72 protein-coding genes, 1 tRNA gene, 1 pseudogene and 1 riboswitch (1 of these 75 cut by a window edge) are annotated in these 83,133 nt (G+C 40.0%); of the genes and pseudogenes, 33 read left to right on the forward strand and 41 right to left on the reverse strand.

Annotation, left to right across the window (positions count from 1 at the left end; all coding sequences use genetic code 11):
- A protein-coding gene (locus GSF09_RS04010) for a collagen-binding domain-containing protein (RefSeq protein WP_159799652.1) crosses the window boundary here: on the forward strand, positions 1-531 show its 3' end. Its footprint begins 2,748 nt before the window's first position; only the last 531 of its 3,279 coding nucleotides appear in the window; its start codon lies beyond the left edge, outside the window; the stop codon is at positions 529-531.
- 231 nt (positions 532-762) lie between these two features.
- On the opposite strand, the gene GSF09_RS04015 is transcribed toward GSF09_RS04010, so the two are convergent.
- The 6 genes from GSF09_RS04015 to GSF09_RS04040 all read right to left on the reverse strand — a co-directional run bounded on the left by GSF09_RS04015 (position 763) and on the right by GSF09_RS04040 (position 7,941).
- Positions 763-839, reverse strand: a tRNA-Asp gene (locus GSF09_RS04015).
- An 86-nt stretch (positions 840-925) separates the two neighbouring features.
- A complete protein-coding gene (locus tag GSF09_RS04020; protein WP_159799653.1) occupies positions 926-1,852 on the reverse strand; it encodes a DUF58 domain-containing protein in 927 nt (308 codons plus the stop codon).
- An 83-nt stretch (positions 1,853-1,935) separates the two neighbouring features.
- Positions 1,936-2,253 carry a thioredoxin gene (gene trxA, locus GSF09_RS04025; RefSeq protein ID WP_159799654.1) on the reverse strand — a complete coding sequence of 106 codons (318 nt, stop codon included), beginning with the start codon at positions 2,251-2,253 and terminating at the stop codon, positions 1,936-1,938.
- A 109-nt stretch (positions 2,254-2,362) separates the two neighbouring features.
- Positions 2,363-6,862, reverse strand: coding sequence for a DNA polymerase III subunit alpha (gene dnaE, locus GSF09_RS04030; protein ID WP_159799655.1), 4,500 nt, complete (start codon positions 6,860-6,862; stop codon positions 2,363-2,365).
- Between the two features lie 144 nt (positions 6,863-7,006).
- A complete protein-coding gene (locus GSF09_RS04035; protein WP_159799656.1) occupies positions 7,007-7,354 on the reverse strand; it encodes an RNA-binding protein in 348 nt (115 codons plus the stop codon).
- A gap of 119 nt (positions 7,355-7,473) precedes the next feature.
- Positions 7,474-7,941 (reverse strand): DUF6252 family protein, encoded by a 468-nt coding sequence (locus tag GSF09_RS04040; RefSeq protein ID WP_159799657.1) that lies wholly within the window; start codon positions 7,939-7,941, stop codon positions 7,474-7,476.
- A 231-nt stretch (positions 7,942-8,172) separates the two neighbouring features.
- Here GSF09_RS04040 and GSF09_RS04045 point away from each other — a divergent pair, with 231 nt between their 5' ends.
- The 3 genes from GSF09_RS04045 to GSF09_RS04055 are packed head-to-tail and all read left to right on the forward strand — an operon-like array spanning position 8,173 to position 10,026.
- Positions 8,173-8,742 carry a 30S ribosomal protein S16 gene (locus GSF09_RS04045; RefSeq protein ID WP_159799658.1) on the forward strand — a complete coding sequence of 190 codons (570 nt, stop codon included), beginning with the start codon at positions 8,173-8,175 and terminating at the stop codon, positions 8,740-8,742.
- Between the two features lie 14 nt (positions 8,743-8,756).
- Positions 8,757-9,284, forward strand: coding sequence for a ribosome maturation factor RimM (rimM, locus tag GSF09_RS04050; RefSeq protein WP_159799659.1), 528 nt, complete (start codon positions 8,757-8,759; stop codon positions 9,282-9,284).
- A 34-nt stretch (positions 9,285-9,318) separates the two neighbouring features.
- On the forward strand, positions 9,319-10,026 hold the full coding sequence (locus tag GSF09_RS04055; RefSeq protein ID WP_159799660.1) for a tRNA1(Val) (adenine(37)-N6)-methyltransferase: 708 nt from the start codon (positions 9,319-9,321) through the stop codon (positions 10,024-10,026).
- On the opposite strand, the gene GSF09_RS04060 is transcribed toward GSF09_RS04055, so the two are convergent.
- Entirely contained in the window at positions 10,011-10,487 is a 477-nt protein-coding gene (locus GSF09_RS04060; RefSeq protein WP_255457739.1) for a hypothetical protein, read from the reverse strand. The genes GSF09_RS04055 and GSF09_RS04060 overlap by 16 nt on opposite strands.
- Before the next feature lie 170 nt (positions 10,488-10,657).
- Here GSF09_RS04060 and GSF09_RS04065 point away from each other — a divergent pair, with 170 nt between their 5' ends.
- Together GSF09_RS04065 and GSF09_RS04070 are read left to right on the forward strand one after the other, a co-directional pair.
- Positions 10,658-11,836, forward strand: coding sequence for an acyl-CoA dehydrogenase family protein (locus GSF09_RS04065; RefSeq protein WP_159799662.1), 1,179 nt, complete (start codon positions 10,658-10,660; stop codon positions 11,834-11,836).
- 89 nt (positions 11,837-11,925) lie between these two features.
- Positions 11,926-12,711, forward strand: a complete 786-nt coding sequence (locus tag GSF09_RS04070; RefSeq protein WP_159799663.1) for a DUF3050 domain-containing protein — start codon at positions 11,926-11,928, stop codon at positions 12,709-12,711.
- 35 nt (positions 12,712-12,746) lie between these two features.
- Here GSF09_RS04070 and GSF09_RS04075 read toward each other — a convergent pair whose 3' ends face one another.
- From GSF09_RS04075 to trmB, 7 genes are all read right to left on the reverse strand, one after another.
- Positions 12,747-13,073: a 2Fe-2S iron-sulfur cluster-binding protein gene (locus tag GSF09_RS04075; RefSeq protein ID WP_159799664.1), complete on the reverse strand. Its 327-nt coding sequence runs from the start codon at positions 13,071-13,073 to the stop codon at positions 12,747-12,749.
- Positions 13,074-13,093: 20 nt separating this feature from the next.
- On the reverse strand, positions 13,094-14,146 hold the full coding sequence (locus tag GSF09_RS04080) for an NAD(P)/FAD-dependent oxidoreductase (protein WP_159799721.1): 1,053 nt from the start codon (positions 14,144-14,146) through the stop codon (positions 13,094-13,096).
- Positions 14,147-14,234: 88 nt separating this feature from the next.
- Complete coding sequence (locus GSF09_RS04085; RefSeq protein ID WP_159799665.1) at positions 14,235-14,474, reverse strand: NifU family protein; 240 nt, start codon at positions 14,472-14,474, stop codon at positions 14,235-14,237.
- Between the two features lies 1 nt (position 14,475).
- Complete coding sequence (locus GSF09_RS04090) at positions 14,476-15,606, reverse strand: Mrp/NBP35 family ATP-binding protein (protein ID WP_201309327.1); 1,131 nt, start codon at positions 15,604-15,606, stop codon at positions 14,476-14,478.
- A 110-nt stretch (positions 15,607-15,716) separates the two neighbouring features.
- Positions 15,717-16,052, reverse strand: a complete 336-nt coding sequence (locus GSF09_RS04095; RefSeq protein WP_159799666.1) for an MGMT family protein — start codon at positions 16,050-16,052, stop codon at positions 15,717-15,719.
- 2 nt (positions 16,053-16,054) lie between these two features.
- Positions 16,055-16,687 carry a lysine transporter LysE gene (locus GSF09_RS04100; protein ID WP_159799667.1) on the reverse strand — a complete coding sequence of 211 codons (633 nt, stop codon included), beginning with the start codon at positions 16,685-16,687 and terminating at the stop codon, positions 16,055-16,057.
- Positions 16,687-17,361, reverse strand: coding sequence for a tRNA (guanosine(46)-N7)-methyltransferase TrmB (gene trmB, locus GSF09_RS04105; protein WP_159799668.1), 675 nt, complete (start codon positions 17,359-17,361; stop codon positions 16,687-16,689). The genes GSF09_RS04100 and trmB overlap by 1 nt, the downstream gene beginning before the upstream one ends.
- Before the next feature lie 97 nt (positions 17,362-17,458).
- Here trmB and GSF09_RS04110 point away from each other — a divergent pair, with 97 nt between their 5' ends.
- Positions 17,459-18,523: a glycosyltransferase gene (locus GSF09_RS04110; RefSeq protein ID WP_159799669.1), complete on the forward strand. Its 1,065-nt coding sequence runs from the start codon at positions 17,459-17,461 to the stop codon at positions 18,521-18,523.
- Here the strand turns inward: GSF09_RS04110 and GSF09_RS04115 are convergent.
- A complete protein-coding gene (locus GSF09_RS04115) occupies positions 18,497-19,540 on the reverse strand; it encodes a cell wall metabolism sensor histidine kinase WalK (protein WP_159799670.1) in 1,044 nt (347 codons plus the stop codon). The two genes, GSF09_RS04110 and GSF09_RS04115, sit on opposite strands and share 27 nt — an antisense overlap.
- On the reverse strand, positions 19,540-20,223 hold the full coding sequence (locus GSF09_RS04120) for a response regulator transcription factor (RefSeq protein ID WP_159799671.1): 684 nt from the start codon (positions 20,221-20,223) through the stop codon (positions 19,540-19,542). Before GSF09_RS04120 ends, GSF09_RS04115 begins: the two co-directional genes overlap by 1 nt.
- Before the next feature lie 184 nt (positions 20,224-20,407).
- On the opposite strand from GSF09_RS04120, the gene GSF09_RS04125 reads away from it, so the two are divergent.
- The 6 genes from GSF09_RS04125 to GSF09_RS04150 all read left to right on the forward strand — a co-directional run bounded on the left by GSF09_RS04125 (position 20,408) and on the right by GSF09_RS04150 (position 28,922).
- On the forward strand, positions 20,408-23,209 hold the full coding sequence (locus tag GSF09_RS04125) for a TonB-dependent receptor (protein ID WP_159799672.1): 2,802 nt from the start codon (positions 20,408-20,410) through the stop codon (positions 23,207-23,209).
- 140 nt (positions 23,210-23,349) lie between these two features.
- The gene (locus tag GSF09_RS04130; RefSeq protein WP_159799673.1) at positions 23,350-24,492 is read left to right on the forward strand and encodes a hypothetical protein; all 1,143 of its coding nucleotides are present in this window, start codon (positions 23,350-23,352) and stop codon (positions 24,490-24,492) included.
- Positions 24,493-24,594: 102 nt separating this feature from the next.
- Positions 24,595-24,933, forward strand: coding sequence for a T9SS type A sorting domain-containing protein (locus GSF09_RS04135; RefSeq protein WP_159799674.1), 339 nt, complete (start codon positions 24,595-24,597; stop codon positions 24,931-24,933).
- Between the two features lie 106 nt (positions 24,934-25,039).
- Positions 25,040-26,776, forward strand: a complete 1,737-nt coding sequence (locus tag GSF09_RS04140; RefSeq protein ID WP_159799675.1) for a T9SS type A sorting domain-containing protein — start codon at positions 25,040-25,042, stop codon at positions 26,774-26,776.
- A 141-nt stretch (positions 26,777-26,917) separates the two neighbouring features.
- Positions 26,918-27,862 carry a T9SS type A sorting domain-containing protein gene (locus tag GSF09_RS04145; RefSeq protein WP_159799676.1) on the forward strand — a complete coding sequence of 315 codons (945 nt, stop codon included), beginning with the start codon at positions 26,918-26,920 and terminating at the stop codon, positions 27,860-27,862.
- A 79-nt stretch (positions 27,863-27,941) separates the two neighbouring features.
- Entirely contained in the window at positions 27,942-28,922 is a 981-nt protein-coding gene (locus GSF09_RS04150) for an acyl transferase (protein ID WP_159799677.1), read from the forward strand.
- Positions 28,923-28,948: 26 nt separating this feature from the next.
- On the opposite strand, the gene tyrS is transcribed toward GSF09_RS04150, so the two are convergent.
- Positions 28,949-30,250 (reverse strand): tyrosine--tRNA ligase, encoded by a 1,302-nt coding sequence (gene tyrS / locus GSF09_RS04155; RefSeq protein WP_159799678.1) that lies wholly within the window; start codon positions 30,248-30,250, stop codon positions 28,949-28,951.
- A 93-nt stretch (positions 30,251-30,343) separates the two neighbouring features.
- Between tyrS and GSF09_RS04160 the strand changes: the two genes are divergently transcribed.
- Complete coding sequence (locus tag GSF09_RS04160; RefSeq protein ID WP_159799679.1) at positions 30,344-31,336, forward strand: NAD-dependent epimerase/dehydratase family protein; 993 nt, start codon at positions 30,344-30,346, stop codon at positions 31,334-31,336.
- Here the strand turns inward: GSF09_RS04160 and GSF09_RS04165 are convergent.
- The 3 genes from GSF09_RS04165 to GSF09_RS04175 are packed head-to-tail and all read right to left on the reverse strand — an operon-like array spanning position 31,290 to position 33,803.
- Entirely contained in the window at positions 31,290-31,733 is a 444-nt protein-coding gene (locus GSF09_RS04165; protein ID WP_159799680.1) for a DUF4296 domain-containing protein, read from the reverse strand. The two genes, GSF09_RS04160 and GSF09_RS04165, sit on opposite strands and share 47 nt — an antisense overlap.
- A 2-nt stretch (positions 31,734-31,735) precedes the next feature.
- Positions 31,736-33,073, reverse strand: coding sequence for a dihydroorotase (locus tag GSF09_RS04170; RefSeq protein ID WP_159799681.1), 1,338 nt, complete (start codon positions 33,071-33,073; stop codon positions 31,736-31,738).
- Positions 33,074-33,080: 7 nt separating this feature from the next.
- Complete coding sequence (locus GSF09_RS04175; protein ID WP_159799682.1) at positions 33,081-33,803, reverse strand: polyprenol monophosphomannose synthase; 723 nt, start codon at positions 33,801-33,803, stop codon at positions 33,081-33,083.
- Positions 33,804-33,908: 105 nt separating this feature from the next.
- Here GSF09_RS04175 and GSF09_RS04180 point away from each other — a divergent pair, with 105 nt between their 5' ends.
- Positions 33,909-34,574 (forward strand): DUF4271 domain-containing protein, encoded by a 666-nt coding sequence (locus tag GSF09_RS04180; protein WP_159799683.1) that lies wholly within the window; start codon positions 33,909-33,911, stop codon positions 34,572-34,574.
- Between the two features lie 18 nt (positions 34,575-34,592).
- Entirely contained in the window at positions 34,593-35,342 is a 750-nt protein-coding gene (locus GSF09_RS04185) for a uroporphyrinogen-III synthase (protein WP_159799684.1), read from the forward strand.
- Between the two features lie 124 nt (positions 35,343-35,466).
- On the opposite strand, the gene pckA is transcribed toward GSF09_RS04185, so the two are convergent.
- Together pckA and GSF09_RS04195 are read right to left on the reverse strand one after the other, a co-directional pair.
- Positions 35,467-37,068, reverse strand: a complete 1,602-nt coding sequence (pckA, locus tag GSF09_RS04190; RefSeq protein ID WP_159799685.1) for a phosphoenolpyruvate carboxykinase (ATP) — start codon at positions 37,066-37,068, stop codon at positions 35,467-35,469.
- 79 nt (positions 37,069-37,147) lie between these two features.
- The gene (locus tag GSF09_RS04195; RefSeq protein WP_159799686.1) at positions 37,148-37,534 is read right to left on the reverse strand and encodes a DUF423 domain-containing protein; all 387 of its coding nucleotides are present in this window, start codon (positions 37,532-37,534) and stop codon (positions 37,148-37,150) included.
- Positions 37,535-37,657: 123 nt separating this feature from the next.
- On the opposite strand from GSF09_RS04195, the gene GSF09_RS04200 reads away from it, so the two are divergent.
- From GSF09_RS04200 to GSF09_RS04210, 3 genes are all read left to right on the forward strand, one after another.
- Positions 37,658-39,028 carry a saccharopine dehydrogenase family protein gene (locus GSF09_RS04200; protein WP_159799687.1) on the forward strand — a complete coding sequence of 457 codons (1,371 nt, stop codon included), beginning with the start codon at positions 37,658-37,660 and terminating at the stop codon, positions 39,026-39,028.
- A gap of 95 nt (positions 39,029-39,123) precedes the next feature.
- Positions 39,124-39,185, forward strand: a riboswitch (Fluoride riboswitch).
- A gap of 38 nt (positions 39,186-39,223) precedes the next feature.
- Positions 39,224-40,510, forward strand: a complete 1,287-nt coding sequence (locus GSF09_RS04205; RefSeq protein WP_159799688.1) for a voltage-gated chloride channel family protein — start codon at positions 39,224-39,226, stop codon at positions 40,508-40,510.
- Positions 40,511-40,582: 72 nt separating this feature from the next.
- Positions 40,583-41,053, forward strand: coding sequence for an Lrp/AsnC family transcriptional regulator (locus GSF09_RS04210; protein WP_159799689.1), 471 nt, complete (start codon positions 40,583-40,585; stop codon positions 41,051-41,053).
- 49 nt (positions 41,054-41,102) lie between these two features.
- On the opposite strand, the gene GSF09_RS04215 is transcribed toward GSF09_RS04210, so the two are convergent.
- The 3 genes from GSF09_RS04215 to GSF09_RS04225 all read right to left on the reverse strand — a co-directional run bounded on the left by GSF09_RS04215 (position 41,103) and on the right by GSF09_RS04225 (position 45,781).
- Positions 41,103-41,804 carry a zinc metallopeptidase gene (locus GSF09_RS04215; protein WP_159799690.1) on the reverse strand — a complete coding sequence of 234 codons (702 nt, stop codon included), beginning with the start codon at positions 41,802-41,804 and terminating at the stop codon, positions 41,103-41,105.
- 96 nt (positions 41,805-41,900) lie between these two features.
- A complete protein-coding gene (locus GSF09_RS04220) occupies positions 41,901-42,578 on the reverse strand; it encodes a hypothetical protein (protein WP_159799691.1) in 678 nt (225 codons plus the stop codon).
- 146 nt (positions 42,579-42,724) lie between these two features.
- Positions 42,725-45,781 (reverse strand): leucine--tRNA ligase, encoded by a 3,057-nt coding sequence (locus tag GSF09_RS04225; protein WP_159799692.1) that lies wholly within the window; start codon positions 45,779-45,781, stop codon positions 42,725-42,727.
- A 146-nt stretch (positions 45,782-45,927) separates the two neighbouring features.
- Between GSF09_RS04225 and GSF09_RS04230 the strand changes: the two genes are divergently transcribed.
- The 5 genes and pseudogenes from GSF09_RS04230 (at position 45,928) to GSF09_RS04250 (ending at position 49,292) form a co-directional block, all read left to right on the forward strand.
- On the forward strand, positions 45,928-46,800 hold the full coding sequence (locus GSF09_RS04230) for an ABC transporter permease (protein WP_159799693.1): 873 nt from the start codon (positions 45,928-45,930) through the stop codon (positions 46,798-46,800).
- A gap of 32 nt (positions 46,801-46,832) precedes the next feature.
- Positions 46,833-47,066, forward strand: a pseudogene (locus GSF09_RS04235) (DUF3098 domain-containing protein); the annotation flags it as partial.
- 84 nt (positions 47,067-47,150) lie between these two features.
- Positions 47,151-47,966: an undecaprenyl-diphosphate phosphatase gene (locus GSF09_RS04240; RefSeq protein WP_159799694.1), complete on the forward strand. Its 816-nt coding sequence runs from the start codon at positions 47,151-47,153 to the stop codon at positions 47,964-47,966.
- Between the two features lies 1 nt (position 47,967).
- Positions 47,968-48,669 (forward strand): tRNA pseudouridine(55) synthase TruB, encoded by a 702-nt coding sequence (gene truB, locus GSF09_RS04245; RefSeq protein WP_159799695.1) that lies wholly within the window; start codon positions 47,968-47,970, stop codon positions 48,667-48,669.
- A complete protein-coding gene (locus GSF09_RS04250; RefSeq protein WP_159799696.1) occupies positions 48,666-49,292 on the forward strand; it encodes a YiiX/YebB-like N1pC/P60 family cysteine hydrolase in 627 nt (208 codons plus the stop codon). The genes truB and GSF09_RS04250 overlap by 4 nt, the downstream gene beginning before the upstream one ends.
- 1 nt (position 49,293) lies before the next feature.
- On the opposite strand, the gene GSF09_RS04255 is transcribed toward GSF09_RS04250, so the two are convergent.
- The gene (locus tag GSF09_RS04255; RefSeq protein WP_159799697.1) at positions 49,294-49,908 is read right to left on the reverse strand and encodes a thioredoxin family protein; all 615 of its coding nucleotides are present in this window, start codon (positions 49,906-49,908) and stop codon (positions 49,294-49,296) included.
- Between the two features lie 86 nt (positions 49,909-49,994).
- On the opposite strand from GSF09_RS04255, the gene GSF09_RS04260 reads away from it, so the two are divergent.
- The 4 genes from GSF09_RS04260 (at position 49,995) to GSF09_RS04275 (ending at position 54,806) form a co-directional block, all read left to right on the forward strand.
- Positions 49,995-50,774 (forward strand): patatin-like phospholipase family protein, encoded by a 780-nt coding sequence (locus tag GSF09_RS04260; protein ID WP_159799698.1) that lies wholly within the window; start codon positions 49,995-49,997, stop codon positions 50,772-50,774.
- A gap of 70 nt (positions 50,775-50,844) precedes the next feature.
- Positions 50,845-51,552 carry a UMP kinase gene (pyrH, locus tag GSF09_RS04265; protein WP_159799699.1) on the forward strand — a complete coding sequence of 236 codons (708 nt, stop codon included), beginning with the start codon at positions 50,845-50,847 and terminating at the stop codon, positions 51,550-51,552.
- 30 nt (positions 51,553-51,582) lie between these two features.
- Complete coding sequence (gene frr / locus GSF09_RS04270) at positions 51,583-52,143, forward strand: ribosome recycling factor (protein ID WP_159799700.1); 561 nt, start codon at positions 51,583-51,585, stop codon at positions 52,141-52,143.
- Between the two features lie 170 nt (positions 52,144-52,313).
- Positions 52,314-54,806 carry a DUF5686 family protein gene (locus GSF09_RS04275; protein ID WP_159799701.1) on the forward strand — a complete coding sequence of 831 codons (2,493 nt, stop codon included), beginning with the start codon at positions 52,314-52,316 and terminating at the stop codon, positions 54,804-54,806.
- On the opposite strand, the gene GSF09_RS04280 is transcribed toward GSF09_RS04275, so the two are convergent.
- Positions 54,803-55,129 carry a multidrug efflux SMR transporter gene (locus GSF09_RS04280; protein ID WP_159799702.1) on the reverse strand — a complete coding sequence of 109 codons (327 nt, stop codon included), beginning with the start codon at positions 55,127-55,129 and terminating at the stop codon, positions 54,803-54,805. The two genes, GSF09_RS04275 and GSF09_RS04280, sit on opposite strands and share 4 nt — an antisense overlap.
- Positions 55,130-55,239: 110 nt before the next feature.
- On the opposite strand from GSF09_RS04280, the gene asnS reads away from it, so the two are divergent.
- The 3 genes from asnS (at position 55,240) to GSF09_RS04295 (ending at position 58,934) form a co-directional block, all read left to right on the forward strand.
- Positions 55,240-56,673 (forward strand): asparagine--tRNA ligase, encoded by a 1,434-nt coding sequence (gene asnS, locus GSF09_RS04285; RefSeq protein ID WP_159799703.1) that lies wholly within the window; start codon positions 55,240-55,242, stop codon positions 56,671-56,673.
- A 177-nt stretch (positions 56,674-56,850) separates the two neighbouring features.
- Positions 56,851-58,314 (forward strand): RNA polymerase factor sigma-54, encoded by a 1,464-nt coding sequence (gene rpoN / locus GSF09_RS04290; RefSeq protein WP_159799704.1) that lies wholly within the window; start codon positions 56,851-56,853, stop codon positions 58,312-58,314.
- Between the two features lie 2 nt (positions 58,315-58,316).
- Positions 58,317-58,934 carry a hypothetical protein gene (locus GSF09_RS04295; protein ID WP_159799705.1) on the forward strand — a complete coding sequence of 206 codons (618 nt, stop codon included), beginning with the start codon at positions 58,317-58,319 and terminating at the stop codon, positions 58,932-58,934.
- Here GSF09_RS04295 and GSF09_RS04300 read toward each other — a convergent pair.
- The 3 genes from GSF09_RS04300 to GSF09_RS04310 all read right to left on the reverse strand — a co-directional run bounded on the left by GSF09_RS04300 (position 58,931) and on the right by GSF09_RS04310 (position 61,816).
- Positions 58,931-59,650 (reverse strand): porin family protein, encoded by a 720-nt coding sequence (locus GSF09_RS04300; RefSeq protein ID WP_159799706.1) that lies wholly within the window; start codon positions 59,648-59,650, stop codon positions 58,931-58,933. The two genes, GSF09_RS04295 and GSF09_RS04300, sit on opposite strands and share 4 nt — an antisense overlap.
- A 62-nt stretch (positions 59,651-59,712) precedes the next feature.
- The gene (locus GSF09_RS04305) at positions 59,713-60,756 is read right to left on the reverse strand and encodes an AI-2E family transporter (protein ID WP_159799707.1); all 1,044 of its coding nucleotides are present in this window, start codon (positions 60,754-60,756) and stop codon (positions 59,713-59,715) included.
- The gene (locus tag GSF09_RS04310) at positions 60,743-61,816 is read right to left on the reverse strand and encodes a mechanosensitive ion channel family protein (protein WP_159799708.1); all 1,074 of its coding nucleotides are present in this window, start codon (positions 61,814-61,816) and stop codon (positions 60,743-60,745) included. The genes GSF09_RS04305 and GSF09_RS04310 overlap by 14 nt, the downstream gene beginning before the upstream one ends.
- 212 nt (positions 61,817-62,028) lie before the next feature.
- Between GSF09_RS04310 and GSF09_RS04315 the strand changes: the two genes are divergently transcribed.
- Positions 62,029-62,343 (forward strand): HPF/RaiA family ribosome-associated protein, encoded by a 315-nt coding sequence (locus tag GSF09_RS04315; RefSeq protein WP_159799709.1) that lies wholly within the window; start codon positions 62,029-62,031, stop codon positions 62,341-62,343.
- Positions 62,344-62,425: 82 nt separating this feature from the next.
- Here GSF09_RS04315 and GSF09_RS04320 read toward each other — a convergent pair whose 3' ends face one another.
- The 7 genes from GSF09_RS04320 to GSF09_RS04350 are packed head-to-tail and all read right to left on the reverse strand — an operon-like array spanning position 62,426 to position 71,921.
- Positions 62,426-64,096 (reverse strand): sodium/sugar symporter, encoded by a 1,671-nt coding sequence (locus tag GSF09_RS04320; protein WP_159799710.1) that lies wholly within the window; start codon positions 64,094-64,096, stop codon positions 62,426-62,428.
- A gap of 18 nt (positions 64,097-64,114) precedes the next feature.
- Entirely contained in the window at positions 64,115-65,164 is a 1,050-nt protein-coding gene (locus GSF09_RS04325; RefSeq protein ID WP_159799711.1) for a UDP-glucose--hexose-1-phosphate uridylyltransferase, read from the reverse strand.
- 1 nt (position 65,165) lies between these two features.
- Positions 65,166-66,332, reverse strand: coding sequence for a galactokinase (gene galK, locus GSF09_RS04330; RefSeq protein ID WP_159799712.1), 1,167 nt, complete (start codon positions 66,330-66,332; stop codon positions 65,166-65,168).
- Positions 66,332-68,650: a glycoside hydrolase family 2 TIM barrel-domain containing protein gene (locus GSF09_RS04335; RefSeq protein ID WP_159799713.1), complete on the reverse strand. Its 2,319-nt coding sequence runs from the start codon at positions 68,648-68,650 to the stop codon at positions 66,332-66,334. Before GSF09_RS04335 ends, galK begins: the two co-directional genes overlap by 1 nt.
- The gene (locus GSF09_RS04340) at positions 68,647-69,759 is read right to left on the reverse strand and encodes a glycosyl hydrolase 53 family protein (protein ID WP_159799714.1); all 1,113 of its coding nucleotides are present in this window, start codon (positions 69,757-69,759) and stop codon (positions 68,647-68,649) included. Before GSF09_RS04340 ends, GSF09_RS04335 begins: the two co-directional genes overlap by 4 nt.
- Positions 69,760-70,869 (reverse strand): glycosyl hydrolase 53 family protein, encoded by a 1,110-nt coding sequence (locus tag GSF09_RS04345; protein ID WP_159799715.1) that lies wholly within the window; start codon positions 70,867-70,869, stop codon positions 69,760-69,762.
- Positions 70,866-71,921 carry an aldose epimerase family protein gene (locus tag GSF09_RS04350; protein ID WP_159799716.1) on the reverse strand — a complete coding sequence of 352 codons (1,056 nt, stop codon included), beginning with the start codon at positions 71,919-71,921 and terminating at the stop codon, positions 70,866-70,868. The genes GSF09_RS04345 and GSF09_RS04350 overlap by 4 nt, the downstream gene beginning before the upstream one ends.
- Positions 71,922-72,024: 103 nt before the next feature.
- On the opposite strand from GSF09_RS04350, the gene GSF09_RS04355 reads away from it, so the two are divergent.
- Positions 72,025-73,023, forward strand: a complete 999-nt coding sequence (locus tag GSF09_RS04355; RefSeq protein ID WP_159799717.1) for a GntR family transcriptional regulator — start codon at positions 72,025-72,027, stop codon at positions 73,021-73,023.
- A 13-nt stretch (positions 73,024-73,036) separates the two neighbouring features.
- Here GSF09_RS04355 and GSF09_RS04360 read toward each other — a convergent pair whose 3' ends face one another.
- The 4 genes from GSF09_RS04360 to GSF09_RS04375 all read right to left on the reverse strand — a co-directional run.
- The gene (locus tag GSF09_RS04360; RefSeq protein WP_159799718.1) at positions 73,037-74,014 is read right to left on the reverse strand and encodes a Gfo/Idh/MocA family protein; all 978 of its coding nucleotides are present in this window, start codon (positions 74,012-74,014) and stop codon (positions 73,037-73,039) included.
- A gap of 104 nt (positions 74,015-74,118) precedes the next feature.
- Positions 74,119-81,093 (reverse strand): T9SS sorting signal type C domain-containing protein, encoded by a 6,975-nt coding sequence (locus tag GSF09_RS04365; RefSeq protein ID WP_159799719.1) that lies wholly within the window; start codon positions 81,091-81,093, stop codon positions 74,119-74,121.
- Positions 81,094-81,652: 559 nt separating this feature from the next.
- Positions 81,653-82,156, reverse strand: a complete 504-nt coding sequence (locus GSF09_RS04370; protein ID WP_159799720.1) for a hypothetical protein — start codon at positions 82,154-82,156, stop codon at positions 81,653-81,655.
- Positions 82,125-83,133: RHS repeat-associated core domain-containing protein (locus tag GSF09_RS04375; protein ID WP_201309329.1), on the reverse strand; the 1,009-nt coding region annotated here is incomplete at its 5' end. The genes GSF09_RS04370 and GSF09_RS04375, both read right to left, overlap by 32 nt.

Below are 83,133 nucleotides of genomic sequence, written 5' to 3' on the forward strand. Positions count from 1 at the left end.
CTGTTAGAACTGGGGCTTATCAAATCGTCTGTTGAGAACTGGAAACACCAGTACAGGGCAGTGATTAATGTTGGTGAAGAAGAGCAGACTTATTATGTACCTTTCAGTTTCTTTACCTCAACCAAAAGCAATAAAAAAATCACAGCTGATGATTTAACCATGATAACTTTTACATTCCTTCCTGTAGAGGCCGGCACTAAGGATTTAGACCTGACTATAGAAGATGTGAAGTTCACAAATATGGCACCTCAGGGCTTTGAAGATTTACTAAACACTATGAAGAATGAGTTTATGGTGTACCCTAATCCTTCACTTGGTAATGTAAGTTGTTTACTATATACAGATGTTGCAACAGCAGCTACAGTAACGCTGCATGACATAACAGGCAAGCTTATTTATTCAGCTCCTGTAAACCTTACAGAAGGCAAAAATGAACTGGACTTTAATTTTAACGTACCATCAGGAATGATGTTCTTTAACATTACCAGCGATAAAATAAACTATGGTACTTCAAAAATCATATTCAAGTAAAACATAAGTTCAGATAAAAACAAAAAGAGCTGCCAAATGGCAGCTCTTTTTGTTTTACGTGTATATTAATTTTGCCTTATTGCTATAAATCAAAAAAGCCCTCCAATTTAATGGAAAGCTTTTCATTGGTCTAACTACTAAACCTACCCGTTTCCGGGCATAAACAACACAACTATCTTTAATATTGTTTGGCGCAAAAAGCCCCGCTGTTCGCAGGGCTTCTTTTGCTACTGGCGGTCTGGACGGGACTCGAACCCGCGACCCCATGCGTGACAGGCATGTATTCTAACCAACTGAACTACCAAACCAGTGCTTTATTGCGGTTGCAAATATACAACAGAATTTCACTTCTCCAAACTTTTTGAAACAAAAAGATAAAAAAATTTCACCCTGCTTATCCAAACTTTTGTTTTTCAACCAGGTAAGTTGTCAAAATTTTTTCAAATTTTTCATCTACCGCTACAGGCACATATTTAATTTGATATTGCATGCATGTTTCGGCTATTTTTTTAAAGTAGCCGGAAACAAGTTTTTCATACTCTTCCTTTACGTTTTCAGCAAAAAGGTTTACCTGCTCACCTGTTTCCGTATCAATAAATTTTCTTGGCGCATTATCAAAATCAAAGCGCAATTCTGTTTTCCTGTCGGTAACATGAAACAGCACTACTTTGTGCTTATTATGCTTAAGATGCTGTAATGCATTAAAAAGTTCATCATCATCACCCATCTGAAACATATCGGTAAACAAAATAATCATGGACCTGCGATGCATCTTCTGTGCTATTTGGTGAAGAAAGGTAGCTGTATCTGTTTTTTTCTGCCCTTGTGGGGTTATCAAAACATTTTCCAGCTTATCCAACAGCATCCGGTGATGCCTGCCACTTCCTTTTTCAGGCGCGTAAAATTCATAGCTGTCAGAATATATACTTAGCCCTGCTGCATCACGCTGCCTTTTGAGCAAATCCATCAACACTGCTGACGCAAGAACACTAAACCCTATTTTATTTTCATAAAAGCTTTGCCCTGCTTTTAATGCAGGATAATGCATGGATGAGGAATTATCTAATATAATATGACAGCGCATGTTAGTTTCTTCCTCAAATCGCTTTGTATATAGCTTATCAGTGCGTGCAAAAAGCTTCCAGTCGATATGGCGGGTGCTTTCGCCGGAGTTATACACCTTATGCTCTGCAAACTCCGAAGAAAAGCCGTGAAAAGGGCTTTTGTGCATTCCTGAAATAAAACCTTCCACTATTTGGTTTGCCAAAAGTTCCAGATGTGAAAATGCAGATATTTTTTCTAATTGTGCTTCAATCTTCATATTCAAATATAATCAAATTGACAAACCATTTACAATAAAAAAGCCCTGAACAAACAGGGCTTCTCTTTAAATTATAAAGATTATTACAGTAATGCATCAATAGCATCAGTATATGTTTGCTTAGGGGCAACGCCAACCTGCCTGCCTACAACTTCTCCATTTTGGAAAACAAGTACAGTAGGTATGTTTCTTATACCATATTTTGCAGCAAACTCTTGGTTGGCATCAACATCTACTTTACCAACTACTGCTTTGCCGTCATACTCCTGGCTTATTTCTTCTATAATTGGGCCTACCATACGGCAAGGTCCGCACCATGCAGCCCAAAAATCTACTAATACCGGTTTATCTGATTTTAATACTACTTCTTCAAAAGTAGCATCTGTTATTGCTTGTGCCATATTAAAATATCGTTAGTTTATATAACAAAGTTACTTATTATAGATTTAATAAAAGTTAAAGATATATTAGTTTTAACTATATAAATATAGATAAAATTTATTAGGAAATTTAATTCAATTTAAAATTCAGCTGCATTTTATCGAGTTCATACAACAACTCATTCGATATATTAACCTTAAGCTTCCTGCTTGGCATGGTTAGCTTGGTTACAACCTGTACATCATCAACATCTGCAACAACAGTTTCAGATATTTCTTCTTCAGGCAACGCTGCATCTCCATAATCTTCAGCGGGCTCATTAACCGTGCTCAATATCTCCACCTGCCGTTTTACTTTTTCCAGTTCCATAACCTCAAACATAACTGAATGTTCGCCACGGCTGGCTTTAAATAACTGCTGAAGCCTTGCAATTAGCTGTTCCTGTAAATCGGATACATTAAACTGAATTACCAGCTTTTTGGCAAATGTTGTAAGCACATCCTGCAAATATTGTATAGCTATAAACTGCAGCCTTGGCTCACCGCGTTTACCCTCTGCATTAACCCAGCCTTCCCTTACTAAAACTTTAATATAGGTAAAGTTGTTAGGGATTAGGAAATGCCTGAATTTAAGGTATTCCTCACCATATATCCTGAACTCGTGGTTTTCATCATACCCTTCCAAAAGAAAGGATGCCCAGCCCTTGCCATTTTTGGCAACCTTATGCTGAACAGTTGTTATAATACCGCCAAAGCTTAAATTTTTGCTTACATGCTGCTCAAGGTTTTTTAATGCTTCCAGTTTTGAATTACAAAAATATTTCATCTGGAATTTATAATCATCCAGCGGGTGCCCGGAAATATAAATACCTACTACTTCTTTTTCTTTCGCCAGTTTTTCCATAGTGCTCCACTCCTCGCACGGCGGCACTACCGGTTCCGGTATCTGCACCTCGCTTGCCTCGCCAAACAGGCTAACCTGTGAAGAATTTTCATTTTCCTGATATTTTGCGCCATATCGCATAGCCTTTTCCAAAAAGGTTATGCTTTCGCCATCATCATGAAAATACTGTGCCCTGTGGGTATCGGTAAAACAGTCAAACCCACCGGCAAGGGCAAGGTTTTCAAAAGCCTTTTTGTTGGCAGCCCGCAAATCTATTCGCTTAGCCAAATCAAATATTGATTTGTATTTACCATTCTTCCTGTTATCTACAATGGTTTGTACCGCACCATGCCCTACACCCTTAATAGCCCCCATACCGAAACGTACCGCATTCTGGTCATTAACCGTAAATTTATAAAATGACTCATTAACATCAGGGCCAAGAACCTGCAAGCCCATGCGTTTACATTCTTCCATAAAGAAAGACACCTGTTTAATGTCGTTCATGTTATTACTAAGCACCGCAGCCATATATTCTGCCGGGTAATGCGCCTTAAGATAGGCTGTTTGATAGGCAACCCAGGCATAGCAGGTAGAGTGCGATTTATTAAATGCATAACTTGCAAAAGCTTCCCAGTCTTTCCATATTTTTTCCAATACGGCGGGGTCATGTCCCTTTTCTGCTGCCTGAGATACAAACTTAGGCTTCATTTTATCAAGAACGTCCTTTTGCTTTTTACCCATTGCCTTACGCAAAACATCGGCCTCACCTTTTGTAAAGCCGGCAAGCTTTTGAGATAAAAGCATCACCTGTTCCTGGTAAACAGTAATGCCATAAGTTTCTTTAAGATATTCCTCGCAGGCATCAAGGTCATATTTTATTTCTTCCTCACCGTTTTTCCTACGGATAAAACTTGGTATATATTCCAGCGGCCCGGGGCGGTATAAAGCATTCATGGCAATAAGGTCGGCAAATACAGTTGGCTTAAGTTCCTTCATGTATTTTTGCATGCCGGGCGATTCATATTGGAATATACCAACCGTTTCCCCACGCTGGAAAAGTTCATAGGTCTTTTGGTCGTCTATAGGAAAGTTATCAGGATCCAACTCAATACCAGTACGGTATTTTACCAATTTTACCGTATCCTTAATAAGGGTAAGCGTTTTTAACCCAAGGAAATCCATTTTTAAAAGTCCTGCACTCTCCACAACCGAGTTATCAAACTGGGTTACATATAAGTCAGAATCCTTAGCTACTGCAACAGGCACAAAATTGGTAATATCATCCGGGGTTATAATTACACCACATGCATGAATACCTGTATTCCTTAAAGAGCCTTCAAGCACTTTTGCCTGCTGTATGGTTTCAGAACTTAAATCGCCGCTTTCAGCTAATGATAAAAGTTCCTGTACCCTTTCAAATTCTTCTGAACGCAAAGCACCCCGTAATGAAGGTGCATCCATATTAAAAATCTTTGCCAGCTTCATGTTTGGTATAAGCTTGGCAATTTTGTCGGCTTCAAATAAAGGCAGGTCAAGCACACGTGCAGTATCCCTTATTGAAGATTTTGCCGCCATGGTACCATAGGTAATAATCTGCGCTACCTGGTTAGCTCCATATTTATTAATAACATATTCCATAACACGCCCCCTGCCCTCATCATCAAAATCAATATCAATATCGGGCATCGAAATACGGTCTGGATTAAGGAAACGCTCAAAAAGCAGGTCGTAAGCAATAGGGTCTATATTGGTAATACCAAGGCAATAGGCTACAGCACTGCCTGCCGCCGAGCCCCTGCCCGGCCCTACAGAAACACCAAGCTTTCTTGCTTCGGCTATAAAATCCTGAACAATAAGAAAATAACCCGGATATCCTGTATTTTCAATAGTTTTTAATTCAAAATCAAGCCTCTCGCTTATTTCCGGTGTTATCTCGCTATATCTTTTTTTAGCCCCTTCATAGGTAAGGTGCCTAAGGTATTTATTTTCACCGCGCTTGCCGCCATCCTGGTCATCTTCCGCAACCAAAAATTCCTGTGGTATGGTAAATTTAGGCAACAGCACATCACGGTATAAAGAGTAGGTTTCTATTTTGTCAACTATCTCTTTAGTAGTTACTATTGCTTCGGGCAAATCCTGAAAAAGTTTTTTCATTTCTTCGCCCGGCTTAAAGTAATATTCATTATTGGGCAGCCCGTAACGGAACCCTCGGCCGCGCCCTTTAGGTGTAGCCAGTTTTTCCCCATCTTTCACGCACAATAAAATATCATGCGCATGTGCATCTTCCTTATTTACATAATAGGTGTTATTGGTTGCCACCAGTTTTACATCATGTTTTCTTGCAAGGGTTATTAAAGTCTGGTTTACCCTGTCCTCATCTTCCTGCCCATGGCGCATTAGTTCAATATAAAAGTCATCGGTAAAAATTTCTTTCCACCAAAGCAAAGCCTCTTCTGCCTGGTTCTCACCTACATTTAATACCTTGTTAGGTATTTCACCATACAGGTTCCCCGAGAGGACTATAATATCTTCTTTATATTTTTCTACTACTGCCCTGTCAATACGTGGAACATAATAAAACCCATCAGTATAGGCTATAGAAGACATTTTGGCCAGATTATGATATCCATTTTTATTCTTGGCAAGAAACACCACCTGGTAACCATTATCTTTACGTGTTTTATCCTTGTGGTTTTCACAAACATAAAATTCGCATCCTACAATAGGTTTCATTATAACTTCCTGAGGTTGTTCACCTTTTTCAATAGCCTCTTTATTTTTGGCTTCGGCCGCCTTATTATGGTTTAACACACTGCTTACAAAGTGGAAAGCCCCCATCATATTGGCATGGTCGGTCATGGCAACAGCAGGCATTTTATATTTGGCAGCAGCCTTAACCAAATCAGGCACAGCTATGGTACTCTGCAGTACGGAAAATTGTGTATGGTTGTGCAGGTGAACAAAATCAACCTCCTGCAAATCGCGCTTTTCCTGCTGTGTTGGTGCCGCAGGGGTATTAACAACTTTTAATTTTTCAAGGCGCTTACGAATTTCATCTGATGCCGCCTTTAAGTTTATGTGTTTTAACCCTATCAGCTGGATGGGCTGAGGGTTTTTTATCTTAAAATCATTAAAATAAGCGGGGTGCACATCAAGCTCTTCATGGGTAAATACTTCCCTTTTTACAAGCTCAAGGAAACAACGCGTTGTAGCCTCAACGTCTGCAGTGGCATTATGTGCTTCCGCAAAAGGTTCCCCAAAAAGATATTCATGCAATTCTGTAAGTGTAGGCAGTTTAAACTTACCGCCACGACCGCCCGGCAACTGAAGCAGTTCGGCTGTTATTTCCGTACAGGTGTCAAGCACTTTCATTTTGCCTAATGTAGTTTCCAAACCAAAGCGGTGAAACTCACAACCCATTATATTAACATCAAAACCTACATTTTGGCCTACTATAAACTTTGATTTTGCAATAGCCTCATTAAATTTTTCAAGTACTTCCTTCAGGCTGATTCCTTGCTCAGTAGCCAGTTCGGTACAAATACCATGTATGCGTTCGGCATCATAGGGTATGTTAAAGCCTTCCGGCTTTATAAGATAATCCTGGTGCTCTATAAGCGCCCCCATATCATCGTGCAGTTGCCATGCAATTTGAATACAGCGTGGCCAGTTTTCTGTATCGGTAACAGGGGCATCCCAACGTTTGGGTAATCCGGTGGTCTCGGTGTCAAATATCAGGTACATAACCGGTTTAAAATTTGGAAGTTAAAAAGAAAAAGCCGCCCAAAGGGCAACTTTTCAAATATACATCTTTTTTAAATGAGCTAAAAAAAGGTTTATCAACAAAAAAACCACCCGAAGGTGGTTTGCAGTTTCAGTACTATATAATTAGTAACGGTTATATCCGCCACGGTCGCCGCCACCACGGTTAAAACCACCGCCGCCACGGTTACCACCGCCACGATTATTATTAAAACTCCTTCTGTCAGTTTCCGGTCTTGGTTCTGATTTGTTAACCACAATAGTCCTTCCCTGAACAGTAGCCCCATTTAGCTCATCAATCGCTTTTTGGGCTTCACTGTCGTCCGGCATTTCAACAAAGCCGAAACCTTTACTCCTGCCGGTAAACTTATCTGTAATAATCTTTACAGATTCTACCGAACCATAAGCCTCAAAAGACTCTCTTAAATCTGCTTCCTCAATACTAAACGGAAGGCTTCCTACAAAAATATTCATATATAAAATTTAATTACTCTTTAATTATATGGCAAATGTAATCTTATTTCCTTATAAAACAGTTTTTTACCTATTAAATTATTATAAATAAAAAAGCCCCGCGTTTGCGGGGCCTGCTATTACTGTACTTGTGTTATCCGAACTTTATAAAAAACACCGTTTTGAAAATTAACAACATCCCCGTTTTCATCCTCTGCATTAAACCGGAAAGTGCCGGTTATATATCCTTTGCTAACATCTGTATCCTGAGCGTTTATTATAATTTCACCATTTCCTATATCTGTTCCTGTTTGGTATTCTTCCGATATTCCGTCTGCTGCTATCCTGTATGTTGCTTTACTTGTTTCGTTTACCCCCAGCTGATAAGTTCCCGGTGTTATGTTTGCAGTTTTTAAAGTTAGTTGTTCATAACCGTATGATGCCTGAATGGTAAGGGAATTATCCAACCCGATGATTGCATTAAATTCTGAAGCCCTCCACAACTCGTTATCCCGTAACCCCTGTACTGCGGGATTATTGAATTTTACGTCTTCTTCACAAGAGGTAATGGCTATCAGTAACACTAATAGTGATATAAATTTTCTCATCATTAATCAGTTAGAAAAGGTAAACTAAAAATTTTCCAACGACAAAAATAGTTTTTTATGGAATATATCCTAATTAAAATAAAATAAATCATAATAAAAATTAATAAATCAGGGCTCAGAAATACAAATTTTCTTAAAAAACCAGTTTAAAACTGTTTGTATTATAAGTTTTTATATATTTGCACCCTTAATTAACAGAGGTCGGGAACCTCAAAATTTAATCTAAAGATTATGCCTGTAAAAATCAGATTACAAAGACACGGTAAAAAAGGTAAACCTTTTTACTGGGTAGTAGCCGCAGATTCGCGCTCTAAAAGAGATGGTAAATTCCTTGAAAAACTAGGAACTTACAACCCAAACACAAACCCTGCAACTATAGACCTGAACATTGATGCAGCCGCAAAATGGCTACACAACGGTGCACAGCCTACAGATACTGCAAGGGCTATCCTTTCTTATAAAGGAGCTTTATTAAAGCACCACCTTGATGGCGGAGTTCGCAAAGGTGCCCTTACACAGGAGCAGGCCGATGAGAAACTAGCCAAATGGCTTGAAGAAAAAGCTAACAAGGTAGATGCTAAAAAAGACGGCCTTTCTACAGCTAAAGCCGATGCTAAAGCTAAAGCGCTTGAGGCTGAAAGAAAAGTAAATGAGGAGCGTATTGCCGCAGCTAAAAAAGCTGAGCAGGAAGCTACCGCTGAAGCACAACAGGAAGAAGCTGCTGCCGAAGGTGAGGAAACTGCCGGAGCAGAAGCTGATGCACCTGCTGCAGAAGAAAACAACGAAGAAACCCAAGCTTAATTTAAGCCGCGATAATGCGTAAAGAAGATTGTTTCTATTTAGGTAAAATCGCAAAAAAATTCAGCTACAAGGGCGAGGTACTGGCTTACCTGGATACCGATGAGCCCGGGTTATACGAAAATATGGAATCAGTGTTTGTTGAACTCAACAATCATCTGGTTCCATTTTTTATTTTAGAGTCACGCCTTCATAAAAATGATTTTTTAAGGATACGATTTGAAGATATGGACAGCGAGGAGGCCGCAGATAGAATTTTAGGATGCGAATTGTATCTCCCTCTTACTGCACTGCCGGCGTTAGAAGGCAATAAATTTTATTTTCACGAAATTATAGGCTTTACAGCCGAAGACAAAAGGTTAGGCAATGTTGGTATTATAACCGGTGTTAATGATAATTCTGCCCAGCCGCTTTTTGAAATTAAAAAAGGTGAAACAGAAATATTAATCCCTATGATTGACGACTTTATTATTAAAGTTGACAGGGAAAATAAAACAATACTGCTGGACACGCCCGAAGGCCTGATAGATTTATACTTAAGCTAGGTACCGCAATCTCTTCATCTTATATATAATATATATGTTCCAATTTAAGCAATTTACCATTAAACAGGATAAATGTGCCATGAAGGTAGGGACAGACGGAGTTCTTTTGGGAGCATGGGCACCCATTGCGCACAATCCTTTTAGTATATTAGATATAGGCGCAGGCACAGGGCTTATTGCCCTTATGCTTGCACAACGCAGCGGTGCGGAACAAATTGATGCCATTGAGGTAGATGATGATGCCTATGAACAGGCCGTTGATAATTTTGAGGATTCGTCATGGGGTGACAGGCTGTTTTGTTACCATGCAGGGCTGGATGAGTTTGTTGAAGAAATGGAAGAAGAGGAATATGACATGATAGTATCCAATCCTCCCTTTCATGATGAAAATTACTCGAGTGGCAATCTACAGCGAGACCGTGCAAGGTGTACAGCATCGTTACCTTTTGATGAACTGGCACAAGCAGCGGCGGCATTGCTATCAAAAAACGGTGTATTTACTATTATTATACCCTATAAACAGGAACAGGCTTTTACAGATATTGCCACACAATATAACCTAACCCCTTTTAAAATAACAAGAGTAAAAGGAACTCCTGAAAGTGAGATAAAACGCAGCCTTATGGCATTTTCTTTCAACAATATACCTGCCGAAGTTAATGAACTGGTTATTGAAACTGCACGCCACCAATACACACAGGAATATATAGAGCTAACAAAAGAATTTTATTTAAAATTATAGTGCTCTTCCAAAAATCTCTTTATCCTTCGCTTATTGTATTGCTGCAATAATGCAGGATAAAGATGAAAAATAATATTCGCCACCATAAGGGGCACAATAATCCCGGAATGAAAATCGGCCCAATAACTTATTAATATAATTATTAAAGTTAGTAAAAAACCTATCAGATGGCTTATTTCAGCATTAGTCATTTCATCATAAAGCCGGATTATATTGCCTTTGCCCTCAGCACTATTTAATCGCAATGCGGGATTAAGATTTTTCCAAAAGGAATGTATTATTATTCTCTTCATTAAAATTACACCTATGTATCTATTGGCATTTTCACTTTTTAAAAAATTCATATTTTTAAATTTTTTATAAAAGGCTTTTCTATTCAGGGCATTATTTAACAGCAATCCAAAAACAGCAGTTGCAAATACAATAGATATTGAGGCAGCTATGTAAAAAATTAAAGGCATATTTTTAATTTTAATAGTAGATACAGGCGCTCCGGCTTACTATCTATTATATTTCTATCAGATGTTATTTAAAATTCACAAATAAACAATTTCAATCGAAATAACACACAAAAATTTATCTTTTTGTTAGAAAACTCTTTACATTTGCCATCTATTAAAACAAATAGCAAATGAAACCTGATCTTTTCCAGGCACCTGATTACTATCTGTTGGACGAGTTGCTGACAGATGAGCACAAAATGGTGCGCGATGCTGCCCGCGAATGGGTTAAGCGCGAAGTTTCCCCAATAATAGAAAAATATGCCCAAAAGGCTGAATTCCCAAAGCAAATAATTAAAGGACTTGCAGATATTGGTGCATTTGGCCCTTACATACCTGAAGAGTATGGCGGTGCAGGGCTTGACCAGATTTCTTACGGGCTTATAATGCAGGAAATTGAAAGGTGCGACAGCGGCGTGCGCTCTACAGCTTCTGTGCAATCTTCGCTGGTTATGTATCCTATATGGAAATATGGTAATGAAGAACAGCGTAAAAAATACTTGCCAAAACTTGCCAGCGGTGAGTTTATAGGCTGTTTCGGCCTTACAGAGCCTGATTACGGTTCTAATCCCGGCGGCATGGTAACCAACTTTAAAGATAAAGGCGACCATTACCTGCTTAACGGTGCCAAAATGTGGATAAGCAATGCCCCGTTTGCTGATATAGCGGTAGTATGGGCTAAAAATGAAGAAGGCCGCATACACGGGCTAATTGTAGAACGTGGCATGGAAGGTTTCACTACTCCTGAAACACACAATAAATGGTCATTAAGGGCATCAGCTACAGGCGAGCTTATTTTTGATAATGTAAAAGTCCCTAAAGAAAACCTTTTACCGAATAAATCAGGTTTAGGCGCTCCGCTTGGCTGCCTTGATTCTGCACGTTATGGTATTGCCTGGGGTGCTATTGGCGCAGCAATGGATTGTTATGATACAGCACTGCGCTATGCAAAAGAACGCGTGCAGTTTGACAAGCCTATTGCAGCTACGCAGTTGCAGCAGAAAAAACTTGCCGAAATGATTACCGAAATAACCAAGGCGCAGCTTTTAACATGGAGGCTGGGAGTTTTAAGGAATGAAGGTAAAGCTACTTCGGCACAAATATCAATGGCAAAAAGGAATAATGTTGATATGGCTATTAATATAGCCCGCGAGGCACGCCAGATTTTAGGCGGTATGGGCATAACGGGAGAATATTCTATAATGCGCCATATGATGAACCTTGAAAGTGTGATAACCTATGAGGGCACGCATGACATCCATTTACTGATAACCGGTATGGATATTACAGGCCATGCAGCATTTAAATAATAGCCAGGCATTATTTTTGTATTTATAAAATCAATTGTAAAAGCTTCCTTATACAAGGAAGCTTTTTTAATTTTGTAAAAAATAATGCTATGAATATTGCTACTATCAACAACAGCATCCAGCCCCAAAAGGATAAACTATTACAACATCCCCTTTACGGAAAAATAAAGACAGTAGAAGACCTTAAGCATTTTGTTGAGGGCCATGTATATGCCGTATGGGATTTTATGTCCCTTTTAAAGGCGCTACAATCCAAATTAACATGTACTACCGTACCATGGCTACCCACAGGCAATCCGCAAACCCGGTACCTTATAAATGAAATTGTGCTGGCAGAAGAAACGGATATTGATGCCGAAGGCAAAAGGATGAGCCATTTTGAAATGTACCTGGAAGCCATGAAGTCCTGCGGTGCAGATACAACCGCTATTGAGCATTTTCTTAAGGATATAGTGGCTACACAAAATATATTTGTATCTGTTAAGCAAAGCAGCCTGCACGAGGATATAAAAGCATTTCTGGATTTTACATTCAGGGTAATAGACAGGGGGCAGCCTCATGAAATTGCAGCAGCCTTTACCTTTGGCAGGGAAGACCTTATCCCTTCAATGTTTACAGAAATACTGCGTAATTTTCAGTCAAATTTCCCGGAGACCAACCTTGATAAGCTTATTTATTATTTTGAAAGGCATATAGAACTTGATGGTGATGAACATGGCCCAATGGCTATGAAAATGATAACAGAGCTATGCGGCGATGATGAGCAAAAATGGAAAGAAGTTGAGGATACAGCCAAAGCAGCACTGGAAAGGCGCATTGCTTTATGGAATGCGATAGAAGAAAATATATTAAAACACGATTTGGCGTCCATATAAAAAAATCCCGCTGTAATAAACGGGAATTTTTTATGTTATTCTTGAGGGGCTAATTCAATTTCAAGCCCATCCAAGTCTTCGGTTATAGGTATCTGGCAGCCCAGCCTGCTGTTCGGCTTAACATTATAAGCCTCTGAAAGCATGGCTTCCTCATCAGGGCCCATTTCGGGCAAGGTAGTATCATTCAGCACATAGCACTGGCAGGAAGCACACATGGCCATGCCCCCGCATATACCGATAGTCCCTTCGGGAGCAAGTTCGTAAGCCCTTACCAGTTCCATAATATTCATGGCCATATCAGTAGGAGCTTCAACCTCATGACTTACACCTTCCCGGTCAGTAATTTTTATTTTTACTTCCATAGCAGCGGCTTTGAATAAAGTTAATCAATCGCTTTTACTACCTGCTTTTCAGCTTCCTTACGTGTACCATCAAAACCATCCACACCACTCACGGTTGTATATTTTAGTACATATTTTTTACCGGGGTTTAACCTGTTATATACACTTTGGCACATAAGTGTTGCCTCATGAAAACCGCAAAGTATCAGTTTTAGTTTTCCCGGATATATATTTACGTCGCCTATGGCATAAATACCTTCAATATTGGTTTGGTAATCCAATGCATTATTAACCTTAATGGCATTTTTTTCAATTTCAAGCCCCCAGTCGGCTATAGGGCCAAGTTTTGGTGTAAGCCCAAAAAGCGGAATAAAATAATCTGTTTCTATTGTTTTTATTTCATCGTCATGGTTAACTGTCAAACCCTCTACTTTACCATTACCGGTTATTCCTGTAACCTCAGCAGGTGTAAGCAGGTTTATTTTGCCAAGTTTTTTTAATTCCTGCACTTTTTCCACAGAGTCCAAAGCTCCCCTAAATTCATTTCTCCTGTGTATTAAGGTTACTTCAGCAGCTACTTCGGAAAGAAAAATACTCCAGTCAAGGGCCGAATCGCCTCCTCCAGCAATAACTATACGTTTATTACGAAACAATTCGGGATTTTTCACAAAGTATTCCACTCCGTTTTCTTCATAAGCCTCAATTCCCTCTATCTGGGGCTTTCGCGGCTCAAAACTGCCTAAACCCCCGGCAATAGCCACTGCCTTTGCATGATGTTTGGTACCTTTATTAGTAGTTACTATAAAAGTGCCATCTTCAAGCTTATCAATAGTTTCAGCCTTTTCATTCAGGGTAAAGCCAGGCTGGAATTGTTTTATCTGCTCCATTAGGTTATCCACCAGTTCTCCTGCAAGTACAGAGGGATAACCGGGAATATCAAAAATCGGTTTTTTAGGATAAAGTTCCGCAAGCTGTCCGCCCGGCTGCGGCAATGCATCTATAATATGGCATTTTAATTTTAAAAGTCCTGCTTCAAATACGGCAAAAAGCCCTGTTGGGCCTGCACCTATTATCAGTATATCTGTTGTAATCATTTGTTGTTGCTGCATGTTAAAAACAGTTTTAAGCAACAAAGTTCCTTAAAACTGTCTCTTTATTTTATGATAAATATCAGCTTGTTTATTAAGCTACATTTTCCACCGTTTCTATTTGCGGTGCATACTTTTTTATTGTGGTTTCCACGCCGGCCCTAAGCGTCATCTGGTTAACGCTGCAACCCACGCATGCACCCTCAAGGCGCACTTTAACGTGCTTATCATCCTCAATATCTATAAGCGAAATATTACCGCCGTCAGACTCAAGGAAAGGGCGTATTTCATCCAGCGCACGTTCCACATTAAGTTTAATTTCCTCTGTTGTCATTTTATTTCTTTTTAACCGCTGAACAGCCAGCCATAGTAGTTATTTTTATTGCCTCTGTGGGCGGTAGGTTTTCATTCCTGCTCACTGTTTCCTGCACTACATTACGTGCCAGTTCCTCAAAAGCAGTTTCAAGCGGTGTTGCCGTCTGCAATGCTGCCGGACGCCCATAATCGCCTGCTTCACGTATGCTTTGTACAAGGGGCACTTCTCCAAGGAAAGGCACATCAAGGTCTTCAGCAAGGTTTTTAGCTCCCTCTTTACCAAAAATGTAATATTTATTGTCCGGCAATTCGTCAGGAGTAAAGTAGGCCATATTTTCAATTATACCCAAAACAGGAACATTAATGCTTTCCTGCTTAAACATGGCAACACCTTTTTTGGCATCGGCAAGTGCCACAGCCTGCGGTGTGCTGACCACTACTGCCCCTGTTATAGGCAGCGACTGCATAATTGAAAGGTGTATATCCCCTGTGCCCGGCGGCAGGTCAATCAGCATAAAATCTATTTCGCCCCAGTCTGCATCAAAAATCATCTGGTTAAGTGCTTTTGATGCCATTGGCCCTCTCCATATAATAGCCTGTTCAGGCGTGGTGAAAAAGCCTATGGAAAGTATTTCAACACCATAGCTTGTTATGGGTTTCATTTTTGATTTACCGTCAACCTGTACAGAAATTGGGCGTTCCCTTTCCACATCAAACATTATAGGCATTGAGGGCCCATAAATATCAGCATCCAGCACCCCTACCTTAAATCCCATTTTTGCAAGGGCCACAGCCAGGTTGGCTGTAATGGTAGACTTACCAACCCCTCCTTTTCCTGAAGACACTGCAATAATATTGCTGATTCCCGGTATGGCTTTTCCTTTTATTTCGGGTTTATCAGGTGTTTCAACCTTTACATTTACTTTTACCTTAGCATCCGCATTCACTTTTTCATGAATGGCGTTTACTATATCAGCTTCTGCCCGCTTCCGTATATGCATGGCAGGGTTATGCAGCACAAGCTCTACCACGGCTTCGTCGCCAAAGGTAAGTACGTTGCGCACAGCACCGCTTTCAACCATATTCCTGCCTTCGCCGGCAATGGTTATGGTTTCAAGGGCTTTAAGTATTTCTTTCCTATCTAATTTCATAATATTATACCTTTCAATAACAGCCTGTTAACTTAGACTGATTTCAAATTGCAAAGATAACATGAAAAGGTGATATGTAAAAACTTTTACCCCCCTAAAGGTTTATACAATTAACGTGGTAATGCCTGTGAAGGATCCCAGAAAAACTTTTCAAAATCAACAATTTTGTTGTTTTTCACTTTTATGCCCTCCTCCTCTAAAAGCTGCTGCATTAAGTTTGTACCTTCAAAGTGGTGTTTGCCTGTAAGCAGCCCATGCCTGTTTACAACCCTGTGGGCAGGGACATCGCCTGCCGCACCACTGGCATTCATAGCCCAGCCCACCATTCTTGCGGAACGTGCTGCACCCAGGTATTTTGCTATTGCGCCATAAGACGTAACCCTGCCATAGGGTATTTGCCTTGCAACAATATAAACTTTCTCAAAAAAATTATCATTTTCCTCCATTACTACGAACTACCGATAATTTTAAATATAGTTATTACAGCAATTATGCCTGTAATAGTTCCTAAAAAGTAGTTTATGTTTTTTAAAATAAAAGCTGCCTTATGTTCAAACTTTTTAAAAAAGACAATGTAAAGCGAGAATATTAAATAAGAGCCTAGTACTGCGCCCAAAACAAAAAGGAATATATAAAGCCTTGTAAAGGTAAAAAGCTTATAGGAAGCAAATGTTATGCTTGCAAAAACATAAAAAGGTATAGGGAAAACATTTAATGTTGAGAGTAAAACACCAAAGAAAAAATCGCCGGTTTTACTTCTCCTGACTACTATTTCCTCTCCTAAATCCTCTTTAGGCTTTTTTGCAAAGAAAAAGAAATAGGCTGTTAGCAATACAAAAATTACCAGCCCGATTTCTTCAAGCATATATATAATATCCGGCCGCCTGTTAATAAACTTGGCAAAAGATACTGCTATATAAGCCTGTATAAATATAATACTGACCGCACCAAGAGAAAATATACGTGCCCTTGCCCTGCCTGCCTTTAAACATATTTTTGCTGCTGTTATATTTAACAACCCGGGAAGAAAAATACCCGAAGATGATAAAATACCCAATAGTACCGGCAGGACATACTCCATTATTTAATTTTAAATTTAATGTAGGTTATAGGTTTATCCAGCTCAAGGTACTGCTTTTCATAAAAAGTTTGTATGGCAGTTACAACTTCAGGTGCGCCTTCATTCCTGTATATGTTATGATTGGCATAAATCACCTCGTGCCCCTCGCCGTGAAGCAGCCCAAGGGTATAGCCATGCATAAACTCACTATCGGTTTTTAAGTTCACTACACCGTCTGCCGAAAGAATTTTTTTATATCGCTGTAAAAATTCAGAATTGGTCATCCTGTGTTTGGTGCGTTTATACTTAATCTGCGGGTCAGGAAAGGTTATCCATATTTCCGAAACTTCACCTTCTGCAAAAAAATATTCCAGCAATTCAATCTGTGTCCGTAAAAAAGCTACGTTTTTAAACCCCTGCTCTACTGCTGTTTTGGCGCCTCTCCAAAAACGCGCACCTTTTATATCTATACCAATAAAGTTTTTATTAGGATAACGCTCGGCAAGACCAACGGAATACTCCCCTTTGCCACAGCCAAGCTCCAAAACAAGCGGGTTATTGTTTTTAAAAAAATCCTGATGCCAGCGCCCTTTAAGGTTAAAGTTGCCTGCAACGGCATCTTCCCTTGAAGGCTGTATTACATTGCCAAATGTTTCGTTTTCCTTAAACCTCTTTAATTTGTTTTTACTTCCCACAACTAAATTTAAAATTTTGGTAAAAATAAGGAAATATACAACATAGGGAATATTTTTAGATTGCGCTAATTTATAAAGCCGTAAAAAATTAATCGCCTTGACTACCAAATTAAAAATACTGGTTGCCCCGCTAAACTGGGGCCTGGGCCATGCTACACGTTGTATTCCTATTATTGAGGCTTTGGAAAACCACGGATTTGAACCCGTTATAGCCTCTGACGGTGTTGCGCTCGCCCTTTTGAAAAAAGAATTTCCAAAGCTTACTGCCATAGAACTGCCTTCTTACCAGATTGAATATGCAAAGAACGGTGCATTTTTTAAATTAAAGATGATAATGCAGATACCTAACATGATAAAGGCGGTAAAAAGGGAAAACAGGCTGGTGCAGCAACTGGTTGATGAATACTCTATAAACGGCATTATTTCAGATAACAGGCTTGGGGTATATTCTAAAAAAATACCCTCTGTTTTTATTACCCACCAGCTAAATGTTTTAACGGGAAGCACCACCTGGTTTACCTCTAAAATACACCGCCTGTTTATAAAAAAATATAATGAATGCTGGGTGCCCGACACTAAAACAACCCCTAACCTTAGCGGAAAGCTGGGACATATTGAGCATGAGGCTGCCCTTAAAATTAAATACATTGGCCCATTAAGCAGGTTGCATAAAAAGGTGCTCCCTAAAAAATATGACTTAATGGTTATACTTTCAGGCCCCGAACCACAACGCACCCTGCTGGAAGAAAAACTCATGCAGCAACTTCCTTATTTTAAAGGCAGCGTACTGTTTGTTAAAGGGGTGGTAGAGCCAGAACCAAAAACAGAAGTGAAAGGCAATATAACCTTTTATAATTTTATGAATACGGCAGGGCTTGAACAGGCTTTTAATGAAAGTGAAATGGTTTTATGCCGCTCAGGCTATACAACCATTATGGATTTGGCACAGCTTGGCAAAAAAGCCTACTTTATCCCTACACCGGGACAATATGAGCAGGAATACCTTGCACAAAAACTAAAAAAATTGGGGCTTGTGCCTTATTCCAAACAAAATGCATTCAGTATTGATGATCTGGAAAAAGCTGACTTATATAAAGGGCTTAAAAATATTGGCGGAGGTGTAGCCTGGAAAGATTTATTTTGTCTTTTCAAGCGTAAATGAAAATTCAGAACCTTCTCCCGGCTTGCTATCAACATAAATTTTTTCATCGTGCCCTTCAATAATATGTTTTACAATAGAAAGGCCCAGCCCTGAACCGCCCTCTGAACGGGCACCGCTTTTATCTACACGGTAAAAACGCTCAAAAAGGCGCGGTATATGTTTCTGGTCAATACCCTCGCCGTTATCCTTAACCCGAACAATAATCTTGTTATTGACAAGGTCTTCAATACTAACTTCGGTTGTACCGTCCTCTTTACCGTATTTTATGGAGTTTACCACAAGGTTGGTAACTACCTGCTGAATTTTATCCCTGTCGGCATATACCATTACCGGCTTTGTATATTTCATGTCAAACATGAGGATAATGTTTTTCTTGTCTGCCTTCATTTCAAGCAGGTCAAAAACGCTTTGTACTACTTCAACAATATCAAACTTGGTGTAGTTAAGGTTAAGGTCGCCTACTTCTAATTTTGTTATCATGTCAAGGTCCTGAACGATATATATAAGCCGTTCAACACCTTTTTCTGCCCTTTGCAAATATTTTTTACGCAATTGCTTATCACTCATTGCCCCGTCCAGCAGGGTAAGCAGGTAACCCTGCACAGTGAAAAGAGGTGTTTTAAGCTCGTGAGATACATTGCCTAAAAATTCCCGGCGGTATTCCTCACGCACCTTTAGCGTTTCAATTTCAATTTTTTTATCCCGGGCAAATTTTTCCACCTCCCGTGTAAGGGTAGCCATATCTGTAGTAATAGGCTTGTTCCTGAAACTGCTTGACTCCAGCAGGGAAACATCGTCATATATTTTTTTTACCCTGCGGTAAATAAAATGCTCAACCCTGTACTGCAGTACAAAAAACGAAAAAATAAAAAGCGCTATTGAAAAAGTAATAACAAGGCTCCAGTTTAAAACAGTAAACATATAAAGCAGCCCCGCCAGCAATGCAGTAGAAAATAAAGTAATATATAATGCTGATTTTACAGCAAACTTGTATGTTTTCTTAAAGTTAACCGCCACTAAATTTCGAGCTTATAGCCCACTCCCTTAATTGTTTTAAAAAGGTCATCGCCAATTTTTTCGCGCAACTTCCTTATATGCACATCTATTGTCCTGCCACCCACAACTACTTCATTACCCCAAACCTTATCAAGTATTTCTTCCCTTTTAAATACTTTGCCCGGCTTGGAAGCCAAAAGGTAAAACAGTTCAAATTCTTTTCTTGGGAGTATAATTTCCTTGTCATCTACAACAATTTTATATTCCTCCCTGTTAATCTCAATATTGCCTACCTTTAAAACATCGCCTGTGCTTTCGTCTTCCTTAAGCCTTCTAAGCAGTGCCTTTACTTTGCTTATAAGCAATTTAGGCTTTATAGGCTTTGCTATATAATCGTCGGCACCGGCATCAAAACCTGCAACCTGCGAATAATCTTCGCTCCTGGCTGTAAGGAATGTTATGATAACATTACTAAGCTCAGGAATCTTCCTTATGCTTTCGCATGCTTCCATACCATCCATTTCGGGCATCATAACATCCATAATTATAAGATGCGGAAGCTCTTTTTTTGCTTTGGCAATAGCATCTTTACCATTACCTGCGGTTATAACCTGGTAACCTTCCTGAGACAGGTTATAGCCCACAATTTCAAGGATATCCTGTTCATCATCAACCAACAAGATCTTAATGTCCTTTTTCTTCATAATCAGACTTTAGCGTTTGTTTTCGGGTTGTAAAGGTAAAGATAATACAAAATGAATAAATGCTGTTAACCATAATTTAATCTGTTAACAATTTAATAATAAATACTAAATCCAAGCGTAACCATTACATAACATTTCATTTTTTATCTATGGGTTTCTTTGCACCTAAATTAAACGACACACAATGAAACTTAAATTCTTATTTATCACACTGCTTTTCACTGCATTAGGTTTTTCGCAAGGCAATGGAACTGTTAAAGGTACCGTTACCGACAAAGACATGAATAATCAAACCCTGCCTTTTGCCAGTGTAACAATTAAAGGCTCTCCCATAGGCACAAATACCGACGAAAACGGCAGCTATTCCCTTAAAATACCTGCAGGGAGCCATATACTTGTTTTTGGATTTTTAGGATATGAATCTGTAGAAGTGCCCATTACTATAAAAGATGGTGAAACTAAAACCATAAACCAGGCGCTTGCCTCTACAAGCGTGCTTCTTGAAGATGTTGTTATAGAAAAAACCGTAAGCCGGGAAAAAGAATCGGCACTATTACTTGACCAAAAAAATGCCGTTGAAATAAAACAAAATATAGGTGCGCAGGAAATGGCACGAAAAGGGGTTAGCGATGTTGCTACTGCCGTTAGTAAAACAACCGGTATTTCCAAACAGGAAGGTTCAGGGAGCGTTTATGTAAGGGGGCTTGGCGACAGGTACAACCTTTCAACAATGAACGGGCTTCCGTTACCATCTAACAACCCTTCAAGGAAAAACATCCAGCTTGATATATTTTCTGCCGACATAGTAGAATACATAGGTATAGATAAAACATATACACCTAAAAATTATGGAGACTTTGCCGGTGCCAATATTGATATTGCCAGTAAAGTATATAAAGGCGATGGCTTTTTTGATATTAGTATAGGTACAGGGGTTAATACAAATGCCGTAAACCAGGATAAATTTTACCTGCAGGATGGCCCTTCATTTACTGGTTTCAGCAACCAGAAGCAGCCCAACAACCCATTATCAGGTTACAACTTTACAACCAACTGGAACAGGGAAACACAAGTACCTGTAAACAGCAGCATATCATTAAAAGGTGGCGACTCTTATGACGTGGGTGAAGAAGGAAGGTTAAACTTTTTTACCGTAGGGTCTTTTGACAGTGAGTATGGCTACCGCGAGGGTGTGGGCCGCAGTAATGTAACCGCACAGGGTATTGCAAGGAAAGATTTATATTCAAGATTTTATACCTATGCTACCAATACTACATTAATGGGTAATGTTAATTACAAAATCAACATGAACCATAGTGTAAAGTTCAACTCTGTGTTTATAAATTCCACCAGCCAGAGAATGGAAGAATATGACGGCATTATTGATATTTATGACAACTCGCCAAATGGTGGAGGCTTTATAAGGCGTTCTACTTTTGACAGGACTGCGCTTTACATAAACCAGTTACTTGGCAACAGCAGGTTTACTGACCAGCTTGACCTTGACTGGGGAGTATCATACAACATTGTTAATAATGTTATTCCTGACAGGATGCAGAATACCCTGATGCCTGTAGATAATAACGGCGACCTTACTGTTAAAACCGTTTCTGACCTTGCGAACTCTGACAACCACCGCTATTTCCAGGACTTAAATGAAAATGAGGCAGCTGCCAATATTTTTGCCAACTATAAGTTTGACAAGGGTACTGATGATTTGTATAAAGGAAAAATATCAGCAGGATACAGCGGACGTTATAAAACTGTTGATTTTGAAGCTACACAGTACAATTTTGTATTAAGCCCAACATTACCGCAGCCTGTTGTAGAGCGTAATGATATTGATGCCTATTTTAACCAGGCCAATTTAGATGCAGGCCTTTTTAGTATCGCAACTTTCAGGGGCGGACTCGGCTCGCCAAACGCACTTCGCCCGCAGACTTATGAAGGAGACCAGACGATACATGCCGGATTAGTTTCGGTAGAATATAGTTTTATCCCGCAACTTACAATAATTGCAGGTGCAAGGGTTGAAAATATAGTACAGAACATTGAATGGTCAACCGCAGTAGACCCTCTTGGCGGTGAAGAAAAATTTAACCAGACAAAATTTTTACCAAGCCTTTCGGCTAAATACGAGATTAACGATAAGCAAAATTTAAAGTTTGCCGCGAGTAAAACCTATACACTGCCACAGTTTAAGGAAAGGGCACCATTCCAATATGAAGAAGTATTGCAGATTTATGTAGGTAATGAGTTTTTATACCCTTCTACCAATTATAACTTTGACTTAAAGTGGGAATATTTTCCTGACAGCAACGAAATTATATCGGCTACCGTATTTGGAAAATATATACAGGATCCTATAAATGAAGTAACAATTGCATCGGCCACTAATGACGTTTCTTATGTAAACACAGGCGACAGGGCTACCGCAATAGGAGGCGAAGTTGAAATGAGAAAAGATATTTTCAATTTTAAGCACGGTGAAGACAGCATGCTTAACAATGCACTTTCATTTGGTGCCAATGCAACCTATATGAAAACCACACAGGATTTCAGCTCTGAAAAAGTGGTTAATGAAACCGATTATACTATATTTTTCACGAATGATAAAGGAAGCCTTACAGGTGCTTCAGACTGGCTGGTTAATGCAGACGTAAGCTATTTTTATGAGTTTAAAAAAGAAAAGAATTTAATGGCTACGCTTGCCTATAACTACTATTCTGACAGGCTGTTTGCCATAGGAACCAACAACACCGGCGATATAGTGGATAAAGCTGTGGGCACGCTTGATTTTATATTTAAATCGGATATCAGCAAAAACCTTAGTGTAGGCCTTTCCCTAAGGAATATATTAGACCCTAAAGTGGAAAGGGTTCAGGTACTTGATAAAGACCTGTCTACTGTAGATGAAAGCGAGGTTAACCTTTTATCCTACCGTAAAGGGATGTTTGCCAAGCTCTCTGTTACTTATCATTTTTAAATACAAGCCCTGCATAACACCCGCTTAACATGCAGGTGTTATGTTTAATAAACGCTTAACACGCGCTTAAATGACAATTAATAACACTCCTTTAGTTTTGCGCAATAAAATTTAACTATAAACTTTAAAAAACACAACAGATGAAAAAATTGCTTTTATCTATGGTTGCTTTAGCAGCTTTAAGCATTACATCATGCAGCGGCGATGATGACAACTCAAAAGACAGGGACGAAGTAGTAGTAATTAATCCTGCTAACTTTACAGGTTCTCTTGAAGCAGGACAAAGGGCTGAACTTGACCCTGCTCAAACTTATATGCTAACCGGGCCTTTTGTTGTTAAGGCTGATGCTGAGCTTCGCATTCCTGCAGGAACAGTAATTAAAGCTACAGGAGGAACAAGTGCTTATATTGCTGTTGCACAGGACGGACAGATATTTATAGAAGGTGAGGCTAATAACCCTGTTATCATGACATCATCTAAAGCAACTCCTGCTCAAGGTGACTGGGGCGGACTGGTAATTTGCGGTAGGGCAAATACAAACAAAGGCGGTTCTAACGGACAGACGGCTACTGCTGAGGTTTCTGACCTTACTTATGGTGGTACTAAAAACAACGATAACTCTGGTGTTATCCGTTATTTAAGGATAGAATATACAGGAGCTACTTTTAACTCTTCAAAAGAATTTAACGGCCTTTCTCTTTTCGGTGTAGGTTCTGGCACTAAAGTAGAATATGTACAATCTTACGAAGGTGGTGATGACGGTATTGAATTTTTCGGCGGTTCAGTAAACGGAAAATATTTAGTTGCTACAAACAGCGGTGACGACTCAATCGACTTTGCTGACGGATGGTCTGGCACAGGTGAGTACTGGTATATATCAGGTGGTGCTAAAGCCGGTATTGAAGGTTCTAACAACGGTGAAAATGGTGCTGCTACTCCAACTACAACTGCTACGCTTAAAAACATTACTGTAATAGGCCCTGGTACAGAAGGTGGACTTTTTGTAAAAGAAGGCGGTGGAAACTGGAATGTTGATAACATTTATATTTCAGGTTTCGCAACTGGTATCCATGTAGGATCTGTTGATAGTGACCCGGTTTCTAACCAAAATATTACAAGCGGTAAAATTAAATTTACTAATGTTCAGTTTAACGGTGTAACTAACAATACAGATTACACAGGTACTGCTGAGTTCTTCACTACAGGTACTGCTACTGGCGCAGGCAATGGTGCTGCTGCCCCAGCATGGACTCAAGGATGGACAAGAGGTTTAGTTGACTAATTAAGTCCTTAAAAATAAGCATAAACCCCTCTTTACAGAGGGGTTATTTTTTGGTATAATATTTGAATATTATTTTTTATATTTACCACATCAATCAGGAATATGAAAAAACACTACTTTTATTATATTATATTTATTTTCACTTTAATGCTTTCCTTTAACGCTCAGGCACAGGAAAGTAAAGGTGCGTCTGCTGCAAAGCAGGAGTCTATTGAAGGCTTAAATATATATCCCAATCCTGTTAGCACAGGGCGGATTTATATTACATCAAAATCAACCCAAAACAAGGAAGTTGAAATATTTGACGTGCTTGGAAAGAAAATCCTGCAGGCCACAATAAGCTCTAAGGAGCTTAATATTTCTGCACTTACGCCAGGGGTATATATAATTAAAATAAAAGAGGGCGACGCAACCGCTACCAGAAAACTGATAGTTAAGTAGTTACTTTGTTTTTAGCCATGCTAAAAATGTCTTAATTTTATTACATCATCCTGTGAATTTTACTTTATAGTAGTTATCTTTGTCCTTGAATTTAAAAACAAGCGACATGAAAAAACTTTACACTCTTTCCTTATTATTACTGGGAACGATTGTTTCATTCGGACAGATAATTTATTCTGAAAACGTTGGAACAGGAAGTGGCACCCAATCTATTGCTAATAACCAGTGGCAAAATACTTCGCCCATTATTTACTCTGGTACTGCTGATACAAGGGCAACTCTAATATCTTCAGGTTACACTGGTGCTTCCGGTGACAGAAACATATTTTTTACAAGTACTATTGGCAAAGATTTACTTATAGAAGGTCTTAATACTTCAAATTATAGTACTGCTGATTTACAATTATCCTTTGGGCAGCATCAAGGTACTAATTCAGCTACGCCTGATGTTAATTTAATTGTTGAAGTTAGTACTGATGGTACAGATTTTACCCCTCTATCGTATTCAAGGACTAACGGTACAGGGTGGGAACTGGTAACCATAACCAGCGGAATACCTTCTGCAACAAACCTTAGAATCCGTTTCAGGCAGGCAAGTACTATCCAGTACAGGGTTGACGATATCGCAATTACAGTGGTATCTGCTTCCTGTCTTTTAAATTTAGGTGCTAATGTAACAGCCTGTGACGAAGAAACTCTGAACCTAGATACTTATACTGTATCTATTCCTTTCACAGGAGGTGGTACAGAGACTTATAACATTACAACTACTTCCGGTACTATTTCCGGAGATAACCCTTCAAACATGGCAGAAGGTAATATAACTGTAACCGGTATAACTGAAGGTACTGATATTACCGTTACTGTTGTGGGCGGTACATGTAACCTGGAAAGGCCGGTAATAGCACCAAGCTGTAAGCCTGTTAATACATTACCTTTTATGGAAAGTTTTAATTATACAGTAGGAAACGCTCTTACTGATGAGCAAACATGGGCCATGGCAAATTCAGGTGATGATATTGTTGTAATAGCTGGTAATTTAAACTATACAGGTATAAATTCAACAGGAAACTCAGTTTCGTTATCCGGTTCAGGAGCTGAAGCTTATACTCCGTTTACCTCTACAACATCAGGAACTTTATATGTAGCTTTCCTTATGAGTGTAACAGACATGAGCAATGTAACTGCTGATGGTACAGAAACCGTATTTGCAACCCTGCTTGGCGGAGATACAGAAGGTGTAGCCAACCCTGCAGCATACAGGGCAAGGATATTCATTAAAAAAGCGGGTGAGCAGTATCAGTTAGGCTTAGCTACCGGTGGCTCTACAACCAACTATACAACTTCTGCTTACAACGTTAACGATGAGGTTCTTGTAGTAATGGGATATGATTTTAACAGCAATGTACTTAACGCATGGATAAACCCTGCACTTGCTACATTTAACGCTTCAACCCCTGCTACACTTACAGAAACTGTTACTACACCTATTACTGATTTTGCAGGATTCCTGCTACGTCAGGATGGTGCATCTGACACTCCTACAATAACTATTGATGAGCTAAAAATAATGACAAGCCTTGATGTTCTTGGAACCAAATCATTCAACAGCATCAGCGGCCTTACAATGTACCCTAACCCATTATCAGGCAATATCCTTAATATAGTAACTGATGCTAACGCGACTAAGTCAGTAGCTATTTACAACATTTTAGGTAAAGAAGTTTTATCAGCCAACACTGCTGAAACTGCTATAAATGTTGCCGGACTTACTGCGGGTGTTTATATTGTAAAAATTACCGAAGAAGGTAAAACTGCTACAAGGAAACTTGTGATAAAATAATAAAGCTTACATGAATATAAAAAGCCCCGCTTAATGCGGGGCTTTTTGTTTAAATAACAGAATGCTAACAATTTAACAACTTAAATAAAGCTATCTCCATCACAGTGTTTTTTAATTTTGGCCTATAATAAAATAAAACACATGAAAAAACTTTACACTTCATTTCTATTATTAATTGTAGCACTTTCTTACGGGCAAAGTGTTGTTATTACTACGGTTGCTGATGGTACATTATATATGGCAGGATGTAATTCAACATCAGGGCAAAATATACATCCGAGGTTTGTGGAATTGTATGTTTCGGGTACAGTAAACCTTTTTGGCTACCGGCTTGAACTTGACCCTAACGGTACTGCCGACAATGGCACCTGGAGTAATAATTACGTTTTTTTAAGCGGCACATATACAGATGAGTTTGTTTATATAGTTAACGTACCCTATATACAGGGTCAGCCTACTCCTACACAGGTTGATATTTTCCTGGAAATGTATCCTAATCTTAATACCGATAACATCATATTTTCTTCCTATGGCCCTAATTTTAATGGTAATGATGCTGTGCGCATAGCGCAATATCAGGGCACAGGGCAAAATGCGACCCTGATAGGCGTTATAGACCAGTTTGGCAATCCTAATGACGTGGCTTCATCCAACAGCTATAATTTTGCGTGGGCCTTTGCCGACGGTTATGCCAAAAGGATAAATGGCACGCCTGCAAACGGCGGTAATTTCGTGAACTCTACATTTACATACAGCGGCAATGATGCTTTGGACAATCTTGATTGTGCCGCATTTAAGGCTGCTGTTAATATCGGTACATATAACACTACTGCATCTGCTAAAGATTTTGATACTATTGCAGGTTTAAAAATGTACCCAAACCCGCTATCGGGAAAAACATTATATATATCCTCAGACACAGGAATGGAAAAAACTGTTAGTGTTTATGATGTTTTGGGCAAACAAGTGTTGAGGGGGAAAACAAACAACGAAACACTTAATGTGGCTGCACTTACAGCAGGCGTTTACATTGTAAAAATTACAGAAGCAGGTAAAACTGCTACAAGAAAGCTAATAGTTAAATAAACCAGGTTTTTATTATTTGTTTATAAAACCACTGCTTATTGGCAGTGGTTTTATTTTGTATTTTTGCGAAAATAAAGTTTTGGTTTCAGCAACTGACATATTTACCATATCATCTAAAAAAGAGTTTGAAAAAATTACCCTAAAGGTTTTCAGGCATCAATATGATAACAATGAGGTGTATCGCTATTTTTGCTCGTTACTTGGTAAAGACAAGCTGAATGTAAAATCGGTTAGGGAAATTCCTTTCCTGCCAATACAATTCTTTAAATCGCATGATATAACCAGTTCGCAGGAACCTGTCCAGCAGGTTTTTACAAGTAGTGGTACAACAGGTATGGCCACCAGCAGGCACCTGGTAACTGACGTGAGTTATTATGAACAAAGTTTCCGCCTTGCATTTTCTCAGTTTTACGGTAATATAGAAGATTATGCGGTTTTGGCACTTTTACCCTCCTATCTTGAACGTGAAGGATCTTCGCTTATATACATGGTACAGGATTTAATTGAAGGCTCCAACAATCCTGACAGCGGGTTTTACCTCCATAATTACGATGAGTTAATTAAAAAGTTACTCAGCCTTGACAATTCAGGACAAAACGTATTATTGATAGGCGTTACCTATGCCCTGCTCGATTTAATTGAAAAGCAGGATTTTTCACTACGCAATACAATAGTTATGGAAACCGGCGGAATGAAAGGCCGCCGCCGTGAAATGATACGAGAAGAATTACATAATGTTTTATGCAAAGGCTTTAATGTCAGTAAAATTCATTCTGAATATGGAATGACCGAGCTTTTATCCCAGGCTTACTCCTTAGGTGATGGCATATTTGAATGCCCGCCATGGATGGACATACTTATACGTGACACCGAAGATGCCTTAACCTTGGTTGACTATGGTAAAACAGGCGGCATAAACGTGATAGACCTTGCCAATTATAATTCCTGTTCCTTTATTGCCACGCAGGATCTAGGTAAAAAACACAGTAATCAGTCATTTGAAGTACTGGGCCGTTTTGATAATTCCGATATTCGCGGCTGCAACCTTATGGTTATGTAATAAAAAAGAGGCTTTCGCCTCCTTTATTATTTTACCTTTATTACAAAGTAATTCTTTTTACCCCTTTGCAATAATATAAACCTGTTGTTTATTAAATCACTTGTGGTTACAGTATAATCTTCCGTTACCTTTTCCCTGTTTACAGCTATTGAGTTTTCTTTTAAAGCCCTTCTTGCCTCACCATTCGACGGCAGGAAGCCGGACTCTGCCACAAGCGCATCCACTATATTTACTCCGGCCTCAATAGCGCCCAAGCTAACCCCTGCCTGCGGCACACCTTCAAAAACATCAAGAAAAGTTGCTTCATCAAGCTGTTTAAGGTCGGCAGAACTTGAGTTACCAAATAATATCCCTGAAGCTTTTACTGCATTTTCAAAATCCTCGCGGCTGTGTACAAAAACTGTTACTTCTTCAGCCAACTTCTTTTGTAGCAGCCTAAGGTGCGGCGCCTGCCTATGTTCTTCTATCAATGTATCTATTTCTTCTTTTGGCAGGAACGTAAATATTTTAATATATCTTTCGGCATCAGCATCGGCTGTGTTTACCCAAAACTGGTAAAACTTGTATACAGATGTTTTATCAGCCGTCAGCCATACATTTCCTCCTTCAGATTTTCCGAATTTAGAACCGTCTGCCTTAGTTATAAGCGGGCAGGTCATGGCAAAGGCTTCTTTTTCACCTTCATCATTCATCCTGCGTATAAGCTCTGTCCCTGTAGTTATATTACCCCACTGGTCGCTTCCGCCAAGCTGTAACATACAGTTATACTCTTTGTGCAGATGGTAAAAATCATACCCCTGTATAAGCTGGTAAGTAAACTCTGTAAATGACATGCCATTTCCGGCTTCACCTGAAATACGTTTCTTTACAGAATCCTTTGCCATCATATAGTTAACGGTTATACGCTTGCCAACATCACGTACAAAGCCTATAAAACTGAATTCCTTCATCCAGTCATAGTTATTTACCAGTACCGGCGCATTATCGGCTGTGGATTCAAAATCAAGGAAGCGGGACAGCAGTTTTTTTATTCCCGCAACATTTTTTTTCAGTGCTGCCTCATCAAGCAAATTCCTTTCATCGGACTTACCGGAAGGGTCACCAATCATACCTGTTGCGCCCCCAACAAGGGCTATGGGCTTATGTCCGCATTTATGCAGGTGAACCAAAATTATAATGGGCACAAGGCTGCCAATGTGCAGGGAGTCAGAAGTAGGGTCAAAGCCAATATAGGCAGTAGTCATCCCTTTACTTAGTTGTCCTTCTGTTCCCGGCATAATGTCGTGCACCATACCCCTCCATTTAAGTTCTTCTACAAAATTTTTCATCCTGATATTTATTAATGGTGCAAAAATACAAACACGCTCGAAAAATAGGGAACAATTATGAATAAATGCGGTTTAAAAATTACATTTGCATATATGATACTAGTTACAGGCGGAACAGGGCTGTTAGGCGCACACCTGCTTATGCACCTTGCAGGGCAGGGAAGCCGTATCCGTTCACTTTACAGGAGTAAGGAAGGCATTGCTAAAGCACGCAATGTATTTATGCATTATGGCCAGCCTGAGCTTTTTGATACAATTGAATGGGTTAAAGGCGATGTTACCGATATACCATCATTAGAAGAGGCTTTTAAAGGTATTGAATATGTTTACCACTGCGCCGCTTTTGTTTCCTATGATCCAAAAGATGAGGGAAAACTGCGTAAAATAAATATTGAAGGCACTGCCAACATGGTTAACTGCGCCCTTGATTTCGGTGTTAAAAAATTTTGTCATGTAAGCTCAATAGCTGCCTTGGGGGATGCCCGGGAAGGTGAAACCGTAATTACTGAGGAAACCGAATGGAACCCTGAAATAAACCATAGCGACTATGCCCTTAGCAAGCATGGGGCCGAAATGGAAGCCTGGCGTGCATGGCAGGAAGGGCTTGATGTAGTTATTGTAAATCCAGGGCTGGTTTTCGGTTATGGGTTTTGGCAGCAAAGCAGCGGTAAAATTTTTAGTGCGGTTAAAAAAGGGCAGCAATTTTACACCCTGGGTACTTGTGGTGTTATAGCTGTTGAGGATGTGGTAAACATAATGATAAAACTTATGCAGAGCCCGGTTACAGGTGAAAGGTTTACACTTATAGCCGAAAATATAACTTACAGGGAATTATTTAATAGTATTGCTGATGGGATGTGTAAAAAAAGGCCCCAGATTTACGCCAACAGGTTAATAACCTCGGTTGGGTGGCGGCTGGACTGGTTTTTATCCAAACTATTATTTAAGCCAAGGTTTTTAACGCGCCCTATGGCTAAGTCCTCACACAAAACTGAAATTTTTGATAACAGCAAGATTGTAAAGCAACTGGATTATAAATTTATCCCTGTGGCTGATTACCTGAAGCAGCTTGCTTCGCTTTTATAAGCGAATCATTAAGCGGCCTGGCTTTAATTTCAGGCTTTTTAGGTTCTTCTTTTTTAATCAGCGAGTCCAGTTCGGTTTTCCTGTTTTTAAGCCTTTCCGATACTTCTTTCTGTATCTTCTCATAATTGGCCAGGTCAGCCGCATAATATTTGTGGTTATCAGCAAAGGTAAGGCTGTCTATGCCATACTTTTTATAAATATAGGTTTCGCTGTTTATATTATTATCATCCAGTATTTTAGGATTATAGGATTTAAATGCCTGCAGCACTGCTATATCATAAAGTATATCAACCATTTCCTCCTGCTCAATCAGGTCATCCGGTTTTTCTGCTATAGTGTGCCTGCATGCAGCAGTAAAGCACACAATACACAATAGTACAGGTATTATCTTTTTCATACTTATCTGTCAAATAATAAACGTTCTCCGCAGCGCAAATCTTTCACTTTAAAGTTATTATAAACAAGCTGCCCGTTCACAAAGGTATGTGTAATTCTCGATTTAAAGTTTGTACCCTCAAAAGGCGACCAACCGCATTTATATAAAATATTCTCTTTTTTAACATTCCATGGCAAACCGGGATTTACAATAACAATATCGGCATAATACCCTTCGCGGATAAAGCCCCGCTTTTCAATCTTGAAGAGTTTTGCCGGGTTATGCGCCATTTTTTCCACGATTTTTTCCACTGATATTTTCTTTTGGTGAAAAGCTTCAAACATGGCCACTACCGCATGCTGTACCAAAGGGCCGCCTGAAGGGGCGCTGGTATATGGGTTTTTCTTTTCTTCCAGTGTGTGCGGTGCATGGTCTGTAGCAATTACATCAATCCTGTCATCCAGCAGTGCCTTCCATAAAGCGTCCCTGTCTGCAGCAGTTTTTACAGCAGGGTTCCATTTTATCAAGTTTCCTTTCTTTTCATAATCGGCATCTGTAAACCACAGGTGGTGGATGCATACCTCTGCCGTTATCTTTTTTTCCTCAAGTGGTATTTTATTGGTAAAAAGCTCTGTTTCCTTAGCTGTGGAAACGTGGAAAACATGCAGCCTTGCACCCGTTTTTTTAGCAAGCTCTATTGCTTTTGACGATGATAGGTAACAAGCCTCGGCACTACGTATAAGCGGATGGAATTTTACAGGAATATCATCACCATACTTTGCCATATATTCTTCAAGGTTCTGTTTTATTGTAGCCTCATCTTCACAGTGTACAGCAATGAGCATAGGCGTGCTGCTGAATATCTTTTCCAGCACCTGTTCATTATCCACAAGCATGTTACCTGTTGATGAGCCTAAGAACAATTTAATACCGGCAACATTTTTAGGATTTGTTTTAAGTACTTCTGCAAGGTTATCATTAGTGCCCCCCATCATGAAGGAATAATTGGCATAAGACACCTGGGAAGCCCTTTGGTATTTTTCTTCCAACAGTTGCTGCGTTACCGCATTGGGCAGCGTATTTGGCTGCTCTATAAAAGAGGTAATACCTCCCGCTACTGCGGCACGCGATTCTGTTTCTATATCACCCTTATGCGTTAATCCCGGCTCACGGAAATGCACCTGGTCATCAATAGCACCGGGTATCAGGTAATTGCCTTCCGCATCAATAATATTTACATCCGGCTTTGCGCTAATGCTTTCTGCAATTTCCTTTATTATCTTGTCTTCAATTAAAAGGTCTCCCTCAAAAACCGAACCCTCATTAACAATTTTTGCATTCTTTATTAAAATCCTGTTCATTAGCCCCTTATAATCTGTTTAAAAATTTCTTTATGCGTAACGATATAACACCGGTTATAGCTTCTTTTATTATGGCATTGCTCATTTTTGACTGCCCTTTTGTGCGGTCGGTAAAAATAATCGGCACTTCCACAATAACAAACCCATTGGAATATGCCCTGTATTTCATTTCTATCTGAAAAGCATAGCCCACAAATTTTATGGTATTAAGGTTTATGCTTTCCAGCACTTTACGCTTATAGCAAATAAAACCCGCTGTGGCATCATTTATTTTCATTCCTGTTATCAGGCGTACATAAGCAGAGGCGTAATAGGAAAGCAATACCCTGCTTAAGGGCCAGTTTACCACATTAACACCTGTAACATAACGGGAACCTATAGCTACATCTGCACCGTTTACACAAGCCTGGTATAGTTTTTCCAGATCTTCAGGGTTGTGCGAAAAATCGGCATCCATCTCAAAAATATATTCATATTTATTATTGATGGCCCATTTAAAACCATGCACATAAGCAGTCCCCAGCCCTGCCTTTTCATTTCTTATTTCCAAATGGAGCCTTCCTGTAAACTCCCCCTGCAAGGCCTGCACTGCCTGTGCCGTTCCATCGGGCGAATTATCATCAACCACCAGCACATCAAAAGGAGTGGTTAAAGAAAAAACCGACCTTATAATATTTTCAATATTTTCAATTTCGTTATAAGTTGGAATTATAACAATGCCATCGCTCATTTTACCACATGGAATTTAGGTGCAAAAATAATGTATTTCTAACGTGCTTATCATAATTAAAGTATAATAAAATAATCCATTATAAAAAATAAGTAATTTTGCGCCATGACAGACCTTGTTTTACATGAAAGGATAGCAGGCGGTAAAGACTGGGCAACCCTACTGTTTGTTTTTTGCTTTATCATTATAGCTGTAAACAGGTCGGCCTTTGGGTCGCGTTTTTCAGAATTTATAAAACTGGCCTTTTCAGATAAATATACTAAAATTTACAAGGACGGCGGCAACATTTTCAGTTGGTTTACCATATCTTTCTTTTTTATCCAGATTGTTTCGTTTGCCTTTCTCATACAATTATTGCTGGCCAGTGTCGGCATGGCAGAAAAAACCAACTGGATAACTTTTATACAGATAAGCACACTTATCGGGGTATTTATCCTTGCCAAATACCTAATAGAAAAAATAATTGCAACATCATTTAATATTGAGGAGTTTAATGAGCAGTACAACCTGCACAAAGTTAATTACCGTACTTATATTGGGTTATTGCTTTTGCCTGTAAATGTTATACTGTATTATAATGATAAACTGCCTGCTGTTGTACTATATTCCATCACGGGGATTATTTTGCTGGCAGCCGTTATTTCTTACCTGGTTTCGCTGCGTAATTATCAAAATGCGATACTAGGCAAATTATTCTATTTTATTTTGTATCTTTGCGCTCTTGAAATAGCACCCTATTATTTCATGTATTATTGGTTTACAAACGTTTAGTAACGATATATAACAACTATGAAAGTGAAAACAATTTTGGTTTCGCAACCGGAGCCTAAAGTAGAAAATTCACCATATTTCGAAATCCAGCAAAAATTAAAAGTAAAGGTTGATTTCAGGCCATTTATTCATGTTGAGGGTGTGAGTGCTAAAGACGTAAGGCAGCAAAAAATTGACCTTAATAATTTTACTGCCATTATACTTACCAGCAAAAACTCTATAGACCACTTTTTTCGTGTTGCAGATGAGATGCGCTATAAAGTACCCGAAACCATGAAGTACTTTTGCCAGAGTGAGGCTGTTGCTTTTTACCTGCAAAAATATGTAGTGTACCGCAAGCGTAAAATATATGTGGGCCAAAAAGATTTTGCAGACCTTTCCCCACTTATAAAAAAATACAAGGATGAAAAATTCCTGCTTCCGGCTTCAGACCAACTGAACGACGATGTACCGCAAACGCTTAACAACCTTAAGGTAAACTGGACACCGGGTATTTTTTACAAAACCGTAATGAGCGACCTAAGTGACCTGAAAGATGTTTATTATGATGTGCTGGCGTTTTTTAGCCCCACAGGTATAAAATCATTATTTAAAAACTTTCCTGAGTTTCAACAAAACAATACACGCATTGCCGTATTTGGAAGCACAACACAAAAAGAAGCATTAGACCACGGGCTAAGGATTGATATTATGGCTCCTACGCCTGATACACCTTCTATGACCATGGCACTGGAAAAATATATTATAGAAGCCAATAAGGCAAAATAATTACCTCAAATTAAAATATACAAAAGCCACTCTATGAGTGGCTTTTATATTTATTACAATGTTCTTGAAAAACAAAAAACCACCCGTTTCCGGATGGTTCTTCGCATCTATTCTAAAATCACACTTATGCCAGAGGTCCGCCTGCCATGATTTCCTCATTGGCAAACTCTTCAAACTTGGCAAAATTTTTCCTGAATGCATCAGCAAGTTCTTTTGCTTTTGCATCATATGCTTCTTTATCTTCCCAGGTGTTTCTCGGGTTTAATACTTCACTTGGCACGTTAGGGCAGCTTTGCGGCTTGGCTATACCAAAAACCTTGTGTGTTTCATAACCCACATTATCAAGCTCACCGTTAAGGGCTGCAGTAATCATAGCCCTGGTATATTTTAATTTCATCCTGCTTCCTGTGCCGTAAGGCCCACCGGTCCACCCGGTATTTATAAGCCATACATTTACGCCGGCTTCTTTCATTTTTTTGCTTAGCATTTCTGCATACCTTGTTGGGTGCAATGGCATAAATGGCGCACCAAAGCAGGCAGAAAAATTAGGCTGCGGTTCATTAACACCTGCCTCAGTACCTGCTACTTTGGCTGTATAGCCGGAAATAAAGTGGTAGGCAGCCTGCCCCGGCGTTAATTTAGATATAGGAGGCAATACTCCAAAAGCATCGGCTGTAAGGAAGAAAATATTTTTAGGATTTTCGCCTATAGAGCCCGGCTGTATATTATCAATATGATAAATAGGATAGCTAACCCTTGTATTTTGTGTTATAGAGATATCTTCATAATCAACCTCATTGGTACCCTGTTTAAAAATAACATTTTCAAGCAGTGCCCCTCTTTTAATAGCCCTGAAAATATCCGGCTCATTTTCCTCGGTAAGGTTTATAACTTTTGCATAGCAGCCGCCTTCAAAGTTAAACACAGTATTTTCATTTGTCCAGCCATGCTCATCATCACCAATCAGTTTACGCTGCGGGTCGGCAGAAAGCGTGGTTTTTCCTGTACCGGACAAACCGAAGAAAATAGCAGTATCGCCTTTTTCACCCACGTTAGCACTACAGTGCATGGGTAATGTATTTTTATTAACCGGAAGTATAAAGTTAAGCGCAGAAAAAATACCTTTTTTCATTTCGCCTGTATAACCTGTACCGCCTATAAGGGCAATTTTTTTATTGAAGTTAAGTATTGCAAAATTGTGCTGGCGGGTACCGTCAACAGCCGGGTCGGCTTTAAAGCCCGGTGCGCACACCACATGCCATTCTGCTTCAAAATCTTCCAGTTCAGAGTCTTCAGGACGCAGGAACATATTGTAGCAAAACAGGTTAGACCAGGAATATTCTGTAACCACCCTTACATTAAGCCTGTAATTGGGGTCGGCACATACATAACTGTCCCTAACATATACTTCTTTACCAGAAAGGTATTCGGTTACTTTATTATAAAGTGCATCAAATTTATCACTGTCAAAAGGTATGTTTACATTGCCCCACCAAACTTCATTCTCCGTTATGGCATCCTTTACAATAAAACGGTCCTGCGGAGACCTGCCTGTAAACTCACCTGTATTTATTGCAAGCGCACCTGTAGAGCTTTCAACCCCCTGTCCTTTTGCAATTGTTATTTCATGAAGTTCACCCGGTGGTAACTGATACTTCACATTAGCATCTTTTATTCCTAACTTCTCCAACGAAATCGTTTTCGTAAAAAGCCCGTAATTCTCCATAAATTTTATTATTAAGTTGCATTGTTTAAAGGGCAAATGTAAAAATAAATTTTTTAAATTATATTGAATTGAAAATTTTTTATCCTTTTCTTTTAATTAAATTTAAAAAAAGTACTGCCCAGCCTAAAATTAATAACAATCCTCCAACAGGGGTAATAAAGCCTATCTTTTTAAAATCGAATGAAAACAAGGTGTTGCAGGCCAGGAAATAAATAGACCCTGAAAAAAACAGCACTCCCGTTACACTTAATATAAAAATACTGTTTTTTACTTTTTTAGATATTTGTGGTATAATACCAACAGCAAGCAAAAACAATGCTGTGTACATTTGGTATTTCACTCCTGTCTCAAAAGTGGCAACGGCATCGGCATCAATTAACTTTTTTAAGCCATGTGCGCCAAATGCCCCTAAAATTATTGCTATCGCTCCTATAAATGCCCCTGTGGCAAGTATCTTCCTATCCATTATAAGTAAATGTTTTAAAATGTAAAGTTACTAAGAATACACAATTTTATGATTTAAAAATTTTTATAAATATCACAAATCGTTACTTTCGTGTTATAATTGTCAATAACACAAACAAAATTCATGAGGAATATATTAATTATTGGCGCAGGCCGTTCTGCCACGTCATTAATAGAATATCTGCTTAACAAAACCGAATCAGAAAACTTACACATAACTATAGCCGACCTATCTGCCGAACTTGCGCAAAAGAAAACCAAAGGCCATACAAGGGCTACTGCAATTGCTTTTGATATTTTTAACGAAGCGCAGCGTAAAGCGGAAATCAGCAAGGCCGATATTGTTATATCAATGCTGCCTGCACACCTACATTACGAAGTGGCAAAAGACTGTATCGTGCTCAAAAAAAATATGGTAACTGCATCATACATAAGCCCTGCCATGCAGGAGCTTGATGCGCAGGTAAAGGAGAACGGACTAATCTTTATGAATGAAATTGGCCTGGATCCCGGTATAGACCACATGAGTGCAATGAAGGTTATTGATGAGATAAGGGATAAAGGCGGTAAAATATTGCTTTTTGAATCTTTTTGCGGCGGGCTTGTTGCCCCCGAGTGCGACAACAACCTATGGAACTATAAGTTTACATGGAACCCACGCAACGTTGTTTTGGCGGGGCAGGGCGGTGCTGCCAAATTTATACAGGAAGGCAATTATAAATACATCCCTTATAATAAGTTGTTTCGCAGGACTGAGTTTATGGAAGTTGAAGGCTACGGCAGGTTTGAAGGCTATGCCAACCGCGACTCCTTAAAATATAAAAGCGTTTACGGGCTTGATGATGCGCTTACCCTGTACCGCGGAACTTTAAGGAGGGTAGGTTTTTCAAGGGCATGGAACATGTTTATACAGCTTGGTATGACAGATGATACCTATATAATGGAAAATTCTGAAAACATGAGCTACAGGGACTTTACCAATTCATTCCTTCCCTACCACCCTACCGACTCTGTTGAATTAAAACTAAGGCACATACTTAAGCTTGACCAGGATGATATACAATGGGACAAACTGCAGGAACTCGACCTTTTTAACCCAGTTAAAAAAGTAGGGCTAAGGAATGCAACACCGGCACAAATACTTGAAAAGATACTTTCTGACAAATGGACGCTAAGCCCTGAAGACAAGGATATGATAGTTATGTACCATAAATTTGGCTACGAACTGAATGGCGAAAGAAAACAGATAGATTCAACAATGGTGTGCATAGGGGAAGACCAGACTTATACTGCTATGGCAAAAACGGTAGGGCTGCCCGTAGCTATTGCCGCCTTGCAGATATTAAATGGCAACATAACATTAAAAGGAGTGCAACTGCCAATTTATAAAGAGGTTTACCAGCCTATTTTAAATGAATTGGAACAGTTTGGTATTGTATTCAATGAAAGGGAAACTTCTTATATGGGTTATAACCCTAACAGTGTAGCAAGTTAACCACTTAACTAACCCAACTTGCTTATAGCCTTCCCTTAATGGGAAGGTTTTTTATTTATAGTAACGCAACATAAATAAAGTTTGGTTATATTTGCCTTAGCATTGGCAATGATGTCTGCCACGAACCGCTTTTTAAGCTGATGACGTCTGTATAACCCTGGCACTTGCCGGCTTAATTTATTATATACAGGCACTATGAAAAATTCAGCTTTTACCCCTGGTTCATTAAATAAAATCCCACAGGTAATTTATTTATATTATTTACTGAAATGGCTTTTACTCGCCCTTTTGGTTAGCTGCTTTATAGGGCCGGTTACCGCTTTTTTCCTAATTTCCCTGAATTGGGTAACTAACTGGCGCGAAAACCACTTATGGATAATTGCGTTATTACCTTTAGGCGGATTGGTGATAGGATTGCTGTATCACTATCTGGGCAGTAATGTTGTAAAAGGCAACAACCAGCTTTTGGAGGAATTGCACAGCCCCAAAAAAATTATCCCGCTCCGCATGGCCCCGTTGGTACTGGCCGGTACACTGATTACACATTTAGTAGGCGGCTCGGCGGGCAGGGAGGGCACTGCTGTACAAATGGGAGGTGCCATTGCCGACCAGTTTACCAAATTGTTCAGGCTTAAAAACCGTGATAGGAAAATTATAATTATAATGGGTATAAGCGGTGGGTTTGCAGCCGTATTCGGCACACCGCTTGCCGGGACTATTTTTGCGCTTGAAGTATTGGTATTGGGCCGTATGCGTTATGAAGCTTTATTACCGGGCCTTATGGCTGCCGTTTTTTCAGATTATATATGCAGGCTTTGCGGAGGGGCACACACCCATTATGCCATTACAACCGTTCCCGGCATTACAACCGAAAATGTATTGTGGACGATTTTTGCCGGCATACTTTTCGGGCTTGCCGCCCTTTTTTTTTCCAAAACCGTACATTTTTTTACAAAGGCATTTTCCCAAAAAATAAGTTATCCTCCATTAAGGCCTGTTATTGGTGGAGTATGCCTGGCTATAGTAATAGGCTTAATGGGCACTACAAAATATATAGGGCTTGGCATACCTACAATTACAGAATCTTTCAGCCAGCAGCTGCCTCCTGCCGATTTCCTTATAAAACTGCTGTTAACCACCTTTACACTGGGTGCAGGCTTTAAGGGCGGAGAAGTAACCCCGTTGTTCTTTATAGGAGCGACACTGGGTAATGCGCTTTTTCTTTTCGTGCCCCTGCCAATCGCACTACTGGCAGGCATGGGCTTTGTTGCTGTATTTTCGGGTGCCACAAACACACCCATAGCGTGTACCTTGATGGGTATTGAATTATTCGGTATGCAAAGCGGCGTATATATAGGTAGTGCCTGTGTGGTGGCCTATCTGTTTTCCGGGCATACAGGTATTTATTCTTCCCAGGTTATTGGCAGCCCGAAACATCTTTTATATGGCAGGATTAAAGGAAAATCATTAAGCCAGTTATAAAATTTAAATCCATAACGCTGAGATAACTTTAAAAATACATCTTTTTGTTATTTTTACAATAAATATGTTAGCATGAAAGTTAACCAGCTGCAAATAGAAATAGACGGTATTGATAAGGAAATACTGCGCAACCTTATGGAAGATGCCCGAAAGCCAATTTTACAAATTGCATCAAAAATAGGCATATCAGGTGCAGCCATACACCAAAGGCTGCGCAAACTGGAACAGGCTAACGTTATTTCAGGCTCAAAATTCATTGTAAACACTAAAGTTTTAGGCTACAGCACAATGGCATTTGTGGGCATATACCTTGAAAAAGCTTCCAGCAACAGCGAGGCTGTAAAAGAACTGCGCAAAATACCCGAAGTGCTGGAATGCCATTACACAACCGGAAACTGGTCTATCCTAATAAAGATTATATGCCGCGATAATGAACACCTTATGCAGTTGCTGAATACCAAAATACAGCCTATTAAAGGCGTATCGCGCACAGAAACCTTTATTTCCCTGCAACAGCAGATAGAAAGACAGATACAATTATGAAAAAAGCCGCACAAAGCGGCTTTTCTCATAACTGTATCTTTTATAATGATTAATCCCTCGAACCTCCAAATACCTGTAGTGCCCAGAATATAAGTGATGCAAGTGCACCAATGGCTGCCACAAGATAAGTGCGTGCTGCCCATTTAAGCGAATCGGCTGCACCATCATATTCCTGCGGGGTTAGCATATTTTTATTTTTTAACCAAGCCAGTGCCCTGTTGCTGGCATCATATTCTACAGGAAGGGTAATAAAGCTGAATAAAGTGGCAAGCCCCATCAATACAAGCCCCGCTACGGCAATATAAAAGCCAAAGCCCAAACCGGATGCCGCACCAAGAATAAGCCCGCCAATTACCAACCATTGCGACATGCCAGATGCCACACTTACCACAGGGACAAGCTGCGAACGCAACTTAAGCATATTATAAGCCGTAGCATGCTGCACGGCATGCCCTACCTCGTGGGCTGCAACTGCCGCGGCTGCCGCGTTGCGCTGGTTATAAACCGCTTCACTAAGATTTACGGTTCTATCGGCCGGGTTGTAATGGTCGGTTAGCCTGCCGGGGGTAGATATTACCTTTACATCATAAATACCGTTATCATTAAGCATTTTTTGCGCTATTTCCGCACCACTCATGCCATTGCGCAGGTGCACCTTTGAATAATAGCTGAATTTGCTTTGCAGCTTTGCGCTTGCGGCAAAACTTGCAAGGGCTATAATACCAATTAATATATAATATTCTATAAGCATTTTGTAATTTGATTAATTTTACAAATTATACATCAAATTTAAAGCCAATCTTTTTACGGACTGGCTTTAATGATATTTTGTCAGCTATACAGCCTGTTACAGGTATAATATTAACTTAGCATAAAAGCGCCCGTGCCCACTTTCCTTTACCGTGTTGTTTACATCGGCAAACTCCGAACCCCACTTACTGTTTAATATATTCCATTCATACCCTACGTTAACACGCAAAGGCCAGTTGGTATCCTGCAGGAAACCAAACGCTGCCGATGGCCCTACATAAACCATATCATTGGTTAGATGTATCTGCCCGGCATAGTTTAACGGGTTAAGGTCATTAAGGTCAACTTCATTATACTTGTTGTAAAGGCTCACCTCCCCCGTTAGGTATGACACATCCAGGCCACCCGAAACAAAAAATTTCTCCTTGTTTACCGGCACATAGTGAACCCTTACCTTAACACCTGCATTCATTGCTATGATGCGTGTAGCATCTTTAGTCTCTCTATAATAGGACGAATTCACTTCAATATCCATCAGTGTTTTTGTCCACATATAATTGAAGCCAAACGAAATTTCGGGTACTGTGGGAGAAAGGTCAGGCAGTCCGGAATTGTTCAGTTTGTCATTAATTTTATAGTCACCGTTTGCCGCAACGCCTAAACCGAAATAAAAGTTCCTTTTTTCCTTCATTTCTTTTTGAGTAGGTGATTCCTGTGCCGTTACTGCACAATTAGTCTCGATAATACAAATAGCTGCGAGTAAAATTTGTTTCATGTTTAATTGAATTAGTGATTGTAATTTTGCAATTACAAAACATATGCCAAAATTTTAAGCAAAAATGCAATTATTAACCAAAAAACAAAAAGACCGCACAATGTTATAACACATGTGCGGTCTTTTTAATAAAATTCATAATAGCCTTAAGCCACTATATTAATAATTTTTCCGGGTACAATAATCACTTTTTTAGGCTGCTGCCCGTTAAGCTGCTGTACTGTCCTTTCATCGGCAAGTATGGCTTTTTCTATTTCGCCGGCAGGCATATCCATAGGCAGCTCTATCTTAAAGCGCATTTTTCCGTTAAAAGATACCGGGTATTCCTTGCTGCTTTCCACAAGATGTTCGGGGTTAAATACAGGGAATTTTACGGTGCTTATACTGCCCTGGTGCCCAAGCCTGTGCCATAGCTCCTCGGCTATGTGTGGTGCATAAGGCGAAATAAGTACGGCAAGCGGCTCCAGTATTACCCTTTCATGGCAGTTGATAGCCGTAAGCTCGTTAACCGCAATCATGAAGGAGCTTACCGAGGTATTAAATGAGAAATTCTCTATATCCTCCTGAACCTTTTTAATGGTTTTATGCAGTATTTTGTAGGCTTCCTTACTGGCAGGGTTGGCGGTTACAATAAGCCCGTTATCATCAAAATACAATTTCCATAATTTTTTAAGGAAACCGCTTACTCCCGTAATACCGGCAGTATTCCAGGGTTTAGCCTGCTCCAATGGCCCAAGGAACATTTCATACAGCCTTAAGGTATCAGCCCCATATTGCTCACAGATGTCATCAGGGTTTACCACATTGTATTTGGACTTAGACATTTTCTCGACTTCAGAGCTTGTTTTAAACTCTTTTGAGCCTTCTTTAAATAACTCAATAAATTCATCTTTATAATAGTATCCTTTTTGAACTACAAAAATTGAATTTTCATAACCATGAGTACCATTTCTATATTGCTTAATGTTTAAAATATTATTATTAACAAAGTTGACATCGAATCTATGAGGGATAATTTCACTGCCAAGTACTGCATATCTTCCGTTTTTAAATTCGCTAATATACTCATAATCAGCACTAAAAAAAACATGTTTTACGTCATTTGTATAATGTGATATATAAGAAAAATCACCTGATTCATTTTCGCTTGGAAGAAATACTGTGTTGGATGCTCTTTCACCTTGATAATCATTCATTGTAAAACCTGAAATAAATGCAACTTCAGAGACCTCTGATGTCCCCAATATCATTCCTTGGTTAATCAGCTTTTTAAAAGGCTCTTCGCTGTTTATATAACCCCTGTCCTTTAAAAACTTATTCCAGAAACGGCTGTATAGCAGGTGCCCTGTGGCATGCTCGCTGCCGCCTATGTATAAATCCACATTTTGCCAGTACTGCTCGTGTGCCTTTCCCACAAACTCCTCATCATTATGCGGGTCCATATAGCGCAGCCAGTACCATGAACTGCCCGCCCAGCCCGGCATAGTGTTTAGCTCCAGCGGGAATACGGTAACATTGTCTATCCTATCGTTACTTACCACCTCATTCTTCTGTACATCCCACGCCCACTCTTTAGAGTTTCCTAAAGGCGGCTGGCCATCTTCCGTAGGCAGGTATTTCTCCACTTCCGGCAGGCGTATGGGTAAATATTTGGCATCAATCATCTGCGGCAGTCCATTTACATAATATACCGGGAACGGTTCGCCCCAGTACCTTTGCCTGCTGAACACGGCATCGCGCAGGCGGTAATTGGTCTTGCCTTTGCCCAAACCTAAATCCTCAAGGTTTTTAATAACAGCTTTGGCAGCCTGCTTATAATCCATCCCATCCAGGAAATCAGAGTTTTTTAATTTCACATTCGGGTCTTTAGCCGAAAAAGCTTCGTGCGAAATATCAGCACCCTCAAATATGTCCTGTATCGGCAAGCCGAAATGTTTTGCAAAATCATAATCGCGCTGGTCGCCCGCAGGTACAGCCATAACCGCACCCGTACCATAACCGGCAAGCACATAATCGCCTATCCACACAGGTATCGGCTCTTTGGTAAGCGGATGCTCGGCATAAGCACCTGTAAACACTCCTGATATGGTTTTTACATCGGCCATACGCTCCCTTTCGCTGCGCTTGGCAGTAGCTTCAATATAAGCCTTAACGGCATCTTTTTGCTCCGGTGTTGTTATCAGCTCCACAAGCTCATGTTCCGGTGCAAGGGTTACAAAAGTTACCCCGAAAATAGTATCGGGCCTTGTGGTAAAAACCTCAACGGCATATTCCCCTGCATCATTTCCACTCAGCATGTAGTCCAATGCGTCAGTGTCATTATTTTTTACCTTAAATACAACCGATGCCCCAACCGATTTTCCTATCCAGTTGCGCTGGCTTTCCTTTAAGGATTCTGTCCAGTCTATAGTTTCAAGACCCTGCAGTAACCTTTCGGCATACGCGGAAATACGCATGCTCCACTGCGTCATTTTTTTGCGTATTACAGGATGCCCGCCCCTTTCGGAAACGCCGTTTACAATCTCGTCATTGGCAAGCACGGTACCCAGTGCCGGGCACCAGTTCACCTCGGTTTCGGCAAGGTAGGTAAGCCTGTATTTAAGCAATATGCGCTCCTGTTGCTCTTTGCTGTAGTTTTTCCAATCATGTGCGGTAAAAGCGGCTATATTTTCATCACTTACTGCATTAATACCCGCATTCCCGTTTTCTTCAAACTTTTGTATCAGCGTACAGATGCTCTCTGCCTTATCGGTATCTTTATTATACCAGGAATTGAATAACTGTATAAATATCCACTGCGTCCATTTGTAATACTCAGGGTTGCTTGTACGTACTTCCCTGTCCCAATCGAATGAGAACCCTATTCTATCCAATTGCTGCCTGTAACGCTTAATGTTGGTTTCGGTAGTTATGGCAGGGTGCTGCCCGGTTTGTATGGCATACTGCTCGGCAGGAAGCCCAAAACTGTCATACCCCTGCGGGTGCAGTACATTAAAACCCATGTGGCGCTTGTAGCGCGCATAAATATCACTGGCTATATACCCCAGCGGATGCCCCACATGCAGCCCCGCCCCGCTTGGGTAAGGAAACATGTCAAGCACATAATATTTTGGTTTGTCCGACAGGTTATCTGCCCTAAAGGTGTTGTTCTCTGCCCAGTGTTTTTGCCACCTGGCTTCTATTTCGTTAGGATTGTATCTCATTTTCAGTAGAAAGTTGTAATATCTTAAAAGTCCGAAAGTTTAAAGAAGTGCAAATTTAAGGTTATTGTACGAATGTATAAAGTTTAGGCGTTATAAACTATGTATAAACAAATACTTTATTTATTTTTACCGCTAAAATGTAACCTATGGCATCTTCTTTTGAAAAATTCCAGAAAAGACGGCTTATTTCTTCCTACTTTTCGGTAGTGCTAAGTATTTTTATAGTGCTTACCCTGCTGGGCGCGCTTGGGCTTTTTGTAATTAATACAGAAAAAATATCAGGCTATGTAAAGGAAAATATCCCCATGACGGTTTATTTTAAAAGGGAAGCAACCGACAGTGCCATGGTGGCATTTGGCAACCAGCTTAAAAATTCGCCTTTTGTAAAGGATTATGTTTATGTGAGCAAGGAGGACGCCGCAGAGAAGAACAAGGATATAATGGGCGATTATGAAACCCTGCTGGACAGCAACCCCCTTTTAAACTCTTATGACCTGCACCTTAAAGGTGACTTTGTAGAAAAAGACAGTATTAAGGATATTGAAGTCCAGTTCCGCTCCAACCCTGCCGTGGGTGATGTAACATATGATAACGTGCTGGTTGAGCTTGCCAATGAAAATATTAAAAAAATAACTTTTTGGATACTGGTAATAAGCGGTGTACTGGCTTTTGTTTCCATGCTGCTTATAAACAGCTCATTGAGGCTGTCAATATATTCCCACCGTTTTATTATAAAAACCATGCAGATGGTAGGCGCTACAAAATCGTTTATCCGCAAGCCATTTGTTTGGAGAGGCATAAAACTGGGGCTTATCGGTTCGGCACTGGCAATAGGTGCGTTAATATGGTTTGTATATTACCTTGATGAGGCTTTCCCTGTGCTTAACATTTGGGAAGACTGGATTCCTACAGCCATAGTGCTGGCAGGAGTGCTGGCCTTCGGTATAATAATTACAGCCATAAGCACGTTTTTTGCAACACAGCGTTTCCTTAATTTAAGGACTGACGACCTGTACTAACAACCACTTACATTAACTTTAAACACACTAAAGTGAAAAATAACAACGAAATTAAAACCCAGTTCCTTTTTGAAAAGGTTAATTATAAAATACTTTTAACAGGGCTTGCCGTTATTGCGCTTGGCTTTTTGCTGATGGCAGGGGGCGGCAGTGATGACCCTAAAGTTTTTAGCGAGGCAATTTTTAATTTCAGGAGGATAAGGCTGGCACCTACGGTTGTACTTATAGGCTTTGGCATAACGGTTTATTCCATCCTTAAAAACCCAAATCCGCAACAGGTACAGGAAAATACAGAAGATGCATTTCCTGAAGACAAGCCAATTAAAAACTTTAAAAACAAAAAGAAATAAATGGATTTTATACAGGCCGTTATCCTTGCCATAATTGAAGGACTTACCGAATACCTACCTGTTTCATCTACCGCACACATGATTTTTGCCAGTTCCTACTACGGCATTCAGGAAGATGACTTTGTAAAACTTTTCCAGGTTTCCATACAGTTTGGGGCCATACTTGCAGTAGTTGCCTTATACTGGCGCAAATTTTTTGATTTCAGTAAATTTAATTTTTATATTAAGCTGGCATGCGCCGTTGTACCCGCACTTTTACTGGGTTACTTATTTGATGACATGATAGAGGCAGTATTGGGCAACCCCGTACCCATTGCCATAGTGCTTATAGTGGGCGGTGTTATATTGCTTTTTATAGAAGACTTTTTTAAAAACACCACAATAGACAAGGAAGAGGATATCACTATAAAAAAGGCTGTTACCATAGGGTTTTGGCAATGCCTGGCTATGATGCCCGGCACAAGCCGTTCGGCAGCTTCCATTATAGGCGGTATGCAGCAGGGCTTAACACGCCAGGCAGCAGCCGAGTTTTCATTCTTTCTTGCTGTACCCACCATGATGGCTGTTACCGTTTATTCCATTTTTATTAAGACGTACGAGCACAGCGGGCTTAAAGGTTATGAATTGCTCACGCAAAGCAGCGACAATATTAAAATGTTCCTTACCGGTAATATTATTGCTTTTATTGTAGCCATTATTGCCATTAAAGGCTTTATAGGGCTTATTAAAAAATATGGGTTTAAGCCATGGGGCTGGTACAGGATTATTGCCGGGGTACTGCTCCTTGCCTATTTTTTAACTTTCAAATCCAATTAAATTGCAATTACCGGATGAATTTGCAGAAGGGCAGGTTTTACTGATTGACAAACCCCTTAACTGGAGCTCGTTTCAGGCTGTAAATAAAATTAAGTGGAGCCTGAAAAAACACTTGGGCTTAAAAAAAATAAAGGTAGGGCATGCAGGCACGCTGGATCCGCTTGCAACAGGGCTGCTTATAATATGCACAGGTAAATTTACAAAGCGAATACCCGAACTGCAGGGCATGGAGAAAGAATATACAGGTACTTTTTATATAGGTGCCACTACCCCATCCTACGACCTTGAAACCGAAGTAAACCAAACATTCCCCACACAGCAAATTAATGATGGATTGATTAACAGTGCAATAAATCAGTTTAAAGGGGAAATAAAACAGAAGCCACCCGTTTTTTCAGCTATAAAAAAAGATGGCAAACGATTGTATGAACATGCACGTAAAGGTGAAGATGTTGAAATTGAAGCCCGTAGCGTTACCATACATGAATTTGAATTAACCCGTATTGCACTACCCGAAATAGATTTCAGGATAGTGTGCAGCAAAGGCACATACATACGCTCACTGGCATACGATTTTGGTATTGCCCTTAACAGTGGCGCACACCTTACTGCATTGCGGCGTACTAAAATTGGCAACTATAATGTTACTGATGCCATGACTCCAAATGATTTTGAAGCCTCGGTGGAAAATAAACAGGCATGAGAAAATATTTATTACTATTGCTTCCTTTATTTGCCTTTGCCCAAAATGTAAAGCTACAGCAATTGCAGGACGGCGACCTTATCTTTCAGGATATGGACTGCGGCCCCTTATGTGATGCTATTGAAGCCGTTACCGAAGGATATAATGGAAATGATTTTAGCCATATGGGTATGGTGTACCACAGAAATGATACTATATATGTTATTGAAGCGGCAGGAAATGCCGTAAGGTTGAACACCCTTGAAAATTTTTCAAAAAACACAAAAAAGCCTATGTATGTAGGCAGGTTAAAAAATCAACATCAACACCTTATACCGCGAGCAATTGATTTTTCACTTCGCCAGTTGGGTGTACCTTATGATGATGAGTATGTATATAACAATGGAAGTTATTACTGTTCGGAACTTATATATGATGCTTTCCTTTTTGCCAACGGTGGCAAGCCTTTTTTCAAGTTATACCCTATGACCTATAAAGAGCCGGGTACAAATACTTTCTTTCCGGCATGGGTAAGTTACTATGCCGAAATTGGCAAGGAAATCCCCGAAGGAAAACCTGGGTGTAATCCGGGAGGTATTTCCCTTTCTGATAAAATTGATATTATAGGGATTTTAGAAGATTAAACTAAACAACAGCTTTATCTGCTGTTTCAATTAAAAGTGTAATTTCTTCCATAGTGCTTAGCCCCTTATCATGCAGATACCATTTTTGCAGTTCGGTTTTTGCTTCTTCTGTAATTTTGCCATCCCTCTCTTTATAATCACGTATAAGCTGAGCTGCGCCGAGCGGCCTTGGGCCCCAACTTCCTAAAGCCACGCCCGTTTCTTTATTTACAAGTACAAGTTTAGGTATAGACCTTGCCCCATTGGTAAGATATTCATCCATTAATTCAGCATTATCGTCACGAAGCACAAGCCTCAATTCAAGATTCGGGTTTTCAGCCTGCATTTTATTCATAACGGGTACAATTTGTGCAGCATCCCCACACCACCCTTCAGATAAAACCAATAGCACATAATTGTGCTTTATAGCTTTTAACCTTTGCTGTAATTCCTCTGGTATTGCTATAGTTTTATCAAGGCGGTTCATTCGCACTTCGTTTAAAGTACTGTAGTGGGTAAGGTCTTCGCTCTGGGTATTGCCTGTTGATAACCCTTTTAAAAGCAAGGCAGATATATGATTTCTATATTCCTGATAGGAATAACTGTTTTTTAAGCTTTTTTCAATCAGCGTTTCCATAGTAAGTATTTTCTGCAAAAGTAATTGCAAAAAGAAAGCCATACCATAAAAATATGTAATTTAGTCATGTAATTATCCAACCCTTAATGAAATTAGAAGGAAACACAATAGGCCTCATACTTTCGGGTGGTGGCTCTAAAGGCATAGCACATGCCGGCGTTTTAAAGTTTTTTGAAGAAAAAGGCATAAACCCCTCGCATATTGCCGGCACAAGTTCCGGCGCCATTGTATCATCCCTATATGCCAGCGGAAAATCACCCGAAGAAATACTTGATTTTTTTAAGTCCATTTACTTTTTTCACTGGAGGCATTTCACTTTCAGGAAAGCAGGTTTCATAGATTCCGAAGCGTTTAAAAACTATTTTATCAGCGTTTTTGGCGATGGCTGCCTGGGCGACCTGCCCTACAGAATGCATATAACCGCTACCGACCTTGTTTCGGGCAAGCTTCGCATATTTGGCCCCGAAATAAAAATTGTTGATGCGGTACTGGCATCTTCTGCCTTTCCCGGGGTTATTTCACCCTATGAAATTGGCGGCAGGCTGTATAGCGATGGCGGCATACTTAACCATTTCCCTACAGATATATTACAGGGCAGGTGCGACACGCTTATAGGTGTGTATGTAAGCCCGATACAAAAAATAGATGCATCTGACCTGAAATCAATTAAAGCAGTTACCACCCGCGCCTACGATTTGCTTTCTGCCAATACCAACATGCAGAAATTTACACTATGCGATTGGGTTATAAGCCCTGACGAACTTGCATTATACAACACTTTTGAAACCAATAAGGCCAAAATGAATGAAATTTTTACCGTAGGCTACCAGGCTGCCAAAAAGTCGTATGAAGAGCTTATTGTATAATTGGGCAGGCTAAAATTGTGTTTCATGCAAAAGTTTTATTATTATATTTGCAGCAGTCAATTTAAACCCTATGAAATATAAACGAATCCTGTTAAAACTAAGCGGGGAAGCCCTTATGGGAGACAGGCAGTATGGCATTGACCCTAAAAGGCTTGCCGAATATGCCGAAGAAATAAAACTGATACACGACAAAGGTGTTGAAATTGCCATAGTAATAGGTGGTGGAAACATTTTTAGGGGTGTTGCAGGAGCCAGCAACGGTATGGACAGGGTTCAGGGAGATTATATGGGTATGCTGGCAACCGTTATTAACGGTATGGCCCTACAGGGCGCACTGGAAGATGCGGGTATGCCAACAAGGCTGCAAACAGCACTTAAAATTGAGGCCATAGCCGAGCCTTATATTAAAAGAAGGGCTGTGCGCCACCTTGAAAAAAGGCGTATAGTAATTTTTGGTGCAGGAACAGGCAACCCATACTTTACAACCGATACGGCCGCTGTTTTGAGAGGAGTGGAAGTAAATGCTGATGTGATACTTAAAGGTACACGCGTTGACGGTATTTATACTGCCGATCCTGAAAAAGATACTACTGCCGTGAAATATGACACCCTTACTTTTGAAGATGTTATTAGCAAAGGGCTTAATGTTATGGACACTACAGCATTTACCCTTAGCCAGGAAAACGAACTCCCTATAATTGTATTTGACATGAACAAAAAAGGGAACCTTGTTAAAGTGTGCGAAGGCGAGCTTGTGGGTACCACAGTAAATGTTTAATTTTTAACTACAAATAAGAATTAATGCTTTATGGAAGAGATTGAATTTATTTTAGATAGTACAAAAGAATCAATGAACAACTCTGTTTCACATCTTGAAAAAGAGTTTTTAAACATACGTGCCGGTAAGGCTACCCCGGCAATGCTTGGCGGTGTAAAGGTAGATTACTACGGTTCGCTTACACCCCTTTCCCAGGTGGCAAATGTAAACACTCCCGATGCAAGGACAATTACCATTTCTCCATGGGAAAAAAACATGCTGCAGCCTATTGAAAAAGCTATTATGATGGCTAACATAGGTTTCAACCCCATGAATAACGGAGACAACATTATAATTAATGTTCCTGCCCTTACCGAAGAGCGAAGGAAAGACCTTGTTAAGCAGGCCAAAGCGCAGGCAGAAGACGCTAAAATAGGCGTAAGGAACGCCCGTAAGGACGCTAACACCGAAATTAAAAAACTGGAAAAAGACGGGCTTTCTGAAGATATATGCAAAAGTGCAGAAGATGACGTACAGGAGCTTACCAACAATTTTATAAAGAAAATTGATGATTTGCTGGTTGTAAAAGAAGCCGAAATAATGAAGGTATAAAAATCCACACAATTAAAAAAAGCAGTCTTAAATAGGCTGCTTTTTTTATAATTCCTACCCAGCCAGTGCTGAATATAATGATTATAGCACGATAAGTTATACCGTTGCTAATATTACTATCTTTGCACAGGTAACAAATTGCCGTTATTTACGTTTACCTTAAAAACTTCATGAGGCTACTGTTTCTTTTGTCCCTTCTTCTCAGCACGGTTTGCCATGCACAATTTACCGTTAGCGGTATTGTAAGAAACAGCACGAATAATAAAACACTTCCTTTTGCCACAATTACTTTAAGCAACGGAAAAATACTGGCAGCAGATGTAGATGGAAAATTCACTATAGAAAATGCCGAAACAGGGCAGGCTGTAACCTTATCTTATACCGGTTTTTCTCCTGAAACTTTTACGGTTCATAAAAATAAAAGATATTATACAGTACGTTTAAAACCGCATACCGAAGTTCTTGATGAAGTAGTTATAAATACCGGCAACCCTGCCAATGCCATAATCAGGGAAGCCATACGGCGAAAGCCACAAAATAATCCAGAGCAAAAACTAAACAGCTTTAGGTACAAAACCTATAACAGGCTTATAGTAACGGCACAGCCTGACTCTATATCGGGCAAACTGGACTCTATATATGTATATGAAAAAACCGGGCGAAGATTAGAAAAAATAGATTCTGCCGACTTCAGGTTTAAAAAAATAGTAGAACGCAGGCACCTGTACCAGACTGAAAAAATCTCTGAATATAGATATGTAAAAAACACAGGGCTTAAAGAGTTTGTACTCGCCACCCGCATGGCCGGGTTCAAACAGCCACTTTATGAAATAATAGGGTTAAAACTACAATCTTATTCGGTATATAGCAAAAATATAGACCTTTTAGAAAACAAATACGAAGGCCCGCTGGCAGATAATGCCTTTGCAGATTATCATTATAAAATACTGGACACCCTGCCTATTGAGGGACGAAAAACCTATATGGTTTACTTTGCTCCCAAAAGAAAGAAAAGGAAAAACCTTTCAGGCATTTTGTATATAGACAGCAGTACTTATGGGGTAGCAAAAGCTGTTTTCAGGATAAAAAATGTATTGGACATTACCTCCACCCACCTGTTTGAATTTGAAAATAAATATGGTTTATGGTTTCCTAAAGGCAAAACCCTTAAAGTTGTAAAGGGCAATAATCCTGAAGACATAAAGATACTGGGGGAAACCATAAAGTTTGATGCTGTTGACAAAACCGACCCAAACCGTGAAAAGGAAGCATCCGATTATATCTACCTGCTTTCAGAGTCGGTTAATTTTGAAAAGGAATTTAACGAGCCACTGTCTATAAAGCATAAAAGTGTAATTATAGAGATACAGGACGAAGCCATAAACAGGCCCGAAACCTATTGGGACACTTACCGACCGGACAGCCTTGACACACGAAGCCGGAACACCTATGCCGCGCTTGACAGTATTGTAACCAAGGAAAATATTGAATATAAAATTTTCCTTGGTAAAAAAATAGTAAACGGTTATGTGCCTTTAGGACCTTTTGACCTTGACCTGAGATACCTTGCAAAATATAATAATTATGAAGGCTTTCGTTTGGGTGCAGGCGGCACCACAAATGATAAGTTTTCAGAAAAATTCAGGGTAAACGGTTATGGTGCTTATGGCTCCAAAGATGGTGAATTTAAATATAGCCTGGGTGCGGCGGTAAGGCTGGGTGAATTTTCCAATTCATGGATAGGCGGGTCTTATACGGATGATGTGAGGGAAATTGCAAGTACTTCATTCGCTACAGATAAGCGTGTGTTTAAAATATATGACCCCCGCCCTTTTAACCTTACCACTTTTTACAATTACCAAACCTGGCATGCCTACATAGAAACGCGTATAATTCCAAAAACTGAAAGCAACTGGCAGGTTACACGCAGCCGCATTGAGCCAAAATTCAATTATATTTTCAGGCCGGGCAATGGTTCCTACAGTATTTTTAACCTTACTATGGCTACCGTTTCCATGCAATGGAATCCGTTTAGCGATTATATGCAAACCCCTAACGGTAAGATTGAAACCGAAAAACGCTTCCCTAAATTTACCTTTCAGTATACACAGGCTGTTTCGGGAGTGTTGGACAGCGACCTCGCCTTTGGTAAATTTGATTTCCGTACAGAATATGAAAAGAAATACCTTAACGGGCAAAAAACTTCATTTTTAATACAGTCGGGGCTTGCAGTGGGTGATACCCCGCTAACACATTTATACAGTACATCGCCCAACAGCCTTAACAAAGATGCTATACTGCAAAGGGTAACACTGGCAGGCAAGAACAGTTTTGAAACCATGTATTTTAATGAGTTTTTTTCCAGCAGGTATGTAATAGTACAGGCAAAACATGCTTTAAGGCGATTTACACTGATAGACCAAATTAAGCTGTCGCCCGTTTTTGTTTCACGTTTTGCCTGGGGTAATATGGATCACAAAGAGAAGCATTTGGGTATTGACTATAACACCCTTGAAAAGGGTTACTATGAAAGCGGGCTGGAACTTAACGAAATTTTCCTGGGATTTGGCATCAGTGCATTTTACCGTTACGGCCCATACTATCTTCAGGATTTTGACAAAAATATTTCGGTTAAGCTATCCTTTACGCTCAACCTTTTTTAATGTGACACCACCTTTAGCCCTACTATAGATGCGATGAGTGTGGTAATAAAAAACAGCCTCCAAAAAGTGGCAGGCTCTTTAAAAATAAAAATACCTACCAGTACGGTACCTACTGCACCTACACCCGTCCACACTGCATAAGCAGTGCCAATAGGCAGCGTTTGCGTGGCTTTGTACAACAACACCATGCTGATTGTAAGGCAAAGTAAAAAACCTCCCAGCCAATAATTAGATGCCATTCCCTGAGCCTCTTTGGCCTTGCCGAGGCAAAAAGCAAAACCCACTTCAAAAAGCCCGGCTATAATAAGTATTATCCAGTTCATTATGCTAATGTAAACTTTTCAAATTATACACTATAAAATTTAACCTTTTTGTTGTTTTTACTACATTTGCAGGCATTTACATTTTCATTAAAATATACAAATACGCAAAAATGAAAAATTCGAAAGTTAAGGACCTGTTGAACAGCACTAAGCCGATTGATGAAGTATCAGTAAAAGGATGGGTAAGGACTTTTAGGAATAACCAGTTTATAGCACTGAACGACGGTTCGGTTATACATAATATACAGTGTGTGGTTGACTTTGAAAACACACCTGCCGAAACTTTAAAAAGGATAACCACAGGTGCGGCTGTAGCCATAAAAGGCAGCCTTGTGGAAAGCAAAGGCTCCGGCCAAAAATATGAAGTACAGGTTACATCGCTTGAAATATTAGGCGACAGCGATGCTGAAAAATACCCTATGCAGCCTAAAAAACATTCTCTTGAGTTTTTAAGGGAAAATGCCCACCTGCGTGTGCGCACCAATGTATTTGGGGCGGTAATGAGGGTGCGTTCGGTATTATCGTTTGCCATACACCAGTATTTTCAGGAAAAAGGGTTTGTGTATGTAAACACACCTATTATAACAGGCAGCGATGCAGAGGGAGCGGGTGAAATGTTTCGTGTTACGGCATTGCCTGCACAAAACCCACCGCTTACAGAAGAAGGCAATGTTAACTATAAGGAAGATTTTTTTGGCAAAGAAACCAACCTAACGGTATCAGGGCAGCTTGAGGCCGAAACCTATGCCATGGCGTTAGGGCAGGTATATACCTTCGGGCCAACCTTCCGCGCTGAAAATTCCAACACTTCACGCCACCTTGCCGAATTCTGGATGGTAGAGCCGGAAGTTGCCTTTAATGACCTTGATGCCAACATGGACCTGGCAGAAGATTTTATACAGTATGTAATTCAATATGCTTTAGATAAGTGCAAAGACGACCTTGAGTTTCTTGACAAGCGCCTTGCCGATGAAGAGAAGCAGAAACCAATGGCAGAGCGCAGTGAAATGGGGTTGCTTGAAAAATTACAGTTTGTGCTTGAAAACAACTTTAAGCGTGTAAGCTATACCGAAGCTATTGATATACTTAAAAACAGCAAGCCGAACAAAAATAAAAAGTTCAGCTATATTATTGATGAATGGGGAGCCGACCTGCAAAGTGAGCACGAGCGTTATCTTGTTGAAAAACACTTTAAGTCGCCTGTTATATTGTTTGACTACCCAGCCAAGATAAAAGCATTTTACATGAGGCTTAACGACGATAATAAAACCGTTAGGGCTATGGATATACTTTTCCCCGGCATTGGTGAAATTGTGGGCGGTTCGCAAAGGGAAGAGCGCCTTGATGTATTACAGCAAAAAATAGCCGACCTTGGCATTGATGAAAAAGAATTGTGGTGGTACCTGGATACGCGTCGTTTTGGTACGGCAGTACACAGTGGTTTCGGGCTTGGGTTTGAACGCCTTGTGCTTTTTGTAACAGGCATGACTAACATCCGCGATGTGATACCTTTCCCAAGGACACCGCAGAACGCAGAATTTTAAAAAATTTTATGGAGATAATAAAGCCTTGCAGATTTGCAGGGCTTTTTTTTATTATACAAAAAAACGCCTTTATCAAAAATTATACCTTAATTTTTCCTGTTATTAATTTTATGCAAAAAAGCATGGCTCCTAATTCGTTATTTTTGTAACTTTAGCCTAACAAAGTACAGGATTACTATGCTGAAGCAGAATTTACAATTAAAATTATCGCAAAAACTATCTCCGCAGCAAATTCAGCTTATGAAGCTGATACAGCTGCCTACACAGGCATTTGAGCAGAGGCTTAAAGAGGAGATGGTGGAAAACCCTGCCCTTGAAACCGGCAAGGAAGATGATTATGATATGGACGACTTCGGCAGCGACACCTATGACGAGTATGATGATTATGACGGCGACAGGATTGAAGCCGATGATATAAATATTGACGAATACCTTAGCGACGATGAAATACCCAACTATAAGCTACAGGCCAATAACTACAGCGATGATGATGAGGAGCGCACCATGCCGTTTGCTGCACCTGTCAGTTTCCATCAAAACCTAATAGACCAGCTTAACACTTTTATACTTAGTGAAAACGAAAGGGAAATAGCCGAATTTTTGGTGGGCAGTATAGATGATATGGGCTACATACGCAGGAGTGTTCCGGATATTGTGGATGACATGGCATTTACGCAGGGCATTTATACTGATGAAAAAACGGTTGAGAACATACTCCATATTATCCACCAGCTTGAGCCTGCCGGCGTAGGCGCACGCGATTTACAGGAATGCCTATTGCTGCAATTAAAACATAAAACGCCTACTCCTTCCATAGAGCTGGCCATAGATATACTGGAGAACCAGTTTGACGCTTTTACTAAAAAGCATTATGACAAGCTGCTGCAAAAATATGATATAAAGCAGGATGAACTTAGAAAGGCAGTGGATGAAATTGAGAAGCTGAACCCAAAGCCGGGCGGCTCTTATGACAACAGCCTGAAGGCGGTAGAGCATGTTGTACCTGATTTTACCATTAAAATTGTGGATGGGGAACTTGAGCTAACGCTTAACGGCAGGAATGCCCCGGAGCTTCACATTTCTAAAGATTACCAGGAAATGCTGCAAAGCTATAAGGATTCCAGGGATAAGTCATCACAGCAAAAAGATGCGGTGCAGTTTATAAAACAAAAGCTGGATTCGGCCAAGTGGTTTATAGATGCCATTAAACAGCGCCAGGAAACGCTGTATGTTACCATGAATGCCATTATGCACTACCAGGAAGAATACTTCCTTGATGGCGACGAAGCCAAGCTGAAACCAATGATATTGAAAGATATTGCCGACTTGGTAGGGCTTGATATTTCAACGGTATCTCGCGTTGCCAACAGTAAGTATGTAGAAACACCCTATGGCACCAAGCTTATAAAGGATTTCTTTTCGGAAGCCATGAAAAATGACCAGGGAGAAGATGTTTCTACCATAGAAATTAAAAAGATATTGCAAACCGTTATTGAGGAGGAAGACAAGAGGAAACCACTGCCGGATGATAAACTGGCAGAAATACTTAAAGACAAAGGTTATCCTATTGCCCGCAGGACTATTGCAAAATACCGGGAACAGCTTGATATACCCGTGGCAAGGATGCGCAAAAGGATATAAGCATGAAAAAGCTGCTGCCTGCATTTGCCTACCTGTTCCACCCGATACTTATTCCGGTTTATGCCACATTATTTTATTTTATAATTACCCGGAACTTTTTTTACAACCATGAAATTTACCTTGTTATACTGCAGGTATTAACATTAACGGTATTATTACCCGGTTCGCTGTATTACCTGTTGCGTTCGCTGGGTATTATACAAACCATAAAACTAAACAGCAATAAAGAGCGCAGGCTGCCGCTGGCCTGCTACGCAGTATTACTTATGCTGTTGTTGCGGCATGGCCTTGCCACATTTGTTATCCCTGAACTGTATTACTATATATTAGGTGTTTTTATAAGCATTTTAATGGCACTGTTGCTGGTATTGTTTAATTACCGTGCCAGCCTTCATGTAATGGGAGTAGTTTCATTGACCCTGTTTATAATAAGCATCTCGGCTTATTACCATGTCAATTTTTTAAACCTTATAGCATTTTTTGTTGTCTGTTCAGGCTTGGTTGCTTCGGGCAGGCTCTATACAAAATCAAACTCCCTTGGCGAAATAATCCTGGGGGCATTAATAGCCACACTTCCACAGCTCTTATTATGGTTTATCTGGCTGGTTCCTGTTTTTTAAAGTATATAAAAGGCCAATCCTAATTTTAGTGAATTCAGGTTTACTTTTTCCCCATCTGCAAATTTAGCATCAGCACTAAAAATAGGGTTCAGGCTGTAATAGGCATAAAAGTTCCATGTATTCCAGCCCACTGAAATGTATGCACCATAAATAAACTTATTAAGGTCATCATTCCCTTTTATTTTTATATCCCCATCACCCGAATAAAACTGTGCTTTATCGGCAAAAAGATAGCTTACTTTAAAGCCTGTATAAATACGGGCAAACTTATGGCTTATAGCGTTAGAATTTCTCCACCTGAATTCTATAGGCAGTTCAAGGTAATGCAGTACAAGTTTGTTTTTGTCAAAGTCGCCTTCCGGCACAATCTCATAAAAGGTATCGCCCCCGCCTTGAGTAACTTTTAAGTTATGCTTTATATTATTATAGGAATATCCCAGCCCTGCAGCTATAGCATAAGTACGCTTTTCATTAACCGGCATATCCCTTAAAAACCCGAAAGACAAGCCAGTAGAAAATGAATTTTGCGAATAGCCTCCCGGCTTACCCTGCATAAGGTTGTAGGATATTGTGGCATAAAACTGGTCTTCCCTGTACTTTGGGTCAGCTACCGGGGCAAGACTGTCAATTTCCACTGGCTGCCCTTCTTCAGGAAGTTCCTGTGCAAAAGCTGAAACAAATAAAAGCTGAAAAAGGATAAAGTGTAAATGCCGCATAGTGTAAGCCATTTGTATTACAAATATGCAAAAGTTTGAATAATAAAATGCATTACCCCTTCCTAATCTTTTTCATTTACATTACTGAAAAGATATGCAAAAGGTTTTAACGGCCCTACATGCTTAAATACAATATTTATCATCCCCAGTACCGGTACTGATAGTATCATGCCTATAACACCCCAAAGCAGGCTTCCTGCCACAACAGCAAGTATTGTCATTAAGGGGTCAAGGTCAACATTATCGCCCACCACATACGGTTCAAAGAAATAAGATTCTATAAACTGTACCACAAAAAACGTAGCCACAATACCTATTAAAGCAGTGGTATCCCCATCGGTAACATACCCAAGCCCAAGCGCTATTATAAAACCGATAATATTACCAATGTAAGGTATAATAGAGAGCAGCGCAGCCAAAAGGCTAATCACTATAAAATTACTTACCCCGGTTAAACCCATGCCTACGGCATAAAGCACCGCCAGGAACAACATGAGCAAAAATTTTCCGTACAGGTATCCCTGTGTAATGCCGGCGGTATCTTTTAGCACCTTATCGGCCTCAGCTTGTTTTTCGGCAGGAAAAAGCTTTAAAATAAATTTTCGGAATTTGCTGCGGTAATTCAACAGGAAAAAAGTATATATAAAAGTAAGCAGGTAATCGCCAGCAAAAGAATAGAACTTGTTTATAAACGTTATGGCTTGCTTTCCAATAGCCCCCGGGCTTGCTGAATTACCCAGCTTTAAATCCTCTTTCTCTATGGGAGTGTTTTTATATACCGCCTGCTCAATCTGCTCTATATGGGGCATAATTTTTTGCCTGGCTTTGTCCCAGTCGCTTAAAAACCCCTGCACCTGCAATGATATGAGTGCAACAAACCCTACGCTTACCAAAAAAAGAAAAAAGGTATTTAGCAAAGAGGCATATACCCTTTTAATACCCCATTTTTCAAGCCTTCGGGATACCGGCAGCATGAGCATGGCAAGCACAAGTGCTGTTACCAATGGTGCAAGGAATGGCTTAGCCTTTACCAAACCTAAAAAAAGAAAGTAAAGGCCCGCTATTATGGCTGCCCCTGTAAAAATTATACGTTTACCTTTTGTCATACTCTGTATCCTGTTTTATTTTGTCATTATTAATTGTTACCCTTGTGCGCGGCAGGCTATCGGGATAGTTTTTCTGTACAAACTCTATAAGTTTTTCCCTTATATATACCCTTAAATCCCACGATATAGAAGAGTCACGCGAACTCATTAGTGCCCTTATTTCCATAACATCGGGCTTCGCATCGGTTACCTGCAATACATTTACTTTACCGTCCCACAACTTAGAGCCCTCCAGCAGCCGTGTCAGTTCTTTTCTAAGCTCATCTACCGGAATATGAAAATCAGTATAAATAAATACAGTACCTAATATTTCGGATGTCTTTCTTGTCCAGTTCTGGAAAGGTGTATCTATAAAGTAAGTAGTAGGTACTATAAGCCTGCGTTTATCCCAAATATTTATAACTACATACGTAAGAGTTATTTCTTCAATGCGCCCCCATTCGCCTTCCACAATAACAACATCATCCAGCCGGATGGGCTGGGTAATGGCTATTTGTATCCCTGCCAGCAATGTACCCAGTGCCTTTTGAGCCGAAAAACCCAATATAATACCCGCTATACCAGCCGAAGCAAAAAAGCTTACGCCTATAGAACGTATGTTTTCAAAACTCATTAAGGCGATACCGACAGCTATAACCACAATAATAAAAACAGCTACACGCTCCAGTATATTAAACTGTGTATATACCCTGCGGGCAGTAAGGTTATCCGCAGCAGAAATATCATACTTTCTTATAAAACCTTTTTTTACTATCCTGATAAATATTATTACAAACCAGGTAAGGCTGAAAATAAACATAAGGGTGCTTATGTGGCCAATAATATCATTTGCCCCTGAAGGGAACACCCTGCTTTCTACCCCTATGCGAAGTGCTACCGATGCTATAAAGAAAATTAACGGCAGCTTAATGCGGTGCGCAAAGTTTACAGGCAGTATATTGTTTGGGTTCTTCCCAATTTTTTTAAGGACAAAAAATAGTATAGTAAAGGTTATTACAAGTCCTGCCACACTTATTATAATGTATCTTAAAAGTTTTGAGTCGAAGGCTGAAAAATCCATTAATTTTTATTTTTTAGTTCGGGATTTATAAAATTAAAAAATCAGGATGCCAATCAGAACCTTTTAAAGATTACATTAACACTAAAGGTACAACAATAGTTAATTATACTTTATAAATACTTAATATTAAGTTAACTATGACATTTGTCATAATACGCACAGCATTTTGTTTATTATATTTGTGTAAGAATAAAACTAAAAACGATAAAGCCATGCTAATACAGATTAACACTGACAATGCGATTGAGGGACACGACAGGATGGAATCTTATTTTTCATCCACACTGGAAAATGCCTTACGTAAATTTGAAGATAAAATTACACGCCTTGAAGTACACATAGGCGATGAAAACAGCTCTAAAGGAGGAGAAAACGACAAAAGATGCATGATTGAAGCCCGCCCGGCAGGGTTAAAGCCTATTGCTGTTATACATCATTCTGACACCATTGAAAAAGCTGTTTCGGGCGCTACAGATAAAATTAAGCGTGCACTTGAAAATACATTTGGCAAGCTGCACAGCCATTAATAAACATTACATACATGCAAAAAAGCTCCGGATAACCCAAAACCCGGAGCTTTTTATTTATAATAAACTTAAAACTAAACTCTTACCAGAAAAGGGTATATAAAGCGGCTGTAAGCGATATAACAACAAGTGAGCCTACAAGGAATGAAGGTGAAACCCTGAACATTGAGGTATCAACTTCCAGTGCATTTTCATTGGCTTTCCTGCTGTTCTCTCTCACACTGATAATATACATTCCAATAACACATATCACAAATACAAAGCCCATCCTGTCTATAAACGGTATTTCATAAATACCATTGGAGTTTGGCACAGCAAAACCCCATGGATAAAGAAAAGATAAATCAGCAACCGCCGGCAGGAATTTAAATGCTACCGAAAGCAAAAATCCGCCAATCATACTGAATAAAGCTGCGTTTGAAGTTGTTTTTTTCCAGAAGAAGCCCAATATGAACATGGCAAATACACCCGGGCTTACAAACCCTGAATATTCCTGTATGTACTGAAATCCTCCTTTTTTATCAATCCCTAAAAACGGTGCAACCATTATGGCTATCAGCATGGAAACCACTATGGTTATCTTACCTATTTTTACCAGCTTTTTCTCATCAGCATCTTCATTTATTTTCTTCTTGTAAACATCAAGCGCAAAAATAGTGGCTATACTGTTGGCCTTACCCGCAAGGGATGCTACTATAGCGGCAGTTAATGCGGCAAACGAAAGTCCTTTTAAACCGGCAGGCAATAAATTAAGCAGCACAGGATAAGCCCTGTCAGGGTTAACGCTGCCATCCTGCAGCATCTCTGCCTGAAAACTGCCGTTTTGATATAGTACATAGGCCGCTATACCGGGCAGTACTACTATAATGGGCATTAACAACTTAAGGAAGGAGGCAAATAAAATACCGCCGCGTGCCGTTTTTAAGTCGGCACCCAATGCCCTTTGGGTTATATACTGGTTACAGCCCCAGTAATTAAGATTAATAATTAGCATACCGCCAATTAATACAGATAATCCCGGTAAATCCATATAATTGGGGTTATCCTTATCAAAAATCATATTGAAATGCCCGGAGGCCTTATCTGTCATTATGGAAAAACCTTCCAGCACGCCCTGCCCGCCAAATTCATCGGCAACAAGGTTAAGTGCAAGATAAGTGGTAACCAGCCCTCCCAAAATAAGGAAAAACACCTGTATTACATCGGTAAAACCAATAACCTTCATACCTCCAAGTGTTATCATTATGGCAAAAACAGCCAGGAATATCATGCACAGTGTAAGGTCAAGCCCCGAAATACTACTAATAGCAAGCGCACCGAGATATAAAATAGAGGTAAGGTTAACCAAAACATACAATAGTATCCAGAATACTGCCATTATCATGGCTACCTGCCCGTTATACCTTTGGTTAAGGAACTGTGGCATGGTAAATATTTTATTCTTTAAGTACACCGGGATAAAAAACACTGCCACTATAATAAGTGTTATGGCAGCCATCCACTCATAGGTGGCAATGGCAAGCCCCATTTTAAAACCGCTGCCACTCATGCCTATAAACTGCTCTGCGCTTATATTACTCGCTATTAATGATGCGCCTATTGCCCACCATGTAAGCGAACCTTCGGCAAGAAAATAATCATTACTTCCCGCGTTTTCCTTTTTCTTGCGGTTATATATCCATAGCCCATAGCCTACTATAAGTATAAAGTAGAAAAGGAAAACTATATAATCGGCACTTGATAATGCATTCATTTTTGTGGATGTATTTATTTATACTGTTTGCTTGTAATGTACTTCAGGAAGATTGCGTAATATCTCCGCACTTTTTTCAGGTGAAATATCACGCTGTGCCTCACCCATCATTTCATAGCCTACCATAAATTTTTTTACGGTTGCCGAACGCAGCAAAGGCGGATAAAAATGCATATGGAAATGCCATTCTGGGTGCTCCTGGCCATCGGTAGGAGATTGATGTATGCCTGAAGAGTAAGGGAATGATGTATTGAACAGGTTATCATAACGCACCGTAATACGTTTTATAATTTCGGCAAAGGCTTTGCTTTCCTCATCTGTCATTTGTACTATGTTACCAAAGTGCCTCTTACTGACAATAAGGGTTTCATAAGGCCATGTAGCCCAAAAAGGTACAACAACAGCAAAATGACTGTTCTCTGTTACCAGTCTTTCCTTCTTCTCAAGTTCAGCAGTAAGATAGTCTGCAAGGAGGCTTGTATTATGCTCCTTGTAATATTTTTGCAGGCTTGCCTGTGTTTTTTCCACTTGTGTAGGCAATGAGGATTGCGCCCATATCTGCCCGTGCGGATGCGGATTGCTACATCCCATTACCGCGCCCTTATTTTCAAATATCTGCACGTAGTTTATAAAATCCCTGCTGCCTAAATCCTGATACTGCCTTTTCCACTCCTGCACCACTTTTTCTATAGCCGTTACCTCCATTTCAGGAAGTGTAAGGTCGTGCCTGGGCGAAAAACATATAACCCTGTTTATACCCCTTTCTGGTTTAAACTGAAATAAAGAATTGCTTTCAGCTTTATAATTTATTTCTTCCTGTAATAGTGCCGGGAAATCATTATCAAAAACATATACATCGGTATACTTTTTGTTCATTACACCGTTGGAACGTTCGTTACCCGGGCACAGGTAGCACAACGGGTCATATTCCGGCCTGTGGTCATGCAAAGGTGTTTCGTTTTGCCCCTGCCATGGTCTTTTTGCCCTGTGAGGCGAAACCAGAACCCATTCGCCTGTTAAAGGATTATACCGCCTGTGCGGATGCTCGTTATTATCAAACTGCTGCATACTACTTTTTATAAAGGGAAGTCCCTTTTGCTATTTTTACTTTATAAGCCTCTAAAGCAATATGATATTTTGCTTTATATTCCCTGCTTACCCTCTCAATGAGCTCATCTTCTGTGCCCTTTTTTACAAGGTTAATTGAGCAACCGCCAAAGCCGCCGCCCATCATCCTTGCGCCCAAAACATTTTTATCATTTCTTACAGCATCAACCAAAAAATCTAATTCCTCACAACTTACCTCATAATTTTGGGAAAGCCCGTCATGAGTTTCCAGCATAAGGCTTCCCAATTTTACAAAATCAGATTTTTCAAGCGCATCTACCGCGTCCAGCACCCTTTGTATTTCCCTCACTACAAAAAGGCAGCGCCTGTAAATGGTATCGCCAAGTTTTTGTTTTACTTGTTCAACCTGTGCTTCTGTACAGTCGCGGAATGTTTTTACCTCAGGGAAGTTTTCCTTTATAACAGCCAGGCCCTTTTCCACCTCCTGCCTGCGTACATTATAACCGGAGGTAAGGTGGGTATGCTTTACTTTACTATCCAGTAAAACCAAAGTATAATCTTTAAAATCGGCTTTGTGGTATTCATAATCCAGTGTATTGCAATCCAGTTTTATAACACAGTTTTTTTTTCCAAAAACACTGGCAAACTGATCCATTATACCGCAATTTACACCAACAAAGGTATGTTCTGATTTTTGCCCTATCAGTGCTATTTCCTCTTTAGTAAGCCCCAGCTCAAAAATTTCATTAAGCGCATAGGCAAAGCCACATTCTAAAGCCGCAGATGAAGAAAGGCCGGAACCCATGGGTATAGTACTGCTGAAAACAATATTAAACCCTTTGAGGTTGCCTCTCTGCTTTAACTGGTGCAAAACACCCAAAAAGTAGTTTACCCACATTTTATCTACAGGCTTCAATTCATCATTTAAATCAAAGCTGTAGTTGTCATTAAGGTCTTTTGCTACGAGCGAGCATTGTGTACCCTCGTTTTGCGACACGGCAAAACAAACATATTTATTTATGGCTGCGGGCAATACAAACCCATCATTATAATCAACATGCTCGCCTATAATATTTATCCTTCCCGGCGACAGGAAAATATGCTGTGGCTCAGCATTAAAACATCCTTCAAAAAAAGTACTTACCTGCTTTACTAATTTCTTTTTCATTATTTAATTTCCAAAACAGCCTGCGGCATTCCCTGCACACTTGCCTTTATAGTTATAGGTTTATTTAATTTTTCGGTACGTAAAACAATAGCGGCTATACCTGCTTCCGCCGGCATCGGGTTTTGCCCTATAAGTTCAGCGTTTTCTCCTTCAAGCTCAAAAGTTACAGCAGTAGCTGCATTATGCAGTACAGTACCCTTTTCATCTGTTATTTTTGCATAAATGAATACAGTATCAGGCTTATCTTTATCAATTTCCTTACCCGAAATATCGGCTGTCAATTCAATTTTTGCAGCTTTACCGGGTGTAGTAACAGTATATTCTGCAACTTTTTTCCCTTTTATAAAACCTTCAGCCTTTAATGTACCTGCTTTATATGGAGGCAACGAAAACTCAAAAGGCGGGTATTGCAAAGCATCCGAAAACGCATTTCGCTGTGGCTTTTGTTTAGCTATAAGCTCTCCGTCAAGATATAATGCAACCTCATCGCAGTTACTGAAAACCTTTACATCAGGTGATGAATTTTCATCCCAATAGGACGCGATATATACCATAGGCCCCGACTGCAACGGTTCTTTTAAATCCTGATGTGGTACGCGCTGGCTTTGGTAAAAATAATGGGCAAACTTAGGCAGGCGGAAAATATCGCTTATACCCGAGCTTTCAATATCCGGGCTGTAGCCCCTGTTATAATCAAATATCAGCCAGTTGGCATGCCCTATTGTATTTGCTCCTTTTAAATTAGAGTTATAAGCTTCCTGGAAATTTAACGCCTGCTGTAAAAGCCTTTTTTCCCCCGAGCCCCTAAGCTGTCGGCTCGTGCGTTCATCCTCTTTTAAGTTGGCAAACTGAGTTTGGTTAAATCCTGCATTTTGCGCATAATATTCCCAGTCCCCATACTCGGCAATAAAAATCTTACGGCTGCCTTTATTATAGTTGTTCCAGTAGTCAGGGGCTTTGCCATGCTGGCGGGCTGGTATAAAAAGGTCATAATTTTCGTTATCCATCCATCCGGCAGTATAGGTATTTTTAAAAGGTAGTTCAGCGCGCAGTATTTCATTGGCTTTTTTCATATAAGCCTCTGTCATTTCACTTTCGTTAAGCGAAACTTCCCAAAAAATTACACTGGGATGGTTGCGGTCGCGCCTTGCCATATCTTTTATTTCCTGATAGGAATTTTGCACAAATTTTTCGTTGCCAAAAAACTGCCATCCCGAAATACAGTCCATTACTAAAATGCCCAGTTCATCGCAGGCACTTAAAAAAGATTCGGAATGTGGGTAGTGGGAAAACCTTACAAAATCGTATCCTGCATTTTTTATTTTAACTGCATCGCGGTACTGCGCTTCATCCGAAAGGGCATAGCCTATATATGGATATTCCTGGTGGCGGTTGGTGCCGTTAATAAACAGTTTTTCATCATTCAGGTAAAAGCCGTTATCCTTTATCTCTATTTTACGGATGCCGGTTTTTACAGTATAATTATCCAGTTCCTCGTTACCGGATATCAGCCTTACATTAACCTCATACAATTCAGGGTTTGTAACCGACCATAATTTTGGCTTGGCAACTGCTATTTGCTGTGTCAGTTCAGCAGCAGAACCAGGCTGTACCTTTACTTTATCTGATTCAAAAACCTCTTCTTTCCCTGATGCATCCTTTAAAATGATTCTTGCAGTAACTTCCTTCTCCTTATCAAATTCATTTTTCAGGTGTACTTTTACAGTACCCGAAGCTTTGTTTTCAGATACATCATCAAAATGTACGAAAACACCGCCCCCTGCTGTTACATTGGCATGTACTGCATCGGTTATATATAGCTTACCTGTCCTGATTAAGTAGGCGTTGCGGTATATGCCTCCATAATAATTAAAATCCAGCGTACTTAAGGGCTTCCCAGGCGGAATTTCAGGATTGCTTTCATTATTTACCTTAACCTCAACCGTATTTTTGCCTTTTGCTACTAAATCGGTTATATCTACTGTAAACGGCGTGTAGCCGCCTTCATGGTGTGCCGCTTTTTTACCGTTAACGGTAACATCAGCTTCATGCATTACGCCTTCAAAATAAAGGAACAGCTTTTCATTCTCTGCAGGAGTTAAATCGAATTCCTTTTTATAAAAGCTGTTACCCTGCCACTGGTTTACAACCACAAGCGGCTCTATTTGTGCGGTGTGGGGCAGGTTTATATCCTGCCAGGCAGCATCTTGCTTTTTAAACTGCCAGCCATTGCCAAAATTTTCTTTACTCCTTGTTATACCGGTTTTTTGGCAGGCAACTGCCAGTACTGCGAGCAGCAGCAAAATTATTTTCCTCATTTTTTTATATCCCTGTAATTTTCCTGATTAAAAAAGTCAAATACCGGTAAAGCTTCATTATCATTTTCGCTATTGAAAAAAGCAGCATTATCCCAGTGCGAGCCTTCGCCCCACAATGTGTTGCATGAAGATGTAACCCATGCAGGCTCCCAGTATACAACACCGCTTCCACCGCCCTGCAGTGTAAGCTTTACCAGCTCAATCATATATTCCTTTTGCCCTTTTGGAGTTGCAGGATAATCATCAATAAGTGCTTTTTCATTTAAAATATTTCCCGCCTTGTCAACATTGCTCATGGTATAAGCATAGGCTGTTTCCACAATCATCAATTTTTTATTGTATGTTTCGGTAAGTTCCTTTATAGCTTCAGGAAGCCTGTCAAATTTATACTCCGACCATAAAGGATAATAAGACAATCCAATCCAGTCATAATCGGTAATCCCGTTGGCATTGGCGCCCTTAAACCACTTTAACGCATTTTCAGGTTGGGCAATATGCAGCATTATCTCTATATCCTTCCCTGTTTCCCCGGCTACATCGCGCACCGCCTGTATGCCCATGTTAAGTAAAAGGCTATTCCTTTTCCAGTCTATAGTATCTTTTATAGTGCCTTTAGGCTGTAATATTTCATTATTGGTTTCATTACCTACCTGCACCATTTCCGGCAGCAGGTTTTCCTTCTCAAGCTTAAGTAATGTACTGCGTGTATAGGCATAAACGCTGTCACCTAAAATCTTTACATCTGTAATACCGGCCCAGGCTTTGGGTATATCCTGCCTGCCCGGGTCGGCCCAGGTATCCGAATAATGAAAATCCAATAATACATCCATACCTTCAGCTTTAGCTCTTTTAAGGGACTTTTTTACATCCTTAAAGTCAGAATAAGGAGAAGCTTCCGGCGTGTGCCAAAGGCGGATACGGACAAGGTTACACCCTTTTTCCTTAAACAGTTTGTATGGGTCTGTGTTTTCTCCTTCATTTTTGTAGTATGCACCACAATCTTCAATTTCATTTACATAGGACAAATCGGCTCCCAGATAAATTTTATCATTTTTGGCACAGCCGGCAATCATGGCTGCAATAGCAGCAACAATAAAAGGTTTTTTCATCTACAAGTCTTTTTTATATGCTTCAAGCACCGGGAGTGCTTTATTATCAAAATCCCAAAAGGCACAATTTTCAAAAGTAGAACCATTGGTGGCTTCATTACCCCTGTAGGCAATCCACTCTGGCGCCCAGTAGGCAAAACCTGCGCCTTTACTAACCGATGCTGTTATTTCCCTGATTTTAAGTAAAAATGCTTTTTGCCCTTCAGGTGTGGCTGGGTAGCCCGGTACAAGCTGGTCTTCCTGCCCATATATGTTATTCGTCCAGTCATTCCACTGCAAAGTAAACGGATATGCTGTTTCCGCAATAACAATCTGCTTGTTATGTGCCTGGCTAAGGCTTTCCATTTTGTTTTTAAGGGCAGTAAGGTCTTTGCCATGCCATATTGGGTAGTAGGAAAGCCCTATGTAATCATAATCCACATTCGCCACTTTATTAAAAAACCAGTCAGCACTATTACCTATTCCAGCGTAGTGCAGCATTATTTTTGTAGCGGGTGCCTCCACACGTATGATTTCACTTATAGTATTAACCAACTCCAGGTAGCCTGCCTCATTATTTACAAGATTTCCTTCAGGATATATAAAACCGCTGTTAGTTTCATTACCAATCTGGATAATATCCGGCTCAATTTCATTCAGCACCTGTACAGTATATTGTTTGGCTGCATTTTTAAGGGATTCAAAATCCAGCCCTTCCCACTCCTGTGGTTTTTCCTGGTTACCGGGGTCAGCCCAGGTATCAGAATAGTGAACTGTAAGCCATACTTTCATGCCTGCTGCTTTTACTCTTTGCGATAGGATTTTTACCTCTGCCATACCCGAATGTGGGGTTGCAGGATTATTCCATAACCTTATCCTTATGGTATTACAGCCTGCATTTTTAAGTGTTACAAGCGGATTTTCACCTATGCCCTCCCTGTTTTTAAAGGTTACTGTACCTTCCTGCTCTATTTCAGGCAGGAAAGAAATATCAGCAGCACGGATAAAATTATCTTCTGCAATAATATCATCATCACTTCCTCCTTTTTTACCTGAGTCATCATCAGAGCAGGAAGTAAGCTGAAAGCTGATTAGGCAGCCCAGCATGAGGGTTACTACTATTTTTTTCATAAGTCTTGCTTTTTAATTTGTTCAAACTTAAATCGGGTGTATTTATAATATTCTTCTCCTTTTTTTAATTCCGCATTAGGGAAATGTGCATGATTGGGCGCATCGGGGAAGTTTTGTGTTTCAAAGCAAATACCGCTAAGCTCATGGTAATCTGCTCCATCCTTACCTTTTAATTTGCCCGAACAACTACCCCCCACATATATATGTACAGATGGCTGATTGGTAAAAACCGACATTAAAAGCCCTGTTGCACTACTGAATAAAGATGCCTGGGGCAAAACTGTTTCTTGTAAAACAAAAGAAGTGTCTATTTTATAAGGGCATTTTTTAGGGCGGGAGAAATCAAAAGGGCAATTTGCCACATTTAGTATAAAACCTGTAGGTATATTTTCGGCATTGGTTTCCAGTAACTTTGAAGAATTAATAAAAAGTTCCTGCTCCTCAATCGTTTGCGAATGTCCTTCCAAATTAAAATAGCTGTGCTGGGTTAAATTAAGTACAGTATCTTTTGTGGTAGTTGCTTTATATTCTATTAAAAGTTCATTATCATCTGTAACCGTATAAATAACCTTAACTGTAAGCTCGCCTGGAAAGCCCTCATCTCCATCAGGGCTTGTGTAAGAAAATAGTATGGAACTGCCCTGCAGTTCAGCCTCCCATAAAACCTGCCCAAAACCGGTAACACCACCATGAAGTGTATTGTTACCATGATTTTTGCTAAGCTGAAAATCGTTATCATTCAACCTGAACCGCCCTCCTTTTATCCTGCCTGCATACCTGCCAACAACTGCCCCTATGTAAGGCGCCCCTTGCAATGCATAAGATTTTATATAATTTTCCAGTGTGTCAAATCCTAAAACCACATCTGTCTTTTTTCCATCTGCCGTAGGTACTTTAAGCGAAGTAATAGCTGCTCCGTAATTTATAAAGCAAACCTCCATTCCCCCACGCCCGGATAACTTATATTCCCACACTTCATTACCGCCCGGCATTATACCAAACAATTTCGCATTATGCACAGACTTAAAATGTGAAATATTATTTTTTTCCATTATATTTTTAACAAATCATTATCAAAAGTAATTTTTAATGTTATATATCCGTACCAGTACCTACCAGTTTTTGTACTTTTACTACCAGTTTTAATTTAAGTATATGAAATTAATAGCTATAGATGACAGAAACAGTTTGCCAAAATACAAACAGATTGTATTATCGGTAGAAACGGCTATTGCAGAAAAAAGGATTATAAGAGGCGACAAGCTACCATCGGTTAATAAGATTGCGCTGGAATTTTCAATATCCAGGGATACTGTTTTACTTGCTTATGAGGAACTGAAGAAAAGAGGCATAATATATGCCCGTGCAGGTAAGGGATATTATGTAAAAAGCGAAGAGTTTAGTTTTGAACAGCGCATTTTCCTCCTGTTTGACGAGCTCAATTCCTTTAAGGAAGATTTGTACAATTCTTTTATGGAAACCATGGATAACAATGCGCAGATTGACATTTTTTTTCATTATTTCAGCCTTCCTGTATTCAGGAAACTTATAAATGAAAACAATGGCGACTACTCCAAATATATCATCATGCCCACTACCTTAAAAGGAGCCGCTGAGATAATAAAAACACTGCCTAAAAATGATGTGTACATATTAGACCAAACCAATACTGAACTGGAAGAATACCCATCTGTACATCAAAATTTTGTAAAAGATATGTACAATGCATTGACGGCTGCAAAAAAGAAACTTTCCCGTTACAGGAAACTGATACTGATTTTTCCCGGATCTAAACAACCCCCGGGAATGGCTGAAGGCTTTACACTTTTTGCAGAGCAAAATGATTTTCCTTATGAAATTGTACCCGACTCCACCATTACTAAAATTGAAAAAGGTAATGTTTATATAATACCCAATGACCGCGACCTTGTAAGCATTATTGAGCAGACCATTGCTGCGGGGCTTATTATAGGGAAAGATACAGGAATAATATCTTATAACGACACCCCTTTAAAAAAGGTAGTGCATAATGGTATTACCACAATTTCTACAGATTTTAAGGCAATGGGTAAAATTTTGGCAGAAATGATATTACACCAAAAAAAGGAAAATATTGAAAATGTATGTATGCTTGTAGAACGGAAATCGCTTTAATTCTAAATGTAATTTATAGTTTTACAGCACCCGTTATTTTATCCATAACCCATGCTGTACGCGTTGCTGTAATCCCTGTTGAAGGATGCGTACTGTTACCTAACAAGTGTTCGCGCATATTTTGCACGTGGTATAACTGTATATTTTCAGGATGTTCAATTACACGTTCATTTCTTTCGTCCCCTTTTATAAGTACTAAAGGCAGCTCATCAAAAACGGCAAACTCAATCTGCCCTTTACTCCCATAAATAACTACCTTATCTTCCCGTTTTGCAGCCCCAAAATTCCAGGTACCCGTCCCCGTAATACCCGATTGGTGAAGCCAGCTACCGGCAACAGCATCATGTGCGGTATATAACCCCTGCTGGTTGAGGCTTATGCCGTTTGCAGCAGTTATATCGCCAAAAAAATAAATGAATAAGTCCAGTCCATGGCTGGCAAGGTCATCAAAATAGCCTGCCTTTGCAATTTGGGCATCTGTGCGCCAGTTATAAGTACCTGAAATATCAACCGGAGATGGTTGCTTAGTTAAATGCCAATGGATATGCCTTAAATCCCCTATTTCATTATCATCAAGCCATTGCTTAACCTGAAGGAAGCGGGGTAAAGAACGGCGATAGTAAGCCACGAATAAAGGCAGTTTTTTAGTTTTGAAAGCTTCCACTATTTCAACGCATGATGCATAATCAGGGGCCATAGGCTTTTCAATACAGCATGGCTTGCCCTGTAGGGCCACCTTAAGGGCATAGTATTTATGCGTGTCCGGTGGTGTGGCAATATAAACTGCATCAACTTCAGGATCACTTATAAGGGCATCGGCATCGGTATAATATTTTGGCACATTATGCCTTTTTGCATAATCTGCTGCCCTGGCTTCGTCCCTCCGCATTACCGCCTGCAATTTAAAGCCCGGTGTTTTATTATAAGCCGGCCCGCTTTTACGCTCCGTAACATCGCCGCAGCCTATTATTCCCCATCGTATAATACCCATATTAATGCATTATTTACAATTCAGGTAAATATAACGAGATTATTACAAAAAGGGATACATTAAATAATGTATCCCTTTTTATTTAATAATACTACAAGGATGGACTAATAAATAACTTTCTTATATACTGTTCCGTTTTCAGTTCCTATTTTTACAACCAAAACCTGTTCTTCAGCAATAAGGCCGTTTATAATGTAATTCTCATTATTCAACCCTTCTTTACTATATATCAGCCTTCCCCTTACATCATATATAAATATGGATTTGAGTATTGAAGGGCTGTTAACTACCAAGTTTCTATCCTGCTTATAAATAATCGTTGCATTCGCATCAGCCTTAAAATCATCACTGCCCAGGGCATCGGTGGTATATACAACTTCAAACCTGTCATCAAAATTGCCTGCCTCAGTATTGAACTCATATCCTTCGCCGGATGCCAGGGCAAAATAAGTACCGGTATATAAATCATGTATATATATCGGCTGGCCTTCTGCAAAAACACCGTCAAAATGATCGGCTTCTATTATATATGCGCCAGGCTCCGTAACCGTAAGACCTAAAGGAACAACGTCTGCCACAGCAAATTGTGCCCTGGCCTGTATTGATAACTGAATATCTTCTGCTAAGGAATAAAGGGCTACAGAACCTTTACTTATTAATTTTCCATCCCATCCGTAATCTATTCCGGTGGTGGTTTCATCGGTATATCCCACTGCAATTTGAGAAAACCCGGTACCCTGTACAGTTTTAAGGTTTAGCCATACTCTTGATATCGCAGGTTCATCATCCGTTTGGGAATGACGGAAAAACTGCCCATTATTAACCACCCTTCTCATATCATTTGTGAAAACAATAGTAGAAGTTTCTGCTTTGGCAAAAAAGCCCTGCCCGGTATTTATTACCCATTCCGAAGGGTCTCCTACAAAAACAGAGGAACCGGTATCACCCCCATCGGCCTGATTGGCCGTATAGGCAAGTTTGGTTATGGTGGAGTATGATGAGGCGCCGGGATCATTCCTCTTTCTCCAGAAGTACAATGCCGAACTCTGGCTTATTGCGCCCACATTGGTATCGAAAAAAGCGTGGATATTTATTGCTGAAGGATAAGGATTGCCCAGCATATTGTAGGCATCTCCTGCTGTTGTAACACTAACATTAATATCGCCGTTATTAGGCACACCAGTATATTCTCCCGTAAATACTATAGGGGTTAAACCGTCATTATATCCTGGTTCGCTATCCGCATTAGGCATACGTATTAAATAACCGCGGCCAGGCTCAAAATCCTGCTCAGGGGTTACACTTACATATTCAGCGTTAGCTGAACTATATCCATAAAAACGGTTGCTTAAAGTTAAAGGTGAAAAATCCTGTAGATTTTGCCCGGCTACAGGCGACGACCATATTGTATAATCAAGCCTGTATAATGATGAGCTGTTTTTATACACTATAATATTTCCTGAGTTAACGGCTTCAGTAAGCTGAATTAAATTAGCATTATCTTCAATCACGAAGCTGCCTCCCGATACTGTTATAGCCCCATTAATAGTTACGTTAAAACCTGATGGGATGGTAACATTTGCGGTACCGCTTACCTGTATGGTACAGGCCTCTATATCTGCCGATGCAGTATAGTCACCTGTAAATATTACTGATTTGGTAGCATCGGGCGTGCCGTTGCTCCACGTGCTGCCGTCCCATGTGGTTGAAGTTATTGTAACAGCTACAGCATTGGAATATACAACCGGGCATGAGCCGTTTTGCACAACAGCCCTAAAATAACGGGTAGTTGTAAAGTTGCCCATTTGTGCCCCTGTTAGTATTGGCGATGTGCTTGCTATAAATGTAGGATTTGTAAAACTACCTGTAAGAGAGCGTTCCCACCTTACCACTGTTCCTGTAAAATCATTAAGTGTAATAGCCTGAGGAGTGCTTCCTGCACATATCACCTGGTTTTCGGTAAGGGTTCCGGCATCCGGATTTGCAGTAACCACTATAGTGGCAGTATCGGTAGAAACAATACCATTGGCATCCCTAACCGTAAGAGTATATATTTCTGTACCCGCAGTATCTGTAGGCGGAGTGGCAGTTGCACCGTTACCTAATCCGTTACTCCACTCATACGTATAAGGGGCATCACCGCCTGATACTGCTGTGCTAAGGATAACTTCGGTATCCTCACAAAAAGTACCCTCACCAATTATCTCTGCAACTATATTTTGGGATGTAATCCCTGTAAAAACTGAAGTTTGACCCTCTGTAAGCAAAGCATTATTAGCTGTTAATGTGGTACCCGAAAGCGCACTGAACTTTACCCAGGGATTTGATGCTATATCAAAATCCCCATCAAGCTGTGCGGATATTAATGCTGCTTCTCCGCCTACTGCGTCACCAATTACATAATTGGCAGTAATATTTGCTATAGCGTTGGATATTCCTGTTTGTGTAACATTCCAGTAGCGGGTAAGGTATGCATTAATACTATTATTATCGGGGTGTACGGCATCGCGCACATTAACCCCCACATAAGCATTATTAAATGTACCTGAGGTAATATTTACAATTATAGGTGAATACGTAGTATTGCTTACTTTTTCGCCAACAGGGAAAGTATAGGAACCTGTTGCGGTATAAGGCCTCCTTACAAACCCGTCGCCATCGGCAACTATCATGGTTGTAGATGAAAATGAGCCCGATACGGCATTTGCTCCCAGGGTAAGGTCATAATTTCCTATGTTAAGTAAGCCTGCCGTAAGGGTAAGTGTCCCTCCCACTGTTATATCATTAGCAAGGGAAACATCTGCAATAGTATTATTAATAACAAGATTATTAAAGCCTGGCATTGCAGCGCCTCCTATAAATTGTGCTTCCGCCCCCGTCATTGCTATTGTTTTCCCTGTAAAATCAACAGCCTGGTTAAGGGTAAGGTCGCCCCTGATATTTAAACTGGATGGAAAAACGGCACCCGTTCCGCTGATGATAAGGTTATGATAAGCAGGTGTACTGCCACCGGGTGCAACAATAGTTTGATTTGTACCAGTATATTCTACCGTGTTTTCCACAACATTAGCTATAAATGTACCGGAATTGGTAAATGTACCGGCTATGCGCATCTGGTTATTGGTAAGTGTGCGTAACAGTGTGCCGCCTGCAATAGTTATGTTATTAAAGTCAGTATCGCCCGCAATAGTGGCATCTGCCGTTGTATTATTAAAGGTAACGCTGCTGGTGCCGCCGCCGGGATTAAAAGTCCCGTTATTTATCCAGGCTCCGCTATTGCCCGTAATAGTTAATTCAGAATCATCAGAGGCAGTCACTATACCCCCAGCTTCAATAGACAATGTACCTATAGTAACATTCGAGTTTAAGACGGGGTCGTTTGGCGTAGTTGCACCATCAGGAATAATTACATTGGTGTTGTCCGAAGGTGTGGCATTAGGTGTCCAGTTGGCAGCAGTGGTCCATGAGCTGCTCGCTGAACCATTCCATACCGATGTAGCTACCTGCGCATTTGCCAAAGTTAAGAGCTTGTTGCCGAACGATGCATTAAAAAAGGCTACATCTACGTTGGCCAGCTCAACATAATTATTTGTTGTATTGTAATTGGTTCGGCTCTGCTCTATCGTTTGTAATGGGGAAACCACTACTACCCAGTCCACAAGCCGGCTTTCGTCATTACCGTTTAATTCTGAATCCTTATAACTTGCACTGATAACAGCTTTGGTGCCACTACCACCTGTTTGTATAAAATCATAGGTTCGTAAAATAGCATCTGTTTTGCCGGCCGGAGCTGTACCCAATGTGGTTTTAAGGCTCATAGTGGTAGGCAATGTACCCTGGTTTGCAAACCGTATGGAAGTATAAGGGCTGCCAAAGGTATATAGCTTGTTGCTTTCAATACCTGTGTTTCGGGTTACTATACCACTTACTTCGCCAATGCCTGTGTTGGTGGCATTAGCTCCCATAAATAAAGTATTGGTTCCTGTAGCCAGTGCACCTGCCGTAGAGGAAGGATTGGCAGCCGCAAGGTTTAATATACCGTTTACCGTAACATTTCCCGAAGTTGTTGCCCCTGCCGGTGTGCTTATGGTAACATCGTTATATGTACCGTTAACAAGCGTTTGTGCCGAAGAGACATTGTTAAGCACTACTCTACCTGTGCCCGACCATGTCCTTCCTGTTGTCCATGGGGCAGCAGAAGTATTTTGTGAAGTTATGGTACCATTATTAATTATTGAAGATAATGCCCCTCCAAGGGCATTTGTACCCATATTTAATGTCTGGTCTGTATCCACAGTTAATGTACCTGAAACATTAAGCGCATTGCCCGCGGTAACAGTGTTTGATGTTGTTGTACTAATTGTAATGTTGGTAAAGGCATTGGTTGTACCGGGTGTAGTCTGGTCAAAACTCAGTGTCTGGCTGGTTGTACCTGAACTTATTAATGAGCCCGTTCCGTTGCCTCTTAATCCTCCGGCAGTGGTATTAACAACCGGGCCTGACAGCGTAAGCGTGCTTGAGGAAAGATTAAGCCAACTGTTGTTTGAGAAGGTGGTTGTTCCTAAAACCGTTGTATTTCCTGATAGCTCCGCATTACCCGCCACCGTAAATGTTTCGGCATTGCCCGCAAATGATGCAAATGAAGTGGTAGGGTTGGCTACAATTACCACGTCATCCAATGCAATTTCATCAAAAGCTGTCCCTGAAACGGTTGCACCGCTCCAGCGTAAATAGCCATAGTTGTTTGTTGCAATACTCAACCCTGTTATTGTTACTACTTTGTAATATGCTTTCCATCGGGGTACGGCATCTGCGGCGGCTGTTGTGGTATGGTTTACTGCCGTTGCACTGGTGTAGGTACTGTTATTTGAAGAGTAGCTTAAATTTAGGCTGTTAGAGCCCGCTTCATCATTATATACATATACTTTATACCCTACACTTAACGAAGTAACAGTGCTCCCCGTTTGGTTCTGGAAACGGAAAGTAATACTTCCCGGAGCAAAATTTCCTGTAGAAGGCTGTATGCCCAAGGCAAAGTTGCCGGGTTCCACTTCAAAGGCATAAACACCGCCATCGGTTTCCCCTCCGGGAGAACTGCCGGAATCATATACTGTATCTTCCGCGCTTTCACCTGCAAAATTTACATCACCATCTGTAAAGCCTGTAAAAGCCCATGAATAGGAATTAAGCTCACCTGGTTCGGGGGCAGCAGATATACCATTACCTGAAAAGGCTCCGTTATTTACCCCATCAACAGTACTGTCAAAATCTACTTTATATGCCGTGTTTGCAGTAGACACCTGTAGCCCAAGCGGCGCATTGAATGTTGCCCTGCTGCCTGTGGCGGGTGTTGTGGTTTTATAATTTTGGGGTCCGGAGCTTCCGTTAAATTCAAACACTGCCACATGATAGGTTGTTGAGGCTGTAAGGCCGGTTACCGTAACAGAAGTGCCGGTGCCATTATATACAATGAAGCTTGATGAGCCGATATCAGACCCTAAGCCAAACGCGGTAGAGGCCGTGTAGGATGTCCCGTCTGCCGGTGTAGCCGATACGGCACTCCCCTGTCTTATTGCCACCAGCCTGTTAGTACCGGATCCGGCAGCAAAGTTAATAGTAAAAGTAGAGGCCCCCACATTAGTAAAAGTTACATTGGTGGCAGAAGTTAAAGGTTCTGCAGCAAGTGCTTTACCGGATACCGCTACCTGCTTATTAGAAGCCCCTGTTGCAGAAAGCGTAATGTTACCTGAGTAAATGCCTGCAGGCGCAGATGCTTTCAGCCTTGAGTAAACTGTAACCGGCTGCCCCGTTAAAGCACCGCCAGACTGTGCCAGGTTAATACTGTCAGCAAATCCTGAAGAACTGCTTACAGATACTTCAAAGTTTGCCGGGGCGGTTACAGTAACATTACTGGTAAGGTTAGCTCCTGAAGCCGTAAAGCTTCGTGTTGCTGATGCTGTACCTGTAACAGTAGTAACACTTGTGAGTGCAGTTGTTGAGGTTGAAATGGCTGGTACTGCAGCAGGGTCAATAATAAAAGTAAGTATGTTAGATGTAGCTGTGCCTGTAGTTACCGTTATATCGGCAGAGCCTGCTGTGGTAATATCGGCAGCAGGAATTGAAGCTGTTAACTGTGTAGCTGACACATAGGTAGTTGTCCTGCTGCTGCCATTCCACCTTATTGTACTGGAAGGAGTGAAATCGGTTCCGTTAACTGTTAGTGTAAATGTCCCTGTGCCTGCCGTCCTGGATGAGGGAGATACAGAAGTAATAGAAGGCTCGGTTACTGTAACCGTTATATTATCAAAAAGAGCTGTCTGGCTGTTTCTTGTCCCTGCATTCCAAAATGCTCCTATTAAAGGCAATGATGTTCCGGTAGAAGTGCTGTTAACAGCAGTTCCCTGCGAAATAAGGCTGCCGGATTCAGGATCGTTAAAACTGCTGCCGTCATTCCTTACAAAAAGCTGCCACCTATTAGTACTTGGTGTATAAGTAACCTTAACACTTAAATAAGCATTTCCAAAATCTGACAGTCCACTTGTATTGGAAGATATGATATTGGTTGATGTACGGAGGCCCGCACTATACCTTACTAATCGCAAAGGATCTGTCTTACCGCTGTTTCCCAGTACTACCGCATATCCTGAACCTGTAGTAGCGGTTGTATTTGATGTGCCCGCCAGTACAAATGCATTTGCATAACTTCCGCTTGCCTTACCGGACGGATTGGAACGGCTTTGGCGCATATTAAAAGTCCAGGTAACCATCCCGGGATTACTGTTTAAAATTCCTGCATAGGGAGCACTAAAAGATGTGGAAGAAGTATAGGCAAGAATCCAGCCATTATAATTCCACGCTCCGGAAGCATCGTTGGTAAGTGTAAGTATTCCGGAGTTTATTCTGCTGCCCATATCTGTGCCGCTGCGAATTTGCGACCAAACAGGATTTGTTCCCACAGCACCATTATTTGTAGTATAGCTGCTCCCCGATGAAATGCTGAAATCATCACTAAAAACTGTAGTTTGTGCCGACGCAACAGTTGCCAGCAAAAGCATTAATAGAAGTAATTTATCCCTCATACCAATAAATTTAAAAATTATGCATAATATTTAAAAAATAAATAATTTTACAACCCTATTCTAATAAATATATAAAAAAACTCTAAAAATCATAAATTTTATGCTTATTTTTAAATTTAATTAACATTATAATTGGAGAGCTGTAATAAAATTCATCAAAAAAATTCTTACTAATTGAAATAATGCATTTAAACAGCTATGATTACCATTATTTATATTTGAAATAAAAAGGTAAATAACTTGCTTATTGCTTTAATATTTAAAGCAATAACTTCTCAGAATTATTGGAAGTAGTAAAAAAGCTAGAAATATCGGTGTTCAGATGAGTAAAAAAGGAATAAAAAAATCCGTAAAGATGAATTTTACGGATTGCTCATATAGCTGCTGCCTAAATGGTCAGGATGATAAAAGTAAATATCACTTACACCCGAATTGTAAAAATCTAGTGGCCATGAGGAGGGTACAGGTACATTTCTACTTCAAAACCGGAGTGTACTGTGGCTACTATATCGTTTGCATCGCTTAGTGTGTTGTTGCTTTGAACCTCTGAAACATTTATTTAGTTTAAAGCATCATTAATTGTTTTTAATTGACTATCCTTTATAATATACTCATCAATATACATAAGATCAATTTCACTTTCATCTATTGGCTCCAATTCTACATTTTGAATCTTTCCATTTGGTAAATCAATAAATCGATTAAATGTCGGTACTATTCCTCTTGGGCAATAAATATATAAAGTATAATTTTTATACTTATTCACGGCAACTAAATTTATTGTTTCATAAGGAGTAAAATTTGCAAAAGACACAATTGTATCACTGCTTTGGTTAATATAAGTAGAGATTATAATAGATTTAAAAGTTTTAACTGGGTATGTATTAATATCTTTAATAAACCCTTCCATTAAGCTCTCAAAAGAGGCCTCTTTGAAAATTACTTCTCTAAAATCATTCTCATCTTTAAGTATATCATTATTTTTTTTATCACAACTAACTATTATAAAAAAAATAATATATAAATAATATTTACTTCGGTGTTCTAATCGCTTTCTCTCCATTGTACATGATATTAAATTTTGGACCTTTTGCATAATAAACTTCATGATATTTAGGCATCCTATCACCAAACTCATTTTTATTACTAATATATACATCTCTATCCCCTCCTTTATTATTAGGATGCAATGTCTTTTGATTGAACCCAGAAGGAGCTGCAGGCCAGAATGTTTTTGCATTAAAAGAGCCTGGATGAGAATGTGAAGATCGTGTTACAGTTGCGTCTTCATTCTCTCTTAATACGCCAGACGCATAATCTGATGATGCAACACTCCATGAACTATAATCTGTCATAACGACCGTTTCTCCATAACTACTATTTCCATAAAAAATATCTAAAAGTCCAAACTCAACATCAGTTTGAGCTGCAAATTCATAAAACTTACTAGCTTTTTCAGTGTCTGTGTTAAAATGGATTCGTTGACCTAAATTTTGATTACCTATAGGCCCCCTTTCTATATCAATTCTTGTATCTTTATCAAAGCTCCCATTTTCTCCATATGTATAGCTATCTACAACTTCATTATTATTTTTTGAATCAATAATCCTTACAACATCATCACCTTTTGCCTTAGTTACAGTAGTATAGCCTGTATATTTATCAATATCAATAATATCATCCCCTTCCATTCCTGTCGGGTCAATAAATCGTATAGGGTTATTAAATGCATAAGCATACGAACTCCAACCAGAATATTTCTCCGCCAGCGGGTCTACAGATATAAAGATACTTAATTTTGGATCATAATAGCGTGCTCCATAGTAATAATTACCTGTTTCATCGTCATATTCTTTGCCGTTAAATTTAAACGGGGTGTTGTAAGAGTTCAGGTGCTCATCCACCAATGTTTCGCCAAACGGCAAATATTCCATATGCTGGCTCACAGTACCTTCAGCATTGCTTATATAGCTGCTACTGCCCAAGTGGTCAGGATGGTAATAATAAATATCATCATAATTGTTTGCCTCATAAAAGTCT

Origin of the sequence: Flavobacterium sp. MK4S-17 (genome assembly GCF_009848495.1) — a bacterium.
Classification (GTDB): Bacteria; Bacteroidota; Bacteroidia; order Flavobacteriales; family Flavobacteriaceae; genus Flavobacterium.

Coding starts and splice junctions, on each gene's coding strand:
- GSF09_RS04020 (WP_159799653.1), bottom strand. CDS start 1,852: ATGAAGATTGAAGCACAATTAGAAAAAATATCTGCATTTTCACATCTG.
- trxA (WP_159799654.1), bottom strand. CDS start 2,253: ATGGCACAAGCAATAACAGATGCTACTTTTGAAGAAGTAGTATTAAAA.
- dnaE (WP_159799655.1), bottom strand. CDS start 6,862: ATGTACCTGATATTTGACACCGAGACCACCGGATTACCCAAACGTTGG.
- GSF09_RS04035 (WP_159799656.1), bottom strand. CDS start 7,354: ATGAATATTTTTGTAGGAAGCCTTCCGTTTAGTATTGAGGAAGCAGAT.
- GSF09_RS04040 (WP_159799657.1), bottom strand. CDS start 7,941: ATGAGAAAATTTATATCACTATTAGTGTTACTGATAGCCATTACCTCT.
- GSF09_RS04045 (WP_159799658.1), top strand. CDS start 8,173: ATGCCTGTAAAAATCAGATTACAAAGACACGGTAAAAAAGGTAAACCT.
- rimM (WP_159799659.1), top strand. CDS start 8,757: ATGCGTAAAGAAGATTGTTTCTATTTAGGTAAAATCGCAAAAAAATTC.
- GSF09_RS04055 (WP_159799660.1), top strand. CDS start 9,319: ATGTTCCAATTTAAGCAATTTACCATTAAACAGGATAAATGTGCCATG.
- GSF09_RS04060 (WP_255457739.1), bottom strand. CDS start 10,487: ATGCCTTTAATTTTTTACATAGCTGCCTCAATATCTATTGTATTTGCA.
- GSF09_RS04065 (WP_159799662.1), top strand. CDS start 10,658: ATGAAACCTGATCTTTTCCAGGCACCTGATTACTATCTGTTGGACGAG.
- GSF09_RS04070 (WP_159799663.1), top strand. CDS start 11,926: ATGAATATTGCTACTATCAACAACAGCATCCAGCCCCAAAAGGATAAA.
- GSF09_RS04075 (WP_159799664.1), bottom strand. CDS start 13,073: ATGGAAGTAAAAATAAAAATTACTGACCGGGAAGGTGTAAGTCATGAG.
- GSF09_RS04080 (WP_159799721.1), bottom strand. CDS start 14,146: ATGATTACAACAGATATACTGATAATAGGTGCAGGCCCAACAGGGCTT.
- GSF09_RS04085 (WP_159799665.1), bottom strand. CDS start 14,474: ATGACAACAGAGGAAATTAAACTTAATGTGGAACGTGCGCTGGATGAA.
- GSF09_RS04090 (WP_201309327.1), bottom strand. CDS start 15,606: ATGAAATTAGATAGGAAAGAAATACTTAAAGCCCTTGAAACCATAACC.
- GSF09_RS04095 (WP_159799666.1), bottom strand. CDS start 16,052: ATGGAGGAAAATGATAATTTTTTTGAGAAAGTTTATATTGTTGCAAGG.
- GSF09_RS04100 (WP_159799667.1), bottom strand. CDS start 16,687: ATGGAGTATGTCCTGCCGGTACTATTGGGTATTTTATCATCTTCGGGT.
- GSF09_RS04120 (WP_159799671.1), bottom strand. CDS start 20,223: ATGAAGAAAAAGGACATTAAGATCTTGTTGGTTGATGATGAACAGGAT.
- GSF09_RS04125 (WP_159799672.1), top strand. CDS start 20,408: ATGAAACTTAAATTCTTATTTATCACACTGCTTTTCACTGCATTAGGT.
- GSF09_RS04130 (WP_159799673.1), top strand. CDS start 23,350: ATGAAAAAATTGCTTTTATCTATGGTTGCTTTAGCAGCTTTAAGCATT.
- GSF09_RS04135 (WP_159799674.1), top strand. CDS start 24,595: ATGAAAAAACACTACTTTTATTATATTATATTTATTTTCACTTTAATG.
- GSF09_RS04140 (WP_159799675.1), top strand. CDS start 25,040: ATGAAAAAACTTTACACTCTTTCCTTATTATTACTGGGAACGATTGTT.
- GSF09_RS04145 (WP_159799676.1), top strand. CDS start 26,918: ATGAAAAAACTTTACACTTCATTTCTATTATTAATTGTAGCACTTTCT.
- tyrS (WP_159799678.1), bottom strand. CDS start 30,250: ATGAAAAATTTTGTAGAAGAACTTAAATGGAGGGGTATGGTGCACGAC.
- GSF09_RS04160 (WP_159799679.1), top strand. CDS start 30,344: ATGATACTAGTTACAGGCGGAACAGGGCTGTTAGGCGCACACCTGCTT.
- GSF09_RS04165 (WP_159799680.1), bottom strand. CDS start 31,733: ATGAAAAAGATAATACCTGTACTATTGTGTATTGTGTGCTTTACTGCT.
- GSF09_RS04170 (WP_159799681.1), bottom strand. CDS start 33,073: ATGAACAGGATTTTAATAAAGAATGCAAAAATTGTTAATGAGGGTTCG.
- GSF09_RS04175 (WP_159799682.1), bottom strand. CDS start 33,803: ATGAGCGATGGCATTGTTATAATTCCAACTTATAACGAAATTGAAAAT.
- GSF09_RS04180 (WP_159799683.1), top strand. CDS start 33,909: ATGACAGACCTTGTTTTACATGAAAGGATAGCAGGCGGTAAAGACTGG.
- GSF09_RS04185 (WP_159799684.1), top strand. CDS start 34,593: ATGAAAGTGAAAACAATTTTGGTTTCGCAACCGGAGCCTAAAGTAGAA.
- pckA (WP_159799685.1), bottom strand. CDS start 37,068: ATGGAGAATTACGGGCTTTTTACGAAAACGATTTCGTTGGAGAAGTTA.
- GSF09_RS04195 (WP_159799686.1), bottom strand. CDS start 37,534: ATGGATAGGAAGATACTTGCCACAGGGGCATTTATAGGAGCGATAGCA.
- GSF09_RS04200 (WP_159799687.1), top strand. CDS start 37,658: ATGAGGAATATATTAATTATTGGCGCAGGCCGTTCTGCCACGTCATTA.
- GSF09_RS04205 (WP_159799688.1), top strand. CDS start 39,224: ATGAAAAATTCAGCTTTTACCCCTGGTTCATTAAATAAAATCCCACAG.
- GSF09_RS04210 (WP_159799689.1), top strand. CDS start 40,583: ATGAAAGTTAACCAGCTGCAAATAGAAATAGACGGTATTGATAAGGAA.
- GSF09_RS04215 (WP_159799690.1), bottom strand. CDS start 41,804: ATGCTTATAGAATATTATATATTAATTGGTATTATAGCCCTTGCAAGT.
- GSF09_RS04220 (WP_159799691.1), bottom strand. CDS start 42,578: ATGAAACAAATTTTACTCGCAGCTATTTGTATTATCGAGACTAATTGT.
- GSF09_RS04225 (WP_159799692.1), bottom strand. CDS start 45,781: ATGAGATACAATCCTAACGAAATAGAAGCCAGGTGGCAAAAACACTGG.
- GSF09_RS04230 (WP_159799693.1), top strand. CDS start 45,928: ATGGCATCTTCTTTTGAAAAATTCCAGAAAAGACGGCTTATTTCTTCC.
- GSF09_RS04240 (WP_159799694.1), top strand. CDS start 47,151: ATGGATTTTATACAGGCCGTTATCCTTGCCATAATTGAAGGACTTACC.
- GSF09_RS04250 (WP_159799696.1), top strand. CDS start 48,666: ATGAGAAAATATTTATTACTATTGCTTCCTTTATTTGCCTTTGCCCAA.
- GSF09_RS04255 (WP_159799697.1), bottom strand. CDS start 49,908: ATGGAAACGCTGATTGAAAAAAGCTTAAAAAACAGTTATTCCTATCAG.
- GSF09_RS04260 (WP_159799698.1), top strand. CDS start 49,995: ATGAAATTAGAAGGAAACACAATAGGCCTCATACTTTCGGGTGGTGGC.
- pyrH (WP_159799699.1), top strand. CDS start 50,845: ATGAAATATAAACGAATCCTGTTAAAACTAAGCGGGGAAGCCCTTATG.
- frr (WP_159799700.1), top strand. CDS start 51,583: ATGGAAGAGATTGAATTTATTTTAGATAGTACAAAAGAATCAATGAAC.
- GSF09_RS04275 (WP_159799701.1), top strand. CDS start 52,314: ATGAGGCTACTGTTTCTTTTGTCCCTTCTTCTCAGCACGGTTTGCCAT.
- GSF09_RS04280 (WP_159799702.1), bottom strand. CDS start 55,129: ATGAACTGGATAATACTTATTATAGCCGGGCTTTTTGAAGTGGGTTTT.
- asnS (WP_159799703.1), top strand. CDS start 55,240: ATGAAAAATTCGAAAGTTAAGGACCTGTTGAACAGCACTAAGCCGATT.
- rpoN (WP_159799704.1), top strand. CDS start 56,851: ATGCTGAAGCAGAATTTACAATTAAAATTATCGCAAAAACTATCTCCG.
- GSF09_RS04295 (WP_159799705.1), top strand. CDS start 58,317: ATGAAAAAGCTGCTGCCTGCATTTGCCTACCTGTTCCACCCGATACTT.
- GSF09_RS04300 (WP_159799706.1), bottom strand. CDS start 59,650: ATGCGGCATTTACACTTTATCCTTTTTCAGCTTTTATTTGTTTCAGCT.
- GSF09_RS04305 (WP_159799707.1), bottom strand. CDS start 60,756: ATGACAAAAGGTAAACGTATAATTTTTACAGGGGCAGCCATAATAGCG.
- GSF09_RS04310 (WP_159799708.1), bottom strand. CDS start 61,816: ATGGATTTTTCAGCCTTCGACTCAAAACTTTTAAGATACATTATAATA.
- GSF09_RS04315 (WP_159799709.1), top strand. CDS start 62,029: ATGCTAATACAGATTAACACTGACAATGCGATTGAGGGACACGACAGG.
- GSF09_RS04320 (WP_159799710.1), bottom strand. CDS start 64,096: ATGAATGCATTATCAAGTGCCGATTATATAGTTTTCCTTTTCTACTTT.
- GSF09_RS04325 (WP_159799711.1), bottom strand. CDS start 65,164: ATGCAGCAGTTTGATAATAACGAGCATCCGCACAGGCGGTATAATCCT.
- galK (WP_159799712.1), bottom strand. CDS start 66,332: ATGAAAAAGAAATTAGTAAAGCAGGTAAGTACTTTTTTTGAAGGATGT.
- GSF09_RS04335 (WP_159799713.1), bottom strand. CDS start 68,650: ATGAGGAAAATAATTTTGCTGCTGCTCGCAGTACTGGCAGTTGCCTGC.
- GSF09_RS04340 (WP_159799714.1), bottom strand. CDS start 69,759: ATGAAAAAACCTTTTATTGTTGCTGCTATTGCAGCCATGATTGCCGGC.
- GSF09_RS04345 (WP_159799715.1), bottom strand. CDS start 70,869: ATGAAAAAAATAGTAGTAACCCTCATGCTGGGCTGCCTAATCAGCTTT.
- GSF09_RS04350 (WP_159799716.1), bottom strand. CDS start 71,921: ATGGAAAAAAATAATATTTCACATTTTAAGTCTGTGCATAATGCGAAA.
- GSF09_RS04355 (WP_159799717.1), top strand. CDS start 72,025: ATGAAATTAATAGCTATAGATGACAGAAACAGTTTGCCAAAATACAAA.
- GSF09_RS04360 (WP_159799718.1), bottom strand. CDS start 74,014: ATGGGTATTATACGATGGGGAATAATAGGCTGCGGCGATGTTACGGAG.
- GSF09_RS04365 (WP_159799719.1), bottom strand. CDS start 81,093: ATGAGGGATAAATTACTTCTATTAATGCTTTTGCTGGCAACTGTTGCG.
- GSF09_RS04370 (WP_159799720.1), bottom strand. CDS start 82,156: ATGGAGAGAAAGCGATTAGAACACCGAAGTAAATATTATTTATATATT.